Annotated in this window: 63 protein-coding genes and 1 pseudogene (1 of these 64 running past the window's edge); 29 read left to right on the top strand and 35 right to left on the bottom strand. The window is 55.2% G+C overall.

The features are described from left to right. Nucleotides 1-81 precede the first annotated feature (81 nt). Nucleotides 82-1,635: a glycine--tRNA ligase gene (locus tag FRY97_RS03290; RefSeq protein ID WP_147165995.1), complete on the bottom strand. Its 1,554-nt coding sequence runs from the start codon at nt 1,633-1,635 to the stop codon at nt 82-84. A 170-nt stretch (nt 1,636-1,805) separates the two neighbouring features. Continuing rightward, nucleotides 1,806-3,065, bottom strand: coding sequence for a hypothetical protein (locus tag FRY97_RS03285; RefSeq protein WP_147165994.1), 1,260 nt, complete (start codon nt 3,063-3,065; stop codon nt 1,806-1,808). A 178-nt stretch (nt 3,066-3,243) separates the two neighbouring features. On the opposite strand from FRY97_RS03285, the gene FRY97_RS03280 reads away from it, so the two are divergent. Next, nucleotides 3,244-3,933: a head GIN domain-containing protein gene (locus tag FRY97_RS03280; RefSeq protein WP_147165993.1), complete on the top strand. Its 690-nt coding sequence runs from the start codon at nt 3,244-3,246 to the stop codon at nt 3,931-3,933. Between the two features lie 368 nt (nt 3,934-4,301). Here FRY97_RS03280 and FRY97_RS03275 read toward each other — a convergent pair whose 3' ends face one another. Together FRY97_RS03275 and FRY97_RS03270 are read right to left on the bottom strand one after the other, a co-directional pair. Next, nucleotides 4,302-4,847 (bottom strand): globin family protein, encoded by a 546-nt coding sequence (locus FRY97_RS03275; protein ID WP_147165992.1) that lies wholly within the window; start codon nt 4,845-4,847, stop codon nt 4,302-4,304. A gap of 65 nt (nt 4,848-4,912) precedes the next feature. Next, entirely contained in the window at nt 4,913-5,335 is a 423-nt protein-coding gene (locus FRY97_RS03270) for a hypothetical protein (protein ID WP_147165991.1), read from the bottom strand. Between the two features lie 152 nt (nt 5,336-5,487). Here FRY97_RS03270 and FRY97_RS03265 point away from each other — a divergent pair, with 152 nt between their 5' ends. From FRY97_RS03265 to FRY97_RS03245, 5 genes are all read left to right on the top strand, one after another. Then, the gene (locus FRY97_RS03265; RefSeq protein ID WP_147165990.1) at nt 5,488-5,946 is read left to right on the top strand and encodes a MarR family winged helix-turn-helix transcriptional regulator; all 459 of its coding nucleotides are present in this window, start codon (nt 5,488-5,490) and stop codon (nt 5,944-5,946) included. An 83-nt stretch (nt 5,947-6,029) separates the two neighbouring features. Continuing rightward, nucleotides 6,030-7,181, top strand: a complete 1,152-nt coding sequence (locus tag FRY97_RS03260; RefSeq protein WP_147165989.1) for an efflux RND transporter periplasmic adaptor subunit — start codon at nt 6,030-6,032, stop codon at nt 7,179-7,181. A gap of 36 nt (nt 7,182-7,217) precedes the next feature. After that, nucleotides 7,218-10,418 carry an efflux RND transporter permease subunit gene (locus FRY97_RS03255; protein WP_147165988.1) on the top strand — a complete coding sequence of 1,067 codons (3,201 nt, stop codon included), beginning with the start codon at nt 7,218-7,220 and terminating at the stop codon, nt 10,416-10,418. Nucleotides 10,419-10,459: 41 nt separating this feature from the next. Continuing rightward, nucleotides 10,460-10,870: a GtrA family protein gene (locus tag FRY97_RS03250; protein WP_147165987.1), complete on the top strand. Its 411-nt coding sequence runs from the start codon at nt 10,460-10,462 to the stop codon at nt 10,868-10,870. A gap of 10 nt (nt 10,871-10,880) precedes the next feature. Beyond that, nucleotides 10,881-12,218: a TolC family protein gene (locus FRY97_RS03245; protein WP_170254482.1), complete on the top strand. Its 1,338-nt coding sequence runs from the start codon at nt 10,881-10,883 to the stop codon at nt 12,216-12,218. A gap of 757 nt (nt 12,219-12,975) precedes the next feature. On the opposite strand, the gene FRY97_RS03240 is transcribed toward FRY97_RS03245, so the two are convergent. Further along, nucleotides 12,976-13,875, bottom strand: a complete 900-nt coding sequence (locus FRY97_RS03240; RefSeq protein ID WP_147165985.1) for a hypothetical protein — start codon at nt 13,873-13,875, stop codon at nt 12,976-12,978. A 379-nt stretch (nt 13,876-14,254) separates the two neighbouring features. Here FRY97_RS03240 and FRY97_RS03235 point away from each other — a divergent pair, with 379 nt between their 5' ends. From FRY97_RS03235 to FRY97_RS03225, 3 genes are all read left to right on the top strand, one after another. After that, nucleotides 14,255-15,025, top strand: coding sequence for an N-acyl amino acid synthase FeeM domain-containing protein (locus tag FRY97_RS03235; RefSeq protein ID WP_147165984.1), 771 nt, complete (start codon nt 14,255-14,257; stop codon nt 15,023-15,025). Between the two features lie 55 nt (nt 15,026-15,080). Continuing rightward, nucleotides 15,081-15,716 carry a methyltransferase family protein gene (locus tag FRY97_RS03230; RefSeq protein WP_211356798.1) on the top strand — a complete coding sequence of 212 codons (636 nt, stop codon included), beginning with the start codon at nt 15,081-15,083 and terminating at the stop codon, nt 15,714-15,716. A 196-nt stretch (nt 15,717-15,912) separates the two neighbouring features. Beyond that, a complete protein-coding gene (locus FRY97_RS03225; protein ID WP_147165982.1) occupies nt 15,913-18,849 on the top strand; it encodes an FAD-binding and (Fe-S)-binding domain-containing protein in 2,937 nt (978 codons plus the stop codon). 47 nt (nt 18,850-18,896) lie between these two features. Here the strand turns inward: FRY97_RS03225 and FRY97_RS03220 are convergent, their stop codons facing one another. Further along, nucleotides 18,897-21,689 (bottom strand): T9SS type A sorting domain-containing protein, encoded by a 2,793-nt coding sequence (locus tag FRY97_RS03220; RefSeq protein ID WP_147165981.1) that lies wholly within the window; start codon nt 21,687-21,689, stop codon nt 18,897-18,899. Between the two features lie 81 nt (nt 21,690-21,770). Continuing rightward, complete coding sequence (locus FRY97_RS03215) at nt 21,771-22,271, bottom strand: DUF427 domain-containing protein (RefSeq protein WP_147165980.1); 501 nt, start codon at nt 22,269-22,271, stop codon at nt 21,771-21,773. A 107-nt stretch (nt 22,272-22,378) separates the two neighbouring features. On the opposite strand from FRY97_RS03215, the gene FRY97_RS03210 reads away from it, so the two are divergent. Then, on the top strand, nt 22,379-23,878 hold the full coding sequence (locus tag FRY97_RS03210) for a polysaccharide biosynthesis C-terminal domain-containing protein (RefSeq protein ID WP_147165979.1): 1,500 nt from the start codon (nt 22,379-22,381) through the stop codon (nt 23,876-23,878). Nucleotides 23,879-24,221: 343 nt separating this feature from the next. Here FRY97_RS03210 and FRY97_RS03205 read toward each other — a convergent pair whose 3' ends face one another. Further along, nucleotides 24,222-24,761, bottom strand: a complete 540-nt coding sequence (locus FRY97_RS03205) for an efflux RND transporter permease subunit (protein WP_147165978.1) — start codon at nt 24,759-24,761, stop codon at nt 24,222-24,224. Here FRY97_RS03205 and FRY97_RS03200 point away from each other — a divergent pair. Continuing rightward, entirely contained in the window at nt 24,739-25,209 is a 471-nt protein-coding gene (locus FRY97_RS03200) for a hypothetical protein (protein WP_147165977.1), read from the top strand. The genes FRY97_RS03205 and FRY97_RS03200 overlap by 23 nt on opposite strands. Before the next feature lie 299 nt (nt 25,210-25,508). On the opposite strand, the gene FRY97_RS03195 is transcribed toward FRY97_RS03200, so the two are convergent. The 3 genes from FRY97_RS03195 to FRY97_RS03185 all read right to left on the bottom strand — a co-directional run bounded on the left by FRY97_RS03195 (nt 25,509) and on the right by FRY97_RS03185 (nt 29,240). Further along, nucleotides 25,509-26,765 carry an outer membrane protein assembly factor BamB family protein gene (locus FRY97_RS03195; protein WP_147165976.1) on the bottom strand — a complete coding sequence of 419 codons (1,257 nt, stop codon included), beginning with the start codon at nt 26,763-26,765 and terminating at the stop codon, nt 25,509-25,511. Between the two features lie 766 nt (nt 26,766-27,531). Continuing rightward, nucleotides 27,532-28,593 carry a type IX secretion system protein PorQ gene (gene porQ, locus FRY97_RS03190; RefSeq protein WP_147165975.1) on the bottom strand — a complete coding sequence of 354 codons (1,062 nt, stop codon included), beginning with the start codon at nt 28,591-28,593 and terminating at the stop codon, nt 27,532-27,534. Nucleotides 28,594-28,631: 38 nt separating this feature from the next. Further along, nucleotides 28,632-29,240: a toxin-antitoxin system YwqK family antitoxin gene (locus FRY97_RS03185; RefSeq protein ID WP_147165974.1), complete on the bottom strand. Its 609-nt coding sequence runs from the start codon at nt 29,238-29,240 to the stop codon at nt 28,632-28,634. A 151-nt stretch (nt 29,241-29,391) separates the two neighbouring features. Here FRY97_RS03185 and FRY97_RS03180 point away from each other — a divergent pair, with 151 nt between their 5' ends. Together FRY97_RS03180 and FRY97_RS03175 are read left to right on the top strand one after the other, a co-directional pair. Continuing rightward, complete coding sequence (locus FRY97_RS03180) at nt 29,392-31,659, top strand: patatin-like phospholipase family protein (protein WP_147165973.1); 2,268 nt, start codon at nt 29,392-29,394, stop codon at nt 31,657-31,659. 102 nt (nt 31,660-31,761) lie between these two features. After that, entirely contained in the window at nt 31,762-32,403 is a 642-nt protein-coding gene (locus FRY97_RS03175) for a thioredoxin family protein (RefSeq protein ID WP_211356797.1), read from the top strand. 407 nt (nt 32,404-32,810) lie between these two features. Here the strand turns inward: FRY97_RS03175 and FRY97_RS03170 are convergent, their stop codons facing one another. The 4 genes from FRY97_RS03170 to FRY97_RS03155 all read right to left on the bottom strand — a co-directional run bounded on the left by FRY97_RS03170 (nt 32,811) and on the right by FRY97_RS03155 (nt 37,494). Next, nucleotides 32,811-34,061 (bottom strand): efflux RND transporter periplasmic adaptor subunit, encoded by a 1,251-nt coding sequence (locus tag FRY97_RS03170; RefSeq protein WP_147165972.1) that lies wholly within the window; start codon nt 34,059-34,061, stop codon nt 32,811-32,813. A 257-nt stretch (nt 34,062-34,318) separates the two neighbouring features. Then, nucleotides 34,319-35,569: an ABC transporter permease gene (locus FRY97_RS03165; RefSeq protein ID WP_147165971.1), complete on the bottom strand. Its 1,251-nt coding sequence runs from the start codon at nt 35,567-35,569 to the stop codon at nt 34,319-34,321. Nucleotides 35,570-35,575: 6 nt separating this feature from the next. Further along, nucleotides 35,576-36,799, bottom strand: a complete 1,224-nt coding sequence (locus tag FRY97_RS03160) for an ABC transporter permease (protein ID WP_147165970.1) — start codon at nt 36,797-36,799, stop codon at nt 35,576-35,578. Further along, nucleotides 36,796-37,494 (bottom strand): ABC transporter ATP-binding protein, encoded by a 699-nt coding sequence (locus tag FRY97_RS03155; RefSeq protein ID WP_147165969.1) that lies wholly within the window; start codon nt 37,492-37,494, stop codon nt 36,796-36,798. The genes FRY97_RS03160 and FRY97_RS03155 overlap by 4 nt, the downstream gene beginning before the upstream one ends. 310 nt (nt 37,495-37,804) lie before the next feature. Here FRY97_RS03155 and FRY97_RS03150 point away from each other — a divergent pair, with 310 nt between their 5' ends. Further along, nucleotides 37,805-38,593: a hypothetical protein gene (locus FRY97_RS03150; RefSeq protein ID WP_147165968.1), complete on the top strand. Its 789-nt coding sequence runs from the start codon at nt 37,805-37,807 to the stop codon at nt 38,591-38,593. A gap of 165 nt (nt 38,594-38,758) precedes the next feature. Here the strand turns inward: FRY97_RS03150 and FRY97_RS03145 are convergent, their stop codons facing one another. After that, a complete protein-coding gene (locus tag FRY97_RS03145) occupies nt 38,759-39,511 on the bottom strand; it encodes an NUDIX hydrolase (RefSeq protein ID WP_147165967.1) in 753 nt (250 codons plus the stop codon). Between the two features lie 359 nt (nt 39,512-39,870). Here FRY97_RS03145 and FRY97_RS03140 point away from each other — a divergent pair, with 359 nt between their 5' ends. After that, complete coding sequence (locus FRY97_RS03140) at nt 39,871-40,311, top strand: DUF2214 family protein (RefSeq protein ID WP_147165966.1); 441 nt, start codon at nt 39,871-39,873, stop codon at nt 40,309-40,311. Nucleotides 40,312-40,599: 288 nt separating this feature from the next. Next, nucleotides 40,600-41,523 carry a bestrophin family protein gene (locus tag FRY97_RS03135; RefSeq protein ID WP_147165965.1) on the top strand — a complete coding sequence of 308 codons (924 nt, stop codon included), beginning with the start codon at nt 40,600-40,602 and terminating at the stop codon, nt 41,521-41,523. A 20-nt stretch (nt 41,524-41,543) separates the two neighbouring features. Here the strand turns inward: FRY97_RS03135 and FRY97_RS03130 are convergent, their stop codons facing one another. The 5 genes from FRY97_RS03130 to FRY97_RS03110 form a co-directional block, all read right to left on the bottom strand. Then, entirely contained in the window at nt 41,544-43,496 is a 1,953-nt protein-coding gene (locus FRY97_RS03130; RefSeq protein ID WP_170254481.1) for a TonB-dependent receptor plug domain-containing protein, read from the bottom strand. A gap of 327 nt (nt 43,497-43,823) precedes the next feature. Then, nucleotides 43,824-46,211 (bottom strand): M14 family zinc carboxypeptidase, encoded by a 2,388-nt coding sequence (locus tag FRY97_RS03125; protein ID WP_147165963.1) that lies wholly within the window; start codon nt 46,209-46,211, stop codon nt 43,824-43,826. 142 nt (nt 46,212-46,353) lie between these two features. Further along, the gene (locus FRY97_RS03120; RefSeq protein ID WP_147165962.1) at nt 46,354-47,586 is read right to left on the bottom strand and encodes an ABC transporter permease; all 1,233 of its coding nucleotides are present in this window, start codon (nt 47,584-47,586) and stop codon (nt 46,354-46,356) included. A 9-nt stretch (nt 47,587-47,595) separates the two neighbouring features. Further along, nucleotides 47,596-48,120: a hypothetical protein gene (locus FRY97_RS03115; RefSeq protein WP_147165961.1), complete on the bottom strand. Its 525-nt coding sequence runs from the start codon at nt 48,118-48,120 to the stop codon at nt 47,596-47,598. A 43-nt stretch (nt 48,121-48,163) separates the two neighbouring features. Beyond that, nucleotides 48,164-51,565, bottom strand: coding sequence for a PASTA domain-containing protein (locus FRY97_RS03110; RefSeq protein WP_147165960.1), 3,402 nt, complete (start codon nt 51,563-51,565; stop codon nt 48,164-48,166). Nucleotides 51,566-51,993: 428 nt separating this feature from the next. On the opposite strand from FRY97_RS03110, the gene FRY97_RS03105 reads away from it, so the two are divergent. Continuing rightward, entirely contained in the window at nt 51,994-53,283 is a 1,290-nt protein-coding gene (locus FRY97_RS03105; RefSeq protein WP_147165959.1) for an MATE family efflux transporter, read from the top strand. 21 nt (nt 53,284-53,304) lie between these two features. After that, a complete protein-coding gene (locus tag FRY97_RS03100) occupies nt 53,305-54,057 on the top strand; it encodes a 7-carboxy-7-deazaguanine synthase QueE (RefSeq protein ID WP_170254480.1) in 753 nt (250 codons plus the stop codon). An 86-nt stretch (nt 54,058-54,143) separates the two neighbouring features. Here the strand turns inward: FRY97_RS03100 and FRY97_RS03095 are convergent, their stop codons facing one another. Further along, complete coding sequence (locus FRY97_RS03095; RefSeq protein ID WP_147165958.1) at nt 54,144-57,794, bottom strand: reprolysin-like metallopeptidase; 3,651 nt, start codon at nt 57,792-57,794, stop codon at nt 54,144-54,146. Between the two features lie 750 nt (nt 57,795-58,544). Between FRY97_RS03095 and FRY97_RS03090 the strand changes: the two genes are divergently transcribed. Together FRY97_RS03090 and FRY97_RS03085 are read left to right on the top strand one after the other, a co-directional pair. Further along, entirely contained in the window at nt 58,545-60,227 is a 1,683-nt protein-coding gene (locus tag FRY97_RS03090; protein WP_147165957.1) for an ABC-ATPase domain-containing protein, read from the top strand. 49 nt (nt 60,228-60,276) lie between these two features. Then, nucleotides 60,277-60,930 carry an RluA family pseudouridine synthase gene (locus tag FRY97_RS03085; protein WP_170254479.1) on the top strand — a complete coding sequence of 218 codons (654 nt, stop codon included), beginning with the start codon at nt 60,277-60,279 and terminating at the stop codon, nt 60,928-60,930. 161 nt (nt 60,931-61,091) lie between these two features. Here the strand turns inward: FRY97_RS03085 and FRY97_RS03080 are convergent, their stop codons facing one another. From FRY97_RS03080 to FRY97_RS03060, 5 genes are all read right to left on the bottom strand, one after another. Beyond that, entirely contained in the window at nt 61,092-62,621 is a 1,530-nt protein-coding gene (locus FRY97_RS03080) for a RagB/SusD family nutrient uptake outer membrane protein (RefSeq protein WP_147165955.1), read from the bottom strand. Between the two features lies 1 nt (nt 62,622). Continuing rightward, a complete protein-coding gene (locus tag FRY97_RS03075; protein WP_147165954.1) occupies nt 62,623-65,778 on the bottom strand; it encodes a TonB-dependent receptor plug domain-containing protein in 3,156 nt (1,051 codons plus the stop codon). Nucleotides 65,779-65,858: 80 nt separating this feature from the next. After that, entirely contained in the window at nt 65,859-68,132 is a 2,274-nt protein-coding gene (locus FRY97_RS03070) for a hypothetical protein (protein ID WP_147165953.1), read from the bottom strand. Nucleotides 68,133-68,493: 361 nt separating this feature from the next. Continuing rightward, entirely contained in the window at nt 68,494-69,513 is a 1,020-nt protein-coding gene (locus FRY97_RS03065) for a hypothetical protein (RefSeq protein WP_147165952.1), read from the bottom strand. A gap of 32 nt (nt 69,514-69,545) precedes the next feature. Beyond that, nucleotides 69,546-70,535: a glucosaminidase domain-containing protein gene (locus FRY97_RS03060; RefSeq protein ID WP_246141530.1), complete on the bottom strand. Its 990-nt coding sequence runs from the start codon at nt 70,533-70,535 to the stop codon at nt 69,546-69,548. 234 nt (nt 70,536-70,769) lie between these two features. Between FRY97_RS03060 and FRY97_RS03055 the strand changes: the two genes are divergently transcribed. Together FRY97_RS03055 and FRY97_RS03050 are read left to right on the top strand one after the other, a co-directional pair. Then, a complete protein-coding gene (locus FRY97_RS03055; RefSeq protein WP_147165951.1) occupies nt 70,770-71,117 on the top strand; it encodes a hypothetical protein in 348 nt (115 codons plus the stop codon). A gap of 57 nt (nt 71,118-71,174) precedes the next feature. After that, nucleotides 71,175-72,035 (top strand): HAEPLYID family protein, encoded by an 861-nt coding sequence (locus FRY97_RS03050; protein ID WP_147165950.1) that lies wholly within the window; start codon nt 71,175-71,177, stop codon nt 72,033-72,035. 202 nt (nt 72,036-72,237) lie between these two features. On the opposite strand, the pseudogene FRY97_RS03045 reads toward FRY97_RS03050, so the two are convergent. From FRY97_RS03045 to FRY97_RS03035, 3 genes and pseudogenes are all read right to left on the bottom strand, one after another. Further along, nucleotides 72,238-72,411, bottom strand: a pseudogene (locus FRY97_RS03045) (transposase); the annotation flags it as partial. Between the two features lie 178 nt (nt 72,412-72,589). After that, on the bottom strand, nt 72,590-75,241 hold the full coding sequence (locus tag FRY97_RS03040; protein ID WP_147165949.1) for a TonB-dependent receptor: 2,652 nt from the start codon (nt 75,239-75,241) through the stop codon (nt 72,590-72,592). Nucleotides 75,242-75,302: 61 nt separating this feature from the next. Beyond that, nucleotides 75,303-76,079 (bottom strand): hypothetical protein, encoded by a 777-nt coding sequence (locus tag FRY97_RS03035; protein ID WP_147165948.1) that lies wholly within the window; start codon nt 76,077-76,079, stop codon nt 75,303-75,305. Nucleotides 76,080-78,384: 2,305 nt separating this feature from the next. On the opposite strand from FRY97_RS03035, the gene FRY97_RS03030 reads away from it, so the two are divergent. Beyond that, nucleotides 78,385-79,035: a hypothetical protein gene (locus tag FRY97_RS03030; protein WP_147165947.1), complete on the top strand. Its 651-nt coding sequence runs from the start codon at nt 78,385-78,387 to the stop codon at nt 79,033-79,035. 20 nt (nt 79,036-79,055) lie between these two features. On the opposite strand, the gene FRY97_RS03025 is transcribed toward FRY97_RS03030, so the two are convergent. The 3 genes from FRY97_RS03025 to FRY97_RS03015 form a co-directional block, all read right to left on the bottom strand. After that, nucleotides 79,056-80,267, bottom strand: coding sequence for a flavin monoamine oxidase family protein (locus FRY97_RS03025; RefSeq protein ID WP_170254478.1), 1,212 nt, complete (start codon nt 80,265-80,267; stop codon nt 79,056-79,058). 185 nt (nt 80,268-80,452) lie between these two features. Next, nucleotides 80,453-81,046, bottom strand: a complete 594-nt coding sequence (locus tag FRY97_RS03020) for a porin family protein (protein WP_147165945.1) — start codon at nt 81,044-81,046, stop codon at nt 80,453-80,455. Nucleotides 81,047-81,318: 272 nt separating this feature from the next. Continuing rightward, nucleotides 81,319-82,260, bottom strand: a complete 942-nt coding sequence (locus FRY97_RS03015; RefSeq protein ID WP_147165944.1) for a LysR family transcriptional regulator — start codon at nt 82,258-82,260, stop codon at nt 81,319-81,321. A 223-nt stretch (nt 82,261-82,483) separates the two neighbouring features. Between FRY97_RS03015 and katG the strand changes: the two genes are divergently transcribed. After that, nucleotides 82,484-84,763 carry a catalase/peroxidase HPI gene (gene katG, locus FRY97_RS03010; protein WP_147165943.1) on the top strand — a complete coding sequence of 760 codons (2,280 nt, stop codon included), beginning with the start codon at nt 82,484-82,486 and terminating at the stop codon, nt 84,761-84,763. 174 nt (nt 84,764-84,937) lie between these two features. Continuing rightward, nucleotides 84,938-86,221, top strand: coding sequence for a phenylacetate--CoA ligase family protein (locus FRY97_RS03005; protein WP_147165942.1), 1,284 nt, complete (start codon nt 84,938-84,940; stop codon nt 86,219-86,221). Between the two features lie 2 nt (nt 86,222-86,223). On the opposite strand, the gene FRY97_RS03000 is transcribed toward FRY97_RS03005, so the two are convergent. Further along, nucleotides 86,224-87,438 carry an acetyl-CoA C-acyltransferase gene (locus FRY97_RS03000; protein WP_147165941.1) on the bottom strand — a complete coding sequence of 405 codons (1,215 nt, stop codon included), beginning with the start codon at nt 87,436-87,438 and terminating at the stop codon, nt 86,224-86,226. A gap of 28 nt (nt 87,439-87,466) precedes the next feature. Next, on the bottom strand, nt 87,467-87,907 hold the full coding sequence (locus FRY97_RS02995; protein WP_147165940.1) for a hotdog fold thioesterase: 441 nt from the start codon (nt 87,905-87,907) through the stop codon (nt 87,467-87,469). A gap of 603 nt (nt 87,908-88,510) precedes the next feature. Here FRY97_RS02995 and FRY97_RS02990 point away from each other — a divergent pair. The 4 genes in view from FRY97_RS02990 to FRY97_RS02975 are tightly spaced (at most 34 nt apart) and all read left to right on the top strand, a layout consistent with a single transcriptional unit that may run on beyond the window. Then, complete coding sequence (locus FRY97_RS02990) at nt 88,511-88,984, top strand: T9SS type A sorting domain-containing protein (RefSeq protein WP_170254477.1); 474 nt, start codon at nt 88,511-88,513, stop codon at nt 88,982-88,984. Between the two features lie 34 nt (nt 88,985-89,018). Further along, nucleotides 89,019-91,028, top strand: coding sequence for an exosporium protein (locus tag FRY97_RS23250; protein ID WP_317131900.1), 2,010 nt, complete (start codon nt 89,019-89,021; stop codon nt 91,026-91,028). 10 nt (nt 91,029-91,038) lie between these two features. Continuing rightward, nucleotides 91,039-92,727, top strand: a complete 1,689-nt coding sequence (locus FRY97_RS02980) for a hypothetical protein (RefSeq protein ID WP_147165938.1) — start codon at nt 91,039-91,041, stop codon at nt 92,725-92,727. 3 nt (nt 92,728-92,730) lie between these two features. After that, a protein-coding gene (locus FRY97_RS02975; RefSeq protein WP_147165937.1) for a hypothetical protein crosses the window boundary here: on the top strand, nt 92,731-92,923 show its beginning. 6,440 nt of this gene lie beyond the right edge of the window; 193 of the gene's 6,633 nt are visible here — the first part of the coding sequence; the start codon lies at nt 92,731-92,733; its stop codon lies off the right edge, out of view.

Genomic DNA, 92,923 nt, shown 5'->3' with positions numbered 1-92,923 from the left:
CTGTGGCACAGCCCTGAAAACCACAGAAGCCTTCACCCTATCCCCAGGGCAAAGGCTTCTGTCAAAGCGGCATGAGCCGGATTATGCTTGCAGCAGGTGCTTCATATCTACCCGCTCGCGGATGATCTGCTCGAGCTGACCTATCGGCACCCGCTCTTGAGACAGGGTGTCCCGGTCGCGCAGCGTGACAGTATTATCGTCAAGGGCTTCGAAGTCTACAGTCACGCAGAAAGGCGTGCCAATAGCATCCTGCCTGCGGTAAAGTTTGCCAATGCTGCCCGTATCGTCGTACTGAACATCGAAGGAAAGGCGGAGGTCATTGAAAATATCCGTAGCCATGTTCACCAGGCGCTCATCGTTGCGCTTCAGGGGCAGGATAGCACACTTGATCGGTGCAATTGCAGGGTGGAGCTTCAACACCTCCCTTGTGCTCTCTTTGCCATTAGCCCCTACAACAGTCTCCTCTTGCAGGGCATTGCTCATAGCCGCCAGGAACATCCGGTCGGCACCGATAGAGGTTTCCACTACATAAGGGACGTAATTCTCTTTAGTGGCAGGGTCAAAGTACTGCAGCTTTTTGCCTGACAGCTCCTGATGATTGCCCAAGTCAAAGTCTGTACGGCTGTGTATGCCTTCCAGCTCCTTGAACCCAAATGGGAAATTGAACTGAATGTCCACCGCAGCATCTGCATAGTGGGCCAAGTTGTCGTGATCATGAAAACGCAGCTGATCGGCCGGGGTGCCCAGCGCCAGGTGCCACTTCATACGGGCTTCCTTCCAGTACTCGTACCATTTCTGCTGCTCGCCGGGCTTGATGAAGAACTGCATCTCCATCTGCTCGAACTCCCGCATTCGGAAGATGAACTGCCGGGCTACGATTTCATTTCGGAAAGCCTTGCCAATTTGCGCGATGCCAAAAGGCACCTTCTGACGGGTGGTCTTGTGGACATTAAGGAAGTTGACAAAAATCCCTTGGGCGGTCTCCGGGCGGAGGTACAGTTTGCCTTCTTCCCCGGCGATGTTGCCCAGCTGAGTGGAGAACATCAGGTTGAACTGCCGTACATCGGTCCAATTGCGGGAACCGGTATCTGGGTCCGCTATTTCCAGCTCCTCGATCAGCGCTTTGAGCCCCTCCAAGTCGCCATCCGTCATGGCTTTGGCCAGGCGGTCGCGCACAGCATTGTGCTGCTCGACATAGCCAGCCACGCGGGGGTTGGTTTCCCGGTACATCGCTTCGTCAAAGCTTTCGCCAAAGCGCTTGCGGGCCTTGGCCAGCTCTTTGTCGATTTTGTCCTCTATTTTGGCCATGTAATCTTCAATGAGCACATCGGCACGGAACCGGCGCTTGCTGTCTTTGTTGTCAATGAGCGGGTCATTGAAGGCATCCACGTGACCGGAGGCTTTCCAGGTCTTGGGGTGCATAAAGATCGAGGCATCGATGCCAACGATGTTGTCGTGCATCTGCACCATGCTGCGCCACCAGTAATCCTTGAGGTTGTTCTTAAGCTGCACACCGTAGGGGCCATAATCATAGACCGCAGCCAGGCCGTCATATATTTCGCTCGACTGGAAAATAAAGCCGTATTCTTTACAATGGGCTACCAGTTTCTTAAACAGGTCGTTCTGCTGTGCCATAGGGATTTTTTCAAATTTAAGCGGCGCCCCTTTTCCAGGGCTTGCCTTTGGGGACTGAAAGGGCGTAAAATTAAGCCCTTCCACTCAATAATAAAATAAATACAGGCACAGAAGCCTTGCCAGGCCCTATCTTTTGCTGCAGCATTCTCCAAACTGGCCCTTGCACCACCTTAGAAATCTTGGGCGGCAGTGCGCTGTGTAAGCCCCTGACGAGACTCCCAATCTTCGTCCCCTTGCATCCATGCCTCCAAGAGCGCTTGATAAGCAGGCTGGGACTCATAAGCCTTGGCCCCTATCAGGGCGATGGTTTGCCGGCCAGGCGCCAAGAGCTGTGCACGGGCAGCCGATAAAGCCTCGGGCCATTGGGGGAGCACCAGCCGGGCCATGCCCTCCACACTGCCGATGATGGTCCAACGCAGCCACGGGCCTTCCCCCCGGAAATCCACCAACTGTACTTCGTAGGCCGTAAGAGCTTCGAAGCTCCCATTGAATAGCCCAACCTGCAGGGTATCGCCGTTGCGGGCCATACCCGGAGCGCTGGGCAAAGCAGGCACCGACTCAGGTATCCGGGAGCCGGAACGGTCATAAGCATTGGGCGCGTAGGGCCAGCCTTGATAATCGCCTACCTGACGGGCTTTTAGGCGAAAGCCGGAAATGCCAGCCACGGGCACACGGGGCGCAAAGCTCCCGCTGACAAGGTCTGGCATAGAAGCAAAATCGATAAGCGCCTGCCCATTTTCCCCTTCGCCATATATTTCATAAAACCAATTGGCTGTATTGGGCAGCTGTACAGGGGCTTCATACATCAGTTGCGGCAGGGCTTCATAATCCAGCACAAAGGCACTGTCCTGGGCTTTTCCCACCCAAAAATAACGGGGCAAAGCCTCTCCATTGGCCTGCAGAAAGGCATAAGCGGGCAGGGTGTCCGGCACTTGTATAGCAAAGCTGAGCAGCTCCGCTGCCGGGTCTAGGAAGATATTGCCAGAAAAGGCCTGCAGGTTGTCCTCTGGCCAAATGAGAGACTGCAAGGAGCTGACATTGCCGATAGCCACAGGCCATTCGCGCACGGGCGCACGGGCTGCCGTATCCCGGGAGAAGCCCGTCGGGACGTCCAGCCAGGTCGTCAGCTCGTAAACGGTCTCGGTACGGGTATTGCCCCCATCTTTCACCACTTCGGGCCTGATTTCCAGGTAAGACAAGTGCACCGGGCCATCGCATTGCTCTGTGGCCAATGCCTCGTTGAGCTGTGGCGTCAGCTTTAGGCTAGCTTGCCATTCGCCGTCTTCTCCGCTCAGCCACAAATAAGCGTCGCCGGGGAAAGCCCGGGACTGCCACGCGATATCCCAAGGGGCACAATTTTCGTCCGCCCCTTCGTCTTTACAGGCGGCCAATAGTACAATAAGGAAAAACAGGTAAAGTATGCGGTTCATCAGGTCTGATTTGGGATGAGGTAAATAGCATTTTGCCCGATAAGGGCACGGCTCAAATAACGCCAACAGGCCTTACTTTCATATCAATACTGCAGAAAATGCCTAAAATTTTGCATTGCCCGTAGGGGAGCCCAACGGCCAACAGCATCTAATCGGTATAAAACAACCTGACTTGTCTATGAAAAAGCTAACAAACCCAATCTTGACCCTGTGCTTCGTAGCCACTATGGCCACCCTGCAAGCACAGGAGTCCAGAAAACTGGATTACTTTGATGCCATCAGCGTTGCAGGCGACCTGACGGTGACCCTTGTAGCAGGGGGGGAGCACCGGGCTGTGCTTGAGGCAGAAGGCGGCATTACCGAAGATGACGTCACCATGTATGTAAAAGGCAAGACCCTAAAGGTTCAACTTATCGAAGGGCTGCTACATGATGAGCGGCATGCAGACATCACGATCACTTACACGGAGCTGCGCTCGGTGAAGGCTACTGCCGGGGCACAGGTGCAAACAACTGGCCCCATTGTAGGCAGTGAGCTGGCCTTGCGTGTAGGCAGTGGCGCACAGATGCAGGCAGAAGTGGCCGTGGAAGCCCTGAATGCATGGGTCTCTGAAGGCGGGCAGCTTGCTGTTGCTGGCACTACGACAGACCAAGAAGTGAACGCCTCTACCGGCGGGGTGTATGAAGGGTTTGAACTGGAGTGCATGCGCACCTATGTCAAGTCCAACACTGGCGGAGAAGTAGAGGTGGTAGCCAACCAAAGGCTGGACGCCAATGCCAATACCGGGGGCAGCATCCGGTACAAAGGCGAGCCCGAAGAAAAGCAGATGCGCTCCCTGATTTCCGGGGGCATCCGGAATGTGAATTAAGCGGAAAGCCATCACCCGGCTGAACTGTCATAGCCTCAACGGTACTTCCGTTGGGGCTATTTTTTTAGACTTGATGCGCCGGGCCGTACTAAGCTGTTTTCAGCCACGTACCGGCTTTTTTAGGGGCTTCGCCCTGAGCAGGCAGGGAGGAGCCGTTTTTTAGTATGGGGCCTGCCCCTGCCAAAGGGCAGGTGCCGCTATGCTACGGGGCTCGCTGCCCGCTCGGCCCTATCGGGCTGGCCACCCCTCCGCAGCGCTAGGCCAATGCCAGGCTATTGCCCGCAGTGATCCCCGGCACATATTAAAAAAGCTGCCCGGTCAAAATGCCCGGGCAGCTTCCCAAAAATAGTGTTGTTCAAAAGTGTTGTTTATCGCTGGACCACGTCAGCACGCAGGGTTTCCAGCAAAGCGCCTACCTCCATGATGAGGGCTTCTGGCACACTGTTCTGATTGGCGCCAGCCACTACAGCATTGATAAAGGCATCGTAAGAAGCATTGTCTGCTTTCAGCGCCATGCGGGGGTTCTGTGCAGGGTCGTGCGCAGAGACCATATCCATGCCATCGTAAGTGAAGTTTTCTGCACCTGTAGCGACACAGAAGAAATCAGTAAGGCTTTCGCTCAGTACAGCCAGGTTGGTCAGGTTGCCGTTGCCAACTTCCATCAGCAGGGATGCAAAGTACGGCTGCAGCTCAGGGTCAGCAGCAATCACAAAGATGGTGCTGTCTACAACGGAGCGCAGGCCGAGCCGGCCAGCTTCGATCATGCCACCGGTGGCAGGGTCTGAGACCATTTCAGTGCCGCCTAAGCGCTCATAAAGCGTGGGCTCGTCCATCATCCCTTCATCATCATCACAAGCTACGAAGGTGGTCAAGCAGGCAAAACCTAGTAGAAAAAGAAAAAACTTAGTGTTCATCGATTCGGTATTTTTATGAAATGCAAAATGTGAGTGATCTTTATCATCAAAGCATAAAAGACTGCCTACCAGCCGAACAGACCCGAAAGGGCTGCGCCAGCTCTTCGGAAAACCGAGTTTTTGCCCGTCACCGGGCAGCCGGAGCTTGCCATTTCTTCTGTCACCACAAAAGGCTTAGCCTGGCCCGGAAAACGCTGCGCTACTGCGTCAAAGACCCCCTGTGAGCTTTGCCGGGAACGGTCGAAAGCATAAGTAGCCGTGCCGGCTTCCGCATTCACGAAACAATGGGTGGTAGCCTCCTGCCCCATAATGACTTTCTTGATTTCAGCCACCTGGCTATCGTCAAGGCCAGGTGAAAAATCAATCCGGCTCATTTGAATATCGGCATGGGGCACCGGCTCAGAAGAGCTGATGGCGTGCCCAATGACTGCTGCGGCCAGCAGCCCAAGGGCGAGCAATAAATTGCGAGGCTTAAGGAGTCGCTTCATGGCTATGTTTTTTACTTTATCCTGACTTACGGAGCGCTGCCTGCTTCCGGTTTATCGGCCGGCAAGGTTTTGGAAAATAAATTGTGATTTTTTCCTGGCCAGGCTCAACTTTAGCCTGGGCTTGGCGTTCCCGTTGCAAATGCAACCATTTAATGAAGAAAGACGCCCTTTTCCCTAATGATTCCATTGTATTCCTCACCAACCGTGTGGGCCGGCTACTGGCCAACCACATCCGGCAGGCTGCGGAGCATGAATCCTGGGGCCTTCAGCCACAGCATATGGGCATTCTGGTAGACCTATGGCAGCGGGAGGGCGTACGGCAGCAAGACTTGGCCGTATCCAATATCAAAGACAAGGGGACCATCGCAAGGGCCTTGTCCAGCCTGGAAGAAGCCAACTATGTAGTGCGCATACCCGATAGCACCGACAAACGGAACAAGCTCATCTACCTGACCCACAAAGGCAAAGCCCTTCAGGCGCAGCTACAGCCTTACGCCCAAATGGTGATGGAACAGGCTACTGCCGGGCTGAACGATAAGGATATTGCAATCTGCCAAAAGGTGCTCTCGCATATCCTCAAGGCCCTGACGACCCCGGGCCAAGAACAATAACCGTTGCAAAAGCAACTTTTTACAATTTTATTCTGCATCACAACTCAACCCCGGCCATGCTGCCGGAAAACACAAGCTGAAGAATGAGCCTCACTGCAAGAAGAATTATTGTCGTCGCAGGGCTTTTCGCCCTCATCCTCTCTTTTATAGCAGCTTCCAAGCTCGCCCAGAAAAAAGAAGAGCCCAAGCCCCAAACCACCGCCAACCCTGTACGGCAGGTAGATACCTTACACGCTCGCCTTACGACCGTGCCGACTACCCTCGAAGTACAGGGCGAGCTAGCGGCTTTTGACAAGATCGACCTGTTTTCGGAGGTGACGGGCACCCTCAAAGCGACATCGCGCCCGTTCAAAGTGGGGGCTTATTTCCCGAAAGGGGCTGTCATGATACAAGTAGAGCAGGAAGAAGCCCGGCTTTCACTGCTTTCGCAAAAAGCCAACCTCCTCAATGCTGTAACTCAGCTGATGCCCGACCTCAAGGTGGACTACCCGGAAAGCTTTAGCCAATGGCAGGCTTACCTCGACAGTTTCGACCTGACCGGAGCCATCCGGCCCTTTCCTGAACCTTTGAATGATCAAGAGAAATACTTCATTGCTTCCCGCAACCTTTACAGCCAATACTACACCATCAAGAGCACCGAAGAACGCCTGGACAAGTACACCCTTTATGCTCCTTTCAGCGGGGTGCTGACCGCTGCGAGCATCAACCCCGGCGCGGTGGTGCGCGCCGGGCAAAAGCTGGGCGAGCTCATGAGCACCGGCAGCTACGAGCTCGTAGTCACCGTTCCGCTCCGCGACTTGAAGTACATCGCCACCGGCAGCCCCGTAACGCTTTATTCCGATGATATTTCCGGGCAGTGGCAGGGCCGTGTCTCCCGCATCAGCGATCAGGTCGAAGCTGGCACACAGACGGTGAAAGTGTTCATCAGCGCCAATGGCAAAGGGCTGCGGGAAAACATGTACCTGAGAGGGGAGATCAAGGCCAGCAAAATCGAAAACGCTTTTGTGCTCCCACGGCAGCTCCTCACCGATCAGAGCAGTGTGTATACCGTACAAGATTCTTTCCTGCGGCTGAAAGCGGTAGAGGTCGTCAAAATGACGGACAACGACGCTATCGTGCGCGGGCTGAGCAACGGGACAGCCCTGCTCGCCACCCCACAGCCCGATGCCTTTGATGGCATGAAGGTAGCCCCCAAAGCCCGAGGGGCAAAAACAGCAGCCAAGGGGCTGAACTAACCTAATCTGAGCACCACTGCCAAGCCAAAAGCACTCATGAAACAATTCATCAACTATTTTATCAAGTTCCCGGTAGCGGCCAACCTCATCATGATCGGCCTACTGGCCCTTGGGGTCGTCGGGATATTCAACATGAAATCTACCTTCTTCCCGGAGGTGCCCAGCCGGATCATCTCCATACAGCTGGTCTATCCTGGCTCCTCTCCCGAGGAAATGGAAGAAGGCGTGGTCAAACGTATTGAAGAGAACCTCAAAGGCGTGACCGGTGTGGAGCGCTACACTTCTGTGTCCCGGGAAAACAGCGGCAGCATCACCGTGGAAGTGCTCAAAGGGTACAATACCGACGATGTGCTCGTCGATGTGCGCAATGCAGTAGACCAGATTGCCTCCTTCCCTGCCGGGCTTGAGCCGCCGGTTGTGTACATACAGGAAAACCTGGGGTTTGCCATCAGCGTAGCGCTGAGCGGGGATGTCAACCTCAAAACCCTAAAACGGTTTGCCCGGCTGGTAGAAGAGGACCTCCGCGCTATGGAGGGCATCTCGAAGGTATCTCTGAGCGGGTTCCCTGAAGAGGAGATCGAAATCGCCTTCCGGGAAAAGGACCTGCGGGCTTACAACCTGACCTTTCAGCAAGCTGCACAGGCTGTGCGCAATGCCAATATCGAGATTACAGGCGGCACCATCAAAGGCAAAGACGAGGAGCTCCTTGTGCGCGCCAGGAACAAGTCTTACTATGCTGAAGGGCTCCGGGACGTCATCGTCAAAACTACCCCGGAAGGGAGCGTCATCCGCTTGTACCAGATAGCTGACTTGCGGGACAAATGGGCAGACAACCCCGACCGCAGCTTCCTCAATGGCGAGCCTTCTGTAGTCATCACAGTACAGAATACCCTGGAAGAGGACATGATCTCCATCACCGATCAGGTGCAGGAGTACGTCAAAGCCTTTAATGCGGAGAACGAGATCATACAAGCTACGGTGGTCCGGGATGGGTCCGAAATCCTGCGGCAGCGTATCAGCCTGCTTACCGAAAATGGCATACTGGGCTTTGCCATCGTCATGGTCCTGCTGGCCATGTTCCTGCACTGGCGCCTGGCGTTTTGGGTAGCGCTCGCTATCCCCATCTCCTTTGCGGGCATGTTCCTGCTGGCCAGTGCAGCGGGGGTCAGCATCAATGTCATCTCCCTCTTTGGCATGATCCTCGTGATCGGCATCCTGGTAGACGATGGCATCGTCATAGGCGAAAACATCTATCAGCAGTACGAGCAAGGCGTGCCCCGGATGAGGGCCGCACTCGAAGGCACAATACAGGTGCTGCCGGCTGTTTTTGCAGCCATCGTCACTACGGTGCTCGCTTTTTCCTCCTTCCTCTTCATAGACGGGCGCTTGGGCGATTTCTTCTCCCAAATGGCAATTGTGGTGATCTTCTCCCTCGTCTTTTCGCTGATAGAAGGGGCTATCATCCTCCCAACTCACGTAGCACATAGCAAAGCCCTCAGCCCCGACCGCGACCGCAACAAAATACAGGAGGCCTTTGAAAAGCTCATGGACTGGCTGCGCTTCAAGCTGTACAGCCCGGTGCTGAAGTTTGCCATGCACAACAAGTTTTTCACCTTCGCCGTGCTCCTTGGGCTGCTGGTCGTTACCGGCGGTGCCATTGGCGGGGGCATCATCAGCACTACGTTTTTCCCCAACATTGAGCGGGACGATATCTCTGTGACCCTCCAAATGCCGGCTGGCACCCGGGAGCACATCACACAAGAATGGCTAGACCACATCGAAGCGTCTGCCTGGGCTGCCAATGATTCCCTGAGCCAGCACTACTTCAAGGGGGAAAAACAGGCCATACAGCGCATTGAAGTCAACCTGGGGCCTAGCACCTATCAGGGCAACCTCAGCATCAGCATCCTCGATGGGGAAAACCGTGACAGCCTTTCCGCGCGCGCAGTGACCAACTCCATCCGCAAAATGGTAGGGGAAATCCCTGAAGCGGAAGTCGTCACTTACGGCGCTGCTTCCGCTTTTGGCAAGCCCATTTCCATCTCCCTTGTTGGCGAGGATTATGTGCAGCTCAAAGCGGCCACAGAGGAGGTAAAAGCGGCCATGAAAGGGCTGTCCGACCTAGCGGATGTGGTAGACAACAACCAGGAAGGCCTCAAAGAGGTAAACATTGAGCTAACGGAGAAAGGCAAGTACTTGGGGCTCAACCTACAGGAAGTGGTGGGGCAGGTGCGGTCTGGCTTTTTCGGCAGCGAGGTACAGCGCTTGCAGCGCGGGCAGGACGAAGTGCGGGTGTGGGTACGCTATGCAGAAGAAGACCGCGACAACCTGAACGAGCTGCGCGATATGCGGGTGCGCTTTGCGGATGGCCGGGAGTTCCCGCTTTCGGAGATCGCCACCCTTTCTCTTGAGCGGGGCGTCATCAATATCAACCACATTGACGGCAAGCGGGAAGTGAAGGTGGAAGCAGACGTATCGAGCAACGACGTTTCGGTAAGCGATATCACCGCCAGCCTGAAAGAGGAGATCATACCCGCTATCATAGGCAAGTACAGCGGTGTCTCTGCGATATATGAAGGGCAGAACCGCGAACAAGAGAAATCTGCCAACTCTATTCAGACCGTGTTTACCATCGTCTTGGCGCTGATGTTTTTTGTCATCGCCCTTACCTTCCGTTCAGTAGGGCAAGCCTTGCTCGTCTTTTTGCTCATCCCATTTGGTTTCATAGGGGTAGGCTGGGGGCACTGGCTTATGGGGCTTCCGATCAGTTTATTCTCTGCGCTCGGGATCATCGCCCTCATCGGTATTTTGGTGAACGACGCACTGGTATTTGTGAGCACCTACAACAGCATGATAGAAGAAGGCAGGCCACAGATGGAAGCCATCTATGAGACTGGGCTGGCGCGCTTCCGGCCTATTGTGCTGACGACTGTGACCACCTTCGCGGGGCTGGCGCCGCTGCTGTTTGAGAAAAGCCTGCAGGCGCAGTTCCTCATCCCTATGGCCATATCCGTTTCCTTCGGGCTGCTCGTCATCACCGCAGTCATCTTGGTACTGCTTCCGGTGTTCATGATCAGCATGAACCGGTTCAAGGTCTATGCCACATACCTATGGAATGGGGTAAAGCCTAGCTACGAAGCGGTGGAGCCTGCCCTGAGGCGGGAGACCGGGTATGAATTCTTATGGTACATCGCCTTTGGCGTGATTGCCATAATCGCCGCCTTGTCATTTTTGTAATGGCTGGGCAGAAGCCTGTACCTTTGGCCTAAAATGCGCATATGAAGCTCAACAAAGAGACCCTACTGCAGCTGTTCAAAATGAAACTCCGCTTCGCCATGACCGGAGCAGTAGCTACAGCTGTAGATTATTTTCTCTACCTGGGCCTGGTACACGCTGACTGGCAGCCCGTGTACGCCAACATGGTCTCTTATTCCTGTGGCGCGGTGCTCAACTTTCTGATGCAGAAACGTTTTGTCTTCCAGCTACAGGGCTCAGGCGCCCGGGCATTTGCCCTTTCCCTGCTCGTGTCAGGGGGCGGGCTCATCTTGAGCACTAGCATCGTATACGGGCTTTCGCAAATCCCTTTTTTAAACGAGAACCAGTACCTGCTCAAGCTGATTGCCACGGGGCTGGTCTTTTTGTACAATTTTTACCTCAAGCGATATGTCTTTGAACGTAAGTTTATATAAGCCTCTACTCATGAAGCACCTGTTTTTCCTATTTGCAGCCTTGCTGCCCACGTTGAGCCTCGCCCAACAGCCCCTCAGCCTGTCTGATGCTATACAGGCCGGACTGGACAACAATTACCAGATCCGGATTGCAGCAGTGCGCAAGGGCATAGCTGATAACAACAACGACTGGGCTATAGCCGGGCGGTTCCCTACCATCAACCTTACTGCCAATTCCCAGAACAACTACCGCAACCTGAGCAACCCCGCTGGCCCCCTGACCGGCTCCAATGCATTCAATACTGGCATCACTCCGGGCGTAGACTTCAACCTCCTGCTCTTCAACGGCTACCGGGTGAAAATCACCAAAGAGCAGCTCGAAACACAGGCTGGCTTGTCGGCCAATGCCCAACAGCTGGCTGTGGAAAACACCATTCAGCGCATCATACAGGCCTACTACAATGCATTGGTGCAACAGCAGCAGCTTGAGGTTGTCGCGGAGGTCATGGCCCTCTCAAGAGACCGCGTCGAATACCAAGAGCTGCGGCAGGAGTATGGGCAGGCCAGTACATTTGACATCCTGCAGACCCGGGATGCCTACCTCAATGACTCGGCCAACTACGTGCTGCAGCAGAATACTTTCGACGCTGCCATACGTGACCTCAACCTTGCCATGGGCATTGATGAGCTCAATACAGCTTACGAGCTGACCGATGAGCTGGCCCTTTCTGCTGACACCTACAACCTCGCGGACCTGCAGGAGCGCATGCTCAACAGCAATATACAGCTGAGGGGGGAGTACATCAACCGGGAGCTGGCCAATATCAATACCCGCCTGCAAGAAACCGCTTTCAAGCCAACGGTGCAGCTGCAGGCCGGGGCTACCTACAATGTGGGCATTTCCTTTGGCGAACAAACCCTGAGCTTTGGCGGCAATGCAACCACCAACGAAATCCCTCAGGTCGCCGCTAAGACTTTCCAGCCCTTCGTCAACCTTTCTGCGGCTTACCCGCTTTACGACGGGGGAGCAAGGCGCGCCCGCCTGGAAAATGCACAGCAGGAAGAGCTTGTCGCTCAATACACCATCAGCGACCTGAAGCGGGCCCTCAACAATCAGCTGGCCAATACCCTCGCTACCTACAATACGCAGGTGCGGCTCGTGGAAGTGACGACGAGCCTCGTGGACAACGCCCGGCAAAACCTGGGCATTGCAGAGGAGCGCTTCCGAGGTGGCTTGATCAACAGCTTCGACTACCGCTCCATTCAGGTCAGCTACATCAATGCTTCTCAGCAGCGCCTGACCGCCTTGTTCAACCTGAAGAATACAGAGACCGAGCTCATCCGGCTCATTGGCGGGCTGGTCCGGTAGGCCAATGTAGGGATTTCGCGCTTTGGGCTGGCCAAGGAAGGGTTTTCTAATGGCCCGCCCGCACACACCTGCCGGATCCCGCTATACTCGGCTGCAAGCCCAAAGGCCGTGGTTCTCGGCGGGATCGGGCTAGCGCTGCGAAGGGGTGGGAAGCCCGATAGGGCCGAGCGAAGAGCGAGCCCCGTAGCATAGCGGCACCTGCCATCAGGCAGGGGCAGCCCCCATCCTTCGGCAGGGGCAGGCTCAAAAAACGACAAGCTGATTGGCACTCCTTTACACGGCCTAGCAACCGAAGCGCACCTCCGGGTTTAGGGCTTGGGCACACATGAATATCACACGGCGAGAATACCCAGCATTGCTGAAAGGTGCGTAAATTTGTGGCACATTCAATTATAAGGGGAATGTGCTACTACGGTTTTTCCGTGTAGTTAAAACTTTCCAGCCAGAGCATTCACGCTCTGGCTTTTTAGCGCCAAAGCCGACAGGGCCACATCATTTCTACATCACGGGCAAATCTTCCTGTCCGATGTCTTGCGCTATATTTGGAGCCCGATAACTTACCGAAGCTTACCTACTCCCTCAAAGCACCTGCTCTCCCCACTTAATTTTTCAAACCGGAAGCCAGTCCTTCCTGCAGCAGTCATCCTAAGTTGGATACACCGCTGTACTTCCAATCCGGCCCAGGCCTGCGGTTGGGAACAAATATGTACACTGTTGTAAAAATTGGAATGGGGAGCGCCTATCGCTCCCCATTTTTTTACCACCAGCCCAGTGCCCCAGCTTTCTTCCTTAGCCGGAAAAAAGGGTTGGGGCGGGCCCCAAAGCCCTCAGCCACGGCTGTAGGCACCGAGGCGTTAAAGTCCAATATGGCTGGCCGGCCGGCATGCTGCCGGATCAAACCGTTGAACAGGTGGGGCAGGGCCCCTGCCTCTTCCCCTTCAGCAGAGGCCACCGGCATAAAACTCACCACTTTGCCGTGGCTGAACAGGAAAAAGTTGACGGCCAGGACTGCCGCATCCCCCGGGCGCAGTACTGTAGACGCGAACCCCCAACCTCGGTGAAGGGCATTGTACATCACGCGCTGCATGCCATGAAACACCTCCTCATCTTGCGCTCTCCGCGGGAGGTGCTCCTGATAAAAGGCAGCAATCTGCTCCGGCTTTACATTTGAAGACAAAGCCAGCCCGGCGTCTTCTGCCTTTTGCAGCTGCTCCAACAAGCCCCGGCTGAAGCCATCAGCAAGCTCTTCATAAGGGCGGTTAAGAAACAGCTGATGGTTGGTCTGCTCCTCGGCCTGAAAAGGCAGCCCCTCCGGCACTGGGTTTTGCTCGTTGAGGGCAATGTCTATGCTACGGTACTCCTCAGGTATGGCCTGGAGGAAGCGCTGAACGCGGGGCTTGGACAAAACGTGTATGGAGTAGACCCCCAGCTCACGGATCAGCCGTGGCTGATGCAAGTCCCTGCCGCTGAACCTCCGCTCTTTCCAGACCAGGGGGAAGACCGACTCATAGTCCCCCTCGACCAGGGCATCCCAGTCTTTGGCAATATGATCCAGGTACCACATATAGCCAAAAATATTGCCGTTGGTGGCATAATGCACGCAACTGTTCCATTTCACCTTATCGATTTCCTTCCTTCGCAATAACTTAATTTCCATACACTTATATCTATTCCCCCTTGATTTTCAAGGTTGGCAAACTTATTGTAGCGCGCACTATTCTTAATGCGCTTCGGTTAACAATATCGCGAAGGCGGATTCGTTGTTTGAACTTCTGCCAGCCCCGCTCGATAAACAACACAACGGCGCACCGGCCTAAAAGGTTGGGGCGCCCTGCTTCCAAACACTGACCACATACGGCCCCATCCACACAAGCCATGCACTCCTGACAGGCAGCTGCGTGCACAACCCACGTATACCTAACACAAAAACAAAGGCAACCCCGCTTCTGCTGCCCATCTGTCAGCAGGGGCGCTAAAGTTCATGGTTAAATCGCCCTGCATCTGCAGGGGGCAACTTTCATTTAAACCATTTAACCATGAGTGCCAACCACCAACACCTGAATTTCCGGCCAGCGGCCGGCCCGGAAGAACTACAACGCTTATTCCAGCTCCGCTACGAGGGGTACCTGGAAAGCCACTGCGCCAGCCTGGTAAAGACCAATGAGCTGGGTTTTGAACTTGAAAGCTACGACCACTGCGCCCACCATCTGGGCTTGTTCCTTGAAGGGCATTACGGGGCTCGCCCCATTGGATACATGCGGCTGGTCATTGATGGGCCCACCCAAGCCCGGGCATGGGTAAAGCAGCTGGCCCAAGCCCACGGGCTTTCAGTGCCAGAACGCCCAGAAGGGGAAGCCTGGCCATTGCTCAACAACTGCCCAGAGCAGGCTCCGGTGCAGGCCTTGCAGCAAGAGGCGCGCAAAGCAGGGCGCCAGATTGCAGAAGCCAGCCGGTTTGTCTTTTCCCCTGAAGCACGGGCAGCAGGCTATGCCAGGTTTTTCCTGGAAGCTGCCTTGGCGCAGGCCGTGCACATCTACGGGCTCGGGGGCGTCGTCTTAGCCTGCCACCCGCGGCACGCTGCCTCCTACCTCCGGATGGGCTTCCAGCAGATTGTCGATGGGCGCAACAACGACTATCAGGGGCTTGCCGCCAGTGTGCTCTGCATACAGCCGGAGACGGTCCGGCCGGGCCTGCACGATAGGCTGCATCACCTGGCCAGCTTCCAACGGCGCTTCGGCAGTGTATCTTTCCTACCCGAGAGCAAGCAGTTTATGCCGCCCATTTCGGTGCTTCAGCAGGCATCTTAAACCCAACACGCTCTCTTAACCTACTTCTGCTCCAACTTCAAAAATGTTGTACAAAATGAAAAAAATCAAAATCACGCTCCTTTTTCTGTCCCTGGCTTACGCCATGCCGCTGTTGCCAAGGCCAGAACTGATCCTTCACCCTAAAATCCTGGCGCTAATGGCTGCCGCAGCCATAGTGTTCCTGACACAGCCCGGCTTCTCGCCCAATGAAGGCAGCCGCGACAAGCAGGCCGACCGTAATACCGTTTTCCTAATATTGGGCGGCTCCCTGTTGTCTGTGATCTTGCCCCTGCTGGAATGGGCCTATTTTTCCCAGGCCCGCCCCCTGGCCCACTGGGCATTGCTCGGCTCCCTCCTTCTGCTGGGCGGCACGGCGCTCCGCGTTTGGGCCATTCAGGTACTCGGGCAGTACTTTACCCCTACCGTTCTGATACAGGAAACGCATCAGCTCATTCAGTCTGGCCCTTTTGCATGGCTCCGGCACCCCAGCTATACCGGGGCTTACCTGGCTACGCTGGGCAGTGCCATACTGCTGCAGGCCTGGTGGGGGCTGCTCTTTTCTGCCTTGATCATGCTGGTGGTTTATCATCGGCGGATTGCGGCTGAAGAACAAGCCCTTTCTGAGCGCTTCGGGGCGGCTTATGCCGATTACCAGCACAAAACCTACCGCTTGCTGCCGGGCATTTGGTAACCCCTGCTTAGCGGCCGGACTACCTGCGCTATTTCTGTTTTGCCGCTTGCGCTAAAGTCCCTACTTTCAACACGAATTTGACACAGCCCGCCCGCCTTCACAGGACGGCGGGCTGTTTTTCAACAGGGTGCCAAGGTGGCACCTGAACCACTGGCCAGGGCGTTTCCTGGCCCTATTGACCATATAACCATTGGACATGACCGAGCAACTGCAACAGCTGCGAGCCCAACTGGAAGGGGAATTGTATTTCGACAACCTGATGCGCCACCTCTATGCGACGGATGCCTCCGTTTACCGCGAGCTGCCACTGGCCGTTGCCCTTCCCAAAAACGCAAAGGACATCCAAAAGCTGATCGCTTTTGCCAATACGCACCAAACGGCCCTCATACCCCGGGCGGCAGGCACTTCTCTGGCTGGGCAGTGCGTAGGCCATGGCATAGTAGTGGATGTCTCCAAATACATGAACCGCATTTTGGAAGTCAACCCGGAGGAGGGCTGGGTAAAGGTAGAGCCCGGTGTGATACGCGATGAGCTCAACCATCATCTCAAGCCATACGGGCTGTTCTTTGGGCCCAACACCTCCACGGCCAACCGGGCTATGATCGGGGGCATGGTGGGCAACAACTCCTGCGGGACGACCTCCATTGTCTATGGCTCTACACGAGACCATGTGCTGGAGCTCGAAACGTTGCTCAGCGATGGCACTCCCGCCACTTTTGGGGCAGTAGATGAGGAGGGCTTCCGCCAAAAACTGGCCCAGCCGGGGCTCGAAGGCGACCTCTACCGCCACTTGCAGGCTACCCTAAGCGTACCCGAACGGCAGGCGGCTATACGAGAAGCTTTCCCTAAAGCCACCATCGACCGGCGCAATACCGGGTATGCCGTAGACCTTCTGCTACAGCAACAACCTTTCAACCCCGATGGCCGGCCTTTCAACTTTTGCGAGCTCCTCTCTGGGTCGGAAGGCACGCTGGCTTTCACCACTTCCATAAAAATACACGTCGACCCCCTGCCCAAACCCGTGGACGTGGTCGTCTGCGCTCATTTCGGCAGTGTGCCGGAATCCCTCAAAGCCGTGCTCCTGGCCATGGCCATGCAGCCCACAGCCTGCGAGCTGATGGACAAAATCATCATGGACCTCACCAAGTCCAATATCGAACAAAAGAAGAACCGGTTCTTCGTAGAAGGCGACCCTGCTGCTATCCTAATGACCGAATTCAGGGGGGACACGATGGAAGCGGCTATGGCACAAGCGGATGCTTTTACCCGCTCGCTGATGGAGGCCGGGCTCGGCTACGCCTACCCTGTCGTCTCTGGGCAGCAGACCAAACAAGTGTGGGACCTGCGCAAAGCAGGCCTTGGGCTGTTGGCCAACATCCCCGGCGATGCCAAGCCCGTCGCTTGCATTGAAGATACTGCAGTCGACATCCAAGACCTGCCAGCCTATATCCAGGAATTTGACCAGCTCATGGCTGGCTTCGGGCAACAGGCCGTATACTATGCCCACGCCGGGGCCGGGGAGCTCCACCTCAGGCCTATACTCGACCTAAAGACAGCAGAAGGGCAGCGGCTCTTTTATGAAATTACGGAAGCGGTAGCCAAGCTCGTCAAAAAATACAATGGCTCCCTGAGCGGGGAGCACGGGGATGGCCGTGTGCGGGCAGAGTTCATCCCCCTCATGATCGGCACTTACAATTATGAGTACCTGCGGCAGATCAAACAGACATGGGACCCCAATGGGGTCTTCAACCCGGGCAAAATCGTGGACGCCCCGCCAATGATGAGCAGCTTCCGGTACGAAGCTGGGCAGGAAACACCAGATTTTGAAACCGCCTACGACTTCTCAGAGGCTGGCGGCATACTCCGTGCAGCAGAGCGCTGCAACGGCTCGGGCGACTGCCGAAAACTGAACTTTTCGGGCGGCACCATGTGCCCCAGCTACCGGGCGACCCGCAACGAAAAAGACACCACCCGGGGCAGGGCCAATATCCTCCGCGAGTTCCTCACCATGAACGTAAAGGAGAACCCTTTCGATCATCCGGAAATCTATGAGGCGATGGACCTCTGCCTGTCCTGCAAAGGCTGTACCGCCGAGTGCCCGTCTAATGTTGATATGACCACCCTCAAATCAGAATTTCTTTATCAGTATTACAAGCGGCATGGCACGCCCCTGCGGGCTAGGGCTTTTGCCAATATTGGCCGGATCAACAGCATAGGTATACGGGTGCCTGCGCTGGCCAACTTCGCCCTGACCAACCCTTTCTTGAGCGGTATGGCCAAAAAAGTGCTCGGTGTTGCCCCTGAACGGTCCTTGCCCACCCTTTACCATACCTCCCTGCGGCGCTGGGCCCGAAAGCAGGAGCGGCTGTCGCCCAAAGGGCCCCAAAGGGGCATGGTTTACTTCTTCATCGACGAGTTCACCAACTTCAATGATACGGCTATTGGCATCAAGGCGTTGCAGCTGCTTACCGGGCTGGGCTATGAAGTGCGCCTGGCCAGCCATGCCGAAAGCGGACGGGCACACCTGTCTAAAGGGCTGCTCGGCCAGGCCCGTCAGTTTGCGCGGGCCAATGTGGAGGCCTTTAAAAACCTGGTGAGCGAAGATTCGCCCCTCTTGGGCGTAGAGCCGAGTGCCATCCTTAGCTTCAGAGACGAATACCCGAAGCTGGCTGGGCCCGGATTGAAAGAAGACGCGCTCCGCTTAGGCGAGCACGCGCTTATGGTAGAAGAGTTTCTGTACCGGGAAGCTAAAGCAGGGCGCATCAGACCGGAAGACTTCCACGATGAGCCGCGGGAAATCCTGCTGCACGGGCACTGCCATCAAAAAGCATTGGCGGGGCTTGAGCCTACTGCATTCCTCCTCAACCTCCCTGCCCACTACAGCGTTGAGGCCATCCCTTCCGGCTGCTGTGGCATGGCCGGCTCCTTTGGGTATGAGGCCGAGCACTACGAGCTGAGCATGGCCATAGGAGAGCAGACCCTTTTCCCAGCTGTACGCCAAGCCGGGAAGGAAACAATCATTGCAGCCCCGGGCACGAGCTGCCGCCACCAAATTGCAGACGGCACGGGGCGCAAAGCCTTGCACCCGGTCGAAATACTCTGGGCTGCCCTGAAGAAAGCACAGCCGGCCTAAAATCGAATGCACCGCCCTCCGTCTTTTGCCGGAAGGCGGTGCCAAAGCTACCGGGCCAACAACAAGGGCTTGCGGGCAATGCCGTCAGCGGTACGGGCGACAACGGTGTAAACGCCTGCCGGGGCAAAAGGCAGTGCGATCTGCAAAACGCCCGGAGCCTGCCCTACTCGACGGTTGTAAACCAACTGGCCAGATGCATCAAACACTTGCACCTGCTGAACGGCTAAGCCCCCAAACCTTACCTGGAAGGTGCCGGCAGCGGGATTGGGGAACACCGTGACCTCATCAGTCGCCAATAAGGCTTCCACAGCGGTGAGCTGCCCTACTACGGCTGTGGCCTCCGAAAGGCAGCCAGACTCATCCGTGACCGTTACCCTGTAAGTGCCGGGGGCCAGCCCGTCTAAGTCTTCTGTCGCTGCCCCGTTGTCCCAGCTGAATGTATAGGGAGGCTGCCCGCCGCTTACAATCAGATTGATGGCGCCGGGCTCGTTATCGATCTGAGGGGTCGCCTCTACCACGACGTTCAGGCAGGCGGCCAAGCTCCATATCTCAGCCCCTCTCTCCCCATCATTGGCTGCGAAGTACAGCTTGTCGTTGAATAAAGTCAGGCCGCCGGGGTCTGAACCAGATGGCCCCGGCCAAATATCTGAGATGATAGAGGCTGCCGTATCAGCATACACCCAAAACTCCCGCCCGTAAAGCTCAGAGGTAGCAGAAAAGTACAGCTTGCCGTTAAAAACGATGAGCTCCCTTGGGCTGCCTGAGCCAGATGGGAAATCGGCCGCCTGTGCTACTTCGCCCGTTGCCGGATCATAAACAAGCAGGGTATTCCCGATGGCACTGCTCAGCCGCCCGGAGAAAAACAGCTTCCCCTCGAAAAAAGTCAGGTCTCGGGGGTCCAGATTGCCGAGGACGGCGGTCAGCTGCTCCAGGGCTCCGGTGGCTGCAGTATACCGGAAAATTTCAAACCCGTCTTCCTCATCAAATGCACGGAAGTACAGCGCCCCTTCGTAGGCCATCATTTCGTCTGGCCCGCTATCGGCAGCGCCTGGGTTGAGGTCGAAAACCTGTTCTGCCCCTCCGGCCTCAGTGTAGCGCCAAAGCTCCACCCCCGAGCCCCCGTCGCTAGCCTGGAAGTAGAGGGCCCCATCATAAATCATCGTCAATTCAGGGTTGGCGTCTGCTGCACCAGGGTTGATATCCGCCACGACTTCGAAGGTGTCATCGGCAGGGTTGTACACATGCAGCTCATCGCCCAAATCCTCACTGGAAGCGGAGAAATAAATTTTGCCCTCATAGGCTACCACATCTGTGATGTGCCCAATATGGCTGGGGGTACTGAAGGAGGTGGCCTCGATAGAATCCGTGCTTTCATCATAATACAATAGCCCGTAGACGGTTTCCGGGTGGCGGCCGGCAAAGTAGAGCCGGCCATCAAGCGGGGCGAAACTGCTAGGGTTGGTACTTCCAGGGTTATCGGAAAGCAAATCCGTACTGCCAGTAGCCGGGTCATAGACCCAAATCTCCCGCCCGCTATTCGCCTCATAGGCTCCAAAGTACAGCTTGCCATTGGAAGCGGTGAAACCGTGCGGGTCTGAGCCAATTGTCTTGGTGTTGATATCCGCTGCTACAGACAGTACATCTCCGCCGGGGGTGAAGGTGAGCAGTTCATCGCCTACTTCAGGGTGCAAACCGGAGAGGTAGAGCACACCGTTCAGCTCATGCTCAATAGAGAGGTAAACCGGCACGCTGCTGTTGCCCAGGCTGGCCTCCTCTTCAAGTACGCCTGAGATGGGATCAAAGGAGTACAGGCGGCGGTCGTTCAAATCGGCTCCGCCAATAAAGTAAAGCCGGCCATCGACTGCCGTGAGCCCAGCTGGGTCGCTACTGCTGCTGCCAGGGGCTACGTCCACTGCCAGCTCCACCTCCAAAGTTGTTGTATTGAACCGGCGCACCTCACGGCCATTGCCCAGCTCCCGGGCAGAGAAATAAACATCGCCATTGAGCAGCGCAAAGCTGAACGGGTTGCTGCTGCCTGGACCGGGAAAGATTTCAGGTAGGCCCAACAGGCTGTTTGAGGTGATATCGTATACCCAAAACTCATCGCCCATGCCAGGGATGAAGCCCTGAAAATAGAGACGCCCATCGTAGTGGGCCATGCGGTTGATGCTGGGGAAATGCCCATTTGGGCTCTCATAGAGGACGTTTTCCACCATTCCGGATGACAACACCAACCGCCAAAGCCGGCTGCTGCTCGTTCCATCATTGGCAGAAAACCAGATGGCGCCATCTGCAAAGTTGAAATAGTTGGGGCTACTGTCCCCTTCAGGGTTGATGTCGTAAGCGAGCAGCTCCTGTGTGCTCAGCTGCAGGCGGCCCAGCTCAATGCCCCATTCGCTATTCTCATAGCTGAAGTATAGCCAGCCATCGTGAGCAAACAAGTTGCTGGGGTTGCGGATATCGGCCCCCTGATCGGTGTAAACACGCTGTACAGCCTCATCGGTGGGGTCATAAACATACAGGTGCCGGGTAGCACTAGTGGAACGGGCATCAAAATACAGTTTGCCGCCATGGGCCACCATAGCAGACGTGCCGGCGCTGGCCGTCAGCTCCGCCAAATCGGCCAGCAGCACATATGCCCCCGATTCTGGGTCATAGCGGTGGGGCTCAAACCCATGTACGCCATCATCGGCCAAAAAGAAGACCTGGCCATCTAAAGAAGCAAAAGTGCGGGGGTCGGAACTGGCGGGCTCTTGGTTGATATCGCGCTCAAGCGTCAGCTGAGCCAAGAGGAAGGGCCCTCCCAAAAGCAGGGCCAGAGTAAATAGAGACGTTTTCATCGGTTTTTAGGAGTTTTTGGTCCACTCCAAAGATAAGGCCCTGATTTGAATTTACAGAAGGCCGTTCTAAAACTGGCAAGGTCACCATCCCCAAGTACCTTTGCCGCCTTTAAAGGGGCCTACGATATTCGCTGTGATCCAGCCGCCATAGAAATCCCCTTCCTGAGCAGCCACCCGTTCTTCCCCAAGAAAACAAGCCTCTACCTTGCTCGGGTAGAAAGCCAAAAAACCCTTTACCTGCGCGAAGGCCGGGCGGGGATCAGGGTAGCTCCATGCAGCGCGCTCCACCCGCTGTACGCCGTTTATTACCAGGTCCCAATACACTGCTTTGCCTTTGAACTCGCAATGGGTCTGATACGATCCCGATGGCAGGAGACGGCTCATCTGTACATCTGCAGGGGGCAAGTAATAAACAGGCGGGTGGCTAGTCTCCAAGATGCGGTAAGCCTGCCGGGTAGAGGCGACCTGTACACCTTCGTGCAAAATGGTGATGTGCTGGCTGACCGGCTCAAGGCGGGGCGGGCGGGGATAGTCCCAAACACTTTCCTGGCCAGGCTTAGGTAGTATACGATTCTTTTTCATGTGCAGCTAACAAAGCGGAAAACGTATCGTTCAGGAGGAAGCGGCTGTCCTACTTTTTCAGCCCGCTTTTCACTAGCTTTGCTCCCCAAACCAGCATCATACCGCCTTTGTCCCTACTCAAAAAGCTAGCCGGCGAAACGGCAATTTATGGCACGAGCAGCATCCTTAGCCGGCTGTTGCACTTTGTCATTCTCACGCCTTTCCTCACCCGTTACTTCAGCGGGGGCGCTTACGGGGTCGTTACCGACCTTTACGCCTGGGCGGCGCTATTGATGGTCCTTTTCACCTACCGGATGGAGACCGCCTTCTTCCGGTTTGGGAACCGTGACGCTGACTTGGAGCGCAGTTTCTCCACAGCGACGCTCAGCCTGCTAGGCTCCACCGCTGTGCTCACCGCTTTGTCTTTCCTGTTCACGCAAGACATTGCGGCTTGGCTTGAATACCCGGACCGGCCAGAATACATCCGCTGGTTCACCCTGATCATCGCCTTCGACGCTGTTGCTGCCATCCCTTTTGCACGGCTGCGCCTCGACAACCGTCCTATCCGTTTCGCGTTGATCAAGACCCTGAACATCGTTGTCAACATCCTGGCTATTTTTTTCTTTCTCAAGGCCTGCCCTTGGCTGGCCCAGCAGGGCTATGGCTGGGCAGGTGCCCTCTACTCACCCGAACGGGCCATTGGGCTGGTCTTTTTATCCAACCTCATCGCTAGCGGTACGGTCCTTCTGCTGTTGTCCCCTGAGCTGTTCAAAATGCAGTGGCGCTTCGATCGGGGGCTTTGGAAGCGCATGCTGTGGTATGCAGCCCCACTAGTCGTAGTAGGCGTAGCCGGGATCATCAATCAGTTTGCCGGCATCCCCCTCCTGAAACGGCTAGCATCGGACGACCTTGATTACAACCTCGTACAGGTAGGGCAATATGGGGCAGCAGCTAAGCTGGCGGTATTGATGAACCTCTTTACCCAAGCTTTCAATTATGCTGCGGAGCCTTTTTTCTTCCGCAATGCGGAAAGGAAGGACAAGAGTGCTTTGTACGCGCAGGTAGGCAAAGGCTTCACACTGGTAGGCTGCCTGGCTTTTGCGGGCATCATGCTCTACATTGATGTGGTGCAGTATTACCTTGGAGAAGACCTCCGAGAGGGGCTTGCGGTAGTCCCTTACCTGCTCTTGGCCTACCTTTTCCTGGGGCTTTACTACAATTTCAGCATCTGGTACAAACTGGCAGACCGGACAGTCATCGGGGGCTATATCGCCACCGGAGGCACCCTGATCACCTTTGGGCTCAACCTATGGCTCATTCCGTACTACGGGCTGCTGGCACCGGGCATAGCTGCGCTGGCCTGTTATGGATTCATGGCCCTGGCCAGCTATTGGACTGGGCAGCGGTATTACCCGATCCCTTACCCTGTTGGGCGGATGGCCCTGTACATTATTGGCGCCTTGCTCGTTTACGGTGGCAGCCGCTTAGCCGCCGTCTACTTTCGGCCGGGCTTCATCGCCGGGCTGGGCCTCAACACCATTCTCCTACTCGCCTACCTGGCCTATCTTGGGCAGCTCGAGCGGGCACAGGTACAAGCTGCATTGAAGCGCTTGCGCGAAAAAGGCTAAAGCAGGCTCACAACCGGGTTGTGATGTATAGGCCGAACGGGGCCTACCCAAAAAACGACAATCTGTTCTGCGCTTTATCATACCTTATCTGTTTTTCCTTAACTTTATAAATCATGAAGGGCCAATTTGGGCATCTGCATCGCACCTAAGGAACAGGGAGAACCATCATAAATACTAGCAGGAAAGGCTAATTTCCTATCAAGCCCTGATAATATAAGCATTGTCGAATACCACTAAGCTATACGACAAAGGGGCGGAACTGCGGAGCAGGCTCAACTTCCAATGGGGCGTAAACCAAAATGGCGCAGGGCTTTATGCTCTTGGGCTTCAGGCTGGCATCGGCCTAGCGCTGCGAAGGGGTGGCAAGCCCGTTAGGGCCGAGCGGACAGCGAGCCCCGCAGCATAGCGGCACCTGCCCGTTGGCAGGGGCAGGCCCCATCCAGAAAAACGACAATCTGGTTTGCGCCCGGGAGTAGAGCAGTACCGGCCGGTCCAGGGCATCCTCTTCGGCATTGTGCGCATTGATTTGCGGGTAACTGACACCGGCTGGCAAGGATGGATAAATTTGCCTGATTTTGGAGGCGATTTCAAATCTGACGCCATCTATGTCCACTCCAGGCTTTAAGTCCAGGGTGATACTGGCTGTGCCTTTTCGGGAAATGGAGTACAGGTTCTCAACGCCTCTTACCAAACCAAATGCGCCTTCCAAAACACTGGTCACTTCTCCTTCCAGCACTTTTGGTGAGGCGCCCGGCCAGCTGTACTCGATACTCATTTGCGATTGCTGGCCTGAAGGCAGCCATTGTACTGATAGCAAGGGCAGCAGTGCAAACCCAATTACGGTCAGGCAGGCAAATAGTATGAAGGTCGTGAAGGTGCGCATTGAGTGCTCTGTTAAGCAGGCAGCAGTAATTTACGCAAGTTTCTGCCAACCTGATCTGCTTGGTGCCTGCTCCCTAGAAATCCGACAATATTACAGACGGATTGGATTATTAAATAATCGACAGCTATTGCCAACCTTCGTATTTAAACAAAGTGGCCGCCGTCGGCCATCACGCCGCACATCGCTTCCCGATAGCCCGCTTGGCCCTTACGATTGCCCGGCAAAGCGTCAAGCAGGTGCATCATCGCACCCTCCCGGCTTATGCTCACTGAGCTGGCTCCGCAATGGCTCACCCCTTCCGCAATGGCGTAAGGGCAGCGGCTTCTACACCTTTGGCGTGGCGGCTGATGCGCAAACTCACATCCCGTACAAGGTCTATGCTCACTTCGACTTCATGATGCTCTCCTTAAACCGCGCGGACAATTTCCTGGCGGAGCCTTCACAATAGCCGCTAGACAGCAGCTTGGCCAGCCGCAGTGCCGGCTTGCCTACCAGGCTGCTGTGATGTCGGCAGGCACATAGCACGCGCCCTCACAAGCAGGCTGGTAGGCATGGCGCTTGACACAGGCCTTGCCGTAAGGTGTGGACGTTATTTTTCGCCCTTTGCTAGATAGCCTATGACCTTTACAGGTGATGGCCGTACCATCCGTATCGAAAGGCTCCACAGCATTACGCGTGGCGAGTTGGCCGGCTTCGTTTCAGGCTATTTGTATCGCTTATTCCTAGCTCAACATATTGCAGTTATTATCACTCCGGCGAGCGCGGCTTAAAGCCCACAGCGTGCCTGAACGTGCTCGTAAAGAACATATCCCTGGCCTCGTCGTAGACTACATCATTGTTGTACGTAGAATAATTATACCCCCGCTCCCGGTGCAAAGTCTCCCCCGTCAGGGCATCGAGCACCATCACAGAGCCATAGCCCCAAGAGGTGAACACCAGCCAATCTTCACGCTCGTAGTAGACCATATTATTCAAGGAGTTAGGCCCGCCCTCCGGGTTGTTCCAGATCAGCTGCCCTGTCTCTGGGTTTAGGCAGGATACGTCAAATTGGCTGTTGTTCACATACAGCCTGCCTTCGTGCAATAGGTGGTTAGTATACCCCCAAATCGCCCAAGGGTAATCAAAATGGTACCGCCACAGCTGCTCCCCCGTTTGCACATCAAACGCATAAAGGCTCCAATCGCCACCTGTGATGACAATACGGTTGTCGTAGATGACTGGCGGGTGGAGGCCATTTGAAGCAAAAGCATTCGTCACATGCGCATCCCATACTTTTTCGCCACTACTCAAATCTATAGCATATAGGCGCTGACTTATCTCCTGAGGTACATTCTCCGCATTAGGCCGGTGGTTAAATAAGAGCAGCTCCCGATTGTTGGCTTCGTCCCGATGATAAGCCGGAGGTGAAAGGTATTTCATCCCGATGCTGTCCATCTGCTCAGCATATACCAGCCGGTAAGCCCCCGTAGCCGGCTCAAACTCATACAGGCGGGCCTCCTGATGAGGCGTCTGCCAGCCGAAGTCTGCCAAGTGATAAAGTTTGCCATTCTCCGCCAGGTGGCTGCGCCCCAGCCGCATGCCCATGCTCTTGAGGTCTACACTCCACGCCAGGCTGCGGGTGCGCAAATCCACGCCAAAGACATGATGCGCATTCTTAGCCAAAAGGTAATCTCCGGAAAGGAACATGTAACCAATCTCTTTACCTGAAAGCTCACTCAACAACAGCTCCCACTCTTTATCACCGGTATCCTTGTGGAAGGCCATCAGGGTCGCCGGATCGTCGAAATCTCCAGGGTATATGTACCAATCTTTGTAGGAAACACCATCGGCCAGATTAGCTACATCCTTCTCATAATTTAGCCGTGTAGCCCAAGCGACCTCCAACAGAGGCTCTTCCCCGCTAGGGCTGGGCACCGTGCTAGGCACGTTCACCTCCGTTTGCTGGCAGGAGCCCAGGAGAGCAACCGCTAGCAGGAGGGTGGATAGTATACGTAGTGTTTTCATAATCGTGGTTTTGGTGGCGCGGAGTTGATACACAAGCGGTGGGGGGCTGCATGCAGCAAGCTACAACAGCTCCAAGGGGCTAATAAAATGGTAAGGAAGATTTTAATTGTACGGGTGTACGGGTATACGCAGCACAGAATGCGCAGCGCGAGCTAATGTTCGCATAAGTATGGGTTTTAGATGTCAACAATGATGCAATTTATATAAAGCCAGAAAACAATGCAAATAAAAATTTCAAAAAAAACGGCCAACCCGTTTTTTTGGGCACCGAACATCTTTTTTTGCAATATAAACCAATCCGCCAAGCGCAAAACAGCCATGCCTGCCACAAGCAGCACACGCCTGAGCATTTCCCGACCGCATGTGTGGGGGGGCAAGCCCAACTGCCATTACGGCTCTACGGGGGCATTGGCCTAGCGCTGCGGAGGGGTGGCAAGCCCGACAGGGCCGAGCGGATAGCGAGCCCCGCAGCATAGCGGCACCTGCCATTACGGCAGGGGCAGGCCCCTATCCTTACGGAGGGGGCAGGCCAAAAGGGCAGCAATCTGATTTGCGCCCGGTTGGATGCTACATTTGTAGGCTAAAAACTTGAGGCCCGTGAGGCCATGACAAAGCTATTTTAGGCTAGTGCCGCAACCCATAAATTAACACTTGACAGACCACTAGGAAGCCAGGAAACGCAAGCGACCCCTTAACAAAGCCCACAGTGATGTAGCGGGGCGCTCAAAAGCAAACAGCAGCAGGTTGGCCAGATAACGCGAGTGGTTTAGCCCCCTTTAAATTCCCGTATATTGGTAGAAATGCTCAAGTGGTTGAGCCCGCCCGCCAGGTGGTACGCCTGATGCCCGTACTCAATGCGGAAGCGGCTGATCTTGACCCCCAGCCCAAAGCTGAAACCGGCCAGGCTGCCAAAATTGTCTAGCGCGAGCTCCCGCCGCATCAGGTGGCTATAGCCTGCGCGCAGGCGGAGGTTCTCACGGGGACCGAGCAGGAACTCCCCGCTGAAGACAAAGTGCCGGAACAGGTTGTCGATCCAGATGCTGCTGCGGCTCTCCTCGGGCTGTTCTTCTCCAAAGAACAGCAGAGAAGGCTCGGCATTGGGGTCATCATAGCGGATGTTCCACCGGTTGAGGTAACGATAGGTGACCGATAAGCGGAAGGGCAGGTAGCGGAGCCGTTTGGAAATGCCGAGCTGTATCTCAAATGGCAGGGGCTCGGGGTTGCCTTCGGCATAGTAAGTGATCTGCCGGCCCATATTGCGGAAAACCAGGGCCCCGGTAAGGTTGCGGGCCGTATCGGCGTACAGCGCAGCAGCATCAAGCCCCAGCCCTATAGAGCTGTAGCCGGCCAGCTGTGAAGTGATGGCCCGGAAATTGGCCCCCAGAGCGAGCCGCTCGCTGACCTGCCGCCCTGCCCCGGCTGTGATCGCATATTCACTGGCCTGAAAAGAGCCTATGCGCTCCCCTAGCTCGTTGGTCTCGTCAAAAGTGCCATAGTGGATGTACTGCACTCCCAGGTGGCCTGTAATCTGCTTCGGCTCAAAGTAGTGGGCATAGCTGGCATAGCCGTGGTTGATGCCGGCTACCATAAAGCTGTGGCTGAAGGATAGCTGTTGGTGCATGCTGTGGTTGAGCACGGCTGGATTGCCTAACGCGAGGTTGGCATCATCATCCTGCACAGTGATCAGCGTGCCGCCAAGGGCCGTCTGCCGTGCGGAGTTCGAGAGGTTGAGGAATTCGTAGGTGTAGAGCCCGCCGATCTGCCCGTGCAGGCTGAGCACGCACAGCATGGGCAGAAAGAAAAGCAGCAGGCGGGTAGAAGTTCGCATAGCAGTAGGTTTTCGATGGGCAGCCATGGCCCGGATGATCAGTTAGAAGGGGCTTCCCGTTTCCAGGTCGTCCTGCAGATGCCGTTTTCACAATCCATCTTGCGTTCGAGCGTTCCATTTTCATCGTAGAGGCGGAGCTCGCCGTGCTCTTTGTCCCCGTTGCGATAGGTGCCCTCCGCTTTGAGGTTGCCGTTTTCATGGTACTCTACAAAGGGGCCGTTCTCCAGGTTGCTCTCAAAGCGCACCCGTTCCATGAGCTGCCCGTTGGGGTAGTACTTGAGCCAGTCGCCTTTCATTTCATTTTGGCTGTACTGCCCCTCGAGCTGCAGGCCACCTTCCGGATAGTATACGCGGTAAGGCCCGTCAAAAGTGCCCATCTGATAATGCTCCACAATCTGGGTGTCCCCATTTTCGAAATAAAGAGCGCGCAGCCCGTGCAGGGTATCGTCCACAAAATTGGCTTCCTCTACGAGTTGCCCGGCACTGTCGAGCTTTTGGTAGCGCCCTTGCCGGGCATAGTCTTCCGGGCTGCGGGTATACCGCTCGGTGTAGCCGTAGGCGTCCACGGCTTCCACCTTTTCCACTTTGGTGCGGCAGGCGGCAAGAGAGAGCAGCGCAAGTACAAGCGGCAATGTATTTCTAAGCATAGTTAGCGGGCCTTAAAAGGTAAAATGATCAGGTTGACGCTCCCATAATGAACGGAAAAGGGCGGGTTACATTTCCGACAGCGCAAAAATAACACTTTTACAAGAGGGCCAGGGCTCGCATTCTTGGAGCCAAAGCCTTAACTTTCCACTTATGAAGGACCGCCTGCGCCGTATTTTTTACGCTTTCCCTGTACAGCTGCTGGTGCTGCACCTGCGCAGCAACCACTTGTTGCTTTCCTTGTGGGCTGTTTTTTTCCTGCTCATCTCCGGTGCCCTGGCCCGCAAGCTGGGTTTTCAGTACCTCTTCCTCGATGCCGAATACCTGGGGCGGGTCAATTTCTGGAGCTTCTACTTCGTAGGGGTGGGCTTCGGCAGTTTTTTCATGAGCTGGAACCTGACCTCCTACCTGCTCAGTGCCCATTACTTCCCCTTCCTTGCTTCCTTGTCGCGCCCCTTCACTAAGTTTGCCATCAACAACTTTGTGCTCCCCCTGGGCTTTGTCCTGGCCTACCTGTCCATCACGGTCTACTTTCAGGCGTACTACGAGGGGCTGTCCTTCCGGGAAATATTCCTCAATGGGCTGGGCTTCCTGCTGGGCACCGCTACCCTGGTCCTGCTGTACGCCCTGTATTTTCAGTTCACCAACCGCGATATCTCTTACTACGAGCGCTGGCGCAGCCGCCCGCCACACCTGAGCCGCTCCTATACCCCGGGCCGGCGGCAGGTAGACTTGGAGTACATCAAACTGGATACCAACCGCTGGAAGGTGCTGACCTACCTCAACGAATCGCTACAGCCTCGCCTGGTGCGCAGTGTAGCCCACTACGACTCGGGCCTGCTGCGCAGTATTTTCAAACAGAACCACCTCAACGCGCTCGTGCTGCAGCTCCTGAGCATGGTCGTGCTGCTCATCCTCGGCTATCTGGTCGACTACCGGCCCTTCCGCATACCGGCGGGGGCCAGCCTCTTCATCCTTGCCAGCATCCTAACCGCTCTGGTGGGCGCCGTCATCTACTGGTTTGGAGAATGGAGCATAACGGTCATCATCACCATGCTGCTGGGGCTCAACCTCCTGACCCGCCACGAGCAGTTCAATTACAGCAATCATGCCTACGGGCTCAACTATGACACCCTGCGGGCAGAGTACTCGCTGGGGCGCTTGCGCGAAACAGCAGGCAGCAGCCACATAGAAGACGATAAAGCGGCGACAGAGGTTATCCTAAGCCGCTGGAAAGCTAAAACAGGGCAGGAAAAGCCTTGGCTGGTCTTGCAGTGCTCAAGCGGGGGCGGGCTCAAATCGGCTACCTGGAGCATGCAGGTTGTCCAAACAGCTGATAGCCTGCTGCAGGGGGAGCTGATGCGGCATACCGTGCTCATGACCGGGGCCTCAGGGGGCATGCTGGGCATGGCTTACCTGAGGGAGCTCTACCGGCGGCAGCAGCAGGGCGAAGCCTTGGACTGGCGCAATCCTGCTTACATAGATGATATCGCCAAAGACTTGGTCAACTCTATCGCTTTTACCATCGTTTCCAATGACCTCTTCATACCCTGGTCCCCCTTCGAAGCTAATGGCTATACCTACTACAAAGACCGGGGCTACATTTTTGAAAAGCAGCTCAATGAAAATACAAGGGGGCTGCTGGATCAGCGCATAGGCGATTATCAACGGGCTGAAGCACTGGCCGAAGTGCCTATGCTCTTCCTCACCCCTTCGATCGTCAATGATGCCCGCCGGATGATCATTTCCCCTCAAGGGGTCTCCTACATGATGATGGCACCGGTAGGGCAGCGCTACCCGGGGGCCGTGGAAGTAGATGCGGTAGACTTCCGCCGCATTTTTGCCGGCCAGGACGCTGACAACCTCCGTATGCTGTCTGCCTTGCGCATGAACGCGACCTACCCTTATGTCCTACCCAATGTACACTTGCCCAGCGAACCGGAGATCGAGGTCATGGACGCTGGCTTCCTCGACAACTATGGGATTGTGTCTGCTACCCGCTTCATTCAGGTCTTCCGGGAGTGGATATTGGAGCACACCAAAGGGGTGATCCTGCTGCAGATCAGCAGCTCCGATAAAGTAGAGGAGATTACGCCCAGTGGGGGGCAGGGGATCTTGGAGTCTATCTTTAACCCCTTAGGGATAGCAGGGAAGGTGCTGGTCCGCCAAGAATTTGAGCACGACAATAGCCTGGGGCTGCTCTACGACCTGCTGGGGGAGGAACGCTTCCATGTCATCCCATTTTTTTACCGCCCTACCTCTTCCAATAAGCTGGAAGCTTCTATCTCCTTCCACATCACCGCCCGGGAAAAAGCGGATGTGCTCCGTGCCATCCAACACCCCGACAATAAGTCCAGCCTGAGACAGTTGGAGGCCTTACTTGGCATAGGCGGCCAACCAAAACCAGGCTCATCTCATTAGTTCTTATAGCTTGGCAAGGCAGGTGGCGCCTTGGCAGGCAAAAGCTGACGTATACGATTGAGCACCCTAACAACGGGCGCATTGACCAATAACAACTCAAAAATGAAGATGATCCCGGCTTCTTTTCTGGAAAAGGCGATGAGCTACCCGGCTTATCGCCAAATGACGGACGAGCGCTTTGCACAGGGCAAAACTACAGGCGAAAATCACAGCGAAGCTATGCTTCAGTACACCAAGATCAGCATCGCACGCATGGCTCGCCTGGACAAAACTGCCCGCCTGTTACCGGAGGCCCTCGCTATAGTGGCCGAAATAGACCGGCCTATGACCTGGCTGGCCCTCACAGAAGCTTGGTGTGGCGATGCCGGGCAGATCATCCCCGTCTTGGCAAAACTGGCTGGCCAAAACCCTAACATCAGCCTGCGCCTGCTGCTGCGGGATGAGAACCTGGAGCTCATGGACGCATTCCTGACCAATGGCGGGCGCTCTATCCCCAAAATCATCTTGTTGGACAGCGAAAGCCGGCGGGTGCTCGGAGATTGGGGGCCTCGCCCTGAAGAGGTACAGCAAATGCTGCTGCAGCGCAGGCCTGCCATCGCTGAGCTGAATGACGAGGCGGAGCGTAAAGCGCAGATGCAAGAGCTGGTGAAAGACGTCCAAAAGTGGTATGCACGGGATAAAACCCGCAGTATTCAGCTCGAGTTTGCTGCGGCCCTTTCTGCCGCCATGGCTTTGCAGGAGTAAGCGCTTGCTGCCCTCGTGAACGCACAAAGCCAGCCCCCATCAGCACCTGTGGGGCCTGGCTTTGTGCTACCGCCGGGCGGCTTAAGACTTAGCCTAGTCGAGAACTAGTGGTCTGTCAAGGCTAAAACTAGGGGTTGCCTGCGGCGACTTTTGAGGCTACTCTTCGTTGGACAACCCCTTACGTAGCGCTGCTATGCGCGGGAACATCCGCCTTGATTAGCCTCAAAATTCGCTCCCACTCAACCCATAAATTAACACTTGACAGACCACTAGCAATTTTTTGATTGCACAAGGCCCGAAAAACGGAGTTTGGCCAAGTCCCGCTTTTGATGCACAAAAGCGGGAAGGATTTTCGGGCGAAGTATAAGCGAAAAAGTGTCCCGCTGTCTAGCGGGATAGCCCGATTGCTAAAGTCCCAATACGCTCTTAGTCTGCACTTTGATCTGGCTCTTCCCGTCCAGCCCTTTTAGCACTTCCACCTGTATGCCATCGGAGAGGCCCAGCTCCACTTGCCGTTTTTCAAACTGCCGCTCTCCAACCTGAAGCTCCACGTAGGCCGTATCCCCTTCGTAGAGTACATCGCGCTCCTGAATAGCGAGCACCTCCTTCCTGCGGTCGAGTATGATATCGGCGTTCGCGCTGTAGCCGGCCCGCAGGAAAACATCTTCAGTCGGCTTGACAGCTGCCCGGACTTCAAACTTGACCGTGCCTTCTTCATCTTCCCCTTTAGGAGAAATGAACTCTAGGGTAGCGTCGAACTCGAGATCCTCGATGGCCCCAACGGTGAGCAGTAAAGGCATGCCTTCGCGCAATTTGCCCACATCAGACTCGTCCACTTTCCCTTCAAAAATGAGGGCGTTCATATCTGCTACGATGGCAATGCTGGTGCCCTCATTGAAGTTGTTGCGCTCAATGACCGAAGTGCCCTCTTCCACGGGCAGGTCGAGGACCATGCCATCGAGGGTAGAAGTGACGATATTGGCCACCTGCTTGGAGTTGCTGCTAGCCCCTTCGCGCAGCAGCTGCAGGTTGTTGATAGCGGCCTCCAGCTCCTGCTCCCGTATGCTCACTTCTGTTTCAAACTGACGGATGCTGTTGGACGCCACCACCTTGGTGTTTTCATAGGCAGCCTGGGCAAGCTGAAAGTCGAGCTTAAACTGATTGTAGGCCTGTTGGGAGATGACCCCGTCGTCATAAAGCTGCCGCTGCCGCTCTTCTTCCTGCCGGGCATTTTCGTACCGGGCCCGGGCCTCTTCCACATCGAGCTGCTGCCGGTTCAGGCCCTGCTGCCGTTCTAGTTCGCGCTGAGCCTCCTGTAGCCGCAGCCGCGCCAGCTCCACATTAGATTTTGCCGTATTGATGTTGACCTCGCTAGGCACTAATTTGATGCGTGCCAGGCGCTGCCCTTTGGTCACAAGCTGGCCTTCCTCCACGTAGATCTCGTCTACCACCCCAGAAACCTGCGGTTTGATCATGACTTCTTTCCTGGGGCGGATGGCGCCGGTAGCTACCGTCTTTTTGATGATATCCGCTTGTACGGGCTGTGCTGTTTCGACCTGCTCCGCCTCCCTCGTATTGCGCTGGTAAAAGTAGGTGCCCAGGCCGATAGTGGCAATCAGCAGGAAGGCCCCGAATCCAATTAGACAACCTTTGTTCATATCTTTGGCTTTAGTTTATTCTGAATGTTATGGTGAGCCGCTTGGGCGCCAACCAGATTATCGTTTTTTGTGCTTGCCCCCTCCGTAAGGATAGGGGCCTGCCCCTGCCGCAAGGAGGGGGCACGATGGCAGGTGCCGCTATGCTCTGGGGCTCGCTATCCGCTCGGCCCTATCGGGCTTGCCACCCCTCCGCAGCGCTAGGCCGATGCCAGGCTATAGCATAGGTGCCTGCGGCATTTGGGTTCACGCCCAGCCGCTTACTCGTCGCGCAGAGCGACTACCGGATTGACCTGTGCGGCATGCCGGGCGGGGATGACCCCTGCCAATACACCGGCGAGAATGAGCAGCAGCAGTGCGCCAAGCCCCACGGTCAGGCTGATTTCTGGGTTGTAAAAAGTCTCTACTTCTATTTCATTGACCCGCATGAGGGTGCTGATACCCCAAATGAGGCCGGTGCCGGCAATCAGGCCGAGGTAGCCAGAAGTAGCAGTGATCAGGACAGACTCCGCTATGATCATGCGCACTATAGTGGCCGGGGGCGCTCCCAGCGCTTTGCGCACGCCGATCTCCTTGGTCCGCTCCTTTACCGTGATGAGCATGATATTGCCCACCCCTACGATGCCGGCCAGCAGGGTGCCAATGCCCACAAACCATAGGAATGCATTGATACCGCCAAACAAGCTGACGATGCTCTGGAAGTCCTCCTCAAGGTTGTAAGCCCCAATGCCGCGTGGGTCCTCAGGGTGTATGTTGTGCCGCTGTTTGAGCAGGGCTTTGACTTGCGGCTCAACCTGGCTGACGCGGATGTCTTCCCGGGCAGAACAGACAAAGTAGTCCACCCGCTCGCCTGTGCCAAAAGCACGGTACATGGTCGTCAGAGGGATGACCACGGCTTCCATGTCGCTTTCGGTCCAGGGCTTGACCTGAATCGGGCCAAAAGTGCCTACGACCTGGAACTCCACTCCCTGTATGCGTACATACTGCCCTATGGGCGAGGCTTGCCCAAACATGACCTCTGCCGCTCTCACGCCGAGCACCGCCACTTTCCGGGCGTCTTCCACATCTTTTTGGTTGATGTACCGGCCTGAATAGAGCCTAAGCGCTTCGATCTTTATCATGCCTTCCAGCTCTCCCCTGATTTCCCGGGCTTCGCCAATATCCCGGTGATAAACGGGCACGCTGTTCATGGAGAGGCGGGGTGCGACTTCCTCTATCCCGGCAATGTGGGTCTCAATAGCCCGGATATCCTGCAGCTGCAGGCGCGGGGCCCGTCCTGGCTGAAAGCCTTTGTAGGGCATGGTCGCCGGGGATGACCAGACGTACATGACGTTTTTGGCGCGGTCGCCAAAGCCCCGGAATGCACCGTTCTGCAGCCCTCTGCCCATACCGAGCACGAAGACCAGCATGAAGATGCCCCAGAATACACCAAGGGCAGTCAGGCCGGTCCTCAGTTTGTGCTTTCGTAATGTGGCCAGGATCTCCTGCCAGCTGTCGCGGTCCATCAGCATAGGTGGTTAGCTTTTCATGGCTTCAATCGGGTTTATTCGGGCAGCCTGCCGCGCGGGCATATAGCCGGCCAGCGCGCCAGCTATCACCAAGACGATGGTGGCCGTTACGGCTACACTGAGGTTGACTTCCGGGTTGCGGAAATAGTCCACTTCAAGGGATTCCATCAGGCTGATGACGCCCACCCCGGCTAGCAGCCCCATATAGCCGGCCACGGCTGTGATCAGTATGGCCTCCTGCAAAATCATGGAGATGATGGCTGTGGGCGTAGCGCCAAGTGCTTTTCGCACGCCTATTTCTTTGGTCCGGTCTTTGACCACAATCAGCATGATGTTGCTGATGCCAATCACCCCGGCAATGATACTGCCGATACCTACAAACCAGACGAAGGCACGGATGGCACCAAATAGGCTTTGGAACTGTTGGAATTCCTCGGCCGCACTGAAAATGGAGACCGCCCTGCGGTCTGCTATATCAAACTCATGCTTTCCGGCGAAAGCCGCCCGTACCTCCTGCTCCAGCTCCTTGGTCTGCTCCAGGTCAAGCCCATCTGTGGTGAGCATTAGCTGATGTACCTCATCGGTGCCGGCGTACACCTTCTGGGCAGTAGTGATGGGGATATAAATGATCCGCATCTCGTTGTCGCTGCCAGTGTCGCTGTAGGTGCCCACCACGCGGTAAACGATGCCCCCTATGGTGATAGGCTCCCCAATGGGGTCCTCCTCCCCGAACAGGTCCTGCCGGACGATCCGGCCTATGACGGCAACTTTCCGGTTGCTGGCCAGGTCGGCTTCGTTGATGTACCGGCCGGCCTCAACGATGGTGTTTTCCAAGTAGCGGTGCCCGGGGTGTACTGCACGGGTATTGAAGGATAGGCGTTTGTCTTTGTAAACCGTAACCTGATCGCCAGAGAGGTAGTAGCGCCCGGTCACATGCTCCACTCCATCGAATTGGGTAGAGAGCATATCATAATCCTCATTGGTGAACTGTATGCGCCGCCCTTTGGGCAGACCGTTGTAGGGCATGGAGGTCACGCCCCGCCTTATCCACATACTGTTCACAGCATCATCCCTGAATTGGTACTCCACGCCGTTCTGTAGCCCCTGCCCGGCGCCTAAGAGGATGACGAGCATGAAAATGCCCCAGAAGACGCCAAGGGCAGTGAGCATGGTCCGTAAAGGGTGGCGCTGAATGGAATTAAGGATTTCCCGCCACTTGTCGATATCAATCATGATGAAGTGGAGGTTGTGGAGGCATAAGAGCCATTAGACTCAATGAGCCCGTCGCGCAGGCGTATGACTTGCTGTGTCATTTCGGCAATATCGTTTTCGTGGGTCACGATGAGGACGGTCATGCCTTCTGCGTGTACTTTCTTGAAGAGCTCCATGACCTCATAGGAGGTTTTAGAGTCCAAGGCGCCCGTAGGCTCATCGGCCAAGATCACTTTGGGCTGAGTGATGAGCGCCCGGGCGATGGCAACCCTCTGCTGCTGCCCTCCGGAGAGCTGAGTCGGCAGGTGCCCGGCCCAGTCGGCCAGGCCTACCATATCTAAGTGCTCAAGGGCCAGCTTATGGCGCTCGCTCCGCTCCACCTTTTGGTAATACAGCGGCAAGGCCACATTCTCGGCTGCAGTCTTGAAGGGCAATAGGTTGAAGGACTGGAAGACAAATCCGATAAAACGGTTACGGTAGCGTGCCGCTTCAGTTTGGGACAAATTCTTGATAAGGGTGCCATCGAGGTAGTACTCCCCTACGTCGTAGTCATCAAGTATGCCAAGGATGTTGAGCAGGGTAGACTTCCCAGAGCCAGAAGAGCCCATGATGGAAGCGAAAGTGCCTGCTCTGAGCTCCAAGTCGATGCCCTTGAGCACTTGCATGCTGTTGGGGCCAGTCTGGTAAGACTTTTGGATGTTGTTGAGTTTGATCATAAGTTGAGCCGGGTGTGCTAAAGTTAAAGATGCAGAAGCACGGCGCTTTAGGTGCATCTTTTGGATAAAAGCTCTTAATTTCCGGATTAAGAGCGGGTTATTCCCATCAGGGCAGGGCATTGGGCTTTCCAGAAGGCAGGGTGCTGTTTGCGGCCGTCAACCCCTACTGAGCAGCAAGGATTTTTTCGGGGTACAGGCAGCACTATGTAAAGCTATGCGTTTTCGAATAGCAACCCATCTTGAAGCACCTTGCCTACTCATCGGGGGGAGCCCCCGGCTTTTTCAACAAGACCATAGCGGTACCAGTAATATGAAAAAAATCTACCCCATGGCAGTGTTGGTGTGCTTCAGCATACTGCTCGCTGCCTCTTGCAACTTAAGCTCGCTCAACGACCCCATCGTTGTGCCGGATGTGGAGGACGAATTCTACCTGGAGCTCTGGGAGTCTTTTTCGGCTCAGGGGCGTCAGCTGGAATGGAAGCTCCGGACCATAGAACCGGTAGACTGCGAAGATGCGCTGATCAGTTTCTCCTTCACCCAGCGGGCGGGCCAGGAGCTGGCACTGTCCATCAATGAGATTGTGAGCCCGGGCGATTGCGTGCCGCCTGGCGCACCAGCAGCGGCTACAGTTGAAGTAGGGGCCCTGCCCAATGGCGATTACCCTGTTTCCGTTGCTTTGCGGGCCACTGTGAGCAGAGAGGGGGAGCTGAGCGTCAGCCAGGATTTATACCAGATTGAGGTGGCCACAGGCGGGGGCATCATCCCGCTGCGCAATGAGCTGCACCGTATACCTGAAGGCACGATTTGGGGATATGCCAGCTATAGCCCCGACCGGGCGGTGGCACAGGCTTTTGAGGATGAGCTGCGGGCTTTGAGCAGCAGTCAGGGGCTCGCACTTGGCTATTATGGCTACTTCCGGGTTGAGCCCGGTGAACTGGAAATACTGGGGGCGGGCCAGCCTGCGGAAGGCGCTGTGGTTTTTCAGCGGCAGCTGGAAGCTGCCAACCGGGATGCAGTGGTCAGCCTGATTGAATCCTATCGGGCAAATTACCCAGACATAACAATTGCCGTTTGGAATACCCTTGGAGAAACTTGGTAGGCAGGCTTCAGGCGGGCATTGGCCTAGCGCTGCGTAGGGGTGGCAAGCCCGACAGGGCCGAGCGGACAGCGAGCCCCGGAGCATAGCGGCACCTGCCATTACGGCAGGGGCAGGCCCCTATCCTTACGGAGGGGGCAGGCAAAAAACGATAATCTGGTTGGCGCCCTAGGCGGTTTGGGGCGAAGAGGAAGCAGCTCTTTCGGTGGTGCGCTCCTTTTTCTTGCTCTCTTTCAGCTCAAAGCTGAACCCTTCAGACAACAGCTCCTCGTACCGGTTGCGGTCAAATTGGTAGAGCCGGGCAGGGCGGTGCGCCACCCCCTCCTGTGTCTCGTCCAGGTCAATGAGCAAATCCATAGAGAGTATTTTTTTCCGGAAGTTCCTTTTGTCCAGGCTCGTTTCCAAGATGGCCTCATAAAGGTGCTGCAGCTCGGTAAGGGTGAACTTGGGGGGCAGGAGCTCAAACCCGACGGGGCGGGAGCGCACCAGCCACTTCAAGCGGTGGAAACAAGCTTTGAGGATTTCGTCGTGGTCAAAAGCCAGCCCGGTCACCTCCGAGACGGAGTGCCATTTGGCCTTGCGGGCAATGGAAGAGGGCTGAAGGGTGTAGTGGCTGATTTTGATGAGGGAGAAATAGGCCACTGTGATGACCCGGCCAAAGGGGTGGCGGTTGACGGAGCCAAAGGTTTTGACCTGCTCCAGGAATACGTTCCGCAGGCCGGTCAGTTCTTCTAACACGCGTATGGCCGCCGTGTCCAAGTCTTCATTGGGGTAAACAAAATAGCCGGGCAAGCCCCACTTGCCCCGGTACGGGTCTTCTCCCCGCTTGATCAATAGTACCTTGAGGTCTCCTTCATCAAACCCAAAGATGACATTATCAACGGTGAAGGCCGACTTAAAATATTCGTTGAATTCGTTCATGCTCAGCTTGCTCGTTGGTCATTTATTTTGCGGGGCAGGGCAGTTTTATAGTGGGCTGCTCCGGGATGTTCTATTTGGCAAGGGCTTTTTAGGGGCTGATGTGGTTTGAGCTACTGTGTTTAGAGCTTGGCAAGCTCTTTAAGGGAAGTCTTGGGAAGTCCTGCCAAGAAGCATCTTTTATAAACTTTACATGAAAGTAGGTAAATATTTATTCATTCCCAACGAATTGGCAGCATATTAGTGTACATATTACACATTCTTTAAAGTACGTTCAACAAAAAAAGATGTGGGGGCAGGGGGGCGAGCGCAACACGTTGCCCCGGATTGTGTTACCCCTTAGTGACCAAAACAATATCCCTATGCTTTTGGAGGCCTTCGCCCGTTACGCCCATTTTGTGCTCATCCTCACCATGTCCTGTGCAATTGTGGGCGAGCACTTGCTGATCGCCCCCCAACTGCCCCGTCGTCAGCTGCAGCGGCTCTTTGTCCTCGATGGCCTATATGGCCTCAGTGCCCTGGGCATTGTTGGGGTTGGGCTCTGGCTTTGGCTGGGTATCGGCAAGCCCGCAGCGTTCTACAGTTCCAACCCTATTTTCCACCTTAAACTGGGCTTGTTCGCCCTGCTCGGGCTCCTCTCTGCAGGCCCGACCATATTTTTCTTCCGGGAGCGCAAAGGCGAGGCAGACGATACCGTAACCGTGCCTGCCCGCATCCTTTGGCTGATCCGGGCGGAGCTGCTGCTGCTTTTGCTCATCCCGCTCTGCGCTGCCTTGATGGCGCAAGGCATAGGGCTTAAATAGGCTGGCTGGCACTGCCGGGGAGCAGCCTGCCTGGGCCAATCGGCCTGCTATGGCCCGCTATATTCCTCACTTGGCGGGCTAAAAAAGCTTTGCGTATATTTAGAGATGTTGGGGCTTTAGTAATCGGGCTATCCCGCTAGACAGTGGGACACTTTTTCGCTTATACTTCGCCCCGAAAATCCCAACACGCTCTTATAGTCGGCCAGCCCCTTGCCCGCCTTTTAGGAGAGCAAGCGCTTAGGCTGGGCCGCCAACCCACTGCATTCACCTGAAAACACATCTGATGGTATGATTTATTATAAGACAAACGACAACTGGTTTGGCGATGTACGCCACTTGGCCAAGAGCTGGACCATGGTGCGGATCATGCGCAGTGTGGGGGTCATTGGGCTGTACGCAGCTGTAGTCTGCCTATCTGTAGAGCTGTTGGGGCTCGGCCAGTTTATCACCATCAACACTTCCGTGTTCTCCCTTTTGGGCGTCATACTGAGCATATTGCTGGTGTTCCGGACCAATTCGGCCTATGACCGGTGGTGGGAAGCTAGGAAACAATGGGGCGCCTTGGTCAACAATACCCGGAATATGGCCATCTATGTACACAGCATGTTCCCTGCAGAAGACAAAGCGGTGCGCCGCTTTATGGGCAAACACATAGCCAACTTTTGCCTGGCATTGGTGGAGCACCTTCGGAGCGGGGTGAAGCTGGAGAGCCTGATTTACCTTACAGAAGAAGAAAAGGAGGTGTTCGCTTCTAAGGCCCATATCCCTAACCACATCGCCCTGCTGATTTTCCAGCGCCTTGCGGAGGCACACCGGCAGGGCATCATCAATGAAGGGGACTACATCAACATCAAGGCGCAGCACCAAAGCCTGCTCGATATCCTAGGGGCTTGCGAGCGCATTAAGAAAACGCCCATCCCATTCTCCTACGCCGTCTACCTCAAGATTTTCATCACAGCTTATGGCCTTCTCCTGCCTTTTGCGCTGGTCAATACGTTCCACCTGATGAGCATCCCGCTGTCCATGTTCATCTTTTTTGCCCTGCTGGGGGTAGAGCTCCTCGGCGAAGAGATCGAAGACCCTTTTGGGCTAGACTGCAATGACCTGCCGACGGGGGACATAGCCCATACCATCAAGGGCAATATCTTTGAAATCCTGGAAGCGCGCCATCCGGAAAGCCGTGCCCGGGAGCTTTACGACAAAGTATTTTAAGCCCCCGGGCACTGTGCGGTTTACTGCCAGCGGATGCCAGCGCAGAGCCAACGGCCAGGCAGCCGCGCCCCTAGTACTTCCTGGTATTGCGTATTGCCTATGTTGAATGCTTGGCCGAACAGGGTGAGCGAAGGCGCAACGCGCACATTGGCCCTCAGGTTGCTGACCCAGTACTGACTGGGGATCTGCCCGCTGATAGCCTCCGTGACCTCGCTTTGGCGAACGATAAAGTTGGTAGAGGACGAAAGGCTGAACCAACCGAGCTGCAGCTGCACATTGGCGGCTGCATTGTGGCTAGGGTGGTTGGCAATATACTTGGACACCACGTCGCCGGGGGCGGTAGTCTCCAGCCAGGTATAGTTCAGCTGTGCCTTCAGGCTGCAGCTTTCGCTAAATGCCCAGGCCTTTTCCAAGGTGAGCTCAAGCCCGAAAGTTGCCGCTTCTGCGATGTTGTCGGTGTAGAAATAGTCCGCCCCAGACTGCAAAGTATTGACATTGCCGATTTCGTCAGCATTGCGCAGGGAGAAGTCGATCAAGTTCGTAGAGCGCCGGTAGAAAGTGGCTGCGCTGAGTGTAAGCTGGCCAGGCAGGTAGAAAGAGCTGCCGACCTCCCAAGAGTCTGACCGCTCTGCTTGCAGATCGGGGTTGCCGATGTTGCGGCCAGGAGCCAGGTTGGGGATCTGAGAAGACACAAAGCGCTCCGTGAAATCGGCAGCCCGTACGGCCCGGCCATAAGCTGCCCTGAGCAGGTAGTTGCCCGCTTTGTAGCTGACCGATGCCTGAGGGAGGAGCTCAAGCCCAAAGTTGGCATCATTTTCCAGCCGTAGGCTGGCATTGGCGTGCCAGTTGGAGCTGAAATCATGGGAGAAAACCCCGTAAAGCCCTGTGGAGTAGTGGCTGTGGTTGCCCCGGTCGGTGCTCCGTATCCGCTGTTGCAGGTGCTGAACCCCAAAAGCCACCTCGCTGCGCTCGCCCACAGGCAGGCGGTCGTTCAAGTTGAGGAAAGTCTGCCAAGTCCGGTGCTCATTGGGGGCAAAGGCAGGGTTGAAAGCAAATACATCGTCTGTCACTTTATAGCCTGCAGTAAGCTCTAGATGATGCTTGCCCGGTGTATACTGCACCGCCCCCTGTGTCCATAGCTGATCGATCTGCTCTATGGACTCGTCAAAGGTGCTTTGGGTGTAAAAATACTTGGCTGCGAAGTCCCGGTAATCTGCGCTGCCGCGCACATAAAACCGGAGGTCTTCGTTGGCTTTGTACCCTACCGAAGCCGAATAGGTGCGGATATCAAAATAATTTTGATAAAGGCTATCGGTAGCCGTGCCGGCCGCGAAGTTGGGGTTCGGCAATGTCTCCCCATCTGAGATATTCGACTTCAAAGAAGAGGAAAACTGCCATTTGCCGCTGCGCAGCACCGCCCCCACATCGGCCGACTGCAGTTGGTGCTGACCGGCGGAGAGCTCTCCTGCCAGCTCTAGCCCTTCCTGGCCTTGCAGCCCGAGGTAGGTCTTGGTTTTGATATGGATCAGGCCGCCAACGGCATCGCTGCCATAGGAAGAGGCGGCGGGGCCGCGCACGACTTCTATCTGTGCGATCTCGGACATGGCCACCGGGATGTTGTTGTTGAAGTGGGCGGTCAGCGGATCGTTCAGGCGCACATTATCGACCATGACGAGCACTTGCGAAAAGGTGCTCCCCCGTATGCCAATGTCGGTCTGCACGCCGAATGGGCCCCGCATATTGAGGTTGACGCCGGCCACGTAGCGCAGCATTTCATCTACCGTGCTGACCGGCATGGCCCGCAGGCGCTCGGCGGTGATGATGGTGATGCTCCGCCCAGTCTTGTACGCTTCCATCGGTATACGGGTTGCAGTGACCGTAACCTCTTCTAGTGTTTGCGGCTGCCCCTGTGCATGCAGGCAGCTGCCGGCAAACAAGGATAAAATGAGGGTAATAAGCTTTTGCGTAGACATAATCGGTGTTCGTTGTTGCATAAAACCCAAGTCAGCGACTCGGAAATTCGCCCCAAAGATTAGGAAATTATACACAAAACCTCTCCTCCTGATGGCCTAACTTGCTGGCCTGCTTCTTAGAGCGTGTCGGGACTTTAGTAATCGGTCTGTCCCGCTAGGCAGCGGGACACTTTTTTGCCTATACTTCGCTCCGAAAATCCTTCCCGCTTTTGTGCATAAAAAGCGGGACTTGGCTAAGCTCCGGTTTTCGGGCCTCGTCTAATCAAAAAATTGCTAGTGGCTTGAGGCACTAGTTCTCGACTAGAAGACCAAAGTCCCAACACGCTCTTATTGTTTCACTGTTTTGGCAACAGCCAACAGCTGCCCGTCAGGGCGTTGTAACAAGGCATAGAATATACCGGATGGCCAGTCTGCGGTAGATAAAATGGCCTTTTGCTGGCCTTCAGCCCATTTTTGGGCGTACACCTGCTCGCCCAAGCTGTTGAAGACCATCAGCTGCCCTTCGCCTGTAGGCCCGTTTGCGATGATAGAAAGGGTATGCTCAAAGGGGTTGGGGAAGGTCTGAAGGCTCAATACTGCAGCAGGGGCTGCGTTTTGTACGCCAACGGCAGGGGCCGCTTCCTGGGCGATAAGCTCAAAATCATCAAAATAGTAGCCATCGAGCTCAATGAAATTGTCGGCGCGGAGCAGGAAGCGGATTTGCAGGGCTTCAGCGCCCAGGTAGCCCGTCAGGTCAATCTCTTCCTGTACCCAATCTTCCTGTATGCCTTCATACACCTGCTCCAATGGCTGAAAGCCTCCGTTTCCCGGCACGGTATATTTCCCGCAAAGGGCAGTCCAGTTGTTGCCGTCAGTGGAAGCCTGCACTTGTGCGTAGTCGTAGCCCTGCTCAATGGCCCATTTGGCATAGAAGCGCAGCAGCAGGCGCTCCCCTTCTACTCCGGAGAGGTTGACCGGGTTGGACAAGGTCATTATACTGAAGGCATTAGAGGGGTAATTGCCGCCCGGGCTGTCTGTGAAAGCAGTTGGAGGGGAGACAAAATCCTCGGAGGTGATGCCCCATCCGCTAGTAACCTGCCAGTTGTTGGAGCTGGAATTGACCGGGTCTTGAAAAATTACCGTTTCGGTCCCGTGGATGTACTTTTTATCAAGGGTATCCCGGTAGACATAGTCGCCATAATCAATGGCAATAGCGAAGCGGGCATCCTGCACCAGCCCTTCTCCGGGGGTGAACTGCCAGGCGAACTCATAGTCGAGAGATGCTAAGAGCTCAAGGTCTAAGTTGATGGCCGGGGCATCCACTTCCAAGCCCGGGCTTGCTGAGGTTACGCTGAGCATGGCACTGCCTTCGCCTAGCCCAAAACGCTGCAAGTGGAGGGTCAGTAAGCCGCTCTGTGCGGGCAGGATTTCCGGGCTTTCCTCTTTTACATCAATGAAGTAGTGGACAAGATGGGCGGTGGCGAGGTTTTGCCAGAGGCACGATTTGTTGAGCTCGTCGATCGCGCTTTCGGGGGGCCAAAACCCAAAGCTCTCTGGGCCGACCTCCGGGGTATAAGAGTAGGCTTTCTCGCGGTTTTCGGTATCCCCATACATCCAGTCGTCGCTGCCTCCATTGACCACATAGCCTACCGTTTCTGTGCCTGTACCAAGCAGGAAGCTGTTCTGCCGGTTCATGATGCTGCCCATGCCTTTGAACAGCTCGTCCTCCAACGTTGGGGTGTCGTTATAACCCCAAGGGTGGATGAGCAGGTTGCCAAAGGAGTGGTAGTTGAGTATGATTTTAAAGTCATGGCGTTCACAAAAAGCCTTTACCGCCTGAGTCTCGGGCTCAGAGAAAGGGGCTGGCCCCCGGTATACCTGGCTATTGGGGCTGGGGGAAGAGCCATTGTTGTCAAAGCCCCATTCAAAGCCATAGTTGCGGTTCAGGTCTACCCCAGAGGGGAAGCCGTCAATGATGCGCCGGTTTTTTCGCCAAAGGCCGCCGCCATTGGGGTTGGTCTGTTCGTTGAACAGGTAGCCGTCCGGGTTGATGCAAGGGATAAAGTAGAGGTCGGTATGATCGATGAGGTAGCGGATTTCCGGGTCTGTTTCATAGTGCTCCAGCATATACCAGAGCTGGAAGATCATCTGGGAAAGGCTATTGGGCTCCCGCGCATGGTGGAGCGCAGTGTAGAGGACCTTCGGCTCACCGGGCTCTTCCATGTTTGGATTGTCAGAAAGCCGGAGCCAATAAATGGGGCGCCCTTCGTGAGAAAGGAAGGTATCGATAGGGGCAACCGGGCTGATGAGGTGGGGGAACAGCTCGGCCATACGGCCGAGCTCTGACAGCATTTCTGCATATGTAAAATAGCCGCCCATGCTGCCCGGTACATAATTTTCTGGCGTCTCGTATGGGAACAGGCTCCCGTCTTCCGGGCTGCAGCCGTTGCGCGTTTCCAACGCTTCAGGCTGGCTGGCATACCATTGGGCTACATCCGGTATGGCAATCCGGTAAGGCAGGCCGGCCTCGTCTATCAGCTGCACTTCTGCTTCAGAGAAGTCATTGACGAAGTAGGCCCCGGCTACGTAGTGCCCGTGGTCCGTTTCCAGCCCGAGCCGGGCGAGCTCCTGTAGGGAGTGCTGGCTTAAGTCTACCCGTACTCGGTGGTAAATGTCTTGTGCAAATAGGGAGGTGAGGGCAAAGGAGCATAACAAGGGAAGTAGAAAACTGCGCATAGTTGATTGTTTTTTACGCTAGGCCACTGGCCAAAGGCTTGTCAAAGAGCAAGATAAGCCCTGAAGAGGAAACTTAGCTGCAAAAAACAGGTTACTGCAGTGCAAAGGGCATTATTTGCGCAAATATTAGCCGGACATCAGGTCAATCCTCCCGGATAAGGGCGGAAACCCGCATGGCGCGCAGGGCCGGGGGCAGGGAAGCCAGCAAGCCAATGATGACTACCGTGACAGACACAATGAGGAAATCTACCGCCCGCAGACTGATGGGGTAAGCTTCTACTATAAAGTTGCCGGGCACAGTAATGATGCCGATGGTCTTTTGGGCTGCATAGAGCAGCAGGGCCAGGATAAGCCCCAGGAAAAGGCCTACTATGCTCAGCAAAAGGCCCTCGTTGAGGAAGATGTTGCGGACCGTTGTGTTGAGGGCGCCCATAGATTTCAGGATGGCAATATCGGGCTGTTTTTCGAGCACGATCATCCATAGCGCCCCGATCATATTGAAAGAGACAAGCAGCAACATCAAGCTGGCAATGGCGTAGCTCAGCCATTTCTCTACCTGCATCAGGCGCAGGAAAGCTGCTTCTTGGGCAAACCGGTCGCGCACGGTGTAGCCGGGGCCGAGCACAGCCTCCAACCGCTCGATAGCGGCCGGTGTGGCCACCCCGGGCTGCAGGCGGATTTCCAGTGCACTGACTTCATCTGGCCCGGCTTCCAGCAGCTCACGGGCAAAAGAAAGCGGAGCCAGTACATACTCATTATTGAACTCGTGCTGTATGACGAAAGTCCCGCCAGGGTAAATGTACCGCCTCCGGAAAGGCTGCAGCTGACGGCCGAACAGCCCGGGGCTCTGCCCTCTCCTAGGGGTATAAACGCCTAGCTCGGTGAAGGGGTCGCCTACATTGACCCCCAGCTTATCGCGCATGCCAAGGCCAAGGATAGCCAGCTCGCGCTGCCCGTCGCGCAATAGGTAGCGCCCTTCCCTTACGGTGGAGTCAATGCCCACTACTTGGCTGAAGTTGTCGCTAATGCCTTTCAGGGTCCCGAAGTCTTGGTTGTCCTTGTACTCAAAAAAGGCGACCTCTTGCAGCGAACGGGCTACGGCGGCTACCCCTTCCACCTGCTCAAGCTTCAGCAGGAGGGTCGAGTCTGCGTCAAATGTTTTGCCCTTGGCTGGCGTGACTTTAATGTCCGGGTTGAAATTGCTGTACATGGTGGCAATCAGGTCTTCAAATCCATTGAAGACCGACAGTACCAGGATAAGGGCCGCAGAGCCCACCGCAATGCCTAAGACTGAAATCCCCGTGATGATGTTGATCGCGTTTGTGGATTTGCGGGCGAAAAGGTAACGGCGGGCTATGCGCAGGGAAAATGTCATGTCAGCGTTTTAGTTCATTGCCGGGCGGGCTTGGGATGGCGCCTGCCCCGGCTGTGTGTTGATGGTGCGCAGCATGCCCTGCTGCTCTTCGATGAGCTGGTTCTGCTCGATATTACGAGCCTCGTACTCCGACTTGATCTGCTCTAGGTCGGCTATCATGCCCTCAAGGTCCTTGATGCGGTCTTCCAGCCCGTAGCTTTCCACCCCAAACCGTTGGAGCAGGTCGTCGTGCTGGCTGATTTTGGCGTCCCTCCGGCGGAAAAAGTCGGCATGGGCTTCCAATACCATATTGTGCTGTTGCCTTAGCTGGGTGTGGAGGGAGTCCTTACCTATTTTATTGGGCTGGCCATCGTACTTTTCCCGGAGGCTATCGTACTCCCCCTGCAGCTGATCGTAGCTGCTCTGATAGTACTCCATACCCTTGCGGGCTTCGTCGTAAGTCTGCTTCAGTTCGGTGTACATGCGCTCTTGCTCGCTTGTGCAAGACATGGCCACAAGTGTCATAAGGGCCAAGAACAAATAACTTTTTTTCATGCGTAATGTGGTCTACTTTGGCGGTTGAAATTATAAGTTGAAACTAATCGAAATCTTCCTCCCCATCCTCATTCAGGGGGTTATCATCTTCTGGTACGGAGGGGGCTTCATCCGGACATCCGGAAGGCCGGCTGGGCATGAGGTACAAATCAATTCTGGTGCCTTTGGCGATCATCTGCCCAGGCTCAAACCCTGGGTCTTGCTCGTAGACAAAAGCCTGGCTTTCCAGCCCTGCAGCGCCAATGGTTTCTCCCAGGACAAGGTTGCTGCTGCTGATGAGGAATATGGCCTCGTCATAGCGCTTGCAGATCAGGTTGGGCAGGGGCACCTCATTGGTAATGCGCTCGGTTATGACAAACTCCAGGGTGGCCCCTCTCGGGATTTTGACGCCCCGCCTGAGCATATCATCTGTGATTTTCCGGCCATTGTGGTAGAAGTGCAGGATGCTGTTCTCCTCCTGTTTATTATCGAACACCCGCTCCTTGATAGAGGTGGAAATATCAAGCCGTTCGGCTTTGGTCCGGTATTGGAGATAGCTGTACCCGGCATCGAGCAGCGTGGGGAGCAGCACGGAATCAGCCTGTGAACGGTACTTGCTCACGTAAATGGTGCGCCCTTCTTTAGCCCGCTGATTGGGGCGGGGCTCTTGCTGGAAGATGCTGTTCGGGCGCTGGCTGCTATCGAAAAAGGAATCGATGGCAATCAATTTGAAGTTCTGCTTTTCTGCTTTGAGCAGGGCGTCCTCCATATCCATGCCAATGAAGTCTGGGATTTGAATGGACTCGCCGTGGTGGGTATGCCATCTCAGCGACCACTTGATGAGGAGGAAGCTGCCGGCGAGCATCAGCAGGATGCCCCCCATATTCTTCAGGAAGATGGGGGATTTCAGAAAAGCCCAAGTTTCCTGAGCATACACCCGTGCCTTTGCCTTTAGCTCCTCGGCCCTGTTGCGTGCCTCGTGCGGTTTGGGGTGTTCTGCCCTAGGGGGCATTTGCGGTTCATTCATGGCTGTCTTTTTTGAAGGGGCAGCGGTTGGTTTTTCAGGTTGCAGGGGAGGTGCGGCAGCCTCCTCGGGCCAGAGCAGCTGGGCAATCTTCCCGACGGTCAGCTGCAGCGGTTGTTCCGGGCAAAGGTAAGGGGCACCCGCTAAAAAAGGCAAACAGGTGTTGATATCTGTAAAAATAACGTTCTGGCTCCCATCTTCGTACTGCAGCACCCAAGCTTCAATCTCTGCTAGCCCGCCGAGATTGAGTATCCTGGCCCCTTTTTCCAGCACAGGCATCAGTTGGGCCTGCAACGCTGAAGGGAACGCTTTGGTAGGGGCTGGAGATTGCGCAGCTGTGGGATATTTTTCTTCTGGCGGCAGTACCGTTGCAGCCAGCGGCCGCACCTTCATGCTCAGCCATTCGAAACGCCTGCCATACCGCTCTCCGCCTGCCCCAAGGAGGGTAGCAGAGAGGTACCCTGCCCATACGGCCCCTTTGGGCAGTACCATTTGCTCTATAACAGCTTGGGCTACGGCTGGCACCGCCTGGCTGTGAGGGATGCGGAGCTGCCTTCGGCTTTCCTGAGCTTCCGCCCCTTCCGGCCGGAAACTTAGGGCGAGGTAAGCTTCAAGGGCTGCCCGGTCTGGGAGCGGGACAACAGCCTGTGTACGGTGCCCTTGAGCAGGTTTCCCAACCAGAGGGTAATCTAGTTGGCTTTCCACGCGCAGCAGGCAGTCTGCCGGAGCTTGATGGTATTGGGCTTGGGCAATGCGCAGCTGCCGTGCGGTGTTCAGCCCATTGCGCTTGAGGGTCTGTAGGGCGTGGTAGCGGTCGGTGCATATTTCTGTTGCAGAGGCAGGGCTACTGCTGTGGGGCAAGCCCAGCTCTTCCAGCTCGGCAGCTGCCAACAGCGCGTCCTCTTCTGTCAGCTGCAGCCATATCCTGCTGCCGCGCAGGGCATCTAGGCTCATTTTGCCTTTAGGCTCTGCCGCGGGGGGGCGGCCTGTCCAAGAGGCCAAGGCGTGCTGTGGCCGATTGCCGGGCTGAGCGGCAGCGCCTGTAAAAAGCATTCCGGCATGAATGGCCTCCCATTGTCCGCCCTGGCCTTTTTGGAGCAGCAAGGGCGGCGCTCCGCCTAAGGCTTGCAGTGCATTCCACAACTGCCGGGCGCCTTCTTCAAACAAAGGCTCCTTCGAAAAAAGGATGGCAGACGGTTCAGCCCGGCCGGGGCGCGCTGCCCACTGCAACTGCAGCGATTGTAAAATAGCTTGCGTGCCTGGTATTTCTTGTGAGCGGGCCCGCAGAGAAGCGGCAATCAAGGCCGTGAGGCCATCTTTGGGCGGGTATCCGGCAAGCGTAGCCTGCCCAAGCAATTGGGCCAGGTGCTTGGGCTGACTGCTGGCACTGAGCCAATAGGGCTGCCCATCGCTCCCCTCAATCCCTTCGAACACAGCGTACCCCTGAAGGCCCAAGGCTTCAAAAAGCCCTTCTGCTGCAGCGGTGAGCTGTCCGGGCTGTGTAAGGGGGTGCTCACCGGAAGCCATTGGGGGCAAGGCTACAGGCCCTCCCTCCGGGCTTTGGAAAACCAGGCAGCTAAAGGCTGCCCCTGTGGGCAAAGTGCTGATGAGCACTTCATCGGATGGCTGTGCACTGAGGTGCTGTATTTCGAACCACTGCCCCGTAGAAGCCTGCGCAGCCTGGTCGTTGAGGAACTGGCACAGGCTTGCCGCGTCATGAAAGGTATAGGCCGCCCCCGAGAAGTTGACTTCTAGGGGAAGCCCGAGGCCGTCTTGAGCATCCGCCAGCAAGTCTGCATATTCTTGCCGGTCGTATCCACTGCGGTCTGCCCATTCTGCAACGGGCAGGATTTCTCTGGAGAATGCCCGATTGACCGCCAGCTCAAAATCCTCCAGCCCGTCTTGTGGGTGGAGCTGGGTTTGCCCTGTTGCCCCCCGGTTAAAGCCAGGGCGGATGTTCAGGGGGGAGCTCAATTGGGCAAGGGCTTTTTCGAAGAATTGGGCAGGGCTGCCCGCTGCCCACTCCTCCCGTTGTACCTTGACAGTAGGTGGGGGCAAGGCGCCCACGAGGGGCAGCAGTTCAGAAAACCTGCTGCGGTCAATGGTGTACCGGCAGGCTTTGGGCGAAAGCCCATTGTAGGGGACACCTGCCTGCTGCAGCTGTTCTTGAAGGCTGCCGTCTTCTCCAATAGGCCCCGGCAGGACAAGCCAGGCAAAGTCGATATGGTCGGACAGGGAGGGCCAGGACAATGGGCGCTCTTGTTGCCTGGCCTGGCCGTAGAGGTAGTATTCGTCGGTTTCCCAAAGGTTGCCTGCTTCGCTGAGGCGGATGATAACCGGCTGGAACAGCTGCTGGTCCAATAAGGCATAGAGCGCTCTGGCAGAGCGGGCTGTCTGTCCTGAAAGGTGCTGGGGAGCTCCTGTGATAATGCCGATTTTCATTCCTTGTGTTGTTTTGGCACCTGCCGCAGCCCGGGGAAGGCAGGCTGCTGTAACAAAGGTAAAAAATCCTGCCTACACCTTAGCTGGGCACAAGCTTTGGGGGCCAACCAAAATAGCGCAGGCTTATGATGGCACCGGACTAGCGCTGCGAAGGGGTGGAAAGCCCGTCAGGGCCGAGCGGGCAGCGAGCCCCGCAGCATAGCGACCCCTGCCTTGCGGCAGGGGTAGGCCCAAAAAACGATAATCTGGATTGCGCTCTAGGGTTCTTCGCCCTTTTGTGGGGGAGCTGCACCTGCCTTTTTAGGCAGATGTGTACTTTTGCAGCCCGCACAGGCCTGGGGCTGCTTTTAACGATAGAAAGGGGCAGCATGGGCATGCGTTCAAACCGCATTAAAAAGCCGGCAGTACGCCCAACTTTACACAGTAGCATGAACAGGGAAATATTAAGGCTGGCCATCCCCAATATCATCAGCAATATCTCGGTGCCTCTGCTGAGCAGTGTGGATACGGCCCTGATGGGGCGGATGTCGGAGCTCCATATTGGGGCGGTGGGCGTAGGGGCTATGCTGTTCAATTTTATTTATTGGAACTTTGGCTTTCTGCGCATGGGCACAACGGGGATAACGGCACAGGCCTATGGGCGCAACGACGCTTCAGAGCTGTCGCATACCTTGGGCAGGGCCTTGTTGGTGGTCTTGGCTGTTGCGGCTTTGCTCCTGCTTGTGCAGGGCCCTTTGGGTTATTGGGGGGCTACCCTCATGAATGCAGAAGGAGAGCAGCTCGGCCTGGTGCTGAGGTACTTCAATATCCGGATATGGGCTGCGCCGGCTACGTTGGGGCTCTATGCTTTCATGGGCTGGTTCTTTGGCATGCAGAACCCCATCTTCCCGCTTGTGCTGACCATCTTTATCAACCTCATCAATATCGCCATGAGCGTATATCTGGTACAGTACCATGGCATGGGCGTAGACGGGGTCGCCTGGGGCACGCTCATTGCACAGTACAGTGGCCTGTTTCTGGCCGTGGGGCTATGGGCTTGGCGCTACCGCGGGCTGCGGGCCCACCTGAGCTGGAGCGCAGTAGCTGGCGTGGAGGAACTCCTGGGCTTCCTTCGCATCAATGCAGACATATTCTTGCGTACCCTTTGCCTGACCAGCGCTTTTGCTTTTTTCTATGCACGCTCTGCAGAGCTGGGCGTCATGTCGCTGGCGGTCAATACCATCCTGCTGCAGTTTCTGAATTGGATGTCTTATGGCGTGGATGGGTTTGCGTATGCTTCTGAGAGCCTGGTCGGGAAGTACAAAGGGGCGGGCAGGCCCGCACAGACCAGGCAGGCCATTGGGCTGTCTTTTGCCTGGGGCATGGGCTTAGCTGTGCTGTTTAGCCTGGCGTACGGGCTGGGCGGCCCTCAGCTGCTCCGGCTTTTCACCAATCAGGAAGATGTGCTGGCCGCTGCCGCGCCTTATTTGTTCTGGATGGCCCTACTGCCTATTTTGGGCACCCCCAGCTACATCTGGGATGGGGTGTACGTCGGGCTGACGGCCTCTAAGGCCATGCGCAACAGTATGATCATGGCGTTTGTTGTGTTCTTGCTAGCCTATTGGGCGGGCATGGGGCTGGGCAATCATGGGCTTTGGCTGGCTATGCTGCTCTTCTTGGCCGGCCGTGGGGCATTTCAGCACCTTCTCTTTTACCGAAAAGGCTTGTCTATCAGCTAAAGCAAGGCGCAACGGATACTAATGATGACGATCAAACTAGCTCAACCGGATCAGGAACCGGAGATTTTTTACAGCATACAGGGAGAAGGGAAAAACCTGGGGCAGCCCAGCATCTTCGTCCGCACCTCACTTTGCAACTTGCACTGCAGCTGGTGCGATACAGATTATACCTGGAACTGGAAGGGCACCCGGTTCCGGCACGACCGGGATGCAGAGCCGGGGTACGAAAAATTTGATAAAGCCAGGCATATCGCTGAAATGCCGCTGGAAAAAGTAGCTGAAGCCATCGCCGCCTTCCCGTGCAAGAACGTTGTCCTTACCGGAGGAGAACCTATGCTGCAGCAGCCGCAGCTTACGGCCCTGATGCAGATGCTCGGGCCTGACTACTGGTTTGAAGTAGAGACCAATGGCACGCTGTTGCCAGAGCCGGGCTTTGATGAGCGCATCAACCAATACAACGTTTCCCCTAAGCTGGCCAACTCGAACAACAGCCAGAAGCTCAGGGAACGGCCAAAGGTGTACCGCTTTTTCGCCCAATCTCCCAAAGCCCACTTTAAGTTTGTCCTATCTGATGTACAGGAACTGGAAGAAGTGCTCGCCTTAGTCCGGAAGTACGGCCTGCCCCCCCAAAGCGTATACCTCATGCCAGAAGGGACGACTGCCGGCCGATTGGCGGAGAAGCAGGCTTGGCTAATTGAGGCCTGCAAAGCTCATGGTTTCCACTTTACCAGCCGCCTGCACATCCTGGTATATGGGAATAAGCGGGGCGTTTAGCCTGTTGCGCGGTACCAGAATAAAAACGCCCCCAGAATGGACAACCATGCTGGGGGCATTGCTTTTAGCCATAAATCAAGGGGGCGCTATTGTACTGCCAAGCGCCGGGTAACGGTGCCTGCAGCTGTCCGTACCTGGAGCAGGTAAATACCTTTTGGCAGGCTGCTGACCCGAAGGGTATGTGCGCCCGTAAGGCCATCGGCTTCCTTCTGCATAAGCAGTGCCCCTTGCAGGCTGCGCAGCTCGAGGGTTGCCCGCCCTTGCAGCAGCTGCCCGAAAGAAACCTGTACCTCGTCACGTGCAGGGTTGGGAAAGACCTGAATGGTCTGTTCCAAGCTGAGGTCGGCAGTGCTCACCGTCGCATTTTCATCTATTTCAATGGAGAACGTCTGTGTAGGGATCCATCCGCCCTCTTCGTCTTCTACCAGGAAGGTAAACCCATCTGCATCCGTATCGCTGCCATCGTGCACATAAGTGAGGTTGAAAGCGTTGATGGTCTGCTGGGTGAAGAAGTCGCCAACACCTAGGGCTACACCATTTCGGAACAGCTGGCCATTGGCAGGGGTGGAAATCAGGATGTACTTCAGGTCTTCAGGGGCAGAAACATCATCCTGAACTTCCAGGAAATCTGTGGTGATGGTATTGCCCTGCCCAGGAGGCACACCTATGACCTCGTTGGTGATCATGACAGGGGCGGTGGCGGTCACTGCAGCACAGAACTCAAGCCCCCACTCCTTAAGGCTGCCGCCGCCGAAGCCAGGGTTGACTACCCTCACCCGCAGCGTCCATTCGCCAAAGGTGTTCTCGCCTATAAAAGCAGAAAGCTCTTCCTCCGGCCTGACCGGCAGGGTGTTGATAGGCGGGCAGCTGATGGGGTTGGGCGCCTCGTCATCAAACGAAGCCCGCATCAGCCCGGTGTTCAGGCAAGACTGGTCAAAGAGCAGTACCTCAGTGCCCTCGGGACTAATGATGCTCACCTGCAGCACGCTGATGGGAGAGTAAGAGATCTCCACGTTGTCGATGTTGATATCACTGATGGTGCCTTCCTGAGTGACAAAGATTTTAGATTCCCGCACGCTTGGGTTGTTAGAGAGGTTGACCGGCAGGTCGGCCGGCTCATTGTTGATGCAATCCACGGTGTTGGTCCGGAAAGCAAATGGAGGGAGGAATTCTCCTGGCCCACAATCGTTTTGGGGCCGCACTCGCCAGAAATACAAGGTGCTGGGCTCGAAGAGCTCATCTGGGCTGTACTCAGCGACAGCCAGCCCTGAGGAGGTTTCCAGAATAGTTTCTGGGGCAAAAGACGGGCTTGTCGCAATTTCTATATCATAAGTTTCTGCACTGGGCACTGCGTTCCAAGAAAAATCAGTGCTGAAGACAATGCCGCCGGTGCCGTCCGCCGGCTCGAGCAGAGCCAGCTCTGAGAAGTCGCTCGACAAGGTGATGACCCTTAGCTCTCGCAGGGAGGTGTCTACCCCTGGCACGATGGCCTGGACGAAAAAGTCGAGGGTGTCCCGCCCTTCGTTGGGCTGAATATCGAGGGTAAGGGTGGTGCTATTGCCTGCAGTGAGGGTATCGCTGGCAAAAGTAGCGGTAGAGCCTTCCGGCAGGCCGCCGATCAGGCTGAGCTGAAGGGTGCTGTCAAAGCCAAGGAATGCCGTAGTGCTGATCTCAATGGAAAGCGGATCTGAAGGGAGGCAGACCAATGGCAGGGCCACCGGAGTTACGCTCATCGCATAGCCCGGCTCAGCCGCTTCCTCAATGACGAAGTCAATGTCGTTGATGTCGAAGAAGATATTGCCAGAAGCTTGTACCCGGATACGGGCGTCATCTGTAGCGACGTTAGGCACATCGACCATGGCCGATCCGTCGTTTGGCGTGCCAGCCAGCAGGGTATAGGGGTAAGTAAAGCCCCCGTCTACAGAGAGCAGGATGTCTACGTACTGGCAGTTGACGCGGGGGTTGGTGGTATTGGCTACGTCCCAGTTGACTTCGCGGTGGCTGCCGCCAGCCCACACGGTGCCGTTTTCATTGGCAGTGAGCACTCGGAAAGGGCCGGCTGTCGCATCCGACTTAAAAGCGACAGGCTGCCAAACGCTCGCGCCGTTCTCCGGGTTGTTGTCGCGCACTACAAACTGGAAGGTAAGGTCACGCGCGTAAGAAGGAAGGACCTCTGTGGCGTCGAAAGTGTTGGAGATGATCTTATTGAGGGCTGGGAAAGTCCGCTTATTGCCATTGGGCGAAGGCGGGAAAGAGCGGAAAAGAGGCGCATTGCCCGTAGGCTGCCCGATGGGGGTTACGGGCCCAAGGTCAAACTGTTCCCAGATATAGGTCAGGTTGTCCCCATCTTCATCGGTAGCAGTAGCCTCCAATACGAATGGGGTTTCGATAGGGATGAAGAAGCCGTCTTCGTAGGGCATTTGGATTTCCGGCTCGTGGTTCATCGTCGGTGCTTCCGTGCCACAGGTAGAGCCGGTGCCTTGGCGTGCATAGAAGATGTAGTCTTCCAGCGAGCCGATGTTGTAGTATTCATTGCTGTTGAAAACAATGTTCTGGTTGCCACAAGCGCCAGCATAAGACATAATGGTGCTGCCGCTCCCAGGCTCGTAGGCATTGCTGCTCGACAGCTGCTCCAAAATACCGGGGCAGTTGGCCCAGCTGTGCCCAACGGAGAACTGATGGGCAATTTCGTGAGACATGACCTCTTCCGCAATGAACACGGGGTTGCTTGAGTAATGGCAAGTGACGCCACGGCCTTTGCCAGGCGTACAGACGGTGCCGCTTACCACACCGCCTACATCGGTACAAGGGCCTGTGAAAATGTGGCCAATGTCGTAACTGTTGAGCCCTATGACACTATTGAGGTACTCTTGGTTTTGGCCCAAGAGCGCGGTGCCCGTACTAGCATTGTTGAAGGGGTCGGTGCCGGGGTCCAGGTTGATGAGCTCATCGTTGTTTTCGATGAGCTGCATGCGCACTGCCACTTCGGTTTGAAAAATTTCGTTGATCCGGTTCAGAGCTTGATTATAGGCAGACAAGACACCTTCCAAGGTGCCGCCTTTGCCTTGTGCAAACTCGCCTGTACAAGCCAAAGCAAGGCGGTAAGTACGCAGGGGTACCGTAGGCGCGCTGCGGAACATGATCTCCAGCTGCTCGTCGTTCATCCGCTGTGCTTCTTCGTTGAGCTCCTCCGCCACAAAGTCATCGTACCCACAGCTGCGCTCGGGCAGGTTCTCAATTTGTAAGTGCTTCTTGTAGTAGGCAATGTGGTAGCGTGTCTGCTGAGTCGCATAAGGCTCCACATAGACTCTTCCGTTAGGGGTGAAAATGCCAGCGGTGAACCCAAGGGGCGTCACTTCAAAACGGGCGCTCACATGTGGGCGTTCCAAGCTCCGGCCAGCATAAGTCCTGATCTGAGGGTAGCGGGCAGCCAAGTTGGGGTGCATGTTGTGCGTTTCTACTACCTCAAAAGCTTCCAGCTGGCCCTCAGGCATAGGCAGGTAAACGGCCACTTGAGAAGCCTGTGCCGCCGCTGTATACTCGGCCGGGGCAGCCTGCAGGGCCTGCTTGAGGGCAGAAAAATCAAGGGACAAGGTGCGGTATTCGGAGGCCCGGATATCTACCTCCGCAGCTGCCGGCAGATAAACCCGCTGCTCAGATACATCAGCCCAGTAAGATTGTGCCTGCGCAAAGCTCAGGGCAATCAAGCCAAGCAGAAAAGTAATGCTAAATTTCATAATTCTTAGTTGTTGTAGAAGACTTGGAAAGGTGGCATTTTATACGCCCACTGAAAAGGCATGATACCTTGCTGTATATTATAAGACACAAATTTAGGGCCTCACACCTATTTGTAGGCAAGCAGCTTTGTGATTCTTTGTCGGGTTTTGGCTTCAATTGGTATAATAGTTGCCACTGCCGCTGCTTTGCCAAACAAGGGTCTGACTTCCTTTTGCCTTAAAGATAACAGCTGTGCCCAAAGTTGGTTTGCAGCACATTTGTACCGAGCGCTTTTCCTTGGCCCATGTCTTTGGGCTGCGCTAGCCTTTTTATAATAAGCGCAAAGGCTTGAAAACGCTCGGTACGCCTTGGCCGCGGTGATTGGATTTTCTGGGCGCAAACCAGATTGTTGTTTTTTGGGGCCTGCCCCTGCCGCAAGGAGAGGGCCAGCCGGCAGGTGCCGCTATGCTCCGGGGCTCGCTATCCGCTCGGCCCTGTCGGGCTTGACACCCCTTCGCAGCGCTAGGCCAATGCCAGCCTAGTGGTCTGTCAAGTGTTAATTTATGGGGTGAGTGGGAGCGAATTTTGAGGCTAAATCAAGGCGGATGTTCCCGCGCATAGCAGCGCTACGTAAGGGGGGGTCCAACGAAGAGTAGCCTCAAAAGTCGCCGCAGGCAACCCCTAGTTTTAGCCTTTACAGACCACTAGAGCCCAAAAGCATAAACGCCTGCGATATTTTGGCCTACGCCCGATTTGCTTATATTCCCTCTATGAAGACATCCGAACAGCTCAAAGGCCAATTATTGCATCTCGATGGTAAAAGCTATGGCGCATACAAAAGCCTCCGGGGGGCTTATGCTTTCCCCAGCTTCGAATTGTGGATAGACCACGTACAGGGCGACCCCTTTGCATCGCCTAGCCACATGAGGGTGAAGTGGCCGCACCGCTATCCGGAGTGGGCTTTGCGTACCGTCAGCAGGCGGATAGCGCTTTGCGACTACCTGACAAGGCAGTTTGTAGCACGGAGTGCTCAGCTGAGCAAGGGCAACAGGGGGAGCGGGCGCAGCGGTGCCATCCTTATGGCACAGCCCGGGCAGGAAGTCCTGGAGCGGACAACAGTTATTTTCCATGAGGCAGAGGCGGAGGCCCGGTTCCAGCTTGGGCTGCCGGCTTTTGGCCGCCGTATCGCTGGGCGGGAGGCGGTGGCAGTTTTGCTGGAAGAACTGCCTGCTATCGTAGCTCGGAGCCTGCCGTTTGCTGCTCAGGAAGAGGGGCCGCTCCGAGAACACTTGCTCACCAACGAAGATGCGGATGCGCTGCGCGCGCAGCTGGACGAAATGGGGCTGGCCGCTTTTATAGCCGATGGGGCAATCCTCCCCCGGGCCAGCGGTGTCGACCAGCGCCCTCTGGCCGGCGGTATACCTTTTGAGTCTCCGCCAAGCTTACGTGTGGAAGCCAAGCTGCCAAACCGGACACTGACTGGCTTGGGCATCCCCAAAGGGGTAACGCTGATTGTAGGGGGGGGCTTCCACGGCAAATCAACGCTGCTGCGCGCCATAGCGCTCGGCGTCTACAACCACCTGCCCGGCGATGGGCGGGAGTTTGTGGTGAGCCAGCCTTTGGCGGCCCAAATACGTGCCGAGGATGGCCGGTTTGTAGCACAGGCAGATATCTCTCCTTTTATCAGCCATCTGCCGGGCGGCAAGCCCGCTCACCAGTTTTCGACCGCTAATGCCAGCGGGTCTACTTCGCAGGCCGCCAACCTGGTGGAAGCCTTGGAAGCCGGCGCCACCGCCTTGCTGATTGACGAGGATACCTCTGCCACCAACTTTATGATACGGGACGAACGGATGCGGGCCCTCATCCCTGATGAGCTGGAGCCCATACAGCCCTTTGTGTATCGGGTCCGCGAGCTATTTGAGGCCCATTCGGTGAGCACTGTCCTGGTGATTGGCGGGTCGGGCCAATATTTGGGCCTGGCGGATACGGTTGTCGGCATGCAGCACTATCGCCCGGTAGATTTAACGGTCAGGGCACAGGAAGTCGCCCGCACTTTTCCGCAGCAAGGCTCGAGTACAACGCCGCTGCCTTTAGCGCTGCCCCAAAGCCGCAGGCCGCGCGGCAGCAGCCTAAATGCCCAAAAAGGCAAAGGGGAAAAAGTGCGGGCATTGGGCACCCGCGTGCTGCAGTTTGGGCAATACGATATCGAGCTTGGGGCTGTCGGGCAGCTTGTCGAGGAGGGGCAGCTCCATGCCATCGGGCAGGTGCTTCAGCGGTGGAGCCACCGGCCAGATGGGGGCTCACTGGCAAATTGGCTCGATGAAATCATGGGCGAGTTGGATGCAAACGGGCTGCATGCACTTCAGCCCCAGCCCGAAGGGGCGCTTTCGGCTTTCCGCCGCCTAGAGCTGGCTGCTGCTCTCAACCGCCTGCGCAGCCTAAAGGTGGACTGACCCTGTCCAGATTTTGAATACCTTTGCGGCGAGACCAAACTGAATGTCCGTGCAGCTACACATTATCGAAGAAACAGCAGACTGGATTGCGGTGGATAAACCTGCCGGCATACAGGTAGAGCGCAACCCTTTTGGCCACTCGGTCGAATCTCTCGTTTATGCCCACCTACAGCAAGCTGCCCGCAACCCCTACGTGGGTATTGTGCACCGGCTAGACCGCGTAACAACTGGCGTGGTTTTGGTAGCCAAACGCAAGCAAGTGCTCCGGGAGCTCAATCAGCAGTTCAGCCAAAAAGATATCCGCAAGGCCTACCGTGCCCGGGTCATTGGAGTGCCAGAACAACTTGAAGGCGTTTTATCACATTGGCTGATCAAAGACTTGAAAGGGAAGCGGGCTGTAGCCGCTGAAGAGGGGGCAGCCGGAGCGAAGCTCTGCGAGATGGGCTACCGGTTGATAGCAGAGGCTCCCGAGGGGCAAGCGGTGCTTGAGCTCTACCCTACTACAGGGCGCTACCACCAATTGAGGGCACAGCTCAGTGCGGTAGGTCTTCCTATTGTTGGCGATACCCACTACGGCGGGCCTGCCTGGGAAGAGACAGCCATTATGCTACAGGCCTCTGCTTTGGAATTTTTCGACAAAGCGCGGGGCGAAAGGCATACGGTTGAGGCGCCTTTGCCAAAATGGGCTGGAAAAGGGCAGTAGCACCAAGTGCCACTGCCGAATTGAGCAAAAAGTTTACAAAACGAACTTTTCCTAATTCCAGTGCAGCAGGCGTTGATGCCCGCCACATGGGTAAAATACGGAATAGCAGCCCGCTTTGGTTCACTTCATTATTGGCCGCCAATACGCTCGATGCGTCAAGTCTAGTATTGCCGCTCAATACCTTGGGGGTCATCGGGCCCTCCAAAGGTGTAAACGGGCATCCCATTAACGCGCAGCTCGGCAGCAGGTACGGGCAGTTGGGCTGGCGTGCCATATTGTAGCCCCCCGAGAGGGGTGAGGGCGTCGTCTGTTGGCTCACGTAGAGCGAGCCTTCTGCGGTCCAGCCAAGTGCCAAAGGGAGCTGTATTGTGCAGCTCAACCATCCGCTCATAAGCTATAGCTTGTAGGAGCTCGCTAGCCGGCGCATTGGGGGAAAGCGGAGGGAGGTTCCCCCGGGAGATGCGCGGCCCGTTGTTGAGCAAGGTAGCAGCCGCCGCCCTATCGCCTAGCCGGGCGTGGGCTTCAGCTTGCAGCAGTTGCAGATCGGCCTGAAGGAATACGGGCATAGACCCCTGCCGGCCATCGCCAAACAAGCCAGGAGAAGCGTTCTGCCGCTGATGGCGGTAATGAGAAAAAAACCATTCTCCACGCGCAGCAGGGAAAGGGACAAAGGCATTGTACAAAAAGTCACTGCTCAGGCGTGCATCATCGGAAACCGCTTCAGAGGGTTGCAAGGGAGGTTCTTGCAGGGCTTCCACCTGAGGGTAGCGGGCGGGCTGAGCAGGGTCGAAGGCAGCCACCAACCGCTGATCTAGCCTGGCCCAGAACGGCCCGGCTTCCGTATCGGCCAAGGTGTAATAATGATAGGACACCCAGGTTTGGCCGTTAGCCTGTGGGGCAAAGTCCTCGCTAAGCCCGCCCTGGGCGAGGCTCAGCACTTGCTCCCAATCGGCAATGCCCGTTTCCTCGGGGGTACGGGGGGCTTGCGCCAAAAACCGGGCTGCATAGGCCCGGCAAAGCTGCCCAAAGGCTGTACCGTCCAGAGCCAGCCCATTGAAGTAAGGGTGGAAAAAGTCTTCGCCCAGACTGGCTGCTGTGTCTGCCGCCTCAAGCAATTCCGCCACGGCCCGGTTGTTGACTACAGCATAATTGGAAAAACTGAGTGGGGCGTCGAGCGGCGTATCTTCGGTTACAACAGGGGCTTGGTCAAACAGGAGAGAGAGGTAGCCCCAGCTGAGGCCGCGCAAGGCTCGTGCTGCCGCTCTTGCGCTTTGGTCGAGCGGACCGCCATTGTCCAGAGAAATGCCCGACGAGCTCGCGCGAAGCACTTCGTTGGCCTCGGTCACTGCGCTGAGGCAGCCATACCAGGGCACACGGGCAATGTCCTGTACTGCATTCGGCGCGCTGCTTTGGTTGGGATAGGGCATGCGGGGCTCCTGCCCCATGAGGGAGGCCCCGAAGTCGTCCCAAGGCAGGGTGTGCGCGTCGCCAGCTACACCAAGAGGGACCGCCGTGGCGGGCCCGTGGACGCTTTGCCACCAAGCTTGATAACCACGGTTTAAAATGGGCTCAAAGTCAGTCCCTTTGTTGATGACCTCTCTGCCACTGGGGAGGAGGCTGCTGCCAGTGTTGAGCGGCTGGCAGCTCAGGAGAGCAGCCAGAATCAGGAGGCTGAGGTGAAGTGGTTTCATATCAAAGGGTGATTTGAACGCTGAAGCCGAAAGAACGGCGCAGCGGGTAATTGAAAAAATCCAGCGCGAACCAGCCGGGGTTTCCGCCAGGAGTCTCAGCCAGGCTGCCCGGGGCGCCTTCCTGCCGGTGGAGCAGGGGCTGATTGGGGGTGGCCGGGGCACTCAGGGCCGGGTGGTAACCACGGTAGGGGCTCCAAGTGAAAAGGTTGCGCCCGATCAGGCTCAGCTTAATGTGCTGGAACAAACCGTTACCCCAAGGGAGTTGCCCACCATTGAAGGTGTAGGAAATAGCGGCTTCCCGTATGGTCACGTAGGAGGCGTCCTCCGCAAAGTAAGCATTAGGGCGCAGGCCGTTGGCTAGGCCGGAGGGGCCATAGAACGAAGCGGGCAGTGTGCTGTTGGACAAATCGCCGTGCCGGCCGGCCGCGTAAAGCCACTGCCGGGTGTAATTATAAACCGTGCCGCCTTTTTGCCCTTCTGCCATGGCATATAAGCTCAGCCCGCCCACCGTTAAGGTATGGCTCAGCCCAAGCTGAAATTCGGGGTTGATGTCACCAATAGGCTGAAGGACAGGGGTACCTTGCTCATCGGTCAGCAAGATGGGCTGCTCCTCGGGCGTGCCCAGCTGATCTGCCCGCACGATGAAGCCCTCCTCATTCTGGGCATATTCCAAAATATTGACATCCGGCAGTGTGGAAAGCTGTTCCACAGAGGTGATGAATACCTCCCCAGCCATTTGCCCTAGCGGCTGCCCGGCAGCTACCGTGAATAAGTCGGTGCCCGGCAGGCCCGGGCCTGTGCGGTATGGGGGTACGCTGAGGGATGAAACCTCCTGCCGGATCCGCTGCCCATGAGCTTGTATGCCCCAGCTTACTCTGGAAGAAGGGATGCGGAACAGTTTTTTCAAGTCAATATGCAGGCTGCCTTCGTAGATATCCGAAGCAATACTGCCGGCATTGCGCCACTGACCTTCAAACCCAGCCCCGCCCGACAGTGGCATGAGCACAATCTGGCCCTCTGCTGTCCGCTGAACGTAGGTGGCCGAAAGGGTGAAGGCGCGCAGGAAGGTCAAGTCTGCCCCAGCTTCTACTTCTCGTACGAGAACGGGCCGGAGGCCGTCATTGGCCAGTGTCTGCCGAGATAAGGTGCCATTGGCCAGGGCAAACGTCTCAAACCGCTGCTGAAAAGTAGGGCGCAGCCCGGCAGTTCCAACTGCTGCCCGGAGCTTGAGCTCTTGAAAGATTTTCAGGTTGAGGTCTTCTGACAACCGGTAGGCGGCTGCAACGCGATAAAATACGGGGGTGCTGGCCGTAGTGCCATAAAGAGCGCTTTGCTCTGCCCGCAGCGCGCCACTGAAAATATATTTGTCTTTGTAGTTCACATCAGCTTCCATTAGGCCGCTATAGGCCGTCATTTCTTGCCGGAGGGAAGAAGCCCGGAGCCCTTCCTGTGGATTGTCCAAGGATCGGATGCCGGAAACGGCCAGGTTTTCCCCAGTAGCCTGCTGGAAATAAGCCCGCTGATTTTCATATTGGAAAGCGGTGCGCAAGCCCATACTGAAGCCTAAAAGGCTGCGGTGTACGGACAAGCCCGCGGTGGAGGTGAAATACTGTTGTTCGGACTGCCTCATTTCTATCCCTCCGCCATTGCTTTTCTGTACCCCGGCAGTAATAAGGGGGCTAAAGCCCTCTGGCACGGCCGTGCTCAGGTAGCCCCTGTCGATAAACCGGGTATTGGATCCGGTCAGGCGGTCTAGGCTGGCTTCATAATCAAAAGATAGCCAAGGAAATGGAGCGTACGCCCCGCCCAAGTGGCCCATTAGCCGGTCGTTTTCCTGCAGGTGCTGCAGTTGCTCCCTTAGATAAAGCGGGTTGGTCTGTTGGGCTCCGGAATTGTCGATATCCCAATCATAGGCGCTGCCGTCTTCTTCATTGCTTGCGTTCAGGCCGAAAACGGGCAGCATCAGGAGGGTGTTCGCCAAGGACTGCCCAGGAGAAGCACCGGCAGCCGGCCCATTGTCCTGCTGCCGGTTAGCGTAGTAAGCGCTGCCCGACAGCTTGAGCTTTTCCCCTGCTTCGTGCCCTAGGTTGGCCCTGAAAGTATGCCGGGTAAACCCTTCATAGCCTTGTAGGGCTCCTTCGTCTCTCATCCTCTGAGCAGCGCCCCGGAAATACGTGCCGCCCGAGCGCCCGCTAATAGACAGGGTATGGGCACGGATACCGCCCTGTTGCAGGAGGCCATCGGAAAGATAATCTTGAAGGTTAGGCAGTGGGTTGGTATAGGTATTGCTGCTGATCGGAAGGCCTAGCAAGGGCTGTGGCCCTTGCGGGTCCAGGATTTCCCGGTTGGTAAACCCATTGAGGGGCAGGCTCCCAGTGTGCTCGCTCATTTGGAAGTCATGGCGGTAAGACAACCGTGTCTCCCCAGAGGCCAGCTCGCTGCCGTTTTTGGTGAACACCTGTATAGCCCCTGCCCCCCCGAGCCCGCCGAAGCTGGCCGCTGAAGCTGGCCCTCTGAGGATTTCTATCCGCTCTACATCCTCGGGGTTGAGGTCTTGCAGCCCACTACCGTTCAAGTATATTCCGTCTACTATGATGAGGGGCGAACGGTAGCCGGAGAGGTTGGTGATGCCGCGGAGCTGCAGCCAGGTATCCTGCCCGGGCAGCCCGCCCGCCCTCTTGACCTGCAAGCCGGGTACCTGGCCTTCGAAAGCGGTGAACAGGCGCAACGGGGCAGCCTGTCCCAATTGCTCTTGCAGCAGTTGGCTTCCGCCAAAAGGCAAGGCTTGCATTGCGGTAGGCCGGCTGATACCGGTAGAAAAAGAGGCCGCGGTTTGCCCCCCCAACGGGCGCAGCGCAATATCCACCCTTTTGCGCCCAATGACGTCTACAGTGATGGGCTCATAGCCTTCTGCAGAGAAGGTGAGGGCTGGGGCGGGGTCTGGGTTGAAAAAGTTCTGATCGACATAGATGATGTAGCTGCCGTCTTTTTCGGTAAGCGCCCGTTCCTTGCTGATGTTGAGCTCAACCTGAGCAGATTTGAGAGGGCTCCCATCGGCTGCAGAAGTGACCTTCCCGCGGACAGCCAAGCGCTGCGCTTGAGTATGGAGCGGGCACAGCAGGAGCAGCACACCAAGGGCGTGGTAAAATTTCCTCATAGTATTGATTTGGGTTTTGCCAGGGCTTGAGCAGGCTACCGGGCAGCAATGACCTTGATGCCCGGTAGCTGTGCATGTGTTTATCGTACAACGTTGAGCTCTAACGGGCTGCTGAACGGAGCAGAGAGGCAGCCCCAATTGCTCGCGGCTTTATATACGAGTATGAGGTACTTCCCGCTGTGGTAGTCCCGGGCTTTAAGCTCAAACTCCGGGCTGGATTGCAGCTCTTTGGTCCCTGGCGCAATCGTCCATGCCGTGCTGCCTGAAGCCTGATGGTAAAGGGTAAACTGATGTCCAGGCTCATTGAAGTCATAAGCGATAGTGACCGTTTCCCCGCTTTGGATAGGCTGTTCGGCAGCCAAGGTTGTTTTCCGCTGATAGCGGCAAGGCTTGAATTGATCAATTGGCAGCTTGGGCTGAAGGGCTTCGTTGGGCAAATCCGAAGCCGGTGGTGTATTGCCGGCAGTAGTGCTCCCCGAAGCGATGCGCTGCCCCTTGATGGGATCACTGTACTGTGGGCTGAAACGGTCACGGTAGGCAAGTACGTCCTCAATGCCATAGATAGGCCCTTGGGCAGGGATGTAGGCCGCTTTGCGTGCGCCGTTTGTAGTTTCCACCACCACCTCGAAATAATTGTACCGGGCTGGCATATTTTGCAGCAGCTCGCTTACCTGTGCGCCAGCCTTCTGCCCGGTGACGACGAGGCTAAGCTTGTCCGGGTCTGGGCCTGCCCAGACGGTATACTTACAGCCTGCTTCCTGACAGCACCTTGGGCTGAGCCAACTGATATAGAGGGGCCGGTCGGGCTGTGTAGGGCTATACACCAACTGCAGGTCCTGAATCTGAGTGCAGTTGGGGTCTGTAGCCGTCACATTAATGGTGGCTGCATCCTCGCGCAGCAGCGCCTCATCAATGTACAGATTGTCTTCGTTTCGCTCAATACCCCGGGAGCTGATTGTACCCTGCATAGGGGCTTGGGGCTCATTGTAATCTTTAGGAGCGTTGGCCATGCGGTCTTCCAGCCCTGGTATAACGGGCTGACGCTGAGCGGTAGCCGGTGCTTCCTCGGCGAAGGCCCGGATGTAGAAAGTTTCAGCGGGAATGGGCCGCGGCAGGCCTGGTTTCGGGATGAACACCGTTGCTTTGAGGGTATGAATGCCCCGCTGCATGTCACGCTCGTCAAGGTCTACCTCAAACGGCATCTCCATACCAGGGTAGAGCTTGATCTGCCCGAAGTTGATATCCCGGTATCCGGGGTTGGTATACGTCAGCTCGGCATAGGCGTTCAGCGGTGCGCAGGCGGAGTTGAGCGGGAGCGAGAGGTGACCCCGTATGGTATTGCCGGTCAGCTGTGCCCGGCCAGTAACGCCACAGAGCTCGGGCACCTTCACCGCCTCTGCCGGCGACTGCCGGTAAGGGCTAGGCTGAAAGGGTCCGCCAGCTTGTGCGGATTGGCCCTCATCGGTAGGCTGCCCGATGCGCACGGAAGTGCCCAGGATTTTTTCGACGGGCAGGTCACAGCCTTGGCCCCAAGCGAGCACCCGCAGCTGATATGCCCCTTCAGCAAGCATGCACAGGGGCTCTGTACGGGGTGCGGTCCCAAGTGCAGCTTGAGGGCGGCCATCTACACGAGTAGGGGCCCATGGCCCATTGCCCATGCGCACTTCCACGATGAAATCCCAGGGTGTGCCCTGACAGTTGGTACAGGAGAGCAAGACTGCAGGCCTGTTCATACTGCCGCAGTAGCCTGCAGGGTCCACCTGCAGCTTGATTTCAGGGTTTTTGCAAGGGATTTCAGGTGCTTTGGGGGGCGAAGGCAAGACTGCGTTGGGCGACTTTGCGGTAAGTGCTTGCTGTGGTTTTGGCTGGGTGGCGGGAGATGACGTTTTGGCGAGCCTGCTCTGCAAGGGGGCAGTTTCTGCAGCCGGCCCTTCGTATCGGAAATCCTGCCGTGCAATGACTGTACTGAATTTGCGGTTCAGCGCGCTGGAGAGCCGGTAGTCAAAGCCTATATTATATACATGCTGAGGGGTAAGGCCCGTCAGGTAGACCGTATCCCGTTGGCGGTTGCCCATATTGTGGAGGCTTCGCACAAGGGTACGTTTGCCGGTATTGCGCAGGTTGGTGCCCAGGTCATCAGACCAAAGGGAAGCTTCGACAGTACTAGCCTTACTATGGGTAAAGTGGTAAATCACCCTGACTTCTCCAGGTACTACAGTGGGTTCAGCTTGTACAAAAAAGCGGGGCGCTTCCTTCTCGAACAGCCCGTCGAAGAGGTCGGCCTGGCTGAAGGATAAAATAGGGCTGCAGCCCAGGAGCATCATGACGAGTAAGTGGTGTAGCCTTTTTTTCATGTCTGAATTGCTAGGTTCGTTGCCCGCAGGCATCAATAATTTTTCCTGGGCGCACGAGCTCAGGAAAAAGCCTGTGCCAAAGCCAGGGTAGTCTGCTGACTGTTAACCGGGTATGTGGGATATGTGTGTCCCTGATTCAAACTGCTTGTGATAGCAGCTTTGTTGCTTGAGGGTGCTCTTGCCTGTCGTTGGTATTCGAATGCGTGAAAGAACGGTTGTTTAAGTGGTCCGTCCTTAAGGGCAGAAAGCTTGAAATCAGGTCGTCTAGTGTGGAAATCTGCACAAATATAGTATAATCTCTATATTCGTAATATTTTCCAAGCGCCAGATTTGCCGGATTTAACGTAAGTGCCAGCGGGCGCTACTTCCGGTTCCCTTTTGCATAACCGAGCTCGCGCAGCTTTTGTTGGTATAATTCTTCCCGGGCCTGCACATTTTCGGGCTTAGTGATGTCCAGCATTTTTTCAGCTTCGGGGTGCTGCCTATTGATAGGCCGGCCGAGCAGCCCGATGTTTTTGGACAAGGCCTGCTGTGTGGTATTGTTGGCCTCTTCGGCTAGGGCTTCCAGGTCATTTTTATCGAGGTAGTGGCCGGCTTTCAGTTGTTGGCGGGCGGCTTTCCTTGCGACTTCCTGCCCAACTTCCTCCTGATAGAAAGCGCGCCAGTTGCTGGCATTAGCCCCATGCCCAGTTTCAGGCCGGCTTGTGCTGCCGATGCGCTCGGCGACTTTAGCCGCTGCCTGCCCGGCACGTTCCTCTATATCAGCCCGCTGCAGTATGGCAGCGAGTACCGCTTCATCTTCGCGGAAGAGCTCATATTGCCGGATAGCCTCCAGCAAATCCTGCTGCTCGTAGTGGCTGTAGCGGCTAAGCCCGGCGGCCCACTTTTCGCTGTTAGCTGCATATTTGAAGTATTCGCTCAGGGCGGTGCGGGGAGCTTGCGACTTCAGTTGTGCCAGCGGGTCGATGACCTGCTCGATAAAGGCTTCCCTGCTATCCAGCTCCTGCCCATTTTGGATGGCTTGTAGGCCACAGGCCAGGGCGATGCCAGCGGGGACCCCTTTTTCCAATGCCTGCTGCCGGGCGGTGGTGGCAAAGCGGTGCGCCCAGTCGGCCAGATTGGTAGGGGCAGCTTGGGCCCGGCCAGCACGTGAACGGGCCACGGTACTAAACCGAGGCTCCGGAGCGGGAGCTGCTCCGCTTTGTGCATGTGCGGGGGCTTCCATGTAGGAGGCAGCAGCCCTGTTTTCTTGTTCTTGCACAAGGCGCACGCCTGCCCGGTCCAGGGCGCCTACGGTAAGGATGAGGGCGAAGATGGCCCCCAGCAATTTGAAAATACTGCTGAGGCCAGTGGCGGAGGAAGAGGGAGTAGAATTTTTCATAATGGTAACGCTAAAAGTTAAAAATAAGGATGTTATGTGCCGGGCTCCGGAGCAGACAAAGCGTTTAGGACGGCCAGGTCAAACCGCCAGAGCTCGTAAGTCTCAATGAGGTAAGTGATTTTTTTGTGGTAAGTAGGGCTAGTGGCATACCCTGCCATTTTGAGGCCCGCTGCGCAAGCTGCGTAGTAGGGCACACGGGTCTGTCCATCAAAAAAGCGCTGTGGAGCTATGCCAGAGCGGTGTAGGTAAGCCTGGGCTGCTGCGGAGATATCGTGGTCTTGCCCCGGAGGGAAAGCTTCCCATATCCAAGCATAACAACCGGTATGGCCAGGCGTACAGGGCCGGGTCAGCAATTGATCGTGCCGGGCATAGCTGTCTGCTACATTCCGGTAGGTTTCGAAACGGTCGTAGCTGTGGTCGTCATGAAACCGCCAAGCCCCTACAGCCGGAGCAACGGGGATGAAATCGCTATTGAGCAAGGCGGCATAGTCGCGGCGCTTGATTTTGTCCCTGGCCCGGGCGCTGGCCCGAGCTTTGATGCCAAAGTGGTTGAGAGTCTGCCGGGCCAGTGCTGAGCGGCCAGCATTAGACTCGAGCAGAGCTTGGGCAAGCTTGATGCTTGCAGGCACTTTGTGCTCGGCCATGCTTTGCAGTGCGGCGGGTGCATGCGCTGTGATGTAGGCAGTAAAGGCTACTGCCTGGCGTTTCTTGGCTTTGGAGAAATCCAGCTTTGCCAGGATGTCCTCGGCCTTCCAGCCCGCGGAGGCTGTGGAGAGCCCTTGCGCCCTTGCGCTCCGCTCAGGAAGGGACAAGGTGGCATACTGTTGGAGCCCAAGCTGGCTCAGGGTGCTCAGCCCTTGCTTGTAGTTGGCCGTCAGCTCGCGGATGACGGGCAGCTCCTCGAAAGCAGGCCGGTGGGCTTGATAAAGGTAAAGGCCGCCTAGTACGGCTCCGGAAAAGAGCAGGGTAAGCATCAGGCTTCGCACACCCTGAGCCATTGCGGTCAGCAGGTTCCTGAGCATAGTTGGGGGGTATTTGCCCGGGCAGGGGCAGCCCTGCCGGATTCGGTAAAGATAGCCCGGCAAAGCAGGGCGGGCAAAGGAAAGCCATATTTTAACAGCCTCAGGCTCAATCGGGTGCCTGTTGTAGGCAACTTCTTCTTGCAGGAGCATACCAAAAACAAGGGGAAAGCGTTAATAGGCTTTGTGATACAGCGGATAAGAAATAGCACTCTTGCCAACGCCCTTTGCTTACTCATGGGGCTGTACCTGCTCAACATAAGCGTTGACACGGCAGACCCTTATCCCGATTACATACCGGAAGATTTATCTTTCAACGATCAGGAAAGCATCGTTGAAATCCTGTTGGAGCAGGTTCTAGGGTACGAAAATGCGATTGCAGAGTACGACGACCACGACTCCTCCGGCCATAGCAAGGGCAAGACGGCCAAATTGGACCTGAAGGCTCAGTGGTTTGCTCCGGGCCTTGCCACCCTCCCCGGGCAGCAAGGGGCTGCCCGATCCTGCCCACGTGATGAGCGCTTGCCCAACAGTAGGTTTAGGGAAGCCATTTCTCCTCCGCCCCGACCCCTGATTTGTTTGTAGGCCTCTTTTTTAGCGCAGCAAGAGCTGGCTTATTATCCTTTACAAAACAAATCAGAGATGAATATCAAGAACCTACTGATGTTGATAGCGATATCGGCATCGGGCACTTATGCATTTGGGCAAACCACCGCCGCCGAAAAAGACAGCCTGTACATTCAGCAGGTGGAAGACAGGCAGGAGCCCGGCAAAGTACTGCATGCAGAGCCGCTTTACATCGACCTAATCCGTGATCTGGGTGCCCGAAAAGGCGAAAAGGAATGGAATATTGGCCTTGGGCTGACCGACAACCTCAACTTTGATGCTTATGAGGCGCTGATAGAGTACGAGTGGGCCCCTGTCGACCGGCTGGGGCTGGAGGTGGAGCTGCCATTCACCTTTTATTCCCCTATCGGCGGGGCAACAGGGGATGCCGTGCCCTCAAACCGGCTGAACAGCCTCAAGCTGGCAGCCCAATGGACTTTTTGGGTGCATGAGCCGGCTGCTACATCTGTGGCCTTCGGCTACATCAATGAACTGGAGCTGTCTGGTTTTGATGAAGCTGGCGCAGCACTTATCACAGGCAATGTGTACAACCCTTTCTTTGTAGCGGCTAAGCGGTGGGGCAACAATTTTCACACCCTCGTTTATACCGGCCCTATGCTAGAGCAGCACTTTGCCACTCGGGCATGGCACCTGTCCTATGATGTGAATACGAGCTTCCACTATATGATTTCAGGTACCCGGAACTTCGTGGGGATGGAGCTGAATAAAACATTCGATGGCAGGGACTTTGATATGACCATCCGGCCGCAGATGCGGTTGGGCATTGCAGCGCACCTGATGGTAGGCATTGTGGCGGGTATCCCTGTGAGCCGAGAAAACGAGCGGCTGAGCTCCTTTGTACGGCTGATATGGGAGCCGGGGCACAAGGGCAGCTGACCTTTTGCGCCTTCTTTTCACAGTCTCCTCTCCCCCCGTAAGCAACCTGCCAGGCTTTTCACCTGGCAGGTTGTTCCTCATCACACCCTTCTTATCAACCCACCAACAACACCCTAATACGACTAGGCCGAATTATTTGATCGTATTTCCACGATTAAGCCTTTTCGGGTGCCGTGACCTTTAATTGTCAAAAATTTAGGTTCTATGTGAGTTTGTGTGGGTGCCTAAGATCGAGTTTGCCTGCTAATAAATAAATCATAGTGGTAAAATTGTTGATATTCCGGTATCCCCTCGCTCTTCTTTTTGCCAGCTGGATTTTTGCGCTAATGCCTTCTAATATCCCATTGGTTAGCCGAGATGTAGCAAAACTTATGACCATACCCTGAGTACATGACAAAAGTTTTTATTTCTAATATGACCGATTTAAAATCGACGATTTTTAAAGAAAATCGAGAAAATTAGCACAAAAATTGACGATTTGTGGTATTTATGTTAAGGTTTTACAGTTTTGTCATGTACTTAGATAATATACACAAATTTTCGGTATCATTTTTTCAGAAAGAATAACTTAATCCCATCAATATCTGACCCGGAAAAGTTTGATATTCTCTTACTTCAATAAACTCTGGCAAAATACTTACATCTACTTGATTGGCACTACTCATATTCAAGACATTCTTTCCCTCCAAACGAAAAGTAAAGCTATTATACCTCCATTCAAATCGAGCGTTTAAAAAAGACAAATTGTTTACCTCAGGAAAAATGTTACTAACCCTAATCGTATGTTCGTAATCTATAGAAAAGCGCCAATCCTTATAAACGTATGAAGAATTTACTCCGAATGACTGATTAATAAATCTAATGTAGTCGTCGTCAATAATTTGCCAATTAAAAATCTGCTTAGCATTAAGTTGTAAAACTACGTTATTCCACCCTACTGACTGCAACGTAGAATTAAAAGCCAAGAATTTTTGCCTTATTTGTTTCAAAAATAGCTCATTCTCACCTGTAAACCCTTCTTCATCACTAAAATTCACATTGAAATTAAGTTTCCATTTAAAGTAGTTTTTAATTAGAAATCCATTTATACTCCTATACTTAACACGGGGCATTGTGACCAGTTTACGCAAAGTATAATCATCCCTTTGGCCGACTAGCACTAGTAAACCCTGATTTTTTATTCCGATCCCAAACGAAAGATTATATATTGTACCACCAGATAATGGTTTCTTAAATAGAGACACAGATAAGTTTTCATTCACTTCAGGATTTACCGATGTGACATTTGGTAAAATTAAAGTCCTTGTATCGTATATGGTATTAAACCCAGTACGATATTTTAAACCATTAAGTATTAGTGATTTTCTGTAAGAGAATGATATAGAATTACCTGAATGGTAGTCATATACTATCACACCCGTAGGTGACAAAACTGTTCTCTTTGACCTATTAGACGTCCCGTTTGGAGCATTTCCATGACCAATGAAGCTTTGATTAACTAATAATGTAGATTGTATTTTATCTTTCCAAAATCTATTTTTCATGCGTATGCCATGCTGGAAAAAAGTCATATTAGAAGTAAAATATAATTGACCATATATAGTGTCTGTGCTGTTTTGAATCCGCTCCTTCAACGCATTGAAATTTACATCATACGATATTGAATTCTTATTCCATCGCTTTATTATTGATAAATGAGAATCATTCTCTATACCAAGATATGTATTACTTTGATTGATTTGATAGTTTAAACTCTGTATGCCGTCATTAAAATCTAGGAAAGGCTCGTTACTAGATGCATTAAAATTTTCTTGGTCCATTTCATATCGAATAGAATGTTGTAAGTTTACAAAGAAGTTGTTTGATAACTTATGGCGATATATGATACGAGGCTGGCTTAATATATACTGATTATTATATATATAGTGTTGTTCAAATCGGTTGTTAGAAAAAAAACCCATTTGCTGATTACTAAATTTCCTATATGAATATCTAAATGGAATCAATAATTCAAATATACTTTTCTCATTCTTAACCGTGAATCTATTTCGGAATGAAGCAGATGGCAACAATAGTTGTTGATTTTCATCAACAATTTCAGTTATATCCGAAGCTGTGTACCTTCTTTCAAAATTTAGCTGCCTGTTATATGACCCCAAAGATCCAACGATATACGTTTCATTTCTAATACCCTTATTACTAATAATATCACTATTGAATACTATGTTGTAATCATTATTCTTTATAGTTCCTAAAGGTATTGAGACTTGATCTTGTATTGTCTTAAATTTATTAAACCTATAATCAATACGATCCACATCGTATTGAGAATAATTCTGTAAATCCTCAATAGTAATACTTAGTGGTTGTTCAATACTAGGGTCGCCGACTGTATTATGACGAAAAAATAATGACCAACCTGAACTTTCTCTACTTTTCAGTAGGTCAATTGAAAATCGAGAGTTAAATTCAGGGCTTAGAAGTAATTTGAAGTTTTTAGACAAGGCACTCTTTGCTTTTTCAGTAAGTATAACATTTACAGCTACTTGATTGCTTTCTTCGTTTTCTAAAAACTGTTGATGAGAATTACGATAATTTCGAATTAGCTCAACACTAGCTATAGACTCTGATAATATACCTTCAGTTGCAACACCATGCTGTTCATTAGTCAAATTTTTGCCATCTATCAGTAAGCTATTTACTTTCTTATTATCTACTTTGACATTACCATATTCATCAACTTCTATGCCGGGCAAACCGGATAGAACATCTCCCATTGTTCGTTCGGTATTTGTAGTATAAGCACGTAGATTATACTGCAAAGTATCTCCCCTCTTTTTTAAACCGATGATTTTATCTACAACTGATACTCCTGGAAGATCATAAGCTTCGGCTTGTAATAAAAACGATATTGTTGTATCCGTCGGATATTTTTTTTTAATTTCTAAATATTCATTAATTTTCTCATATCCAAACATTCTTATTACTAATTTATACTCGCCAAGTTCGGGTTGTGAAATTAGACAGCCATCATATTCAGCTACAGCAAATGTTATCAACTCATCGCCTATTGCACTAAATAGTTGAATTGTTGCTCCTACTGCTGGCTCACCTGTTTCAATATATGGCTTGATGCGAATACTTTGACCGGACAGGAAGAAATGACTGAAGAGTGTGCAATAAAATATTAACGAATAGATTTTCAATTATAATGTCACTTTTTATCTGATCTAACGATGATGCACATGTGCTAAAATTTCATGCATGTCAAGGGTTATTATTCACAGATGGATACCACTTTCCAACCACAATATTGCTACCTGTTAATTTCACAGCATGATTCTCCAATAAATTTCGGTAACTTAACCTATCGTATTTACGTATCGGTAAAACATCTTTACAATTAACTGAATAATTTAGTAAATTACGATTCTCACCTACAATTATATCCGTTGCTTTAAAAAACGAACCATCTGGAGACTCTTGGAGTTCAAGGACAACACCAGGCAATAGCGGCAGATTAACATTATTGAATTCATTTAGTATAAAAGGCCCATCAGTATATGGCAAATCCTCTGTAAACCAAACTTCATAATGATGTCCATCTACATCATATTCTGCAAAATAGCAATCTAATCCTAATATGCGTTTCTTTTGAGTCTTATCGATGTCTAATTCGTGTACGTAATTAATATTACTTTCGTAACATCTGCCATCGATAAATACTCCTTTCTGATAACTATACTTATTCTCGTTGTAAACCTTATGTATTCTATCCCATATTAGATATTTTTTGAAGTTTTCATTAGTATTTTGGAACATTAGCGAATCCAATATGTAATCAGAAAATCCACCCCTTATTGTTAGCGTATAAGAGGATACCATTTTCGGCAAAGGAAATCCTTGAGCATTCATGATGTCTTGACCAGCTTTAGATAACTCTTGTCGACCCTGATATACTATGCTTATAGCATCTTGACTCAAGATGGTCGTACTATTTAGCAGAACAATCAAAAAAACAAAAAAAATAATCATGTGTTTCATAATAATTCATTAAATTTTGAAAAGAGATTTTAATCTCTTCCCAATTAAATCGTGCAGCAGGGCGTGAACCAAATTGTCGCAGGCGTTTACGCTTTCCGGGCTTTCGGCTGGCATTGGCCTAGCGCTGCGAAGGGGTTTAAGCCCGACAGGGCCGAGCGGACAGCGAGCCCCGTAGCATAGCGGCACCTGCCCGTTGGCAGGGGCAGGCCCCTATCCTTGAGGAGGGGGCAGGCCCCATCAAAAAAACGACAATCTGGTTTGCGCCCGTGCAGCATGAGGTCGAAACTAACAGTCAGGTCCCCACGCAAAATCAGCTTCTACATGGTAAACGCAGTTTGCGCCATCATCAAAGTAGAACGCTTTCCCTCCCTGTACTATCCATGACTGAGGGCCAACAAGCGTCGTTGTGTCTTGTGAATTGATTGCGGAGGCTGAATTTTCGTTTGCTTGAATAGCTATGCTACCCATGAAAACAAAGACTAGAAGGAAAAAGATGTTTTTCATAAAGAACCGTGTTAAAGAAAGTGAACCTACTCTATTTTGCCTTTTTAGGCAGGGTTTTCGGCATCGCCCTTTTTATCATATCGTAAATTTGTACCCACCTACTGCATACGTACAGTGGGAATAATAATCAACAGGAATTGCTTTGTTACAGAAATCGTATGAAGGCCCCGTACCGGATTCAAGGCTTTTTTATTTTCAACCAAACCAGTGACAGAATCTGAACGGCCTCTTGATTAATATAGAACCACCTTCTTAACTGCCGTTACCCTACAAATATAAGCCCCGTTTGTGCAAAAATTTTGCACTCTGCCGTTTTCACATCATTTTTTTGAAGTTTTTTTAAGCCCTCCAAACAAGCTCCAAGCCCGATAGGGCCGAGCGAAAAGTGAGCCCCGCAGCATAGCGGCTCCTGCCGTTGGGCATGGGCAGGCCCCAAAAAACGGCAATCTGATTTGAGCCCCCTCATCACAACCTCCGTACCACCCCCACCAACAACACTCTCGTAAACTGGAAAACCTCATACTCCCTAAATGAAAAAGGGGTGACTTGGCTGCTCAGTACAGAGCGGTTGTTCAGCAAATTGGTGCCCTGAAGGGTGAGCCATTCTCAATTTGATATAGTTCTCCAAGGCGAGATTAATGCATTTTGACTTGCTCTTTTTCCGCTCGCTGCGTTGAAAAGCCTCGCCGACCTCACCGTAGGGCCCCTTTCCCCACGTTTCGTGTAGGCATCGCCTGCGTTTTTCGCCTTGCGGGCCGGGAAAATAGCTGCGCCATAATTTCACACCACGCAGTAGATGCGGAGTGAAATCTTAAGTTGTTGGACTATACAAAACTGCCGTCCTTACAGGACTGTTTACAGCGCTTATGGCCTTTCCACAATCTGACGATTGCCGGAAGGAATTCTCGTCCCTCCGGGACTGATGGGGCGTGAACCAGAGTATCGCAGGCATTTATGCTTTTGGGGCTCTAGCCTGACATTGGCCTAGCGCTGCGAAGGGGCGGCAGGCCTGATAAGGCCGAGCGAAGAGCGAGCCCCGTAGCATAGCGGCACCTGCCATCGGGCAGGGGCAGGCCCCCCAATAAAACGACAATCTGGTTTGCGCCTGACTGATGCTTAATCAAATAATGAGTCCCCTTCCAACAAGCTAACAACGATCGCCGGAGTGGTTTGCCGTCCCTCCGGGACTGATGCTTATCCTAAAGACAAGTCTCCTTCCAACAATCTGGCAATTGCCGGAAAGAATTTCGTCCCTCTGGGACTTGGCTCTGGGATGGCTTATTCATTGAGTTCCGCAGGAACGGCATAACTTCCGCACGTTCATAAGAGCGTGCGAAAGGGCAAAAGTCCTGAATCTCACCCCAACCGTCTTTTCTTCCCTCGACAGTTTCCCCTTCGCAATTGCTTGAGCGGGCAGGAGCGCCTTCTGGCCATCACCGCTCCCGGCGACCGCAGTAAGCCCCCAAAACGTCCACTATTTCATTTCAGGACGATTGCCCCTGCCTGCCCTTGCATCTTTGTAGCGTCATCAGTAGGGCGTAAGCCTTTCAGCATTCAGCTTGGCACCGGCCTAGCGCTGCGAAGGGGTGCAAGCCCGCAGGGCCGAGCGGGCAGCGAGCCCCGCAGCATAGCGGCACCTGCCCGTTGGGCAGGGGCAGGCCCCCTCTGGTCCAAGCCCCCTCCTTGCGGCAGGCCCAAAAGCAGACAGGCTGGCTTGTGCAGCATGAGCTCAAGAGGCTGCCATGCTGACTGATGCCTGATTTGAAAACAACCAAAATTTTTACATCCAACACTTACAAAGATGAAAAACGTACTGATCCTTATTTTGGCCTGCTGCGCCTTCAGTGCATCTGCTCAGGCAGGTTTGCAAACAGGCCGCGCTGCGACCGTGGCGCACAAGTACCGGGTGAGCCTGCCCGTGATCACCCTGCCACAGCTGGCAACAAAATCATGGGACGACCGCACCCATACACAGCACATTGAGCTCCACATCAAACGCAGCCTGGACGACAAGAACATCATCGGGCTCAAACTGGCTACCTGGCGGCTGTTCCAGCCAATGGGTATTGTCTGGTGGGACGGGCTGCTGGACAAAATCGAATCCGAAAGCGAGTTCTACCCCGGCCATGTGCGGGAATCTGGTGTAGGCATCACTTATCAGCGCATGCTCTGGAAAGGGCTTTTCGCTACGGTCGAGGTGCTGCCTCAGTTCAAGACTTACCTGGATGCAGAGGGCGAGAAAGTAGGGGATGGCTTTAAGCTCTACAACTCCTACCACTTGGGCTACCACTTCGCTTTCGGGAAGCAAAAACGGTTTTTCATAGAGCCACAGGTACATTGCCAGCATTGGATGTTCGATACGGGCACCCCTCAGGCGTTCAAAGCCATAGATGACAAGTGGAGAGACTATTTCCTTTTTGAGCCCAATTTGTACTTCGGCATAAAATTTTAGGCGTTGGCTGGGTTTTTGGCCTATCCTATCCCTATCATGGCCGCCGCCGCTGCATAGCCCGAAGCACAAGCACCGTGCACTGTAGAATGGTGGCGGCCCGAAAGGGCTTCGCCTGCAAAGTAGAGCCTATCCTGCACGGGCTCCGAAATGGCATTGACAATGCGTTTCTGGCCGCCGTCGTAGGAATAAGAATAAGCCCCTTGTATGTAGGGCTCTTCCGACCAGTTCTGAACAATGTGGTTGACGTAATTGGCCGTAGCCTGCCCCTCAAAGGCTTCGTCCAGCTCAGCCAGCAGTTTTTGTACCGCCTCCTCCTCTGTCTGCAGCTGTGTATACGCGCGGGCTTCCTCATTAATGGCGAAAAGCCCTAAAATGTGTTGGCCCGACCCCTTCTTGAAGGCCGCGTCGTAAACGAACTTGTCCTCCCTGGCCAACGCTTTGAAGACATTGCGAAAGACCAGGATGTCCGGGTAAAACTTTTCTTTGAACTGAATGAATATTTTGACCCCATCGCCGACAAACACCTTGTTGATGGCTTCCACCTTACGGCTCGGCAGCGCAGGGCTGAAGCGGATATGCCCTTGCTGAAGTATACGGATGGGCACCGTTATCAGCACTTTGTCAGCTTCGTACTGCTCCCCCGTTTGGGTGTGCAGCGTGGCCCCATCCGCTCCGTAGTTGATCGCTGACACCGGCTGACTGAGCCTGATGTTGCCGGCAATGCCGGGGAGGATGCACTGCTCGAAAAAGTCGAACCAAGTGGAGCGCTTAAACTTCCATTCGCTGTACAACCGGCTGATGAGGGGGTGGGCTTTCAGCTCGCCATGTTGCCAAGACTGAATGTCCTGCGGGTCGTACACTATGGTTTCAAAGGCCGGCCCAGCTATGGGCTGCCCGGCTATTTCGGACAGCACCTCCGGGTCTACGTGTATCCACTCTGCGCCGAGGTCTATCGGGAAATCAGCAAACCCGGCGGCTTTCTTCAGCCTGCCGCCGTAAACCGGAGCGGCCTCGACGATCTCGAAGCCGATACCATACTGTTTTAAATAATGCCCCGCTGCCATTCCCGCTGCGCCTGCCCCCACGACAACTACCTTCCCAGCAAAATCAGGCTGTGCCCTTGGGAAAAAAGAACGGCTACTGCTGCACGATTGGAGCAGCGTGCCCGCCGACAACAAGGGCAGCCCTATGCCCATCAGCAGGCTCTTCTCAATAAATTCTTTCCTTTTCATCTGCATTTAGGTTTCTTGTGAGGGCACAAGGCAGGAGGCCGTTTTGGGGCCTACCCCCGCCCTTCCGGCGGCGGTCGCTACGCTTCGGGGCTCGCTGTCCGCTCGGCCCTATCGGGCTTACACCCCTGCGCATCGCTAGGCCAATGCCAAGTTGGGCGCCCGGCAAGCGGTGCGCGCAAACAGCGCTAAAAAATGCGGTAGGACAGCCCCAGGTAAATGACGCTGTTCCTCAAGTCGCGGCCTGTTACGATATTGGTGAGCCCCTGACAATACCTCGCCCCTATGCTCCAGCCTTCCGCCACCTCGTACCCTATACCCGCATTCAAAGAGAAGTCGAAGGTCTCAAAACCCTCCAGCTGAAGGGCTTCCGGCACCGATTTGGCCGTGCTTACGGTCAGCAGCCCGAGCTGAGGGCCCAGCTCTGAATAAAAGCGGCCTTCCACCCACTTGAGCATCACCGGGATATTGATATAAGAGATCTTGTACCTGCCGCTCTCCTTCGAGCCTTCCCCTTGTAGCGACCAGATCACCTCCGGCTGCAACTTGACTGCTTTAGAAAGCTTGAAGGATGCATAGGCCCCGAAAGAGTACCCCACCTTACGGTCGCTCTCCGGCAGGGCATCATCCCCCCAGAGCTCTGCAAAGTTGGCCCCGGCTTTTACGCCGTACTGTGTGCCGTCTGCCGGCTCGCTGCTGCCCTGCGCAAGGCCCTGAAGCGCCCATAGCAGGCAGCATCCTAAGCCCACCGCTTTTAAAAGGCTGGCGATATGAATTTTCATCGGTATGTGGTTTTAGTGCTTGTTTGGAGTAGCTCTGTTTTGATGATCAAGAGTTTATGCCCGCCTGTTGTGCCAGTATAGCACCGCAGGCCTGTATGGAAGGATCTCTAGGGCAGGGCTTATGCTTTTCCCGGCCCCGATTCAGCTGCGCAGTATGGTACCCTAAATATCGTAAGAAAATGGAGTTGAAACAGCCTGAAACAGACAAAACAGATCATTGATGAAGCGGCATTGTAAACCCACTGCGCCCCCATACCCTCGCCCTTCCCTGCTCAAAGCCTCGCGATCTGCATCTCGCTGTTCTTCATTTTGCTGGTCTGCAAAAGGGGCTGCACCACTTCTTTGATGAGCCCCGATATGGCCGAGATCAGCCGCATCTTAGCATAAGGCCGGTGGTACACCAAGCTGATTTCCCTTACCGGGTAGGGCGGGGTAAAGTCCTTGATCCGGCTTGCACGGTCGGGCGGAAGGTCCATCGCATAGAGCTCCGGTACGATGGTAAGCCCCCGGAACCGGTCTACGATGTTCAGCAGGCTATCGAAAGAGTTGGGGCTGAACGAAAGGTTGGTGCTCATTGGGCGGGAGTGGAGCGCGCAGATGTTCACCACCTGATCGGTCAGGCAATTCCCTTGCTCCAAGAGCCACACCTGCTCGTTGGCTATGTCAGCCGGCTTCAAAAACCTGGTCGCGCCCTCTTCGGTATCCCCGTAGACCATCAGCTTTTCATAATAGAGTATCTCTTCTTCCAACTGTGCGGCCGGGCTAAGGGGGGTGGAGGCAATGCCCACATCAAGCTCCCCTTTTTTCAGCCGCTCGATGATGCTGTCTGTGGTGACCTCCTGCACGTTCAGCTTTAAGCCCGGGTAGCGCTCCAGCAGGAGCGGCAATACCCGGTGCAATAGGTTGGCGGCAACGGTAGGGATGATGCCCAGGCTGAGCGCTCCTTCTATTTTCCCCCTCACTTCCTTTGCTACTTCCCTCAGCTTTCGGCTGTGCCGGAGCACTTCCTCCGCTTCCCGGATGATATCTTGCCCGCACTCCGTTGTGATGACGGGCACCGTCTTCCGGTCAAACAGTACCACTTCCAGCTCCTCTTCGAGCTTGCGCACCATAGTGCTCAGCGTAGCCTGCGTAACGTGGCAGGCCTCAGCGGCTTTGCTGAAACTTTTGTGCCGGTCTACCGCTACGATATACCCCAGTTGTTGCAGGTTCATATAGTTGTATTGATTTTGTCAATACCAAATATAAAAAACATTTCCTTTGTCAATAGGGCTGCCTGCCCCATCTTTACGCCGCCGCGAGCATCTAGCGGCCCACTCCCAATTGAAAAAACATAGCCTCTGCTTCTGCGCGCTGCATGGCCCATTACGGCTGTACAGCGGCAGCCTGCTGCTGCTCAAGCCCAAGCAAAACATCAACTTACAAATACCAATGTTCATGAAACAGTTACTCTTTTTGCCTCTGCTCTTCTTCGCACTGAGCACTTTTGCTCAAGATAGTGCCGGAGAGTGCCCATTCGGTCATGGCAGTGCCCCCAAGGCCACCAAAACGGCTGTCACCGAAAGGCGGGAGGCTATGGCCCAAAAAGGCGGCCCGACCAATAAAACGTGGTGGCCCAATCAGCTCAATCTCGATGTGCTGCGCCAGAACGCTATGGAATCCAGCCCAATGGGCCCGGATTTTGATTATATCGAAGCCTTCAACAGCCTCGATTATGAAGCGCTGAAGAAAGATATCGAGCTCGTACTGACCGACTCCAAGGAATGGTGGCCTGCCGACTTTGGCAACTACGGGCCTCTTTTCATACGCATGGCCTGGCACAGTGCCGGCACCTACCGCTCAGGCGATGGGCGGGGAGGCTCCCGTGCAGGGCAGCAGCGCTTTGCCCCCCTCAACAGCTGGCCAGATAACGCCAACCTCGACAAAGCCCGCCGCCTCCTCTGGCCGGTGAAGCAAAAATACGGCAGCAAAATATCTTGGGCCGACCTTATGATCCTTACTGGAAATGTCGCCCTTGAGTCGATGGGCTTTGAAACCATTGGCTTCTCCGGCGGACGAGAAGACGTATGGGAGCCGGAGAGCGATGTCTATTGGGGCGCAGAGACCGAATGGCTGGCCGATGTGCGCCATCAGAACGGCGAGCTCGAAAACCCGCTGGCCGCCACACAGATGGGCCTCATCTATGTCAACCCCGAAGGCCCTGCTGGCAACCCGGACCCCCTCGAAGCTGCAAAAGCAATACGCGAAACCTTCGCGCGTATGGGCATGAACGATGAGGAGACCACGGCCCTCAATGCAGGTGGCCATACCTTCGGCAAGACCCATGGCATGGGCCCGGCTACTCATGTAGGTGCAGACCCCGAAGCCGCAGGCCTTGAGGAGCAAGGGCTCGGGTGGAAAAGCTCTTATGGTACAGGGAAAGGCAAGGATGCTATCACCTCTGGGCTGGAAGTGACCTGGACCGGCAAGCCTACGCAGTGGAACTATGGCTTTTTCAAAATCCTTTTCGAAAATGAATGGGAGCTGACCAAAAGCCCTGCCGGTGCACACCAATGGGTGGCTAAAGGGGACAAAGCCTTCATCCCTGATGCTTTCGACCCTAGCAAAAAGCATAAGCCGACTATGCTCACTACCGACCTGGCTTTCCGTTTCGACCCCGAGTATGAGAAGATCGCCCGCCGCTTTTACGAAGATCCCAAAGCTTTTGAAGAGGCTTTCGCCAAAGCCTGGTTCAAGCTCACTCACCGGGACATGGGCCCCAAAACTACCTATGTCGGGCCAGAAGCCCCCGAGGTGGACTTCATCTGGCAGGACCCCATCCCAGCGCTCAACCACGAACTGGCTGATGCCCGTGATATAGCGGCCCTGAAGGAGCGCCTGCTCAGCTCTGGCCTCTCCCTTTCAGAAATGGCCTCTACTGCTTGGGCTTCGGCTGCTACCTACCGCCACTCTGACCGCAGGGGCGGTGCCAATGGTGCCCGTATCCGCCTGTTGCCACAGCGCAACTGGGAATCCAACAACCCCGAACAGCTCGCTAAGGTGCTGGATGTATTAGAAGAAGTGCAAGCGGAGTTCAATGCCCGCCACAAGGCTAAAAAAATCTCCATGGCCGACCTCATCGTTCTGGCTGGCACTGCCGCAGTAGAGCAGGCCGCGCAAAACGCCGGCTTTGATGTGGAAGTACCTTTCACTCCTGGCCGTATGGATGCCCTGCAGGAAGAGACCGACATCGCTTCCATCAACCTGCTTGAGCCCATGGCCGATGGCTTCCGCAACTACCTGAAAACGCAGTATACCCTTTCTACTGAGCAGCTCTTGGTAGACAAAGCCCAGCTTCTTACCCTCACCCCTCCCGAAATGACCGTGCTGGTGGGCGGTATGCGCGCCCTGGGCGCCAACTACGATGGCTCTGATATAGGCCTCCTCATGGACACCCGCGATCAGCTGACAAACACCTTCTTTGTCAATTTGCTGAGCATGGACTACGAGTGGAAAGCGCAGGGTGATCAAAAAGAAACCTTCGACATCATCGACCGCAACACCGGGGAAAAGGTATGGGAAGCTTCACGCGCTGACCTCATTTTCGGCTCCAACTCTGAGCTGCGTGCCCTGTCCGAGGTCTATGCTGCGGATGATGCCAAAGAGAAGTTTGTGCACGACTTCATCGCTGCCTGGACTAAAGTCATGAACCTCGACCGTTTCGACCTGAAAATATAAGCCCTTCCCAAATAGGGCAAACTGACCAAAGCAAAGGCGCTACAGTATTCTGCTGTAGCGCCTGTTTTATGCCTAGCCCCGTCACGGGCCCCCTTCTGTCCCCTCTAGCTGGCACCTGCTCTGCAAAAAAGCTTTAACTTTAGGTGGGCCCTGCCCTTCACCAAAAGCAAAGCCATGTACAATCCTGCCATAGAGCAGCTGCCGCTGGAAGAGCTCCGGCAGCTGCAAAACGAACGCCTCCGCGCACTGATCGCCCGCCTGTATCAGGATGTCCCTTTCTATCATCAGCAATTCAACAATCTGGGCTTGCAGCCAGGCGATATCCAATCGGTAGAGGACCTGCATAGGCTCCCTTTTACCCGCAAGAGCGACCTGCGGAGCCACTACCCCTACGGTTTGTTCGCCCGCCCGATGGAAGACATCCGCCGCATACATGCTTCGAGCGGGACCACTGGCAAAGCTACAGTAGTGGGCTATACGCAGAACGACCTCGAGCTGTTTGATGAAGTGGTCGCCCGCTCTCTTTACTGTGCCGGCGCCCGGCCTGGCATGAAGCTGCACAACGCCTACGGGTACGGGCTCTTCACTGGCGGGCTGGGCATGCACGGCGGGGCGGCCCACATGGGCATGGCGGTCATCCCGGTATCCGGTGGCATGACAGAGCGGCAGCTGACCATACTACAGGACTTCCAGCCGGAAGTCATTTGCTGTACGCCTTCTTACGCACAAACGCTGGCTGGTGAATGTGCCCGCCGTGGCATCGACCCCGAAAAACTGGCGATACGCTATGCCGTGCTCGGGGCAGAGCCCTGGACGGAGGCTATCCGGCAGCAGGTAGAGCAGGGGCTGCAAGTGAAAGCGACCAATATCTATGGCCTTAGTGAGGTCATAGGGCCGGGCGTTTCCCAAGAAGATGTGGAAGAACAGGGCAGCGGCAGCTACATCTGGGAAGACCATTTCTTCCCGGAAGTAGTCGACCGCGATACTGGGCAGCCCCTGCCTTACGGGGAAGAGGGCGTACTGGTTTTTACTACCCTCACTAAGGAGGCCTTCCCTTTGCTCCGGTATTGGACCAACGACATCTGCTCCCTGTACTATGACCCCAATGGGAAGCGCACCCACATCAAGATGTCGGGCATACGCGGCCGGGCCGATGATATGCTCATCATCCGGGGCGTCAATCTTTTCCACACTCAGGTAGAAGAGGTCATACACACCCTGCCTGCCTTTAGCCCCAACTACCGGCTCATCGTAGGCAGGCAAGGCCACCTAGATCAGGTAACCGTAGAAGTGGAAACCGCGCCCGGTACTTCAGTAGCTGCTACAGAGGCTCAAGATGAACTGGCCGCCGCCCTCAAAGGTACGATCGGGCTATCCATGCAAGTGCGCCTTTGCCCGCCGGGCAGTATCCCCCGCAGCGAAGGCGGCAAGCTCAACCGGGTACTTGATCAGCGGTAAGCTTAGGCCCGTTCCAAGATCATGGCATAGCCTTGCCCAACCCCTACGCACATCGTCACGAGGGCATACTGTTTGCCCGTGAGCTGCAGCTCGAGGGCGGCAGTGTGGGCGATGCGGGCACCGGTCACGCCGAGCGGGTGCCCGATCGCGATCGCGCCGCCGTTGGGGTTGATCCGGGGGTCATCGTCTGCCAGGCCCCATTGGCGTATGCAGGCCAGCGCTTGTGCAGCAAAGGCCTCGTTCAGCTCTATGATATCCATATCTTCCATAGACAGGCCGGCTTTCGCCAAAGCTTTGTTGGAGGCCTCCACGGGCCCAATGCCCATGATGCGGGGCGCTACGCCAACGACAGCAGAGGATACGATACGGGCCATGGGCTGCAAGCCATAACGGGCAGCCCCGTCCGATGAGGCAATCAGTGTGGCCGCAGCCCCGTCGTTGAGCCCAGATGCATTCCCAGCTGTGACCGTGCCCCCGTTTTCTGCTTTCCGGAAAGCAGGGCGGAGCTTGGCTAGCACTTCCAGCGTGGTATTGGGCTTGATGAACTCGTCCTGGTCAAAAACAATGGGCGGTTTTTTGCGCTGTGGGATCTCTACAGCCACAATCTCCCGCGCCAAGCGGCCTTCACGCTGCGCGCGCGCAGCCTTCATTTGGGAGCCATAAGCGAACCGGTCTTGATCTTCCCGGCTGATGCCGTACAAGTCGACCAGGTTTTCGGCCGTAGTGCCCATGCCATCCGTACCGTAAAGCTCATGCATTTTGGGGTTGATAAACCGCCAGCCGAAGCTGCTGTCGTGCATTGCTGCATCCCGCCCAAAGGGCTTAGATGTTTTGGAGATGACCCACGGGCCGCGGGTCATGTGCTCTACACCGCCTGCGATAAATACTTCTCCATCGCCAGCTTTCACCGCCCGGTTGGCGTGTATGATGGCAGAGAGGCCCGAGGAGCACAGCCGGTTGACGGTCTCCCCCGGTACGGTATGCGGCAGCCCGGCCAGCAGGGCGCACATGCGGGCCACATTGCGGTTGTCTTCCCCCGCCTGATTGGCACAGCCCATGATGACATCGTCGTAGGCTTCCCCCGGGATGCCTGGGAAACGGGCAGCCAGCTCGCGGATAACAAGAGCGCCCAGGTCGTCTGTGCGCACAGGCGAAAGCGTGCCTGTAAAACTTCCGATAGGGGTCCGGACACCCCCGATGATGAATGCTTCTTTCACGTATGATGGTCTTTTTGGTTAGTCGGATCTATAGCAGCTCCCGGTCTTCCGGCAGCACACTTTTACTACTGCGGTAAACGGTGCCCCGGAAGAAGTAACAAACCTCCCCAGCTTCGTTGCGCACCTCCACATCAAAATCTGCGGTTTTATACCCTACGTTCAGTGCTTTGGCCTCTGCCACGAGCACTTCGCCTTCCCTCACCGGCCGGGCGTAGTTCATGCTGCCTTGTATAGAAACGGCTACCCTGCCAAAGGAGTTGGACGCGAAAGCGAAAGCGCTGTCCGCAAAAGCAAAAGCAATGCCGCCGTGCAGGATACCATAGCCGTTCAGCATTTCCCGTTTGACCTGCATGCGGATCTGACAGCGCCCTTCTTCCAGCTGCAGGGGCACAATGCCCATCCACTGGCTACAATAGTCTTTGGCCATCATTTGTTCGTACACCCTGCGGGCGCGCTCCTTTCCGTCCATGATCTTGGGTTTGGTAAAAAAAGACAGCTGTACGCCCGGCAAATATAGCCAAAAAGGGAGGAGGGCGGGGCCCGGGCAAAACGCTCAAGGACGTGAATTTGCCTAGGGTAGGGGTTGCCATAGGGAGGGCTCTCCCGATTTTGCAGTCAGATTTGCCAATTTAGAAGTCTTGATGCGCCGGGTCAGTGGGGCGTGAACCAAAATGTCGCAGGTGTTTAGGCTTTTGGGGCTCTAGCCTGGTATTGGCCTAGCGCTGCGAAGGGGCGGCAGGCCTGATAAGGCCGAGCGGATAGCGAGCCCCGTAGCATAGCGGCACCTGCCGTCGGGCAGGGGCAGGCCCCTATACTTGCGGAGGGGCAGGCCAAAAGAGCGACCATCTGGTTTGCGCCCGGTCAGTGTAGTTGGGAGAAGTGAGCTGTTTTCAACCACGCGCCGGCTTTTTGGGGGCTTAGCCTGAGCTGAGTGGCAGAAGGAGAGCAGGCCAGTATGCACAGCACACAGCAGGCGTGTAGCGAAATCTTGGGTTGTCAGGCTATAAAAACTACCCGAACGGGTAGGGAGTGCCCTTGTCCGATGCCCGACATTTGTACAAAACCCATCCCTATGACTCGACTCTTCTTTTTTGCACTCCTACTATTACTGGCCACTACCGCACTCGAGGCGCAGCCAGATGTGCGTATGCAAGTGCTCTCCGCTTGGGGGGGAGCATCTGGTACAGCAAATATCACCTTGGGCGAAGCCATTATCTTTTCTGCGGACAGCCCAGGGGGGAGCATTTCACAAGGTTTCCAAAGCCAATCGGGCCTGCCATCTGTGCCTAGTGCCGCTATAGCACCAAGCCCCGAAGTACAAGCCCTTGTCTACCCCAACCCGGCTACGGGCTGGGCTTACCTCGAAACCAACCTGGAACTAGATGCAGTCTATTTGCACAATACCCTCGGCCAGGTATTCACCGTCTATTTGCAGCCCGGCGGCTTGCTCGACATCCGTCCATTTCCGCCCGGCTATTACCAGCTGTCTGCTCGGTCGGGCGGCCGTACGGTCTATATAGGCACCCTCGTCAAGTCTCGTTTATAACCTCAATTCCCAATATATATCAACAATTTTTTACATGAAACAATTACTCTTCCTCATCTTTGTGCTTGCCCTATCCCTTTCGGCTACAAGCCAAACCCCTTCTTTTTTCAACTACCAGGCGGCACTGAAAAATACCGATGGTACTCCTGCTGCCCAAGAGGCGGCAACGGTGGAGGTGAGCATTTCTACTGCAGGAGGCTCTTACGAAATGTCCTATCCTACTACGACTGATGACTTTGGCGTCATCAACCTTCAGATTGGGGATGAGGCTCTCCGTGAACTCGATTGGGGCAGCGGTAATGCTGCCATGGCGGTCACCATTACTTACAGCGGGGGCACCGTAGAGATCGGGCCTATCGCGCTTGCTGCTGTGCCGTATGCTTTTTATGCGGATAATGCCGGAAACGCTGAGCCTGGCCCACAAGGCCCAGCCGGCCCACAGGGCGCAACCGGCCCGCAAGGCCCAGCCGGCCCGCAAGGCGAGACTGGCCCGCAGGGCCCAGCCGGTCCACAAGGTCCAGCCGGCCCACAGGGCGAAACTGGCCCACAGGGCGCAACCGGCCCGCAAGGTCCAGCCGGCCCGCAAGGCGAGACTGGCCCGCAGGGCCCAACCGGCCCACAGGGCGAAACTGGCCCACAAGGCCCAGCCGGCCCACAGGGTGAAACTGGCCCACAAGGCCCAGCCGGCCCGCAGGGTGAAACTGGCCCACAGGGCGCAACCGGCCCACAAGGCGAAACTGGCCCACAAGGCCCAGCCGGCCCACAGGGCGCAACCGGCCCACAGGGCGCAACCGGCCCACAAGGCGAAACTGGCCCACAAGGCCCAGCCGGCCCACAGGGCGCAACCGGCCCACAGGGTGAAACTGGCCCACAGGGCCTAGCAGGCCCGCAAGGCGAGACTGGCCCGCAAGGTCCAGCCGGCCCACAGGGCGAAACTGGTCCACAAGGCCCAGCCGGCCCACAGGGCGCAACCGGCCCACAAGGCGAAACTGGCCCACAAGGTCCAGCCGGCCCACAGGGCGCAATCGGCCCACAAGGCCCAGCCGGCCCGCAAGGCGAGACTGGCCCGCAAGGCGAGACTGGCCCACAAGGTCCAGCCGGCCCACAGGGCGCAACTGGTCCACAAGGCCCAGCCGGCCCACAGGGCGCAACCGGCCCACAAGGCGAAACTGGCCCACAAGGTCCAGCCGGCCCACAGGGCGCAACCGGCCCACAAGGCCCAGCCGGCCCGCAAGGCCCAGCCGGCCCACAAGGCGAGACTGGCCCACAAGGTCCAGCCGGCCCACAGGGCGCAACCGGACCACAAGGCCCAGCCGGCCCGCAAGGCGAGACTGGCCCGCAGGGCGCAACCGGACCACAGGGCGCAACCGGTCCACAAGGTCCAGCCGGTCCACAAGGTCCAGCCGGCCCTGTGAATAGCCTCAGCATAGGCACCGTCCTCTCTGGCAATCAGGCCAATGCCCAAATTACGGGCACTGCCCCTAATCAAGTCCTTAACCTGATCCTGCCCAAAGGCGACCCAGGCGAAGATGCCGACTACAGTGCCGGGGCGGGCATCAGCATACAAAACGGCACCATCACCAATACCGGGGATACAGATCCCAGCCCTAAGGTGCGGCAGCAAGACAGTTTCGGAGGGGATGTAAGCGGCACTTATGATGACCTGACGGTAACCCATCTGTACGGCAGGGCCTTATCTGAGGCCAGCCCGCAAGAAGGCGACATCCTTACGTTCCAAAGCGGCAAATGGGTGCCGGCCGAACCCTCTGCGGGCAGCACCTTCAATGTTGGCGCTGGAGCAGTTGGGCCCTCAGGCACAGTGCTCTTTACCTCTCCTGGCATCAACGTGACGGTGGTAGGCGCCAACGAAATCCGGGTCGCTCGTTCCGGTGGGAGCCTGACGGCCTCCAACTGCAGCATAGTAGCGACTGCCCGGAATGGGCTCAATAAATTTTACCACGTCACTTTCAGTGGAGGGCAGGCCAGCATCCGTGCTTTTGATAATGAGGCGGCCTTTCCCATGAACTTTATCATCTACTACTAAAAACCAGGCCGTGCGATACCTATACTCCAGCCTGTTTGTCCTGTGTGCTGTACTTGGTGTACAGGCACAGGACCTTGGGCAACTCCAATCGCCGGGCCGCCCGGCGCTCTCGGGCAATATACAGCTGAGCAGCCAGGCCTACCAGTCTTCAGGGGAGGGGCTGGCCCGCAGCGCACCGTTTGGGGTAGCCCTCAGCGGCGGGCTGACGGCCAGCTTTGCTGGCATCAGCATACCCATTACCTTTTCTTTTGCTCAGCAGCAGGGCGCTTTATCCAGCCCCTTCAATCAGTTTGGGATGAGCCCCTATTACAAGTGGGCAAAGCTCCACTTAGGCTACCGTACCCTGAGGCTTTCTCCTTATGTGTTTTCTGGGCGTTCCTTCCTCGGAGCGGGCATTGAGCTCACGCCCGGGAAGTTTAAGGTCATCGCATTCAGAGGGCGGATGCGCAACTTACTGTCCGTACAACCGGCATTGGGCATTGAGGGCCCGGTTGTGCTGCCTTCTTATGAGCGGATGGCCTCTGGGGCAAAGGTAGGCTACGGCGGCCCGAAGGCTGGCGTAGACATTTCTGCGGCTTTCCTACAGGATCGAAGGGAAGGTGCCGCAGACAGCACTTTTCTGCCGCCCATGGAGAATTTGGTGCTAGGTGTCCATTTTTACGCCCGCTTCTTCAGGCGCCTGCGCCTAGAGGCGAATATTGCAGGCAGTGCTTTTACACCCAACCAGCAAGCTGGTTTTGAAGAAGCCCTGCCGCAAGAACTTGAAAGGTACGGCTTGCTCCTTTCGCCCAATATCTCCACTCGTGCCAGCTGGGCGGGGGATGCCTCGTTGAGCTATAACCACAGGGGGGTGTCTGTGGGGTTGAAGTACCAGCAGGTTGCCCCTTTTTTCCAGTCGTTTGGCATCAACTTTTTGCAAAATGATGTAGAGAACTACACCATTAATTTTGCTGCCCCGCTCTTGGGCAAAAGGCTGCGCCTGCAGGGCTCTCTGGGCATACAGCGCGACAACCTGAACGAGGCCAAGGCTTTCCAAAGCCAAAGGGTGATCGGGGCTTTCTCAGCAGCATGGCATAGCGGCCAGCGCCTCCACCTCATGGCCCGGTATGCCAATTATCAGCACGAAAACCGCTCGGGCCTGGTCAATATCAACGATACGCTGCAATTTGTGACCATCACCCAGCATGCCTTCGCTGGCGGGCAATGGAAAGCTTTCGAGCGCGGGCCGCTCAGTGGCTCCCTGCAGCTGAATGGTTTTTTCAACGATATCGTCAATGAGTCTTTGGTGCTAAACGGGGCTGCTGACTTCAGTGGGCACGGTGCTTCCGGCAGTTTTACCCTTAGGCATGAAACCATGGGCTGGAACCTCGGCCCGGTCTTCAACTACCATCATTACCTTTACCCCGGCCGCAAGCAGGGGCGTACCGGTGGCGGCCTTTCCGCAGGGCAATCCCTTTTTGGCAAAAAACTGCAGGTCGCCCTTTCTGCCCTTTACAACCTCAACCGCACCAATGGGGAGCGCTCAGAACGGCAGCTGAACCTTTCGGCCCAAATCAACGCCAGGCTGAAGGGCGGGCACGGCATCCGCCTGCGCACCTTCTTCCTGAACAGAGCGCCCGAGGGGGGCGAAGGCTTCCGGGAGTCCCGTGCACTGCTCGCTTATCAATATTCTTTTCACACCCCAAAGCCAAAGCAATAAGCCATGCGCCATTTAACAACGACCGCCCCAACGGCTGCTTTCGCCTTGCTGTTCTGCCTGAGCAGCTGCATGACCTCACTGCGCGCGCAAGATATTGAGGTGCAGATCGAAATTTTTCCGCCTTACCCGGTCACCCTGGAATACTACCTCAATGCTGCCGACAATGCCCTGCTCAGCCTTTTCAACTCGGGCATAC

It is taken from the genome of Phaeodactylibacter luteus, from assembly GCF_007993045.1.
GTDB lineage: Bacteria > Bacteroidota > Bacteroidia > Chitinophagales > Saprospiraceae > Phaeodactylibacter > Phaeodactylibacter luteus.
Note: the sequence above shows the minus strand (reverse complement) of the source record. Positions and strands in the feature narration are given on the sequence as shown.

Coding starts and splice junctions, on each gene's coding strand:
- FRY97_RS03170 (WP_147165972.1), bottom strand. CDS start 34,061: ATGAACAAAGGTTGTCTAATTGGATTCGGGGCCTTCCTGCTGATTGCC.
- FRY97_RS03180 (WP_147165973.1), top strand. CDS start 29,392: ATGAAGGACCGCCTGCGCCGTATTTTTTACGCTTTCCCTGTACAGCTG.
- FRY97_RS03220 (WP_147165981.1), bottom strand. CDS start 21,689: ATGAAAACGTCTCTATTTACTCTGGCCCTGCTTTTGGGAGGGCCCTTC.
- FRY97_RS03140 (WP_147165966.1), top strand. CDS start 39,871: ATGCTTTTGGAGGCCTTCGCCCGTTACGCCCATTTTGTGCTCATCCTC.
- FRY97_RS03250 (WP_147165987.1), top strand. CDS start 10,460: ATGAAGCTCAACAAAGAGACCCTACTGCAGCTGTTCAAAATGAAACTC.
- FRY97_RS03070 (WP_147165953.1), bottom strand. CDS start 68,132: ATGAAAAAAAGGCTACACCACTTACTCGTCATGATGCTCCTGGGCTGC.
- FRY97_RS03105 (WP_147165959.1), top strand. CDS start 51,994: ATGAACAGGGAAATATTAAGGCTGGCCATCCCCAATATCATCAGCAAT.
- FRY97_RS03015 (WP_147165944.1), bottom strand. CDS start 82,260: ATGAACCTGCAACAACTGGGGTATATCGTAGCGGTAGACCGGCACAAA.
- FRY97_RS03130 (WP_170254481.1), bottom strand. CDS start 43,496: ATGTCTACGCAAAAGCTTATTACCCTCATTTTATCCTTGTTTGCCGGC.
- FRY97_RS03125 (WP_147165963.1), bottom strand. CDS start 46,211: ATGCGCAGTTTTCTACTTCCCTTGTTATGCTCCTTTGCCCTCACCTCC.
- FRY97_RS03175 (WP_211356797.1), top strand. CDS start 31,762: ATGAAGATGATCCCGGCTTCTTTTCTGGAAAAGGCGATGAGCTACCCG.
- FRY97_RS03230 (WP_211356798.1), top strand. CDS start 15,081: ATGAAAAAAATCAAAATCACGCTCCTTTTTCTGTCCCTGGCTTACGCC.
- FRY97_RS03075 (WP_147165954.1), bottom strand. CDS start 65,778: ATGAGGAAATTTTACCACGCCCTTGGTGTGCTGCTCCTGCTGTGCCCG.
- FRY97_RS03100 (WP_170254480.1), top strand. CDS start 53,305: ATGATGACGATCAAACTAGCTCAACCGGATCAGGAACCGGAGATTTTT.
- FRY97_RS03090 (WP_147165957.1), top strand. CDS start 58,545: ATGAAGACATCCGAACAGCTCAAAGGCCAATTATTGCATCTCGATGGT.
- FRY97_RS03060 (WP_246141530.1), bottom strand. CDS start 70,535: ATGCTCAGGAACCTGCTGACCGCAATGGCTCAGGGTGTGCGAAGCCTG.
- FRY97_RS03265 (WP_147165990.1), top strand. CDS start 5,488: ATGAAGAAAGACGCCCTTTTCCCTAATGATTCCATTGTATTCCTCACC.
- FRY97_RS03275 (WP_147165992.1), bottom strand. CDS start 4,847: ATGAACACTAAGTTTTTTCTTTTTCTACTAGGTTTTGCCTGCTTGACC.
- FRY97_RS03255 (WP_147165988.1), top strand. CDS start 7,218: ATGAAACAATTCATCAACTATTTTATCAAGTTCCCGGTAGCGGCCAAC.
- FRY97_RS03215 (WP_147165980.1), bottom strand. CDS start 22,271: ATGAAAAAGAATCGTATACTACCTAAGCCTGGCCAGGAAAGTGTTTGG.
- katG (WP_147165943.1), top strand. CDS start 82,484: ATGAAACAGTTACTCTTTTTGCCTCTGCTCTTCTTCGCACTGAGCACT.
- FRY97_RS03095 (WP_147165958.1), bottom strand. CDS start 57,794: ATGAAATTTAGCATTACTTTTCTGCTTGGCTTGATTGCCCTGAGCTTT.
- FRY97_RS03205 (WP_147165978.1), bottom strand. CDS start 24,761: ATGCGCACCTTCACGACCTTCATACTATTTGCCTGCCTGACCGTAATT.
- FRY97_RS03050 (WP_147165950.1), top strand. CDS start 71,175: ATGAATATCAAGAACCTACTGATGTTGATAGCGATATCGGCATCGGGC.
- FRY97_RS03135 (WP_147165965.1), top strand. CDS start 40,600: ATGATTTATTATAAGACAAACGACAACTGGTTTGGCGATGTACGCCAC.
- FRY97_RS03200 (WP_147165977.1), top strand. CDS start 24,739: ATGAAGGTCGTGAAGGTGCGCATTGAGTGCTCTGTTAAGCAGGCAGCA.
- FRY97_RS03285 (WP_147165994.1), bottom strand. CDS start 3,065: ATGAACCGCATACTTTACCTGTTTTTCCTTATTGTACTATTGGCCGCC.
- FRY97_RS03195 (WP_147165976.1), bottom strand. CDS start 26,765: ATGAAAACACTACGTATACTATCCACCCTCCTGCTAGCGGTTGCTCTC.
- FRY97_RS03080 (WP_147165955.1), bottom strand. CDS start 62,621: ATGAAACCACTTCACCTCAGCCTCCTGATTCTGGCTGCTCTCCTGAGC.
- FRY97_RS03145 (WP_147165967.1), bottom strand. CDS start 39,511: ATGAACGAATTCAACGAATATTTTAAGTCGGCCTTCACCGTTGATAAT.
- FRY97_RS03165 (WP_147165971.1), bottom strand. CDS start 35,569: ATGCTGATGGACCGCGACAGCTGGCAGGAGATCCTGGCCACATTACGA.
- FRY97_RS03225 (WP_147165982.1), top strand. CDS start 15,913: ATGACCGAGCAACTGCAACAGCTGCGAGCCCAACTGGAAGGGGAATTG.
- FRY97_RS02990 (WP_170254477.1), top strand. CDS start 88,511: ATGACTCGACTCTTCTTTTTTGCACTCCTACTATTACTGGCCACTACC.
- FRY97_RS03025 (WP_170254478.1), bottom strand. CDS start 80,267: ATGAAAAGGAAAGAATTTATTGAGAAGAGCCTGCTGATGGGCATAGGG.
- FRY97_RS03240 (WP_147165985.1), bottom strand. CDS start 13,875: ATGGAAATTAAGTTATTGCGAAGGAAGGAAATCGATAAGGTGAAATGG.
- FRY97_RS03185 (WP_147165974.1), bottom strand. CDS start 29,240: ATGCTTAGAAATACATTGCCGCTTGTACTTGCGCTGCTCTCTCTTGCC.
- FRY97_RS03260 (WP_147165989.1), top strand. CDS start 6,030: ATGAGCCTCACTGCAAGAAGAATTATTGTCGTCGCAGGGCTTTTCGCC.
- FRY97_RS03235 (WP_147165984.1), top strand. CDS start 14,255: ATGAGTGCCAACCACCAACACCTGAATTTCCGGCCAGCGGCCGGCCCG.
- FRY97_RS03290 (WP_147165995.1), bottom strand. CDS start 1,635: ATGGCACAGCAGAACGACCTGTTTAAGAAACTGGTAGCCCATTGTAAA.
- FRY97_RS23250 (WP_317131900.1), top strand. CDS start 89,019: ATGAAACAATTACTCTTCCTCATCTTTGTGCTTGCCCTATCCCTTTCG.
- FRY97_RS03270 (WP_147165991.1), bottom strand. CDS start 5,335: ATGAAGCGACTCCTTAAGCCTCGCAATTTATTGCTCGCCCTTGGGCTG.
- porQ (WP_147165975.1), bottom strand. CDS start 28,593: ATGCGAACTTCTACCCGCCTGCTGCTTTTCTTTCTGCCCATGCTGTGC.
- FRY97_RS03280 (WP_147165993.1), top strand. CDS start 3,244: ATGAAAAAGCTAACAAACCCAATCTTGACCCTGTGCTTCGTAGCCACT.
- FRY97_RS03030 (WP_147165947.1), top strand. CDS start 78,385: ATGAAAAACGTACTGATCCTTATTTTGGCCTGCTGCGCCTTCAGTGCA.
- FRY97_RS03155 (WP_147165969.1), bottom strand. CDS start 37,494: ATGATCAAACTCAACAACATCCAAAAGTCTTACCAGACTGGCCCCAAC.
- FRY97_RS03160 (WP_147165970.1), bottom strand. CDS start 36,799: ATGATTGATATCGACAAGTGGCGGGAAATCCTTAATTCCATTCAGCGC.
- FRY97_RS03065 (WP_147165952.1), bottom strand. CDS start 69,513: ATGAAAAATTCTACTCCCTCTTCCTCCGCCACTGGCCTCAGCAGTATT.
- FRY97_RS03110 (WP_147165960.1), bottom strand. CDS start 51,565: ATGAAAATCGGCATTATCACAGGAGCTCCCCAGCACCTTTCAGGACAG.
- FRY97_RS03245 (WP_170254482.1), top strand. CDS start 10,881: ATGAAGCACCTGTTTTTCCTATTTGCAGCCTTGCTGCCCACGTTGAGC.
- FRY97_RS03115 (WP_147165961.1), bottom strand. CDS start 48,120: ATGAAAAAAAGTTATTTGTTCTTGGCCCTTATGACACTTGTGGCCATG.
- FRY97_RS03120 (WP_147165962.1), bottom strand. CDS start 47,586: ATGACATTTTCCCTGCGCATAGCCCGCCGTTACCTTTTCGCCCGCAAA.
- FRY97_RS03055 (WP_147165951.1), top strand. CDS start 70,770: ATGGGGCTGTACCTGCTCAACATAAGCGTTGACACGGCAGACCCTTAT.
- FRY97_RS03005 (WP_147165942.1), top strand. CDS start 84,938: ATGTACAATCCTGCCATAGAGCAGCTGCCGCTGGAAGAGCTCCGGCAG.
- FRY97_RS03020 (WP_147165945.1), bottom strand. CDS start 81,046: ATGAAAATTCATATCGCCAGCCTTTTAAAAGCGGTGGGCTTAGGATGC.
- FRY97_RS03035 (WP_147165948.1), bottom strand. CDS start 76,079: ATGAAACACATGATTATTTTTTTTGTTTTTTTGATTGTTCTGCTAAAT.
- FRY97_RS03150 (WP_147165968.1), top strand. CDS start 37,805: ATGAAAAAAATCTACCCCATGGCAGTGTTGGTGTGCTTCAGCATACTG.
- FRY97_RS02995 (WP_147165940.1), bottom strand. CDS start 87,907: ATGGACGGAAAGGAGCGCGCCCGCAGGGTGTACGAACAAATGATGGCC.